General features: G+C 42.5%; 114 protein-coding genes, 1 tRNA gene and 16 pseudogenes (2 of these 131 only partly in view). 59 read left to right on the top strand and 72 right to left on the bottom strand.

Annotation, left to right across the window (positions count from 1 at the left end):
- A protein-coding gene (locus G7Y90_RS15900; RefSeq protein WP_250162877.1) for a LexA family transcriptional regulator crosses the window boundary here: on the bottom strand, window positions 1-453 show its 5' portion. Its footprint begins 198 nt before the window's first position; the window shows 453 of its 651 coding nt (coding positions 1-453); it begins with the start codon at window positions 451-453; its stop codon lies beyond the left edge, outside the window.
- Between the two features lie 144 nt (window positions 454-597).
- Here G7Y90_RS15900 and G7Y90_RS15905 point away from each other — a divergent pair, with 144 nt between their 5' ends.
- From G7Y90_RS15905 to G7Y90_RS15915, 3 genes are read left to right on the top strand one after another with little or no spacing between them, the layout of a single operon-like run.
- Window positions 598-945: a hypothetical protein gene (locus G7Y90_RS15905; RefSeq protein WP_250162878.1), complete on the top strand. Its 348-nt coding sequence runs from the start codon at window positions 598-600 to the stop codon at window positions 943-945.
- Window positions 938-1873: a DUF1376 domain-containing protein gene (locus tag G7Y90_RS15910; RefSeq protein WP_250162879.1), complete on the top strand. Its 936-nt coding sequence runs from the start codon at window positions 938-940 to the stop codon at window positions 1871-1873. The genes G7Y90_RS15905 and G7Y90_RS15910 overlap by 8 nt, the downstream gene beginning before the upstream one ends.
- Entirely contained in the window at window positions 1861-2205 is a 345-nt protein-coding gene (locus G7Y90_RS15915) for a hypothetical protein (protein ID WP_250162880.1), read from the top strand. Before G7Y90_RS15910 ends, G7Y90_RS15915 begins: the two co-directional genes overlap by 13 nt.
- 386 nt (window positions 2206-2591) lie before the next feature.
- Here the strand turns inward: G7Y90_RS15915 and G7Y90_RS15920 are convergent, their stop codons facing one another.
- From G7Y90_RS15920 to G7Y90_RS15975, 16 genes are all read right to left on the bottom strand, one after another.
- A complete protein-coding gene (locus G7Y90_RS15920; RefSeq protein ID WP_250162881.1) occupies window positions 2592-3806 on the bottom strand; it encodes an IS256 family transposase in 1215 nt (404 codons plus the stop codon).
- 202 nt (window positions 3807-4008) lie between these two features.
- Window positions 4009-4437, bottom strand: coding sequence for a hypothetical protein (locus G7Y90_RS15925; RefSeq protein WP_250162882.1), 429 nt, complete (start codon window positions 4435-4437; stop codon window positions 4009-4011).
- Between the two features lie 33 nt (window positions 4438-4470).
- Entirely contained in the window at window positions 4471-5412 is a 942-nt protein-coding gene (locus G7Y90_RS15930; RefSeq protein ID WP_250162883.1) for a calcium-binding protein, read from the bottom strand.
- Window positions 5409-6710, bottom strand: coding sequence for an Ig-like domain-containing protein (locus tag G7Y90_RS15935; RefSeq protein ID WP_250162884.1), 1302 nt, complete (start codon window positions 6708-6710; stop codon window positions 5409-5411). The genes G7Y90_RS15930 and G7Y90_RS15935 overlap by 4 nt, the downstream gene beginning before the upstream one ends.
- A 50-nt stretch (window positions 6711-6760) precedes the next feature.
- Window positions 6761-7615 (bottom strand): cadherin-like domain-containing protein, encoded by an 855-nt coding sequence (locus tag G7Y90_RS15940; RefSeq protein ID WP_250162885.1) that lies wholly within the window; start codon window positions 7613-7615, stop codon window positions 6761-6763.
- Complete coding sequence (locus G7Y90_RS15945; RefSeq protein WP_349773445.1) at window positions 7549-7851, bottom strand: cadherin-like domain-containing protein; 303 nt, start codon at window positions 7849-7851, stop codon at window positions 7549-7551. The genes G7Y90_RS15940 and G7Y90_RS15945 overlap by 67 nt, the downstream gene beginning before the upstream one ends.
- The gene (locus G7Y90_RS15950) at window positions 7809-9722 is read right to left on the bottom strand and encodes a tandem-95 repeat protein (RefSeq protein ID WP_250162886.1); all 1914 of its coding nucleotides are present in this window, start codon (window positions 9720-9722) and stop codon (window positions 7809-7811) included. The genes G7Y90_RS15945 and G7Y90_RS15950 overlap by 43 nt, the downstream gene beginning before the upstream one ends.
- Before the next feature lie 107 nt (window positions 9723-9829).
- Window positions 9830-10012, bottom strand: coding sequence for a hypothetical protein (locus G7Y90_RS15955; protein ID WP_250162887.1), 183 nt, complete (start codon window positions 10010-10012; stop codon window positions 9830-9832).
- A gap of 754 nt (window positions 10013-10766) precedes the next feature.
- Complete coding sequence (locus G7Y90_RS19345; RefSeq protein WP_502937371.1) at window positions 10767-10859, bottom strand: hypothetical protein; 93 nt, start codon at window positions 10857-10859, stop codon at window positions 10767-10769.
- Entirely contained in the window at window positions 10856-11419 is a 564-nt protein-coding gene (locus G7Y90_RS15960; protein ID WP_250162888.1) for an HlyD family secretion protein, read from the bottom strand. The genes G7Y90_RS19345 and G7Y90_RS15960 overlap by 4 nt, the downstream gene beginning before the upstream one ends.
- On the bottom strand, window positions 11419-11781 hold the full coding sequence (locus G7Y90_RS15965) for a biotin/lipoyl-containing protein (RefSeq protein ID WP_250162889.1): 363 nt from the start codon (window positions 11779-11781) through the stop codon (window positions 11419-11421). The genes G7Y90_RS15960 and G7Y90_RS15965 overlap by 1 nt, the downstream gene beginning before the upstream one ends.
- Window positions 11782-11812: 31 nt before the next feature.
- Window positions 11813-12238 (bottom strand): ATP-binding cassette domain-containing protein, encoded by a 426-nt coding sequence (locus G7Y90_RS18160; protein ID WP_349773371.1) that lies wholly within the window; start codon window positions 12236-12238, stop codon window positions 11813-11815.
- The gene (locus G7Y90_RS18165) at window positions 12123-12944 is read right to left on the bottom strand and encodes an ATP-binding cassette domain-containing protein (protein ID WP_284143761.1); all 822 of its coding nucleotides are present in this window, start codon (window positions 12942-12944) and stop codon (window positions 12123-12125) included. The genes G7Y90_RS18160 and G7Y90_RS18165 overlap by 116 nt, the downstream gene beginning before the upstream one ends.
- Entirely contained in the window at window positions 12944-13582 is a 639-nt protein-coding gene (locus G7Y90_RS18170) for an ABC transporter transmembrane domain-containing protein (RefSeq protein ID WP_284143762.1), read from the bottom strand. The genes G7Y90_RS18165 and G7Y90_RS18170 overlap by 1 nt, the downstream gene beginning before the upstream one ends.
- 56 nt (window positions 13583-13638) lie before the next feature.
- Complete coding sequence (locus G7Y90_RS18175) at window positions 13639-14106, bottom strand: hypothetical protein (protein WP_284143763.1); 468 nt, start codon at window positions 14104-14106, stop codon at window positions 13639-13641.
- 567 nt (window positions 14107-14673) lie between these two features.
- Window positions 14674-15747 carry a TolC family protein gene (locus tag G7Y90_RS15975; protein WP_250162890.1) on the bottom strand — a complete coding sequence of 358 codons (1074 nt, stop codon included), beginning with the start codon at window positions 15745-15747 and terminating at the stop codon, window positions 14674-14676.
- A gap of 235 nt (window positions 15748-15982) precedes the next feature.
- On the opposite strand from G7Y90_RS15975, the gene G7Y90_RS15980 reads away from it, so the two are divergent.
- Complete coding sequence (locus G7Y90_RS15980) at window positions 15983-16708, top strand: hypothetical protein (RefSeq protein ID WP_250162891.1); 726 nt, start codon at window positions 15983-15985, stop codon at window positions 16706-16708.
- Between the two features lie 111 nt (window positions 16709-16819).
- Here G7Y90_RS15980 and G7Y90_RS15985 read toward each other — a convergent pair whose 3' ends face one another.
- From G7Y90_RS15985 to G7Y90_RS19350, 15 genes are all read right to left on the bottom strand, one after another.
- Window positions 16820-17794 carry a calcium-binding protein gene (locus tag G7Y90_RS15985; protein WP_250162892.1) on the bottom strand — a complete coding sequence of 325 codons (975 nt, stop codon included), beginning with the start codon at window positions 17792-17794 and terminating at the stop codon, window positions 16820-16822.
- A gap of 19 nt (window positions 17795-17813) precedes the next feature.
- Complete coding sequence (locus G7Y90_RS15990) at window positions 17814-19022, bottom strand: YbbR-like domain-containing protein (protein ID WP_250162893.1); 1209 nt, start codon at window positions 19020-19022, stop codon at window positions 17814-17816.
- A 38-nt stretch (window positions 19023-19060) separates the two neighbouring features.
- Window positions 19061-19522 carry a hypothetical protein gene (locus G7Y90_RS15995; RefSeq protein WP_250162894.1) on the bottom strand — a complete coding sequence of 154 codons (462 nt, stop codon included), beginning with the start codon at window positions 19520-19522 and terminating at the stop codon, window positions 19061-19063.
- 158 nt (window positions 19523-19680) lie between these two features.
- Window positions 19681-21018, bottom strand: a complete 1338-nt coding sequence (locus tag G7Y90_RS16000; protein WP_250162895.1) for a hypothetical protein — start codon at window positions 21016-21018, stop codon at window positions 19681-19683.
- Window positions 20975-22924: a hypothetical protein gene (locus tag G7Y90_RS16005; protein WP_502937372.1), complete on the bottom strand. Its 1950-nt coding sequence runs from the start codon at window positions 22922-22924 to the stop codon at window positions 20975-20977. The genes G7Y90_RS16000 and G7Y90_RS16005 overlap by 44 nt, the downstream gene beginning before the upstream one ends.
- Before the next feature lie 296 nt (window positions 22925-23220).
- Complete coding sequence (locus tag G7Y90_RS16010; protein ID WP_284143764.1) at window positions 23221-23499, bottom strand: VCBS domain-containing protein; 279 nt, start codon at window positions 23497-23499, stop codon at window positions 23221-23223.
- Entirely contained in the window at window positions 23483-25444 is a 1962-nt protein-coding gene (locus tag G7Y90_RS16015; RefSeq protein WP_284143765.1) for a beta strand repeat-containing protein, read from the bottom strand. The genes G7Y90_RS16010 and G7Y90_RS16015 overlap by 17 nt, the downstream gene beginning before the upstream one ends.
- The gene (locus tag G7Y90_RS16020) at window positions 25441-26457 is read right to left on the bottom strand and encodes a Calx-beta domain-containing protein (protein WP_250162896.1); all 1017 of its coding nucleotides are present in this window, start codon (window positions 26455-26457) and stop codon (window positions 25441-25443) included. The genes G7Y90_RS16015 and G7Y90_RS16020 overlap by 4 nt, the downstream gene beginning before the upstream one ends.
- A gap of 27 nt (window positions 26458-26484) precedes the next feature.
- Complete coding sequence (locus G7Y90_RS16025) at window positions 26485-26835, bottom strand: hypothetical protein (RefSeq protein ID WP_250162897.1); 351 nt, start codon at window positions 26833-26835, stop codon at window positions 26485-26487.
- Window positions 26836-26873: 38 nt separating this feature from the next.
- A complete protein-coding gene (locus tag G7Y90_RS16030) occupies window positions 26874-27386 on the bottom strand; it encodes a hypothetical protein (protein WP_250162898.1) in 513 nt (170 codons plus the stop codon).
- A gap of 181 nt (window positions 27387-27567) precedes the next feature.
- A complete protein-coding gene (locus tag G7Y90_RS16035; RefSeq protein WP_349773447.1) occupies window positions 27568-28116 on the bottom strand; it encodes an Ig-like domain-containing protein in 549 nt (182 codons plus the stop codon).
- A gap of 22 nt (window positions 28117-28138) precedes the next feature.
- A complete protein-coding gene (locus G7Y90_RS16040; RefSeq protein ID WP_250162899.1) occupies window positions 28139-28591 on the bottom strand; it encodes a hypothetical protein in 453 nt (150 codons plus the stop codon).
- A gap of 105 nt (window positions 28592-28696) precedes the next feature.
- Complete coding sequence (locus tag G7Y90_RS16045) at window positions 28697-28915, bottom strand: OmpA family protein (protein ID WP_349773448.1); 219 nt, start codon at window positions 28913-28915, stop codon at window positions 28697-28699.
- Window positions 28916-28925: 10 nt separating this feature from the next.
- A complete protein-coding gene (locus G7Y90_RS16050; RefSeq protein WP_250162900.1) occupies window positions 28926-29657 on the bottom strand; it encodes an OmpA family protein in 732 nt (243 codons plus the stop codon).
- 1040 nt (window positions 29658-30697) lie between these two features.
- Window positions 30698-30904, bottom strand: coding sequence for a hypothetical protein (locus G7Y90_RS19350; RefSeq protein ID WP_502937373.1), 207 nt, complete (start codon window positions 30902-30904; stop codon window positions 30698-30700).
- 255 nt (window positions 30905-31159) lie between these two features.
- On the opposite strand from G7Y90_RS19350, the gene G7Y90_RS16055 reads away from it, so the two are divergent.
- From G7Y90_RS16055 to G7Y90_RS16075, 5 genes are all read left to right on the top strand, one after another.
- A complete protein-coding gene (locus G7Y90_RS16055) occupies window positions 31160-31501 on the top strand; it encodes a MerR family DNA-binding protein (RefSeq protein WP_250164019.1) in 342 nt (113 codons plus the stop codon).
- 850 nt (window positions 31502-32351) lie between these two features.
- The gene (locus G7Y90_RS16060) at window positions 32352-33608 is read left to right on the top strand and encodes a TonB-dependent receptor plug domain-containing protein (RefSeq protein WP_250162901.1); all 1257 of its coding nucleotides are present in this window, start codon (window positions 32352-32354) and stop codon (window positions 33606-33608) included.
- The gene (locus G7Y90_RS16065; RefSeq protein ID WP_250162902.1) at window positions 33562-34575 is read left to right on the top strand and encodes a TonB-dependent receptor; all 1014 of its coding nucleotides are present in this window, start codon (window positions 33562-33564) and stop codon (window positions 34573-34575) included. Before G7Y90_RS16060 ends, G7Y90_RS16065 begins: the two co-directional genes overlap by 47 nt.
- Before the next feature lie 87 nt (window positions 34576-34662).
- Window positions 34663-35196, top strand: a complete 534-nt coding sequence (locus G7Y90_RS16070) for a YncE family protein (RefSeq protein ID WP_250162903.1) — start codon at window positions 34663-34665, stop codon at window positions 35194-35196.
- Window positions 35197-35284: 88 nt separating this feature from the next.
- Window positions 35285-36058, top strand: coding sequence for a hypothetical protein (locus tag G7Y90_RS16075; RefSeq protein ID WP_250162904.1), 774 nt, complete (start codon window positions 35285-35287; stop codon window positions 36056-36058).
- A 319-nt stretch (window positions 36059-36377) separates the two neighbouring features.
- Here G7Y90_RS16075 and G7Y90_RS16080 read toward each other — a convergent pair whose 3' ends face one another.
- From G7Y90_RS16080 to G7Y90_RS16095, 4 genes are all read right to left on the bottom strand, one after another.
- Window positions 36378-36989: a nitroreductase family protein gene (locus tag G7Y90_RS16080; RefSeq protein ID WP_250162905.1), complete on the bottom strand. Its 612-nt coding sequence runs from the start codon at window positions 36987-36989 to the stop codon at window positions 36378-36380.
- 72 nt (window positions 36990-37061) lie between these two features.
- Window positions 37062-37247 carry a pirin-like C-terminal cupin domain-containing protein gene (locus G7Y90_RS16085; RefSeq protein WP_250164020.1) on the bottom strand — a complete coding sequence of 62 codons (186 nt, stop codon included), beginning with the start codon at window positions 37245-37247 and terminating at the stop codon, window positions 37062-37064.
- Entirely contained in the window at window positions 37247-37999 is a 753-nt protein-coding gene (locus tag G7Y90_RS16090; protein ID WP_250162906.1) for a pirin family protein, read from the bottom strand. Before G7Y90_RS16090 ends, G7Y90_RS16085 begins: the two co-directional genes overlap by 1 nt.
- A 74-nt stretch (window positions 38000-38073) precedes the next feature.
- Window positions 38074-38784, bottom strand: coding sequence for a pirin family protein (locus G7Y90_RS16095; RefSeq protein WP_193007208.1), 711 nt, complete (start codon window positions 38782-38784; stop codon window positions 38074-38076).
- A 316-nt stretch (window positions 38785-39100) separates the two neighbouring features.
- On the opposite strand from G7Y90_RS16095, the gene G7Y90_RS16100 reads away from it, so the two are divergent.
- On the top strand, window positions 39101-39331 hold the full coding sequence (locus G7Y90_RS16100; RefSeq protein WP_250162907.1) for a GNAT family N-acetyltransferase: 231 nt from the start codon (window positions 39101-39103) through the stop codon (window positions 39329-39331).
- Window positions 39332-39416: 85 nt separating this feature from the next.
- On the opposite strand, the gene G7Y90_RS16105 is transcribed toward G7Y90_RS16100, so the two are convergent.
- The 3 genes from G7Y90_RS16105 to G7Y90_RS16115 are packed head-to-tail and all read right to left on the bottom strand — an operon-like array spanning window position 39417 to window position 41087.
- Window positions 39417-40145, bottom strand: a complete 729-nt coding sequence (locus G7Y90_RS16105; RefSeq protein ID WP_193007210.1) for a YoaK family protein — start codon at window positions 40143-40145, stop codon at window positions 39417-39419.
- Window positions 40138-40692, bottom strand: coding sequence for an NADPH-dependent FMN reductase (locus G7Y90_RS16110; protein ID WP_193007211.1), 555 nt, complete (start codon window positions 40690-40692; stop codon window positions 40138-40140). The genes G7Y90_RS16105 and G7Y90_RS16110 overlap by 8 nt, the downstream gene beginning before the upstream one ends.
- Window positions 40693-40745: 53 nt before the next feature.
- Window positions 40746-41087 carry a DoxX family protein gene (locus G7Y90_RS16115; protein ID WP_250162908.1) on the bottom strand — a complete coding sequence of 114 codons (342 nt, stop codon included), beginning with the start codon at window positions 41085-41087 and terminating at the stop codon, window positions 40746-40748.
- A gap of 193 nt (window positions 41088-41280) precedes the next feature.
- On the opposite strand from G7Y90_RS16115, the gene G7Y90_RS16120 reads away from it, so the two are divergent.
- From G7Y90_RS16120 to G7Y90_RS19355, 3 genes are all read left to right on the top strand, one after another.
- Window positions 41281-42186, top strand: coding sequence for a LysR family transcriptional regulator (locus G7Y90_RS16120; protein ID WP_193007213.1), 906 nt, complete (start codon window positions 41281-41283; stop codon window positions 42184-42186).
- Between the two features lie 38 nt (window positions 42187-42224).
- Window positions 42225-43415: a low temperature requirement protein A gene (locus G7Y90_RS16125; protein WP_250162909.1), complete on the top strand. Its 1191-nt coding sequence runs from the start codon at window positions 42225-42227 to the stop codon at window positions 43413-43415.
- A gap of 268 nt (window positions 43416-43683) precedes the next feature.
- Entirely contained in the window at window positions 43684-43740 is a 57-nt protein-coding gene (locus G7Y90_RS19355; protein ID WP_502937445.1) for a hypothetical protein, read from the top strand.
- A gap of 114 nt (window positions 43741-43854) precedes the next feature.
- Here G7Y90_RS19355 and G7Y90_RS16130 read toward each other — a convergent pair whose 3' ends face one another.
- Window positions 43855-44271 carry a transposase gene (locus tag G7Y90_RS16130; RefSeq protein ID WP_349773449.1) on the bottom strand — a complete coding sequence of 139 codons (417 nt, stop codon included), beginning with the start codon at window positions 44269-44271 and terminating at the stop codon, window positions 43855-43857.
- A 526-nt stretch (window positions 44272-44797) separates the two neighbouring features.
- Window positions 44798-45523: a GntR family transcriptional regulator gene (locus tag G7Y90_RS16135; RefSeq protein WP_193007216.1), complete on the bottom strand. Its 726-nt coding sequence runs from the start codon at window positions 45521-45523 to the stop codon at window positions 44798-44800.
- A 339-nt stretch (window positions 45524-45862) separates the two neighbouring features.
- On the opposite strand from G7Y90_RS16135, the gene G7Y90_RS16140 reads away from it, so the two are divergent.
- The 8 genes and pseudogenes from G7Y90_RS16140 to G7Y90_RS16175 all read left to right on the top strand — a co-directional run bounded on the left by G7Y90_RS16140 (window position 45863) and on the right by G7Y90_RS16175 (window position 54349).
- On the top strand, window positions 45863-47161 hold the full coding sequence (locus G7Y90_RS16140; protein ID WP_250162910.1) for an SLC13 family permease: 1299 nt from the start codon (window positions 45863-45865) through the stop codon (window positions 47159-47161).
- Window positions 47162-47646: 485 nt separating this feature from the next.
- The gene (locus G7Y90_RS16145) at window positions 47647-48687 is read left to right on the top strand and encodes a Bug family tripartite tricarboxylate transporter substrate binding protein (protein WP_193007218.1); all 1041 of its coding nucleotides are present in this window, start codon (window positions 47647-47649) and stop codon (window positions 48685-48687) included.
- 188 nt (window positions 48688-48875) lie between these two features.
- Window positions 48876-49256 (top strand): tripartite tricarboxylate transporter TctB family protein, encoded by a 381-nt coding sequence (locus G7Y90_RS16150; protein ID WP_250162911.1) that lies wholly within the window; start codon window positions 48876-48878, stop codon window positions 49254-49256.
- A gap of 5 nt (window positions 49257-49261) precedes the next feature.
- Window positions 49262-50763 (top strand): annotated as a pseudogene (locus tag G7Y90_RS16155) (tripartite tricarboxylate transporter permease).
- Window positions 50764-50969: 206 nt separating this feature from the next.
- Window positions 50970-51212: a hypothetical protein gene (locus tag G7Y90_RS16160; RefSeq protein WP_250162912.1), complete on the top strand. Its 243-nt coding sequence runs from the start codon at window positions 50970-50972 to the stop codon at window positions 51210-51212.
- On the top strand, window positions 51209-51712 hold the full coding sequence (locus G7Y90_RS16165; protein WP_250162913.1) for a sulfite exporter TauE/SafE family protein: 504 nt from the start codon (window positions 51209-51211) through the stop codon (window positions 51710-51712). Before G7Y90_RS16160 ends, G7Y90_RS16165 begins: the two co-directional genes overlap by 4 nt.
- A 642-nt stretch (window positions 51713-52354) precedes the next feature.
- The gene (rluF, locus tag G7Y90_RS16170; protein WP_250162914.1) at window positions 52355-53191 is read left to right on the top strand and encodes a 23S rRNA pseudouridine(2604) synthase RluF; all 837 of its coding nucleotides are present in this window, start codon (window positions 52355-52357) and stop codon (window positions 53189-53191) included.
- Window positions 53192-53641: 450 nt separating this feature from the next.
- Window positions 53642-54349, top strand: a complete 708-nt coding sequence (locus tag G7Y90_RS16175; protein ID WP_250162915.1) for a hypothetical protein — start codon at window positions 53642-53644, stop codon at window positions 54347-54349.
- Window positions 54350-54427: 78 nt separating this feature from the next.
- On the opposite strand, the gene G7Y90_RS16180 is transcribed toward G7Y90_RS16175, so the two are convergent.
- Complete coding sequence (locus G7Y90_RS16180) at window positions 54428-54703, bottom strand: hypothetical protein (RefSeq protein ID WP_250162916.1); 276 nt, start codon at window positions 54701-54703, stop codon at window positions 54428-54430.
- A 555-nt stretch (window positions 54704-55258) separates the two neighbouring features.
- Here G7Y90_RS16180 and G7Y90_RS16185 point away from each other — a divergent pair.
- From G7Y90_RS16185 to G7Y90_RS16210, 6 genes and pseudogenes are all read left to right on the top strand, one after another.
- Window positions 55259-55630: a hypothetical protein gene (locus tag G7Y90_RS16185; protein ID WP_193007223.1), complete on the top strand. Its 372-nt coding sequence runs from the start codon at window positions 55259-55261 to the stop codon at window positions 55628-55630.
- A 491-nt stretch (window positions 55631-56121) separates the two neighbouring features.
- Entirely contained in the window at window positions 56122-56715 is a 594-nt protein-coding gene (locus G7Y90_RS16190) for a hypothetical protein (protein ID WP_250162917.1), read from the top strand.
- Window positions 56716-57168: 453 nt separating this feature from the next.
- Window positions 57169-57720 (top strand): TonB-dependent receptor plug domain-containing protein, encoded by a 552-nt coding sequence (locus G7Y90_RS16195; RefSeq protein WP_250162918.1) that lies wholly within the window; start codon window positions 57169-57171, stop codon window positions 57718-57720.
- Window positions 57704-58996, top strand: coding sequence for a TonB-dependent receptor domain-containing protein (locus G7Y90_RS16200; protein ID WP_250162919.1), 1293 nt, complete (start codon window positions 57704-57706; stop codon window positions 58994-58996). Before G7Y90_RS16195 ends, G7Y90_RS16200 begins: the two co-directional genes overlap by 17 nt.
- A complete protein-coding gene (locus G7Y90_RS16205; protein WP_250162920.1) occupies window positions 58954-59250 on the top strand; it encodes a hypothetical protein in 297 nt (98 codons plus the stop codon). The genes G7Y90_RS16200 and G7Y90_RS16205 overlap by 43 nt, the downstream gene beginning before the upstream one ends.
- Before the next feature lie 378 nt (window positions 59251-59628).
- Window positions 59629-60494, top strand: a pseudogene (locus G7Y90_RS16210) (sulfite exporter TauE/SafE family protein).
- A gap of 82 nt (window positions 60495-60576) precedes the next feature.
- On the opposite strand, the gene G7Y90_RS16215 reads toward G7Y90_RS16210, so the two are convergent.
- Genes G7Y90_RS16215 through G7Y90_RS16230 form a run of 6 tightly spaced genes read right to left on the bottom strand, consistent with a single transcriptional unit; the run spans window position 60577 to window position 63747 of the window.
- Window positions 60577-60732, bottom strand: coding sequence for a hypothetical protein (locus G7Y90_RS16215; RefSeq protein ID WP_250162921.1), 156 nt, complete (start codon window positions 60730-60732; stop codon window positions 60577-60579).
- On the bottom strand, window positions 60729-61493 hold the full coding sequence (locus G7Y90_RS16220; protein WP_250162922.1) for a response regulator: 765 nt from the start codon (window positions 61491-61493) through the stop codon (window positions 60729-60731). Before G7Y90_RS16220 ends, G7Y90_RS16215 begins: the two co-directional genes overlap by 4 nt.
- Before the next feature lie 33 nt (window positions 61494-61526).
- Window positions 61527-61676, bottom strand: a complete 150-nt coding sequence (locus G7Y90_RS18180; RefSeq protein WP_284143766.1) for a hypothetical protein — start codon at window positions 61674-61676, stop codon at window positions 61527-61529.
- A 46-nt stretch (window positions 61677-61722) separates the two neighbouring features.
- On the bottom strand, window positions 61723-61848 hold the full coding sequence (locus G7Y90_RS18185) for a hypothetical protein (protein WP_284143767.1): 126 nt from the start codon (window positions 61846-61848) through the stop codon (window positions 61723-61725).
- A 16-nt stretch (window positions 61849-61864) separates the two neighbouring features.
- Window positions 61865-62974 (bottom strand): sensor histidine kinase, encoded by a 1110-nt coding sequence (locus G7Y90_RS18190; protein WP_284143768.1) that lies wholly within the window; start codon window positions 62972-62974, stop codon window positions 61865-61867.
- Window positions 62971-63747 carry a PDC sensor domain-containing protein gene (locus tag G7Y90_RS16230; protein WP_250162923.1) on the bottom strand — a complete coding sequence of 259 codons (777 nt, stop codon included), beginning with the start codon at window positions 63745-63747 and terminating at the stop codon, window positions 62971-62973. Before G7Y90_RS16230 ends, G7Y90_RS18190 begins: the two co-directional genes overlap by 4 nt.
- A gap of 750 nt (window positions 63748-64497) precedes the next feature.
- Between G7Y90_RS16230 and G7Y90_RS16235 the strand changes: the two genes are divergently transcribed.
- From G7Y90_RS16235 to G7Y90_RS18200, 4 genes and pseudogenes are all read left to right on the top strand, one after another.
- Window positions 64498-64872 (top strand): hypothetical protein, encoded by a 375-nt coding sequence (locus G7Y90_RS16235; RefSeq protein ID WP_250162924.1) that lies wholly within the window; start codon window positions 64498-64500, stop codon window positions 64870-64872.
- Window positions 64873-65175: 303 nt separating this feature from the next.
- Window positions 65176-65448 (top strand): hypothetical protein, encoded by a 273-nt coding sequence (locus G7Y90_RS16240; protein WP_250162925.1) that lies wholly within the window; start codon window positions 65176-65178, stop codon window positions 65446-65448.
- The gene (locus tag G7Y90_RS18195) at window positions 65385-65960 is read left to right on the top strand and encodes an oleate hydratase (RefSeq protein ID WP_284143769.1); all 576 of its coding nucleotides are present in this window, start codon (window positions 65385-65387) and stop codon (window positions 65958-65960) included. Before G7Y90_RS16240 ends, G7Y90_RS18195 begins: the two co-directional genes overlap by 64 nt.
- Window positions 65961-65970: 10 nt before the next feature.
- A pseudogene (locus G7Y90_RS18200) lies at window positions 65971-66980 on the top strand (oleate hydratase).
- 351 nt (window positions 66981-67331) lie between these two features.
- Here G7Y90_RS18200 and G7Y90_RS16250 read toward each other — a convergent pair.
- Window positions 67332-68126, bottom strand: a complete 795-nt coding sequence (locus tag G7Y90_RS16250) for a LysR family transcriptional regulator (RefSeq protein WP_250162926.1) — start codon at window positions 68124-68126, stop codon at window positions 67332-67334.
- A gap of 178 nt (window positions 68127-68304) precedes the next feature.
- Between G7Y90_RS16250 and G7Y90_RS16255 the strand changes: the two genes are divergently transcribed.
- Window positions 68305-69432 (top strand): alkene reductase, encoded by a 1128-nt coding sequence (locus G7Y90_RS16255; protein ID WP_250164022.1) that lies wholly within the window; start codon window positions 68305-68307, stop codon window positions 69430-69432.
- Window positions 69433-69510: 78 nt separating this feature from the next.
- On the opposite strand, the pseudogene G7Y90_RS19360 reads toward G7Y90_RS16255, so the two are convergent.
- Window positions 69511-69911 (bottom strand): annotated as a pseudogene (locus G7Y90_RS19360) (TehB family protein).
- Window positions 69912-70413: 502 nt separating this feature from the next.
- Here G7Y90_RS19360 and G7Y90_RS16270 point away from each other — a divergent pair.
- Both G7Y90_RS16270 and G7Y90_RS16275 read left to right on the top strand, forming a co-directional pair.
- Entirely contained in the window at window positions 70414-70734 is a 321-nt protein-coding gene (locus tag G7Y90_RS16270) for an MFS transporter (protein ID WP_250162928.1), read from the top strand.
- Window positions 70658-71635 carry an MFS transporter gene (locus G7Y90_RS16275; RefSeq protein WP_250162929.1) on the top strand — a complete coding sequence of 326 codons (978 nt, stop codon included), beginning with the start codon at window positions 70658-70660 and terminating at the stop codon, window positions 71633-71635. Before G7Y90_RS16270 ends, G7Y90_RS16275 begins: the two co-directional genes overlap by 77 nt.
- A 342-nt stretch (window positions 71636-71977) precedes the next feature.
- Here G7Y90_RS16275 and G7Y90_RS19365 read toward each other — a convergent pair whose 3' ends face one another.
- The 5 genes from G7Y90_RS19365 to G7Y90_RS16295 form a co-directional block, all read right to left on the bottom strand.
- Window positions 71978-72145 (bottom strand): LuxR C-terminal-related transcriptional regulator, encoded by a 168-nt coding sequence (locus G7Y90_RS19365; RefSeq protein WP_502937374.1) that lies wholly within the window; start codon window positions 72143-72145, stop codon window positions 71978-71980.
- Window positions 72146-72162: 17 nt separating this feature from the next.
- Window positions 72163-72522 (bottom strand): response regulator, encoded by a 360-nt coding sequence (locus G7Y90_RS19370; RefSeq protein WP_502937375.1) that lies wholly within the window; start codon window positions 72520-72522, stop codon window positions 72163-72165.
- A 115-nt stretch (window positions 72523-72637) separates the two neighbouring features.
- Window positions 72638-73129, bottom strand: a complete 492-nt coding sequence (locus G7Y90_RS16285) for an ATP-binding protein (protein ID WP_250162930.1) — start codon at window positions 73127-73129, stop codon at window positions 72638-72640.
- A complete protein-coding gene (locus G7Y90_RS16290) occupies window positions 73120-73431 on the bottom strand; it encodes a histidine kinase (RefSeq protein ID WP_250162931.1) in 312 nt (103 codons plus the stop codon). Before G7Y90_RS16290 ends, G7Y90_RS16285 begins: the two co-directional genes overlap by 10 nt.
- A gap of 5 nt (window positions 73432-73436) precedes the next feature.
- Window positions 73437-74645, bottom strand: coding sequence for a type IV pili methyl-accepting chemotaxis transducer N-terminal domain-containing protein (locus G7Y90_RS16295; protein ID WP_250162932.1), 1209 nt, complete (start codon window positions 74643-74645; stop codon window positions 73437-73439).
- 423 nt (window positions 74646-75068) lie between these two features.
- Here G7Y90_RS16295 and G7Y90_RS16300 point away from each other — a divergent pair, with 423 nt between their 5' ends.
- The 15 genes and pseudogenes from G7Y90_RS16300 (at window position 75069) to modA (ending at window position 91710) form a co-directional block, all read left to right on the top strand.
- Entirely contained in the window at window positions 75069-76373 is a 1305-nt protein-coding gene (locus G7Y90_RS16300; RefSeq protein ID WP_284143770.1) for a NarK family nitrate/nitrite MFS transporter, read from the top strand.
- 415 nt (window positions 76374-76788) lie between these two features.
- Window positions 76789-80545: pseudogene (locus G7Y90_RS18675) on the top strand (nitrate reductase subunit alpha).
- A 92-nt stretch (window positions 80546-80637) separates the two neighbouring features.
- Window positions 80638-82168, top strand: a pseudogene (gene narH / locus G7Y90_RS16310) (nitrate reductase subunit beta).
- Window position 82169: 1 nt separating this feature from the next.
- Window positions 82170-83053, top strand: a pseudogene (gene narJ, locus G7Y90_RS16315) (nitrate reductase molybdenum cofactor assembly chaperone).
- A gap of 22 nt (window positions 83054-83075) precedes the next feature.
- The gene (gene narI, locus G7Y90_RS16320; protein ID WP_250162933.1) at window positions 83076-83756 is read left to right on the top strand and encodes a respiratory nitrate reductase subunit gamma; all 681 of its coding nucleotides are present in this window, start codon (window positions 83076-83078) and stop codon (window positions 83754-83756) included.
- 143 nt (window positions 83757-83899) lie between these two features.
- Window positions 83900-84529 (top strand): hypothetical protein, encoded by a 630-nt coding sequence (locus G7Y90_RS16325; RefSeq protein WP_250162934.1) that lies wholly within the window; start codon window positions 83900-83902, stop codon window positions 84527-84529.
- Window positions 84493-84951, top strand: a complete 459-nt coding sequence (locus G7Y90_RS16330) for a peptidylprolyl isomerase (RefSeq protein WP_250162935.1) — start codon at window positions 84493-84495, stop codon at window positions 84949-84951. The genes G7Y90_RS16325 and G7Y90_RS16330 overlap by 37 nt, the downstream gene beginning before the upstream one ends.
- A gap of 144 nt (window positions 84952-85095) precedes the next feature.
- A pseudogene (locus G7Y90_RS16335) lies at window positions 85096-86390 on the top strand (molybdopterin molybdotransferase MoeA).
- A gap of 332 nt (window positions 86391-86722) precedes the next feature.
- Window positions 86723-87837 (top strand): annotated as a pseudogene (moaA, locus tag G7Y90_RS16340) (GTP 3',8-cyclase MoaA).
- A 66-nt stretch (window positions 87838-87903) separates the two neighbouring features.
- A pseudogene (moaB, locus tag G7Y90_RS16345) lies at window positions 87904-88433 on the top strand (molybdenum cofactor biosynthesis protein B).
- Window positions 88434-88436: 3 nt separating this feature from the next.
- Window positions 88437-89243 carry a molybdenum cofactor guanylyltransferase gene (gene mobA, locus G7Y90_RS16350; RefSeq protein WP_201540007.1) on the top strand — a complete coding sequence of 269 codons (807 nt, stop codon included), beginning with the start codon at window positions 88437-88439 and terminating at the stop codon, window positions 89241-89243.
- Window positions 89244-89278: 35 nt separating this feature from the next.
- Window positions 89279-89797: a cyclic pyranopterin monophosphate synthase MoaC gene (gene moaC, locus G7Y90_RS16355; RefSeq protein WP_250162936.1), complete on the top strand. Its 519-nt coding sequence runs from the start codon at window positions 89279-89281 to the stop codon at window positions 89795-89797.
- 174 nt (window positions 89798-89971) lie between these two features.
- Window positions 89972-90145 carry a MoaD/ThiS family protein gene (locus G7Y90_RS16360; RefSeq protein WP_250162937.1) on the top strand — a complete coding sequence of 58 codons (174 nt, stop codon included), beginning with the start codon at window positions 89972-89974 and terminating at the stop codon, window positions 90143-90145.
- Window positions 90146-90280: 135 nt separating this feature from the next.
- A pseudogene (locus tag G7Y90_RS16365) lies at window positions 90281-90771 on the top strand (molybdenum cofactor biosynthesis protein MoaE).
- A 104-nt stretch (window positions 90772-90875) separates the two neighbouring features.
- Window positions 90876-91710, top strand: a pseudogene (gene modA / locus G7Y90_RS16370) (molybdate ABC transporter substrate-binding protein).
- Between the two features lie 24 nt (window positions 91711-91734).
- Here modA and G7Y90_RS16375 read toward each other — a convergent pair.
- Window positions 91735-92214 (bottom strand): hemerythrin domain-containing protein, encoded by a 480-nt coding sequence (locus tag G7Y90_RS16375; RefSeq protein WP_250162938.1) that lies wholly within the window; start codon window positions 92212-92214, stop codon window positions 91735-91737.
- Between the two features lie 63 nt (window positions 92215-92277).
- On the opposite strand from G7Y90_RS16375, the gene G7Y90_RS16380 reads away from it, so the two are divergent.
- From G7Y90_RS16380 to G7Y90_RS16415, 8 genes are all read left to right on the top strand, one after another.
- The gene (locus tag G7Y90_RS16380; RefSeq protein WP_250162939.1) at window positions 92278-92718 is read left to right on the top strand and encodes a CopD family protein; all 441 of its coding nucleotides are present in this window, start codon (window positions 92278-92280) and stop codon (window positions 92716-92718) included.
- A gap of 398 nt (window positions 92719-93116) precedes the next feature.
- Window positions 93117-94817 (top strand): phosphoethanolamine transferase, encoded by a 1701-nt coding sequence (locus tag G7Y90_RS16385; protein WP_250162940.1) that lies wholly within the window; start codon window positions 93117-93119, stop codon window positions 94815-94817.
- Window positions 94818-94857: 40 nt separating this feature from the next.
- Window positions 94858-95544 carry a response regulator transcription factor gene (locus tag G7Y90_RS16390; protein WP_250162941.1) on the top strand — a complete coding sequence of 229 codons (687 nt, stop codon included), beginning with the start codon at window positions 94858-94860 and terminating at the stop codon, window positions 95542-95544.
- Between the two features lie 72 nt (window positions 95545-95616).
- Window positions 95617-96960, top strand: coding sequence for a sensor histidine kinase (locus G7Y90_RS16395; protein ID WP_250162942.1), 1344 nt, complete (start codon window positions 95617-95619; stop codon window positions 96958-96960).
- A gap of 292 nt (window positions 96961-97252) precedes the next feature.
- On the top strand, window positions 97253-97726 hold the full coding sequence (locus G7Y90_RS16400; RefSeq protein ID WP_250162943.1) for a diacylglycerol kinase: 474 nt from the start codon (window positions 97253-97255) through the stop codon (window positions 97724-97726).
- A 41-nt stretch (window positions 97727-97767) separates the two neighbouring features.
- Entirely contained in the window at window positions 97768-98175 is a 408-nt protein-coding gene (locus G7Y90_RS16405; protein ID WP_250162944.1) for a phosphatase PAP2 family protein, read from the top strand.
- A gap of 136 nt (window positions 98176-98311) precedes the next feature.
- Entirely contained in the window at window positions 98312-98518 is a 207-nt protein-coding gene (locus G7Y90_RS16410) for a phosphatase PAP2 family protein (protein ID WP_250162945.1), read from the top strand.
- A gap of 164 nt (window positions 98519-98682) precedes the next feature.
- A complete protein-coding gene (locus G7Y90_RS16415) occupies window positions 98683-99294 on the top strand; it encodes a YceI family protein (protein ID WP_250162946.1) in 612 nt (203 codons plus the stop codon).
- A gap of 91 nt (window positions 99295-99385) precedes the next feature.
- On the opposite strand, the pseudogene G7Y90_RS16420 reads toward G7Y90_RS16415, so the two are convergent.
- From G7Y90_RS16420 to G7Y90_RS16495, 16 genes and pseudogenes are all read right to left on the bottom strand, one after another.
- A pseudogene (locus G7Y90_RS16420) lies at window positions 99386-99798 on the bottom strand (PaaI family thioesterase).
- Window positions 99799-99827: 29 nt separating this feature from the next.
- Entirely contained in the window at window positions 99828-100367 is a 540-nt protein-coding gene (locus tag G7Y90_RS16425) for a DUF3124 domain-containing protein (RefSeq protein WP_250162947.1), read from the bottom strand.
- Window positions 100364-101108: pseudogene (locus G7Y90_RS16430) on the bottom strand (potassium channel family protein). The gene G7Y90_RS16425 and the pseudogene G7Y90_RS16430 overlap by 4 nt, the downstream one beginning before the upstream one ends.
- 57 nt (window positions 101109-101165) lie before the next feature.
- A complete protein-coding gene (locus G7Y90_RS16435) occupies window positions 101166-101762 on the bottom strand; it encodes a potassium transporter TrkG (protein ID WP_250162949.1) in 597 nt (198 codons plus the stop codon).
- Window positions 101759-102630: pseudogene (locus G7Y90_RS16440) on the bottom strand (potassium transporter TrkG). The gene G7Y90_RS16435 and the pseudogene G7Y90_RS16440 overlap by 4 nt, the downstream one beginning before the upstream one ends.
- Window positions 102631-103707: 1077 nt before the next feature.
- Complete coding sequence (locus tag G7Y90_RS16445; protein ID WP_250162950.1) at window positions 103708-104244, bottom strand: EamA family transporter; 537 nt, start codon at window positions 104242-104244, stop codon at window positions 103708-103710.
- Window positions 104237-105430 carry a flavin monoamine oxidase family protein gene (locus G7Y90_RS16450; RefSeq protein ID WP_250162951.1) on the bottom strand — a complete coding sequence of 398 codons (1194 nt, stop codon included), beginning with the start codon at window positions 105428-105430 and terminating at the stop codon, window positions 104237-104239. Before G7Y90_RS16450 ends, G7Y90_RS16445 begins: the two co-directional genes overlap by 8 nt.
- Window positions 105431-105446: 16 nt before the next feature.
- Complete coding sequence (locus G7Y90_RS16455) at window positions 105447-105893, bottom strand: tetratricopeptide repeat protein (RefSeq protein ID WP_250162952.1); 447 nt, start codon at window positions 105891-105893, stop codon at window positions 105447-105449.
- A 200-nt stretch (window positions 105894-106093) separates the two neighbouring features.
- Window positions 106094-106582: a DsrE family protein gene (locus tag G7Y90_RS16460; protein WP_250162953.1), complete on the bottom strand. Its 489-nt coding sequence runs from the start codon at window positions 106580-106582 to the stop codon at window positions 106094-106096.
- Between the two features lie 161 nt (window positions 106583-106743).
- The gene (locus G7Y90_RS16465; protein ID WP_045447188.1) at window positions 106744-107235 is read right to left on the bottom strand and encodes a M48 metallopeptidase family protein; all 492 of its coding nucleotides are present in this window, start codon (window positions 107233-107235) and stop codon (window positions 106744-106746) included.
- 191 nt (window positions 107236-107426) lie between these two features.
- Complete coding sequence (betT, locus tag G7Y90_RS16470; protein ID WP_250162954.1) at window positions 107427-109472, bottom strand: choline BCCT transporter BetT; 2046 nt, start codon at window positions 109470-109472, stop codon at window positions 107427-107429.
- A gap of 276 nt (window positions 109473-109748) precedes the next feature.
- Window positions 109749-111454, bottom strand: a pseudogene (gene betA, locus G7Y90_RS16475) (choline dehydrogenase).
- 117 nt (window positions 111455-111571) lie between these two features.
- On the bottom strand, window positions 111572-113086 hold the full coding sequence (gene betB, locus G7Y90_RS16480; RefSeq protein ID WP_250162955.1) for a betaine-aldehyde dehydrogenase: 1515 nt from the start codon (window positions 113084-113086) through the stop codon (window positions 111572-111574).
- A 171-nt stretch (window positions 113087-113257) separates the two neighbouring features.
- Window positions 113258-113674, bottom strand: a complete 417-nt coding sequence (locus tag G7Y90_RS16485; RefSeq protein WP_250162956.1) for a TetR/AcrR family transcriptional regulator — start codon at window positions 113672-113674, stop codon at window positions 113258-113260.
- Window positions 113655-113822 (bottom strand): TetR family transcriptional regulator, encoded by a 168-nt coding sequence (locus G7Y90_RS16490; protein WP_250162957.1) that lies wholly within the window; start codon window positions 113820-113822, stop codon window positions 113655-113657. The genes G7Y90_RS16485 and G7Y90_RS16490 overlap by 20 nt, the downstream gene beginning before the upstream one ends.
- Before the next feature lie 7 nt (window positions 113823-113829).
- Complete coding sequence (locus tag G7Y90_RS16495) at window positions 113830-114174, bottom strand: DMT family transporter (RefSeq protein ID WP_055125113.1); 345 nt, start codon at window positions 114172-114174, stop codon at window positions 113830-113832.
- 517 nt (window positions 114175-114691) lie between these two features.
- Between G7Y90_RS16495 and G7Y90_RS16500 the strand changes: the two genes are divergently transcribed.
- Window positions 114692-114767, top strand: a tRNA-Asn gene (locus G7Y90_RS16500).
- A 374-nt stretch (window positions 114768-115141) separates the two neighbouring features.
- Window positions 115142-115343: the 5' portion of a hypothetical protein gene (locus tag G7Y90_RS16505; protein WP_055125114.1), read on the top strand. 140 nt of this gene lie beyond the right edge of the window; only the first 202 of its 342 coding nucleotides appear in the window; it begins with the start codon at window positions 115142-115144; its stop codon lies beyond the right edge, outside the window.

Here is a 115343-nt window from a genome sequence, read left to right on the forward strand (position 1 = left end):
TGGCGCGGGAGTCAAACTTGGATTGAGGAGAATCAAGTTTTTTGGCTGAAATACAGGTTGCATGCTGTCATCTTCTATAATAATCCAATAAGCATTTTCGTCGCTTCTTTTTACTGATGGCTCAAATTCATCAGTCGTAACTTGTTCTCCCTTCAACACTTTTTCTATTTGTCCGTAATGATATATAGGGTACATACATAACTGATTTATATTTGGTGGTATAGCACATTCCTTGCTTTCAGCAACCATCTTTCCCTTACCCGTAGATAACCATTCCGCGTTCACACCTGTACATATCGCCATTTCAACCAACTTGGTTGAGCTATTGTTTCTACCGTTTTCTAAATCTGAGATGGCTCCTTGTTTTGCATCAATGGCTTTAGCCAGATCCAATTGCGTCATCCCTGCGTATTTCCGTGCTTTTTTTAATCTCTCACCTATTGTGTCTATCATGAACTGTCTCTTTAAGATACTTGTGGGTTCATTATGGTAAAAATTAATAACGTTTTAGCGTTGTTAAAATAACGTAATAACGTTATTATGGTTGTTGTTTAATCTAGCTTTATCTATTTACAGTCAAACCATATTGGAGGTCTTATGCACCCATTATCTAAAGAACAACTTGAACAGTCACGCAGCATTCAGGCTCAAATACTGCAAAGCGCTGCAAAGCATAAACGAGGTCAGCTAGCCAAAGGCTTAGGGGTTGATACCACCACCGTCGGTCGCTGGTTAGATAGCAGTCATAAAGACAGTAGACTCATACAATTTGCCGCCATTTTGGCGATGTGCAACTTAAAAGTAGTACCTATCAATATGCGCTGCTATGACAGTCAAAAAATAGATATCTTATTTCACCTTGCTAAAGACAGTTTTAACCGCTTAGAAGTCGTAGATGACTTTTTTATGACGCCAATGACTGATCAAGGAGTACATAATGAGTAAATCAGATGAGGTGGGTATTTGGCTGCCCGTTTATATTGGCGACATGCTCGCCATGACAACGCGCTTTAGTACAGAGCAGGTAGGTGCTTTGTATTTACTTATGATGGATTATTGGAAGAATGGCGAGGTACCACATGATGACAAAGTCATTGCTGCAATCACTCGATTATCTACCAATAAATCTAAAACGTTTATTAAATTGCTTTTGAGTATTCAGCTGTTTGAAAGCAATGGTGAGCTATTATTCAGCTCGTATCTCGATGAGAAAAAAGAAACAGCGACCAACAATCGAAAGATAAAATCTGAACGGGGTAAGAAGGGTTCTGACGCTCGTTGGGGCAAAAATAAAAAAAGTGATAGTGATAACATTATAGATGATCCAAGCAATGCACAAGCATCATCTAAAACATGCTTAGGCAATACTAACGATATACTTGAGCAATGCCCGTCATCATCATCTTCATCCAATAAACCTTCTCTCTCTCAGTCAAATAATAACCGTTCAAATATTGATCCTATTAAAGACTGGGCAGCACCTACACTCAATCAGACAAATACTTTACTTAAAAACGCATCGTCATCAGCACCAGTATTAGATTCAAAAGCTTATGCCAATCATGTTAAGAGTTTCAAGACGTACTACACAGAGCAAGAGCTAAAAAATAATCCCATTTTAACGGATGACAGACGATGTGATGTCCTTATCGCATGGATTAATAATGACCGTCAGTACCAATCTAAAAACAACAAAAGCAAAGGAGAGCATTATGAATCAGCCTCAAAAACCAATCAAAAAAATGCACCTAGCAACGCATTTGACCATGCTGCCCACTACGTTGAACAAGGACAGCAAGACGTTGATATCTACTTCGACCGCCATGGCATGATGATTATGCTATTGATAATACCCAGGAAATGCGGCAACTGACCAAAGAGCTGGTGCGACTGTTTGGTGAGTGGCAGCTAAACTTTGGTAATAAGGCAAAAGCTGAGGACTACCCTACACAAAAAGCCATATTATGGGCAAAGGTCATAATGCATTTGCAGCCAACGGCCAAACAGTGGCAACAAGCTAAGCAGCGCTCTATACTTGAAGAATGGCCACCAAGCTCAGCACGTGACTTACTGGCTTTAGCAGATACCAATGGGAAAAGCTATCCAAACAGTCGCCAAGCTTATCTTGATGCGGCTCAGCGAAAGTATGTTCATGCTGTGGTTTATGAGACGGCTAGACGGGTTGGGTTTTCAGACATAAGATAAAGCAGACTATTACCTATCCCTGCTGGCAGCAATATATCCAAAGGTATGTCAGGAACACACTAACGGCGCGACATTTGTATTACCTCAATCACGACAAATTGCCCATAAACACATACCTATGTCTAGTGATAGCCCTATGGCGGCAACCGTTGATACATTTTTAAGAGAGTTTGGGCGTCAAAGTATGTAATGCTATATATGAATAAGCTTCAATAAACACAACTGACTTAGTAGTCTGTTATAAGTGGTTCCATTATAGCAGTCTGTTTTAAGTAGTCTGTTAATAGGTTTGAAGGCTGAAATAGCTGGTTCTCTTGGGGTATACCCAAAAAATAACAATATTGTTATGGCTTTCGAGACCATCCCAAATTCTGTGTAACTGCCATTTAGATTAAATGCTTACTAATACGATCATCAAACATAATCATAAAACGATTAAGAGCAGACGTCCAGTTACGGATTGGCATCGACCACTTTTTCGATGCCTGCTGGGTTGCCAGATATACTACCTTGAATGCTGCCTGATCAGACGGGAACACCTTACGCTTATTCACCGCTGTCCGAATCACACTGTTTAGCGACTCAATAGCATTGGTGGTATATATGACTTTTCTGATGTCTTTAGGGTAACCAAAGAACACCGTTAAGCCCTCCCAGTTATTACGCCAAGACTTGACCACGTGCGGGTACTCTTTGCCCCAAGTCTCATCAAAGTGCTCAAGGTTAGCCTCTGCTATCTCAAGCGTATCAGCGCCGTAGATGGCCTTTAAATCAGCGGCTACTGCCTTTTTGTCCGTCCAGGGTACAAACTTCATTGAGTAGCGCACCATATGCACGATACACAGCTGAACCTGAGCTTTAGGATAGACCGTATTGATGGCATCAGGGAAACCCTTTAAACCATCGACACAGGCAATGAGGATATCTTGCACCCCGCGGTTTTGTAGTTCAGTGAGAACCCCTAGCCAGAACTTAGCGCCTTCATTCTCTGATAGCCACATGCCAAGCAGCTCTTTTTTACCGTTAAGAGCGACACCTAGAGCTAAGTAAATTGCTTTGTTGATAATCTGCTTATCTTGACGTACCTTAACGACAATGCAGTCCAAATAGACAATAGGATAAACACTACTCAATGGCCGGTTCTGCCATGCGGTGATGTCCTCTAAGATGTTGTCAGTGACTCTTGACACTAAGCTGCTTGAGATATCGACGTCGTAAAGCTCTTTGATACTCTCTACAATCTCAGTGGTGGTTTGACCTTTGGCGTAAAGGAATATGATTTTATCATCAAGACCAGTAATGCGAGTTTGATGCTTACGTACTAGTGCAGGCTCAAAGTCACCATCACGGTCTCTTGGGGTGGAGATCTCAAGATCGCCTGTGTCACTGCGGACGGTCTTTTTAGTGTGCCCATTGCGCTTGTTTGGCTTATCCGCTTTTTCATGCTTGGGATAGCCGAGATGGTCTTCCATCTCAGCCTCTAAGGCAGTATCGATAAAGGATTGCATGAGCTGTTTTTGGAAGTCTTTGATGTCATCAAAGCTTTTCATGCTACCAGCTATTTGCTCAGCCAGTTTCTTGATGTCAGTTTGGTTAGTCATTGCTTATTCTCCTGTTATTGGATTATAAGCAGTTACACACTTTTTAGGAAAGACTCTGGCTTTCTTTTACCTTAGCTACCAATTTCTTAGGGATGATTACCCCTGGTTATTAGTCCGAAATATTTATGCTTAAAACAAAAAAAGCAGGCGATGAATAATCGCCTGCTTTTTACTAATATATTACAGTTGGTCTCGCACAAAACTACATGATATGGAACATGGCTTCTGTCTGTATATCATTAAAATCTTGAACTTGTCCGATAGTAAAGTCCACTGTCATACCTATATTGTCAGTTGCTCCTTTAGAGACTGATGTCACATTATTATCAGAAGATGGAGTAGCATTGCTCACATCTGTTTGCTCAAAAATCAATTCATTACTATTCACATCAAGTAAATCGTCAATGCTAGGTAGCTCTATTTGTGGCGAGTCGATGAGCGTTTGCATTTGACTAACACTGCTATCGAAGCTAAGAGGTAGATTAGCGCTACTATCATAATAGGTGTCTGTATCGTTACCTAGATCAATAGACTCACTAAAGTAGTCATTTCCGCTATCATCATCAGAAGAATCTTCCGCTTCATCGAATAACATCATGCTACGAGCATTGCTAGTGCCCGCATTTACCATTGCTTCATAGCTGCTTTATCCAAAACGGTTCCATCATCGAAATAAAATATTATCAACACCATTTCCATTAAACTGGCTTATTATCTTGACACTTCCTCCAGTAGTTTGAATAATTAAATCCTGATCGTCCCTACTTAGAGTTAAATCTGATAGGTTTAAACCTTCTAAATCAAGCCTATTTGATCCTGACCCATCACTTATATAAACATTACCAATACTGCTATTATTTGTAACATCCTTTAATTCTAAACCGTTAATAGTGTAGGTATCATTTCCCAATCCGCCTCGTAAAATATTTCCAGAACTAGATATGAAGTCTTTTACAACTAAAGTGTCATTGCCTTCACCACCCCAAAGTGTATCTCCAGCTCCTGATGATATCAAAGTGTCATTCCCAGCTTCTCCGTATAGAGTATCCTTACCTCCTGAAGCTATTAAAATATCATCGCCATTACCACCGTAGATATAGTCATTATTAACGCCACCTTTTAAAGTATCATTACCATCACCACCACCATATAAGACAGAGTTTTCACTATCCAATGTCAATACATCGTCGCCATCCGTACCAACTATTTTCCCACCTGCTAAAGTTTCAATAGCTGCTTTATCCAAAACGGTTCCATCATCGAAATAAATATTATCAACACCATTTCCATTAAACTGGCTTATTATCTTGACACTTCCTCCAGTAGTTTGAATAATTAAATCCTGATCGTCCCTACTTAGAGTTAAATCTGATAGGTTTAAACCTTCTAAATCAAGCCTATTTGATCCTGACCCATCACTTATATAAACATTACCAATACTGCTATTATTTGTAACATCCTTTAATTCTAAACCGTTAATAGTGTAGGTATCATTTCCCGATCCGCCTCGTAAAATATTTCCAGAACTGGATATGAAATCTTTTACAACTAAAGTGTCATTGCCTTCACCACCCCAAAGTGTATCTCCAGCTCCTGATGATATCAAAGTGTCATTTTTTCTTGAGCTTCTCCGTATAGAGTATCCTTACCTCCTGAAGCTATTAAAATATCATCGCCATTACCACCGTAGATAGTATCGTTTCCAGCAGAACCTTTAACGATATCTATAACATCAGTTGACTCAAAATATTCAGAGGCAGTAGACATAACGAAATCTAAGGTTGTACTGTTTCCAGCCACATCAGACGCTTGGATTTGATAGTTACCCTCTGCAAACGGAATGTTAGTGGCATTAGCGATAGGAACCAAAGTACCATTTTCTAATTTAAAGGCTTGTAGCGTATCTTGGTCTATATCTGCATTAACCTCTAACTGATTAGTAGCAGTATTGAAGTTTAAAATATCGCCTAAGATCGGAGCAGTAGTATCGATAGTGATATCTTTTACTGCTGTAAAGCTCTCATTAAGGGCTTCATCTGTTACCTTTGCTCTAAAGCTATAATCACCATCTGCTAGGTCAGAAGCCGTACCATTAGCTAACACTTGCCAAGTAACGCCTTGATCTATTGAATACTGATACTCAACTTGGCTACCTGCTTCATTACTCTCAATGGTTATATCAAAGGTGTTATCTTGAGTAATACCATCGTCTTGAGATAGTCCCGTATCTTCAAAGTTGTTAAATACTAATTCACCTGACTCTGGTATTGTCGTATCAGAAGTAATATTGACACGATAAGCGCCAACATAGTTCCCTTGTAAGTCAACTACTTTGATATCGAACTTTTCTGCCAACTGAGCTGGGTCTAAACCAAGCTCATTACCGTTTGAGCTATAAACATAAGAGCCATCAGCTGATAGTTCAAGTTGACCATTATCTGTATCTATAACAATAGGGCTAGATGCTGAACTACCTGCTTGAAATATAAGCGATTGTCCATCTATCTGAAGCTCATAATCATTAGGTGCGTTAATAGCGCCGTCGTCATCAGCAAAGATATTGCCTGTGACACTTTGATAACCCGTGAACTCAGTTTTTTCAACGTCTTTAAACTCAGTAATATTAAAATTGATTGATGATCCTGATGAATTAACATATAGATCTAACGTATATATACCTGGTGGAAGTGTACCTGTACCTAGGTCAATCGGATAATTATTTGAACCAACTGAAGATATGCTACCAGAACTTGATGCAGAAATTCCTGGGCCTTGAAGAATGTATTGATAGTTGCCTTGAATAATATTAGAGCCATTAGTGAGCTCCAACTGAGGTATTGCATTGTCACCCGTTATTTCAAACGTTATAGTTTCTGATATAAAAGATGATGCTTGCTTGTCCACTACAGTCTGCGCTTCACTGACAACAGTAGTTTCGAATGTCTCTTGCAGTTCTAGGTTATACACTTCGCTGAATGAGTTAACTGTAACATTAGCGGCTTAGTTGTAATAGTTTCAGTACCATCAGTGACGGTATAAGTGAAGCTGTCTTCGCCATTAAAGTTGGCATTTGGGGTATAAGTGTAGCTACCATCAGCATTAACAATGACTGTGCCATTAGTGGCTTCTGAGTCAAGGGTATAAGTTAGGGTGTCACCATCAGCGTCGGTGGCTACTTCTAGTTGACCGGTTGCTACGGTATCTTCTGTAGCGGCAATAGTGCTGTCTTCTGAGACTGGTGCATCATTGACATTAGCCACGTTAACGGTTGCGGTTTGGGTGATCACGCCACCTTGACCGTCATTAATGGTATAGGTGAAAGTGTCTTCGCCACTAAAGTCTTGGTTTGGCGTATAGCTATAGCTGCCGTCTTTACCGATAACCACCTTACCATTAGCCGCACCAGTAGCAATGGCATAGGTCAAGGCATCGCCATCCGCGTCAGTGGCCGCCTCTAGTTTGCCGGTAGCAACGGTGTCTTCAGTAGCCGCAATGATAGTGTCTTTTGAGACGGGAACATCATTCACGGAAGCCACTATGATGTTGGCGGTTTTAGTAATAGTTTCCGTGCCATCAGTGACGGTATAAGTGAAGCTGTCTTCGCCATTAAAGTTGGCATTTGGGGTATAAGTGTAGCTACCATCAGCATTAACAATCACTGTGCCATTAGTGGCTTCTGAGTCAAGGGTATAAGTTAGGGTGTCACCATCAGCGTCGGTGGCTACTTCTAGTTGACCGGTTGCTACGGTATCTTCTGTAGCGGCAATAGTGCTGTCTTCTGAGACTGGTGCATCATTGACATTAGCCACGTTAACGGTTGCGGTTTGGTGATCACGCCACCTTGACCGTCATTAATGGTATAGGTGAAAGTGTCTTCGCCACTAAAGTCTTGGTTTGGCGTATAGCTATAGCTGCCGTCTTTACCGATAACCACCTTACCATTAGCCGCACCAGTAGCAATGGCATAGGTCAAGGCATCGCCATCCGCGTCAGTGGCCGCCTCTAGTTTGCCGGTAGCAACGGTGTCTTCAGTAGCCGCAATGATAGTGTCTTTGAGACGGGAACATCATTCACGGAAGCCACTATGATGTTGGCGGTTTTAGTAATAGTTTCCGTGCCATCAGTGACGGTATAAGTGAAGCTGTCTTCGCCATTAAAGTTGGCATTTGGGGTATAAGTGTAGCTACCATCAGCATTAACAATCACTGTGCCATTAGTGGCTTCTGAGTCAAGGGTATAAGTTAGGGTGTCACCATCAGCGTCGGTGGCTACTTCTAGTTGACCGGTTGCTACGGTATCTTCTGTAGCGGCAATAGTGCTGTCTTCTGAGACTGGTGCATCATTGACATTAGCCACGTTAACGGTTGCGGTTTGGGTGATCACGCCACCTTGACCGTCATTAATGGTATAGGTGAAAGTGTCTTCGCCACTAAAGTCTTGGTTTGGCGTATAGCTATAGCTGCCGTCTTTACCGATAACCACCTTACCATTAGCCGCACCAGTAGCAATGGCATAGGTCAAGGCATCGCCATCCGCGTCAGTGGCCGCCTCTAGTTTGCCGGTAGCAACGGTGTCTTCAGTAGCCGCAATGATAGTGTCTTTTGAGACGGGAACATCATTCACGGAAGCCACTATGATGTTGGCGGTTTTAGTAATAGTTTCAGTACCATCAGTGACGGTATAAGTGAAGCTGTCTTCGCCATTAAAGTTGGCATTTGGGGTATAAGTGTAGCTACCATCAGCATTAACAATGACTGTGCCATTAGTGGCTTCTGAGTCAAGGGTATAAGTTAGGGTGTCACCATCAGCGTCGGTGGCTACTTCTAGTTGACCGGTTGCTACGGTATCTTCTGTAGCGGCAATAGTGCTGTCTTCTGAGACTGGTGCATCATTGACATTAGCCACGTTAACGGTTGCGGTTTGGGTGATCACGCCACCTTGACCGTCATTAATGGTATAGGTGAAAGTGTCTTCGCCACTAAAGTCTTGGTTTGGCGTATAGCTATAGCTGCCGTCTTTACCGATAACCACCTTACCATTAGCCGCACCAGTAGCAATGGCATAGGTCAAGGCATCGCCATCCGCGTCAGTGGCCGCCTCTAGTTTGCCGGTAGCAACGGTGTCTTCAGTAGCCGCAATGATAGTGTCTTTTGAGACGGGAACATCATTCACGGAAGCCACTATGATGTTGGCGGTTTTAGTAATAGTTTCCGTGCCATCAGTGACGGTATAAGTGAAGCTGTCTTCGCCATTAAAGTTGGCATTTGGGGTATAAGTGTAGCTACCATCAGCATTAACAATCACTGTGCCATTAGTGGCTTCTGAGTCAAGGGTATAAGTTAGGGTGTCACCATCAGCGTCGGTGGCTACTTCTAGTTGACCGGTTGCTACGGTATCTTCTGTAGCGGCAATAGTGCTGTCTTCTGAGACTGGTGCATCATTGACATTAGCCACGTTAACGGTTGCGGTTTGGGTGATCACGCCACCTTGACCGTCATTAATGGTATAGGTGAAAGTGTCTTCGCCACTAAAGTCTTGGTTTGGCGTATAGCTATAGCTGCCGTCTTTACCGATAACCACCTTACCATTAGCCGCACCAGTAGCAATGGCATAGGTCAAGGCATCGCCATCCGCGTCAGTGGCCGCCTCTAGTTTGCCGGTAGCAACGGTGTCTTCAGTAGCCGCAATGATAGTGTCTTTTGAGATCGGGGCTTTGTTAGCAGGAGCCTTTGGTGAATTATCACTTGAACCACCGCTTATAGCTGCAATTCCTAATGCAGCTGCGCCAAGTGATCCCAATAAAACACCATTGCTTATACCTCCAAATAACGAAGTGTCACTTAGCATTTCTGACACAAGCGTCGTATAAGAGGTTTCTGAGGCTATTTGTGATGTTACACCTGTTTCAGAACTCACATAATTAAACTCAACAAAACCTGAATCGCTAACTGTACCAAGCTGAATATCATCGGTTAGATAGTAATCCTCAATGGTCAGTAACGTTTCACCATTTTCATCTGCAATTAATAATCATCGGCTACTTTTTTAGCTTTTAATTTTTTAGCTGGTTGACCCGTTTTAGCATCTACTAAAGCGATTTGCATGCCTTCCTCAGCCGCTATTATAGTAGGTTGGTTGCTATTTAATACTTGATTAATCAAGTTGACGTTATCTTTTTGCAAGACGAGTTGAGTTGTTTGTGTCATTAGACATCCTTATTAAACCTTCTTATAAATTAAGAAAGCTTTCTTATGCGGGAGAGGTTTTGTTTTAGGCAGGTAACATTAACTAACAATACTAATACTAATACTAATACTAATACTATAGTAATTCACATTAGTTTGATTTGATAGTGAAATAAGACTAAATTTCTTGATTTTCTAGTTAGTTACTCTTTTAAACTATGATTAGTTTAAGTAGACAAATTTTATGAAGGCTATCATGGAGTTTAGAGAGAATAAGGAGTGCTAAATAGCGATAAAAATGAGGTAAATCAGACTTTTTAAAAATGGTAATCCCACAATTTAATGTCTACGGATTCGATAGCAGAGGTCAGCTCAGTATACGAATCTGAATAATAGGTAAGTTAAACTTATTAACATCAACCCAAGCTTCAAGATCATTAAGTAACGTTTAAATGAAAAACACCCTTATACCGTCAAACTCTCCCCAAGTAAAAAAATTTTAGATCCCTGTAAATATTGAGCGAACTGCACACGTCTAAAGAGCTTATCTTTTTCTGGGCGAATGTAAGCACACATTGAAAGTCTGACACTACGTGTTGGATATATCTCAACCATAATAAAACCTAACGCTCACCTAAGCCTTCAGAGAAGGTTTTGGTCAATGGCTTAGTCAGATAGGACAGTACTGAACGCTGTTGCGCTTTTATATCAACTGAAGCGGTCATTCCTGGCTTGATTACAATCTCATCACCACGACCTGCAAACTCAGCCCCTGTTATCTTATTTGCGCGCGGTAGTAAGGCTCTTCTCCTTTTGGTGTCTGCTCCATAAGCGTATCGGGACTGATATACACCACTGTACCATTCATCGCACCAAATATTGAGTAGTCATAAGCATCAAGTTGACCGTTGCTTCCTGCTGCTCTTTTACATAAGCGATATCTATAGGACTAATTTTGGCCTCGACAATCAAATCACTACTGGTCGGTAGTATCTCCATAATAACTTCACCAGGTTTCACAACGCCGCCAATAGTGGTAATTAAGATATTATTAACCTTACCTTCTGTAGGAGCAAATAGTTTTTTTTCTTCTAATACCTGATTATAATCTCGTAGCTGCTCTAACTCTACATTTAGCTCTTCTTGCGCTTTGGTCATCTCCGCTTGTGCCTCTTCGAAGTACTTATTACGCTTATTAGTGATTTGTGCTTGGATATCTGCTACTTGCCGGCGCAGCTTAATTACATCCGCTTGGCTGACATCACCGTATGCTAATAGCGGCTCATTCATGCTCAGTTCTTGATTGGCAAGTACCATCATCTTCTGTAAGGAGCTGACATCTTGATCGATAGCTTGACGACGACGGTTATAGAGTTGCTTTTGGTTTTCAACGTACTTTGTATAAGCTTTAATTTCATCAGGAAACACTAATTCACGCTCAATATTTCGGCCTCTAGCCTTGCTAGACGAGCTTTGAGCGCAGCAATTTTGGAGTCAGAGTTAGCAACGGCTGCTTGCGCGCGCTCCTCTTCTAAGGTGACAATTAGCTGCCCTTTTTTGACTTCGTCTCCCTCTTTGACCAAAAGCTCAGTCAAGACACCACCCTCCAAGGCTTGAATGTCTTGGGTGCGAGCGCTTGCTATAACGGTTGCCGTTGCCCGCGTAACTTGATCAATCTGGGCAAAATAAGCCCAAACTACTAAGGCAATAATACCAAAGAGTGCGCCCCAAATAATGATACGAGTACGCCCAACTTTAGGGTCTTGAGCTTTATACTGATATTGATTCATGATCTCAACCTAAATTATGATAGTGATGGCATTACTCATCATCAGTTTTTAACTCAATACTTGAGGATTTTTGGCTAATAACACGCACTTGTGGCTTACTGACTTTCGCTGACATTTTATTAGTTTTTTGTGGCGCTTCATTGGCTTTTAGCTGCTCAAGCACTCGATCTTTAGGTCCATCCATGACAATCTTTTGATTATCCATAATAATAATACGATCAACCAATTGGAGTAAGGGCATCTTATGAGTGGAAACAATGAGCGTGTGATCTTCACCAAATTCTTTTTTGAGCACCTCAATACATTTTAACTCTTGGCGATTATCCATCGACGCGGTTGGCTCATCCATCAGTAATATCGAAGGTTTGGTCAGTATTAGACGAGTAAAAGCGACTAGCTGCTTTTGCCCACCCCGACAAGCCTTTACCGCCCTCACTAATCGGCAAATCCAAGCCACTTGAATGACTAGCGACTAGCTTAATCAAGCCGGTTTGCACTAGGGCATCACGCATTACGTCATCACTAGGAGCTGGTAGCCCAATTAATAAGTTCTCTCGTAAGGTTCCCTCAAATAGTCGGTGATCTTGCTGCAGATAACCGACTTGCTCACTTAGAGATGCACGACTAATCTGTTGAATGTCTAGCCCATCTAGTAGTATACGACCTTGCGATGGTGCGTATAGTCCTGATAATACCTTGAGTAAAGTCGACTTGCCTGAACCAATCGGCCCTAACACTGCAATGCGCTCGCCAGCATTGATTTTTAGTGTATTAATAGATAAGGCTGGTTGGTCATTATTCTGATAATTAAAGCTAACTTTATCTAGAACGAAGTTGCCCATAATGCGACTGGGTGATAAAGGGTGGCTGACGCCATGGTTGTCTTGCTCCAAGGAGAATAGCTGTTCAATATTGAGCTTGGCAGCCTTGGCATGAGAATGCTGTACGAGTAGATTAGGAATACTCATAATCGGCGCTAGAATACGACCGCCTAGGATAGAACACGCAATCAAGCCGCCCATAGTCATGTCACCAGACATCACCACAAACGAGCCGACAATCACAATTCCCACATAACTGGTTTGTTGAATCATCTGCGATAAATAACTCAAATTGTCATTGGCGTGCTTCATATCGAGATCATTTTTGGTGGTGATATTCATCAATCGAGCCAGCGTGATAAAAACTTCCAATTACCAGCGCCAGCTTTGATAGTCTCAACCCCCTCTACCGTCTCAACCAAAATACCAGTCTTACGATAAGAGGCCTGCGCCCCAACAGCGGCGATACTATCGATCTTTTTGCGAGCGCCGATACCTAACAAAATGGCGATAATGGCCGCTACGATAGGAACTAAAGCGACCAAAGGATTACCGATCACCACAATCAAAGTCACAAAGATAACGGCCATCGGAATATCGACTAAACCAAATAAAGTACTTGCGGTATAAAACCCACGAACTTGCTCGTAACCGCGTAATTGCGCGGCCATCGAACCCACCGATCCTGGCATCTGATCGATACGAACATTCAATAAGCGTTGGAATACTTCACGCGATAGATATTGATCAAGATTGACTACTACCTTGTCCATAATCTTTGAGCGCGCAAACTTCATAAAAGTTTCGAACAAAATGACCAAGCCCACCCCACTAGCTAGGATTATAAGCGTATATTCGCTACGAGTAGGAATGACGCGGTCATAGACCTGCATCGAAAATAACGATACCGCTAGTGCTAGCATGTTGATCAAGAAGGAAGCAACTACAGCTTCAACAACGATGCCGCGATAATTTTTCAAATCTTTTTTGAGGAGTTGATCAAAAGAGACTTGCTTACGTTTACTAGGCTCATCCTCTAGCGACGAATACGTAGCAAGTGTAAAAAATCATCACTGCTATAGGCGATGGTATTATCGGACTGCTGAAAGCGCCATAACCCTTGTGGATTTTGTTGACGAATAATGCCCCAACCTTCAGTAGGATGTAATGCAAGCAGCGGTAAAAAGGCAGCGTCCGGAGCCAGTAGCACTTCTGGCAATTGCTCTATATCGAGCTGCTGTAGCACATTAATAATACCCGCAATCGTTCGTAAATCCTCACGCTGTCGATTGATAACCCCATGTAAACGCACGCTATCAATAGGATAGCCTTGTTGCGTCAATAAAGCATGCAGCGCGGCTGATAGCTGAGAGGCTAGCACGAATGAAGCGTTCTCTATTTCTATAAGTTCGGATTGAGCAGGCAGATTAGACATATCAATAGTATCAGGCGGTAGATGACTATCAGGCGTTTGATTATTCGAGGCAGGTAGAGAAGAGCTCATAACGATGGTATCTCATTAGTTAACTATTTATAAACGCTCAGATTATGCGATGAACAGCTATTATTTTATTCAATAGCGTCATTCAATATGATTTTTGACTGAGTCTGTCTAAAACGCTGATCATACAAAATAGCTTCATCGTAGTTGCTGTCATCGCTATCACTAACTTCTAGAAGAGTAAGTTTGAAAACCGTTTTGACTGTCTATCGATGTCATAGTCTGCTCCTCTGTAGGGACGACACTAATTAATTGCCACTAGAGTCGGCGTAGTCATAATGGATTTAGAATTACCGGCATCTGGTTTGACTAACCAGCTTTTGACAGAGTCTATTGGTCTAAGAGAGGTCTGATTGACGGCTTTGATCAAACTGTTGCCAAGACATCATACCAAAATCAACCTGCAACTTATAATAAGAGGCAATAATAGAAGCTCTCGTCTCAACCAACTGTAGATGAATTGAGAGTGCTCACGTACGGCATTCAATACCTCAAGCCAAGACTTACGTCCCGCGATAAACTGCCGACGATAAGAACTAACAACAATTTGGGCGCCGGCGACTGCCGCAATTAATGAGCGTTCTTGATCTTTGGCACTAGCAAACTGTTGGTATTGGGTCTGTATGGTTTCGAGCACCAGTCTTCTTGATGCCTCTTTTGATTGCACAAACTCTGTACGCGAGACTCCGAAGCTTTAGCTAACGCTAGATTAGACAGACCCGCCCCTGGATCGTAACTTAGACCGACTGAAAACTCGCCTTCATTATCATTAGAATCACTATCGTGATAGTAATCGTATTCATATTGGGCGTAAAAAGTAGGATAGCGTGCAGACTGTAGGGCCATAACTCCCTGCTTTGCCGCTTCAACCTGATAATGCTCTTTGACCACCGTAGGATTATAAAAGCTAGCTTGATCAAAGGCCATTCTCTCAAAAGCTTGCGAATAACCTTTGGCTTGATTGACAAGTTCGGCCAAGTTAGGCGCTGGCAAATCAGTTTCTGATAGTCTAAGACCAGTAATTTGCTGCAAGCGGGCGATAGCAATACGCTGCTGCTCAACCGCAGATTGATAGGCATTTTGTTCCTGCAAAATACGATTGGTCACCAAATCTAATTCAATACGAGCAGAAACTCCCTGTGAAACTCGGCGCTGCATCATAGCTTCAAACTCGGTCAACAATTTTAAACTATCAAAATAAACCCCTTGCTTGGTCAGCGCAGTCATATAACTTTGCCAAGCTTCTATCGTGGTTTTTGCTACTTGGTTCTGCCGCTCATAAGTGTATTCTTTTGCCGCTTTATCATCGAAAATAGCCTGATTGACATTGGCGGTGAGCTTACCTCCTGTCCATAACGACTGTCTAATCTGTAGCTGTGAGACCATACCGTCATCGCGATCATAGCCTGATGATACTGTAGGAGAAGGTAACAGATTCAGTTTCGCAGCTCTAATACTCTCAGTAGTAGCTTGCTGTTCAGAGCGAGCTGAACCTACCAAAGGATGGCTTTGAATCGCTTGATTGATAAGCTGATTCATATTGGTATCGGCGCTGCTAGCGCTAGCTAAGCTAGACATTAATCCAGACAACGTTAGATATAACATACCAACTGACAGCCGCTGCCAGTTACGTTTAGTCAGCACTACTATAGTAAGAGCTGGTCTTATGGCTGGAAGATGTGAATAAATAGTCATTCTGATATGCTGAATCCTGCGGTAGGTAAATTAAAGAGATATAAATCGCGCATCATGGCATTACCCTCATCTTATAGGACATTTTTATATAGGTAATAATAATTATAACCGATATAGTACTAGAACAATTATTATAGTGATAACCAGTCATTACTCCCTTAAAGCTGCCTTAAGGATCAAATATATGCCTAAATCTTTACCACCAACTAAACCGGTAAGACCAAGAGATAAATCGATGTTAGCTATTGTCTTGGCAGTACTGCTACATATTGTGGTTGGCATTGTAATCTACTTTACAGTGTTTGATAAAGAGCGGCCCATCACTGTACCGACTGTTACTGCCGATAATAAACAGTCAGTATCGGCAGCTATGGTGGCAGATGAAAAGCTATCTGCTGCCAATCCAAAGGATTTGATAGACCAAATAGAGTCTTCAAAAAGCGTCAATAGTCATAAAAAAAACTCTGCCTCCGTCAGTACTAATAATACCTCAGCTAATGAAAGTACTACATCGAAGCAAAAACCCGAAGTCATAACTAATAGCAGAGATACAGTAGCGCCAACAGTAACTTTATCAAAAAACGACAATATCATAACTGACGTAGAGTCCACCACTAATAAAACACCAGCCCAGGCTGAATATAAACTCAAACAAACCCAAGAGTATCAACAGCTAGATAAAGACATTGATCAAGATAATGAACAACTCTCTAAACTCATTGATGAGGTAAAAAAACGCAATCAGAGTCAAATTCAACAGCATCACCTACCTAAAGCTAGCGAAACTCCAAGCGATAATACACCTAGGGTTCAGCACGATTACCCTATTACACCGATCACCTCATTACCTCCTAAAAAAGGATCTGCTAAAGACGCTCAGGCCGCTGAAGGTTCACCGACTAATCAATAAGCCTCGTAATTTTAAATAACAAAAAGCCATAATTGATTATGGCTTTTCGTCATTCAAAGAGTAGACAACAAGGTAGCTGATCCTAAGGTAAGTAACTTTTAACCACTCTGCTTATATTATAGTGATGTCTGTATCTACATATAAGGTAACCGTTGAATCTGTCGTACTTTGATACTGACTGTAGCCGGCTTGATCAGACGTTTGTTTTTTAACAAAATCTGTTGTTAAAGATACTTGGTCAGCATTATCACCATTAATAAATAGCTGATTATTACTATCAGTCATGGCGATGACATCACTGGTACTGAGATTAGTCAATGACTGCGCACCATTACCAGTCATATCAATCACCTCCATATTATCAATCACACTACTATCAAAGTTACCAAAATCAATACTGGTATTAGCCACGTTGATCAACAAAGTATCGAAATCAGCACCACCATCCATCAGTAGGTTATCTTCGGAGAACACTAACCTGTCATTACCACCACCACCTTGTAGCATGTTAGCACCACTACCACCATCGAGGAAGTCATTACCACTACCGCCGATTAAAATATCATCACCAGCACCGCCTTTATAATTCACCGGTGATGACTGCCCCGAAGCATCTAGGATGTCGTCTTCAGCAGTACCATTGAACTTATTAGTAAAGGCGATATCAATAGATACTTGCTTTTCTATAGGCTCTGAGGTATCCGTCATAGTACCTGCCGTATCCACTGTGCTGAAAGCAAAATCAAGATCACTTTTTAGGGCTACTGAGGATTGAATCTGTAAGGCATTAATCTGCTCAGGAGTGATACCACTGATGGTATAACTCTTATCAGCTGCATTCCAAACGGCATCTAACGGCTCAGTTGTGCCTTTAACTTTAATACGCAGCATACCCTCTTTTAAATCAGCTCCATTACCAGTAATGACCATAGTGACCGTTTCACTGCCATCCGTATCTTTCATAACAGCGTTTAGGTTTAAAGCCGTCCATTTGCCTTGAGCACCAAGCACCGCCGATGGATCGAATTTCACTCCATCCGCAACGGGCTGCACATTAAGCTCAATCACTAGCGGATCACTGATCATGCCACTGTCATAACGACCTTCATCTCGATATTAGGGACAACAGCACTGACATCTTCAGGAGCCTTGATAAAGATATTCGGTGTCTCGCCTTCTTCGCCGCTATTAATTTATTCAACTTAGAAGCATCAATAGACCATGAGTTATTGTCACCTGAACCACCATTATTACTCGCTAAAACGTCAACACCACTACTATTAGTATAATAAACCAGATAGCCATTAGGGATATTGTCTAAGGTAATAGCGCTAGCCTTATCACCTTCATCGATATTAGTAATTTTATAGTCAATAGCCACCTTAGTATCTTCAGCACCAGTAGCGGTAGCTGTTGACAGACTCCCACTATCAGTGATGCTTAGATTGTCTGGCTGTGCTGAGACCTCAACGGTATATTGATGCTCATAGCTTACCGTACCACTATCATACCCTGGAACATCAGTCGCTTCCTTGTGAGCGGTGTTGACAGTGATGGTAGCGCTACCATCAGCGTTTTCGGCGGGCGTGTATTTGACTGTGACGTTATCGGGAGGATTAATACCGACATCAAGCTCATAGTACGTACCCGCAGGAATACCATCGACATCATTATCACCCAATGTCACTTCATCTAGCGGAACGCCATTGGCATCAGTCAGCACTCCGGCAGGACCAGTACCTGTCTTCAAATCAGACTCATTGACCTGAATGTAGAGCTTGCCATCAATCAGTACGACATAATCACCATCAGCACTGTTCTTTAGGTTAATGTTGATGTCAACGCTAGTATCTTCATCAGTTGCCACCGTGGTTGTTTTACCATTAGCATCCATTGGATCAGTAACAGGCTTGACCTCAATACTGACACCATTAATCTGCACTCTCTCCTCGCCACCGTCTCTATCCAAAGCGGTAAAGTTGGCATTAAAGGCAAAGTCTTGACTACCACCTGTGATATTGGTACTAAAGTCTTTTGGCGGTTTGACTGTTACCGCATCAAGGGCGTCTTCTGGACTGAGGTTACTGGCATCGTCAACACTAACAATCCACTTACCACCAATCTGCTGTACAATCACGTCTGCATTGGTACTTGATATCTCAGTCCCTACTGGTAAATCAGTTAAGGAGAAAGTATAAGCACCAACAGTACTGGCGGTAACAGGATTTAAGGTCGCGTCTAGGATATCACCAAGAACAAAGCTGACATCCTCTATCTGTGGGTTGTCATCGTTTTTGGTGAAGCTGGCTATCAAGTCAGGCTTGACAGGCGTATCACCACCGGCCGTTCTATCTAAAACAATATCAAAGCTTGTTCTGCACGCGCTTCCTTACCATCAAGACCTTGACCATTAATATCTTGTGTCATACCTGTCACTTTAATACTGAAAGTGCCGTCGGGTATATTATCAGTCGTATCATTACGTTCTAGCACTAACTCATAAGTTGGGGCAGTCGCAGTAATAGCCGTATTCGGTACATCAACATACCAGATACCATCTGACAAGATACCACCCAATACATTCAGACCATTAGGTACATCGGTAACCTCTAGGCGAGTGAAGCTTTCTGAACCATCCTTATCAGCTGAGGTTAATGAAACAGTGACAGAAGCGGTATCATTGCTACCACTATTATCAATAGAAACATCATTCTCAACTAAAGTCATTACTGGGTCATCAGTAACTGCTTGGAAGGTGACGTTAACAGTTGCACTACCAGTTGCAGAAGTACTAATCTCTGAACCATCAGTCAATTCAGCGGTATCAGTATAAATGTAGTCAAAATCTATACTGACATTATCATCGCTATGACGTTTGTCATCGTTGTACCTGATTTCAATCTTTTGATTTGCGCTATAAGTCAGCTCCTCACCTGCGATAAGGGTTACTTCTACCCCATCAACTTGCAGCTCTATTTTTTGGCAATCAGGTCATCAGCTTGTAAGATAATACTCTTAAGTGCTTCATAGCCTGTTGCACTATTGGCAGGTTTAGAAGCATCCGTCGTCTCAAAAGCAGCTGCAAAATCTATCTTAGACCACTCATCTTCTATCGCCGTAACCTTTGGATTATTTACCTTGCCATCGGCAGCATCAGGGGTCACAAGAATAGAGATATTTTTTGCAGTATGAGTCGCACTGTTCCCGGATTCGGTCTCTGTGGTCGTACCTGCAATGGTGAAGTTGATTTCACCTGCAAAATTATCAGGGGTGGTTAGCTTAGCACTGTCATCTTTAAGTGCTTCGAGTGATACTGACCACTTACGTCCTGCACCACTACCGCCCAAGAATACTGCACCTGTAATTCCAAAGCCTTCTGGAATACCGGTAACGACATAGCTGATCTGCTCAGCAGCTGGGCTGTCACCATCATAAGCCTCGATATCCGCAACATCCTTGAATAGGCTGGATAAGGCAATCTTATGGTTACCGGTACCATCTAGCGTCGCTTCATTAGTTATATAGGTATGTGTGTAATCCACACCATCGATGTTAGTTGTGTCAGTTGCTAACTTATCATTACTTATCAAGTCTGCTTTGCCATTGACTTTGACAGGCAGAGTAAGCACGGAGCTTGCATTACCCGTAGTGCCCTCTTCTTGACTCACTGACTGCACTTTTAGATTTACCGTGCCACTGAAGTTTTCCGCAGGCACAAAGTACAACCCAGTTACGCTATTATTGTAATCTTCAATCACTACCGTACCACCAGTAGTATCAAGTAAGACTGTATCACCGTTGCTATTAGTATAATAAAGCTGCCCATCTGCTGGGATATCAGAGATAGTCACATCATATGTCTCAGAGCCGTCATCATCACGCGAGCTTGGGCGGATATTGAGTGGAATACCATCGGTAGGAATGATATCTCCACCAATAGCTACATCGGTCATCATGGCAGCAGTGTCACGCTCATTACCATCGACAATAGCTTGATCCTCATCACCTTCGGCAGGATCGACGGCTAAAGTAGCTGGGTCAGCGACGCCTTTAACTACAAAGGTTAGATAGCTTTCGCCGCTGATGGCTTCATCTGTTACAGTACTGTTAGTGTCTTCGTCAACATCGACCGTTTTTGCCTCGACCTTGACTGCTGTCTCAGCACCACTAGCAAGGTTAAAGTCACTATAGTCTTGCGGAGGGGTTACCGTGACAGTATCTAAATATTCCATAGGAATATCGACACCATTGCCGTTATCAGTCAGGCTAACTAAACCATTGCCATCTATAAGTAAATACCGCTCCTTCAACTGAAATGAAGTTACTACCGTCCTTATTACCGAACGTCAGTATCGCAAAGGTTTTTTCAGAGGTGTCCTGATTCTTCCAAAAGCCTTTTAGGTTAAAGCCATTGTTAAGATCAAAAGCAGTATCTTCTAACGCTGTTATCATGCCATAGTTATGATCAGGGTTGATGGTTAAATCAGGATCACCATCACCATCAGTATCCGTACCAACTCTTTCGGCAACAGGTTTTACCACTACAGTTTGGGTCAAAGTAGCTGTGCCAGTAACGGTAGTACCACCAATATCATCATCAGTGTCTTGGCTGGTCACTGTAAAGGTAATATCAGCGTCTTTGGATGAATGAGGTGGTGGAGTGACAGTCATCTGACTTAAATCAGGTGAACCAGTCATATTAATAGTTACAGTCGTACCAACTTGCGACCCTGCGCCAGTAGTGTCTGCAAACGTCCAGCCTGCTGGTAATTCAAACTGAATCTGGGTAATGACTTCTGCCCCAGAACCGTTATTATTATCCTGTACTTTAAAGCCAAATTTATCAAGGGTGACGGCTGTGTCTTCTTTGGTCTGAACACCTGTATTTTCTAGTTCAACTTGACCCGCTACTGGAGTGACGGTTAGGTTTACTTTTACTGTACCAATCAGCTCTACAGAAGTATCTTTGATATCTGAATCAGGGTCATGATCTTGAGTATATAGCGATATTTCCACGCCATTCATATCTAGAGAATCAAACTTCCCAGTCTGAATAGTGATTTTAGGCTCCGAGTTACCACTGACTACAAAATCAGTAGCAGTTAAGCCAGCATTGATACCGATCAATACCTGACCATTATCATCGGCGATGAATGGGGGAAGCGGCTCAGTGCTGCCAGCAGGTGTAAAATTAATAATGGCGCCAGGGACTAGACCCGAAATCACAAAGCCATAAGTCTCAGCATCACCTTTAGCAGCACTACCTAAATCACCAAAGGTAGTAGTTATCGGTAACTTAACAGACTCACCTTCTTTAAGAGTTACGGTTAAAGTATCCCCAACAACTTCATTTTGATCATAACCAAACTTACTGGCATCATCACCACTTTGATTTTTTTTACTACTATCAGTCACGGCTTGGACATCGACCTTGATAGTAGCATCAGCCTTTGCACCATTTACATTAGGAAGCTTGTTGCCAGCCGCATCAACTTCATACTCAGTCACTGACATACCAATCGAGATGTTTGTGGCATTGTCTTTAGGTGGCGTGAGCGTCATCGCCTCAAAATCAGCTTTTGACATAGTAATGGTCGAACTATTTTTTCCTGGCGGATCATTAATAGTAGGAACATCACTTAATAAAATAGTAATAGTTTGATTGACAGTAGAGGTAGTAATACTGCCACTACCATAATCTAACTCTACTCCTTTAGGTATCTTGCTTAAGGTAATTAAACCAATACGCTCAGGTGTATCATTCGTACTGGAAGTGTCTAAGTCTTTGTTATCTTTTATTTTTACTGACAACCCTAGAGAAACCTCAGTGTCCTCCTTGGTTGTTATTGTCTCCGATCCTTTGTTTGGAATCACTTTATCACCAATTTCTACAGTAGGCATGTCTGATAATGGCTTGACGGTGATTTCTAGTGTTTCAGTGCCTGTTTGTGGGGTGGTCGCATTAACACCATTGTTTACCGTAACGGTAATATCTGGTATTTTGCCACTGTAGTTGGGGGCAGGTTTAAAGGTATAGCTGCCGTCACTATTAATAGTGATATTGCCAATGGAGTTAGTACCATCAACTAAGATGTCGCTACTTTGTCCCGCATTTTTGCTAATAGTTGTACCATCAGTAAGCTCAAAAGTATAACTTTCAACTACCAAAGTCTCACCAAAATCAGGGTCATCGTCGTTAATAAGAATATTACCCATTAAGGTCGTATCTTCATTAACGATTTTTACATCATCTACTAGTGAGATGCCATCATTGGTACCAGTAATGGTTACCTCAACATAGCGAATCTCACTGGTGCTGATCTCGTTGCCACCATTAGTCGCTGTAATATTATTGCCATCATCGACTTGTACGGCGTAGCGTATGGTGATGGTTTCGCCTGCTGGGAGGAAGTTAATATCTGTATCTTCTGCTTTAACCTCCCAAGTGCCATTATTGTTTGTCGCTTGGGTTATTGAGAATATACCTTCTAATGCTGCTTTTTGATCAGTCGTTAGAGATTTAAAGTAGTAGTGCCAGTAAAATCATACTTATTTTGAGCTTCTAGATATTTCAATGTCAGATTATCACTGGTATCAATATCATTGAAAGCGATAGTGCCACTTTGAGTAATAATTGAATCATCTGTTTGTTCGATGAAAGATATATTGGCAATATTGCCATTACTATCAGCAGTAATTGTTGGTTGGTCGTTAGTGCCCGTGATGGTGATAGTGAGCTTGGCAGTATCAGTATCAGCATCAGTGATGGTGTACTCAAAGGTTTCGGTCAAACTCACCTAGTGCCAAATACTGTATAGCGGCATTATCAACATCATAGGTATATTCGCCATTCGCATCTAGTGTTAGCTCCCCAAAATTGCCTTGAATTAGAGTCGGTGCTGTGCTATCAACTGTACTGGTAGTACTCCCAAACTCTACTGCCGTTACCGTGGTTGCATCTGCACCTAAATCATCAGCCACATCATCGGTCGCTGCACCAGTTGACGTAAGAACGTTACCGGAAACGATATCTGTTTCTTCGCTAATAGTGTTTTTGTCATCATTTGCAGTAGGTACAGTATCGATAATCTCAATATCTAAGGTGTCATTGATTTTATCGCCAATTGTGTTGGTTAACTCTACTGCAAACTGGTCAAAAACTTCACGATTAGGCACGTCATGATCTTTTACATTGCCGTTCTCGGTATATTCGTAAGTGAGTTCACCTGTTACTGCGTTATATCCAGTGATTACCAGTTCACCTAAACTAGTAGTGATAATGACCGATGTGGTCGTAGCATTGGTAACGTCTTGACCACTGACAGTCAGTGCTGTAACACTCTGTGGATCGGTTATATTAAAGCTACCTGAAACATTAGCACCAGTCGCTTCTATGACGCTGTTATCTTCGACTGTCAATGTCGGTGCGATATCATTATCTAAGATCGTACCAGTGCCAATCACCCCATCAATAGTGACCGTAGTGGTTTCATCATTCTCAAGGATAGTGTCATTCAAGGTCGGGTAAGTAACGGTAAAGTCAGTGACGCCTGCAGGTACGGTGATGGTGCCCGCGACTGGATCATAAGTGACGCCATCACTAAAGACGAGATCAGTAGGATCGCTACTGTAATCATCGCCGTCAGTGGCGGTGACGCCTGATAAGTCAAACTCATAGGTGACGTCCGCTTGGGTGACGCCATTAATGGTGACGCTATGAACTAAGTTGTCCCCTTCTGTCGCTGTCGCATTGCCAACGCTGACCGTTGGTTTATCGCCCTCTTGCGGGGTGCCATCTGTGGCATCTTCATCAAGGATCGTACCCGTCGCACTATCCGTACCAATAGTAGCGTTCACCGCATTATTAATATCAAGTACCAAGTCCTCTGATTTCTCGTAGACATTGTCATCCACCACAGTGATGGTGATCACAGGCGCACTGGTGCTGCCCGCTGGTATTTTGACGCTTGCGCCATTGGTGAGGAAGTCTTGTATCTTCGCTGTCGTCGATAAGGTGATCTCAACACCAGCAGCATTGGTGTAGACGATGGAGGCTATGTCAGCGGCATTGATGGTGCTATCTGTTGTATTCAGTTTCACATCAACTGTGCTGTCAAAGTCACTCTGATTGCTTTGCGTAACGCTGAATTCTAAGGTGTTGTCTACCCCTTCAATAGCGGTATCTTTAGTGGCTGTGATGCTAACGCTTGGTTTATCGCCCTCTTGCGGGGTGCCATCTGTGGCATCTTCATCAAGGATCGTACCCGTCGCACTGCTAGTGCCTACCGTGGCATTCACCGCACCCGTGATGCTCATGCCTAAGCTTTCTGATTGCTCATAGATGTCATCATCCGTTGGGGTGATGGTGAACGTTGGGTTGCTAGTCGCTCCTGCAGGGATGGTGATGTCAATACCCGCTACCGCTTGGGCTACGGTGTAAATAGTCTCAGCACCATTGCTGTCTGTAAAGACGATTTCTTGATTGAGGATGTCTGCCGCTACTGCGCCACCAAGGCCGCCTGGCAAGTCAAGTTTGACGGTGACGGTGCTGTCTTTATCGGTTAAGCCCGTTTGCGATACGGTGAAGACGATGGAATCACCCGTGCCTTCGTGGCTTGGAGATGGTCGCTCAATGTCAACGATAGGAATGGCATCACCAGCATCTTTAATGGTACCGGTGCCACTATCATTGCCGATGGTAACCGTAGTGGTTTCATCATTCTCAAGATGTGTCATTCAAGGTCGGGTAGCTGACGTAAAGTCGTGACGCCTGCAGGGACGGTAATAGTGCCATCGCCATTATTGATGACGCCATTACTAAAGACTGGAGTATTGGTATAGTCATTGCCAAGCCCTTCAGTAGCACTGCCTGGCGTTAAGGCAAAGTCATAAGTCACATCCGCTTGGGTGACGCCATTAATGGTGACGCTATGAACTAAGTTGTCCCCTTCTGTCGCTGTCGCATTGCCAACGCTGACCGTCGGCTTATCGCCCTCAGTATTGGCACCTGGATTGGTTGGGTCATTAGACTCATCAAGGATCGTACCCGTCGCACTATCCGTACCAATAGTAGCGTTCACCGCATTATTAATATCAAGTACCAAGTCCTCTGATTTCTCGTAGACATTGTCATCCACCACAGTGATGGTGATCACAGGCGCACTGGTGCTGCCCGCTGGTATTTTGACGCTTGCGCCATTGGTGAGGAAGTCTTGTATCTTCGCTGTCGTCGATAAGGTGATCTCAACACCAGCAGCATTGGTGTAGACGATGGAGGCTATGTCAGCGGCATTGATGGTGCTATCTGTTGTATTCAGTTTCACATCAACTGTGCTGTCAAAGTCACTCTGATTGCTTTGCGTAACGCTGAATTCTAAGGTGTTGTCTACCCCTTCAATAGCGGTATCTTTAGTGGCTGTGATGCTAACGCTTGGTTTATCGCCCTCTTGCGGGGTGCCATCTGTGGCATCTTCATCAAGGATCGTACCCGTCGCACTGCTAGTGCCTACCGTGGCATTCACCGCACCCGTGATGCTCATGCCTAAGCTTTCTGATTGCTCATAGATGTCATCATCCGTTGGGGTGATGGTGAACGTTGGGTTGCTAGTCGCTCCTGCAGGGATGGTGATGTCAATACCCGCTACCGCTTGGGCTACGGTGTAAATAGTCTCAGCACCATTGCTGTCTGTAAAGACGATTTCTTGATTGAGGATGTCTGCCGCTACTGCGCCACCAAGGCCGCCTGGCAAGCAAGTTTGACGGTGACGGTGCTGTCTTTATCGGTTAAGCCCGTTTGCGATACGGTGAAGACGATGCGAATAATCACCCGTGTCTGTTGCCGTATCGGTGGTCGCCTCAATGCTCACCACAGGAATGGCATCACCAGCATCTTTAATGGTACCGGTGCCACTATCATTGCCGATGGTAACCGTAGTGGTTTCATCATTCTCAAGAATGTTGTCAGTCAAGGTCGGGTAGCTGACAGTAAAGTCAGTGACGCCTGCAGGGACGGTAATAGTGCCATCGCCATTATTGATGACGCCATTACTAAAGACTGGAGTATTGGTATAGTCATTGCCAAGCCCTTCAGTAGCACTGCCTGGCGTTAAGGCAAAGTCATAAGTCACATCCGCTTGGGTGACGCCATTAATGGTGACGCTATGAACTAAGTTGTCCCCTTCTGTCGCTGTCGCATTGCCAACGCTGACCGTCGGCTTATCGCCCTCAGTATTGGCACCTGGATTGGTTGGGTCATTAGACTCATCAAGGATCGTACCGTCGCACTATCCGTACCAATAGTAGCGTTCACCGCATTATTAATATCAAGTACCAAGTCCTCTGATTTCTCGTAGACATTGTCATCCACCACAGTGATGGTGATCACAGGCGCACTGGTGCTGCCCGCTGGTATTTTGACGCTTGCGCCATTGGTGAGGAAGTCTTGTATCTTCGCTGTCGTCGATAAGGTGATCTCAACACCAGCAGCATTGGTGTAGACGATGGAGGCTATGTCAGCGGCATTGATGGTGCTATCTGTTGTATTCAGTTTCACATCAACTGTGCTGTCAAAGTCACTCTGATTGCTTTGCGTAACGCTGAATTCTAAGGTGTTGTCTACCCCTTCAATAGCGGTATCTTTAGTGGCATTAATAGATACTACTGGCGTGTCATCGCCCAACGATGGATCAGCGGGATCAACAGGATTAGTGCCATCAGTGGTGCCATCGTCATAAATAGTGGTATTGACCGTATCGTTATCAATATCAATGGTGGCATTGTTAGATATAACACCTGATACGGCGACGTTAAAATCTTCTGGACCTTCAAATAAGTTGTCATCGATGATCGGTATGGTGATGTCAACGGAAGTTTGACCCTGGAATAGTTACTTCTTGGGTAATGGGCGCGGTATAATCGACATCGCCGCCAGTAGCGCTGCCACCACCGATAGTGATAGTAATCACAGTATCTTCAGTACTTGGTTGCGTAAGGCTTACGGTATAAGTTGCTTCATTCGTACTGCCATCAGCAGCGGTTTCATTCAAGCTTGTAGTACCGCTAATGCTGACCATCACTGGATAATCAACCGTGATATTCGCTTCATTGGATTTTAATCCAGCTTTGTCAGAGACCACATAATCAACCGGCGTTGGATCAGCGGTAAAGCCTGCCTCTGGCGTAAAGGTCACTTTGCCGGTGACAGGATCAACTACCCATTCCCCTTCGCCTACCACAGTGACACTAGTGATTTCATTGCCACTAACCGGATCAATCAGTTTGACACTTGTTGGGTCTAAATCATTTTCAGGATCATTATCATTGGCTACCACGTCTATGATGACCGGCTGACCTGTTTCGCCTTTAGCAATATCATCTTTGGCAGTTGGTGGCTGGTTAACAGGAGTAATTGGTGTGTCTTTACTGCTGCTACTACCGGCTTATACCGACTAGCCCAAGACCTGCAGCAGCCGGTATCCACCATGGTATAGCGGCAGCCACATAATCTGTGCCACCCAAAGCCTGCCCTTCCACATCACCCATCTCTAGCTGAGTGACATAATCGTAGGTTTCGCCAGTATCTGGTATATAGTAGTAGTACTCTCCGTCTTCAGCGATTCCGATCAAGGCGCTATCTGGATTATCGTAGAAGCCTTCTATAATAAGATCGCTTTCTTGACCCTCTTCTTCAAACGACACATGTAAGTCGTTTTTTATACGCTTGGTAATAATATGATTAGGGGCACGACCAATAGCCGTATCATAGAAATCGTAATTCACTTTATCCATAGCGGTAATAATAGTAGGCGTGCCATCCTTGGTCACTACTTGTACTTGATCAATAGTCTGAGTTGAATCGTTGGTTTTGACAATAATAGTATTCATTTTCTTACCTTTAATTTTTAATATAATATTTAAATAGGCTGTCTAAATTATCTTGATATCAGGTGACCTAAGTCGCCAAAGGAAAATACAATTATCGGCTACACGTTATTCTACCACAGCCACTACTCGACGATTGAGCTGTCGACCCTCGGTGGTACTATTAGTTGCTATTGGTTGTGACTCGCCATAACCAATGGCGGTCAGACGCTCAGCACCTATCCCAAACTGCGAGATTAAAACCTCTTTGACTGCATTCACTCGGCGCTGTGATAAGGCTTGGTTATAGCTATCACTAGCGCGACTGTCTGTATGGCCTTCGATGATTACTACCGTGTTAGGATTGCTTCATGAATTCTGCTAACTCAGTTATTTTTGAGTAATACTCTGGACGCACTATGGATTTGTCCGTTTCAAACAATACTTCGAGATCAATAGTAACTTTTTTGGCCAATACAGGGGCTTGAGTCTCTACAACAACTGGCGCTGGTGTTACTGGCTGTCTGATAATGACAGGGGGCGGACAGTTATTAGGGACAACTCGACTGATTTGATGGGACTGATAACGCTTATCATTTAACAGCGGCAATGCACTATTATAGGTGATCTGCTCTAAGGTACTTTGTCCCTTTTCATTCATATTGATATGGAAAAAATACGTTTGAGCGCCTGCTAGCTCATAATCTTGTTTATCAGCCAATAAGTTATTATTTTTAAAACCTGTAGCATGGGCACTCAGCTGGTTAATACCAGCACAAGATTCAACTACAGTATAATTATTTGCATGCAAACTGACTTGAAATCTATTATTGATAGCGATATTGGCACTAGTTTGCTCGGAATGATTGTCATTTTTTCGGATAAAGACTAAGCGTGCTTTGTCAGCCGCCACCTCTTTTGCCAATATAGTGTTGATATCGCTATTGATTTGATTACTCCATGTAACACCATCAATACGGCGACTATCACCATTATTGTTAGCACTATCAGTCATAACGCAAGAAGACATACCGAATAAGGTTATTGGCAAAACAATAGCAATAATATATTTTTTTAGTACTTTCTTCATAGTATTATCCTGACTTCTCATTTTATTTGATTGTTGGTGTTGGTGATCAAAGTCTCTATAAATCAAAGCTTTAATAGTCATACTGTTTATTTTTATAAACTCAAAATTAGTGGAACGTTAATTATATTTACTATACTTATAATATAAGATTACACTTATTTATTCTATCCGCTCATACCCTATTTTCAACCACTCATCAGGTATTAGATTTCATAATATTCATCAAGCAATAAAGCCTATACTCTATTATTATATAGGGTAAATTGATCCTTAATTCTCAAATATTAATTAACTCGTCAACGCTTGAAATACAATATTGTTTTGAAGAGCACAAATAATTTTAATACTAATTGTCATTTATCTGACCTATAAAACTGTAATGGTAATTTACCTCATGCACCATTTCTATCACTGCATCAATCTTGAGGGTAGCAAAATACATATTGCTATCATCCACCCCTAAGTAACCAGCAACCGAAGAGCGAACCTGTTAAACGTTTAATTGCTTTTCTTCTATATCCAAGGTTTTGAAAGTTTCCAAGGTAATCGCTTCAGGCTAGCTTCCAAATTTAAGTCAACCCTAAGGTTGATAGCTTCCCCAGTAAGCTGCCTTGTAATATCGCCAAATGACTGATAAGAGGCAATAGCTTTTATCTGACCACTGCCATTTGGTCCATTCGGATCTTATAGTTATAGATGGCATGCTTCATCGTTTCCTCAAATCATGAGGTGATTAACGCTGTTATTCTTTGCATATTACGCATGGATTAGACTATGTATTCGATGCACCTTAATTTTGGAATTCGTCCATTTAATCAAGTGTAGTATTAGGTAAAAGATGCAAATCCAATTAAAAATATAATATGAATTGAGTCTCTAGGATAGAGTGGAGGTAAAAAGACTATAAAATTATAGTGCCCAAATACGTGCTAGACGTTATCTTATACTAATTTACTTTGCCACTTTTTAACCACATAATAGCTATAAGCCAATAGAATCAATGTATGTAAGATAATGTTATATTATAAGATTTGGTCGACCTACCTTGACATGGTAGAGGTCAGCAGTTCGAGTCTGCTTATGCCTACCAAATATTTAGAAAGCCCCAATCTCACGATTGGGGCTTTTTTTGTCCGTAAAATATGGGCTTTCCACCCAATAAAAAGATCACCATGAATAGTATTATATTTTGCAGTAGCGTCATGACGGAACCGCCCTTGACCCATGTAAGCAATCCAACGCCCCACTATTCCCCAGTTGCTCGGTGGAATATTAAATAAATACTTCCTGAGTAATGATCATAAGTCCATTACAGCGGTAGCGCCAATACCGATTAATATTATAAAAACGACGTTATCCATGATGACTCTCTTACTGGTTTCAATATCAATGTGATGATTGCATACAATTTTAAGTCCAGAGGGCATTATAGATATTTCGCAGGTTACTAAACAGTCTGGTCTCCTACTTCAACGTTACGATTTTATGAGAAAAAATGCCTAATTCGCTCTGTTGGTCGGCAAGGTATCCGCCGAGTTTTCAGCAAAGATATATTAGAGCTTATGTCCTTGATTGCTTTAGGACGTGTTGCAGGATTTTCATTGGATGAGATTGCTGGGATATTAGGGTCTGAAAAAACTCTAGATGTTGATCGATATTTGTTGCTGAACAAAGCCTCTGAACTGGATGAAATGATTCAAAAATTAGTCGCTATCCGTGATGGGATGAAACATGCGGCAACTTACACAGCGCCTAGCCACTTGGAGTGTCCGAGGTTTCGACGTCTAATGAATCTAGCAGCACTGGCGCTATTAAAGGTAACACCTTGCATTAATAAGCAATAGAGCTGATTCTATTAGGTGATTAGGTCACTCAAATAATATTGAACTGCTTAACAATACACTGCGATTATCCAAAAAATCTAGATTACTGATATTAATAGCCTACAGCCAGCTATTCAATTGCGCCAAACGTATAGAATAGCATTCGTAAATAAAGACAAACCTACTCTAAAGCCTGCCCCTTCATACGATGTTTGTTTTCGCAACTGCCGTTAAAGCTAAACTAGCTATTTTTTATTCAAGTTATCACTCAAAGTTGGTTTTAAACTTCCAATATAACATCTTCAACCATGTGAAATCCTAACCTCTGGTGCTGAATTCCTGCACACTGTCATTAGTCCAGACGATCTATTATTGATTTATTACCTACCGTTCTTATTTCTTCAGAGACTGGCTTACAAAGTGCTCTATATTTCAGACGTGTCAATTCATTGACCAGAGATCTATAAGGCTTTTTATGATTGATATTCTCATGAACCATAGTCCTTAACACATTCATTTTTCTAACTTTCGACATACTCATCATTATCTCAGTACCAACACATTCATTGAACGACTGTGACATTTATCACTCACAAAGAAAGTCAAATATTGAAGTTACCTTGTGTAAGCGTAGCTAATATGCACACCTTACTGAAATATAAAGTTTGTATATCTTTATGTTATATTATAACATAACTAAAATATTTACTCTTATCGTTATTTATCCCTATATAACTTCTTATTTTGGTAATCTCATGTCTCCAATTTTTCATATCAACAGATTAAGAGAACCTGATTATACTTCTGTATCTTCAGTTAATTTTAGTATTCCCGGGTAACGACTGTATTCTCAGTAACGACAGCTTTAGGTATGGCAAGTTTGTCGGTCAATGCACAGGATACGATAGTAGACATCAAACCTATGACACCCTCATCTTTTAACCTAAACTCTCCTGATATGACCCACCCTTCGGTAACTCTAGACACCATAGTGGTAACGTCTAACCCTTTATTGCCACAAGCGAATGAAATGGCAACCGCAACCAGTATTGTTACTGGCGATGCGCTCACTACTCAGACAAGCAGTACGCTTGGTGATGCACTAGCAAATGAAGTGGGCGTGTCTACTGATAGTTTTGGGCAAGGTGCGAGCCGACCCATTATTCGAGGGCAAAGCGCACCGCGTGTCCAAGTCATGCAAAATGGTTTGAGCGTACAAGATGCGTCACAAATCTCACCAGACCATCAAGTGGCGGTACCTGTACTAGGTGCCAAACAAGTTGAAGTAATCAAAGGCACGTCAGCGTTGATGTATGGTGGCGGTGCTATCGGTGGTGTGGTCAATATTGTTAATGACACTATTCCTAAAGAAAAGCCTAAAAACAACATCAACGGAAAATTGGCATTGATTGGTCAACAAGCCACAGACGGTTATTTAGGTTATGCAGAACTCAATGGTAGTATCGGTGAAAATTGGCTATGGAGTGGGTATTACCAAAAGACGGATAAAGGCAATATCCAAGTACCACATTTGGATACCGATGAGATTGCCAACAGTTGGTACACGCAAGACAATGGTAGCATTGGCTTGTCTTATGTGACTGATATGGGCTATATCGGTGCATCATATCAGCGCCTATCCTCAGAATATGGCTTGCCCTTTCATGTGCATAATGAATGCTCACCTGATAGCGTACTGACTAACCAACTGAGCTGTGAGGCGGATCATGAACATGACCACGATCATGGTGAAGCGCCCTATGTCGATATGACGTCAAACGTCTATCAGCTCCATGCAGAGCGAAAATTACCCATGATAGGCGTCGTCGATAGCATCAATACGAAACTCAGCTATACCGATTATCGTCACGATGAAATAGATGAAGGTGCGGTGGGCACAACTTTTGAAAACAAAGCCATTAGTGCTCAAGCTCAAGCCACACATAGCACGTATAAAACAGGTAATCTAGGTTTTATGAAAGGTGTGGTCGGTCTAGATTACACAAACAGCCGGTTTTCTGCTGTTGGGCTAGAAGGCTATTTGCCGCAAACCGATCGTACACAGGTCGGTTTGTTTTTCATTGAACGACTCACGCCAGATTATTTGGCGCAAAATACAGAATGCTGATAAATTTGCAGGTCAGTCATTATCTACAATTGATGCCCATGCTGGTCATAATCATGGTGAGACGACGAAAGACGCTCCTCTCGATACGTCTAGTATTTTAAGAAAACAAGGCAAAAGTCCTTGGTATATTGAGTTTGGCGGTCGTCAAGATTTTCAAAGCCTAATAGATAACGACAATAACATCGAAAAAACACATGCTGGAACGTCTGTCAGTTTAGAAGGTGGCAAATATCTTACGCCTAATACGCAGTTGTCAGCCAGAATCAGTCATTCTGAAAGATTGCCTTCTCCACAAGAGTTATTTTCTAATGGCGCCCATCTTGCAACCAATACTTGGGAGCGTGGCAATGGGCAATTAGAAGAAGAATCTACTGATGGCGTAGAATTCACTTTGCGTTACGACAATGGCAATCGTTTTGATAGTAGTATTTCTGTCTTTTATAACGACAGCGCAAATTATATTTATGCAAAAACTCAAGACATTGCTACTGAAGGAGAGTCTGCAGATTTTCGTTTAGTGGATTATGTCCAAAGCGATGCCAAGCATTATGGTGGTGAAATTCAATCACGCTATTATCTTAATGACAATATTAGTATTGGCAGCTTTGCCGATATTGCACTCATCACGCTAGATGATAGAAGCCTTACACGGAAATACGCGCCAAGATTGGTAGCGCCTCGTATTGGTGGTGATATTACCTCTCAATTTGGTCAATTTGACTTGGTGCTGTCTGGGTATCATCGTTTTGAGCAAGATCACATTGCTGATTTTGAAACCAATACACCGAGCTACAACATGGTTGATGCCAAGCTTGTCTATCACAGTTCGAGCGCTCATGATTACACCGCTTTTTTTCAAGTCGAAAATATTCTAAACGAGCTTGCCTATAATCATGCCTCTTATTTGGCTGAACAAGTACCAATGCCAGAGCGCTCTTTCAATGCGGGTATCACCTATAACTTCTAACAGCCTACTCTCTTTTCATTAGTCACCAGTAACTAGCAATCCGTAATCAATTGTCATAAGCCTCATAACTTATGACTGGAGTCCTTTATGAATCAAATAAATGCTTTGAGCCGTGCCATCACGCTCGCCTTCTCTTCTTTAATCGCCGTTTCAGCACTTAGCGGCTGCGGGTCATCAGATGATAGGAAAACACCAATCATAGATTCAGAACATGACCACGACCATGGAGACGATCATGACCATGATGATGAATCTGCTGTCAGCACTGAAATGGAACAAGGTCGTTTATTTATCACTGCAAAAGATGGCAGTCAAGCTTACATTTATAGCCTTGCTCAAGATAAAGTGATACAAACCTTACCTTTGACAGGTCAAGCCGATGCCGTACAAAGTAGTCCAGATGGTCATTACGCCGTCGTCATGGATCGTACTAACAACACGGTCAATTTTATCATAGTGGGCTTGAGATTGAAAATCATGGCGATCATGATCACCCATATGCTCGTGATACGGCAAAAATGCCATTACAGCTCAACTATACCCGTCCTGTACATTTTCAAACGTTTGGTGAGCAAGCTGGATTATTTTTTGATGGTTTGGGTGCCACAGGCAACCCCATAGAAAACCCTGTAAAGAAGCTGGATTTGTACTCGTAACAGATACCGGTATTGCCGATGGTACACTGCCTTATCAAAAGCTTAATACCAGCATGCACGGTACAGCGGAACCTAGAGGCAATTATGTGATTGCCTCGCAGCGTTATCAGACAACTGGTAGCTCACTGGCTGATACGCTCTCTGTATTTGAACAGCATGGTGATCACTATCATATAAGCCAAACCTTTGAGACAAAATGCATGGGGTTGCATGGCAGTGGCAGCGTCACAGATTACAGTGTCTTTGCTTGTAGCGATGGCGTTTTAAGCGTCAAACAAACCGGAGACACATTCAGCGCCGAAAAAATTTCCTATCCCAGCAGCCTAACCAATATTCAATGTGATGGTACAAGCAGTAGTCCTGCTCGAATTGGCTCATTCATCACTAACCACCATCATAACTATGCCATTGGCAGCGCTTGCGGTCAGCCTTACCGTGTTGATCCTATCAGTAAAAACATGACACCGATTGTCTGGACAACAGACAGCCGTCGCCGTGTTGTCAGCTATGATTTTGATGCCCACGGAGAGCATTTAATGCTACTCGATGATACTGGCAAGTTATACATACTGGATGTCGCACAAAATTATAAGCAAACTGCCGTATTAAATGTTTTCCCTAATGGCATCGAAGGCAAAGCGGTTCCCTCATTTATTGTTAACCCAAACACGAAAATGGTTTATATGATGGATGACTCAAACCAGCAAATCATCGAAATTGATGCTGAAGATGGTGAAATCGAGTCAAAAATAACACTGAATTTCACACCCTCTCATGTGACTTGGTTTGGTGTGAAAGCTGGGCATGATGATGAACATAGCCATTAGCGCTTAGCACCTCATCTAATAAAGATAGTTTAATGACTGCTGACAGTAATTGGCTATTAAAATATTTATAAACGCTAGTATTCAAGATAACCCTTAATCCGACGCTTCTTAAATTCCGAAGCATCCGATTAAAGCGCTCGATGATCTTGAATTCTTCTATAGGCATATCTTAAACAACTGGGCTAGTAGGATTTACTACATTAGTTATAGTCTGCTATAACATCATATTACCCCAGTTTATAATTATAAAAAAACCAATGAAACCGCTACGATATTTTCATAGCAGTTTCATTGGTTATACGGTCTTTAACGCTAAAAATTATTTACTGAATACTTTCATACGTTCATCAATTGGCTGAAACGCTTTATCGCCTGCTGGCTGCTCAATAGCGCCGAACACCATTTGCGCATTTAATTCCCAATCATCAGCGATGTCCCAAGCATCGGCAACTCTCTGATCGATGACAGGATTATAATGCTGCAAGTTAGCACCGATATCTAAACTCGCCAATGCCGTCCAAATTACATATTGATGCATCGCGCTGGTTTGATGTGCCCAGATTGGGAATTTATCCGCATATAAAGAGGCGGCTTCTTGCATGTTTCTCACGACGCCTTTGTCCTCGAAAAACAAATACTGTACCGCACCCGCTCTAAAGCCTGCAATTTTATCTTTAGTACCTTGGAACTTCTCGTCATCGCCAACAATCACTTTGAGTGTCTCTTCAGTAATATCCCATAATTTTTCATGATCTTCACCGAATAACACCACGATACGCGTCGATTGTGAGTTAAAAGCGGATGGCGTATGCAAAACCGCATGCTCAACTAACTTAACGATTTCGTCATTTGATACTGGCAATTGATTGATCAATGCATAGATAGAACGGCGCTTTTCTGCCAATTGTTGTACGTCTTTTAGGTTTGACATTGTTTCTCCAGTGATTATTGATGAGTTTACGTGATTAAGAACTAAGTTATAAATTTAAATACTAACCAACCTTTAACCTTTAAAACCTTGAAGTAATTCAGGTGCTGGCAAACGTTTCATATCAGAGTCGACATTACCGAAACGCTCATGACCATTATTCCAGTCGATGATGGATTGCTCAATCTCTGCTTTATTGTCAGCAACAAAATTCCACCAGAGTAGGACTTGGTTATTTAATGGTTCACCGCCGATAAACATCACACGTGTGCCTTTTTAGCAACCAATTTAATGCTTTCGTTATTAGCAACATCACTATCGTGGAAACGAAAGAGTTGATCCTGCTTACATACCTTTCCTTCAGATTCTATCTCACCCTCTGAGACTAAGATGCCGTATTCAAAGCTTGGTTCTAAAGTGAGCGTCACCTCGCCATCCTCGGTAAAGTACACGTCGATACCGACCAGCTTGGAGTATTGGATAGTAGGCGCTTCAAAGTGCTGACCTGACACATTGGTATAGCTACCGGTGGTCAGAATCATCTCAACACTATCTTCCGTCCACGTTGGTAGCTCTGGATAATGATGAAAACCGCGCTCAATCTCTTGATCCGTTGGTAGTGCAATCCAGAGCTGTACCATGCTGATAGCACGCGCCGCATCCGACGAACCACCAGTGTCTGGAAACACGCTTTGTTCCGTATGACTGATGCCTTGGCTTAGACCCGTACCGGCTGTCATGACGTTGACTTGGTTCTTAGTAATGACTTGCTCGTTACCTAAGCTATCTTTATGCAGTACTTCGCCATTTAACATCCAGCTAAAAGTTTGCAGATTGGTGTGCGGATGACGACCCACTTGCATGCCTAATTCATCTTCACCAAAGTCAGCAGGACCAGCGTGATCTAAAAAGCACCAGGCTCCGATAGGTTTTTTGCCAGTGTTAGGTAGCAGACGAGCAATAGGAATACCGCCAACATCGGCCATTCTTGGCTCTAGGGTTTGAATACTCATCATTCACCTCTTATTATAGATAGTTATAGATTCTTGAATACATGATTATGAATTACTACTATTTTTTGTATCAATTAATACATAGGTACTTCCATTAGCAATACTCTAGCGTCCTCATCAGCATCCATCGTGAAGCTTTTGGTGTCTGAGATACCAAGACCATCTCGAGTATCAAGTACGTTACCGTTGATAGTCACTTTACCCTCTAGTACCAAGACATAAACACCGTTATTGACATCTTTTAAATCATAAGTCTGAGTCACGCCTTTGTCAAAATGACCCATATGGAACCAAGCGTTTTGGTGAATCCAAACCCCAGCGTCGTCCGCGTTTGGCGAGAGCACTTGGTTAAACTCATTAGCTTTCATGTGCTCATCCATACGTACTTGCTGATAGCGCGGCGTCACACCCATTTTATTGGGAATCACCCAAATTTGTAAAAACTTGACAGGTTCATTGGCATCGCCATTCATCTCACTATGAGTAATACCCGTACCCGCTGACATGACCTGAATCTCACCCGTTTCGATGATACCTTCGTTACCGATATTATCGCCATGAGCTAGCTTCCCACTTAGAGGAATACTGATAATTTCCATATCGCGGTGTGAGTGTTTGCCGAAACCTTGACCACCAATAACAAAGTCATCATTGATGACCCGTAGCGCGCCAAAACCCATACGCTCTGGATTATGATAATTGGCAAAGCTAAAAGTATGACGGCTTTTGAGCCAGCCATGATTAGCATCGCCACGAGAATCTGCTGCATGATAGATCGTTTTCATAAGTTATCCTTTATTTTTAATTGGCTTGTTTAAGCTATGGTCCTATTATAATTGTTGAGCAGATATAGATAAACAGTGATTATTGCAAATAACTATTCTTATTTATAGAACAATAGGTGCTTAGAATTAACGTAATATAATAGTCACGCCATCATTCGCGCCACCCGTTAGTACCAATAAACGGGTGCAAAAAATATTAACGATAAGGAGAGGTAAACCATGTCAAATCTACATACATTGAATAATGAAGTTATCGACAACAAAGCTCAAAAACGTTTCGAAATTCATATCGATGATCAAGTTGCGTTTGAAGAGTATGAGGTTTTTTACCACATCCACAGGTGAGGAAGGTATTGAGTATAAGCACACATTCGTACCTGAGTCGCTCAGTGGTCGTGGTATTGCTGGTTACTTAGTTAAGGTTATCTTAGATTGTGCAGCCGTTAGAAAACTGCGCGTTAAACCAACCTGTCCTTATGTGAAATCCTATATTGATAAGCATCTACAATACCAAGACAATTCGGTGTTTCATGGTGCGAAAGCCTAAGAAAATATGAACCAAAAAAAAGCCATGACAAATCATCATGGCTTTTTACGATTAATGGCATTACTCAATAATGGTAAAACTTTTATTAGCTAATATGCTGTAAGAACTCTGGATTACGCGCTAGTAGTGATAGGTACAGCACAGGAATGACAAACAAACCGACTGCCCAATAACTGAGATTGACGTACAGCACCGCCCCAAGGAGCGCGCCAATCACAAAGCTGATAACCAATGCCGCGCTATGCCCCAATTTTTTGGCATTATCAGCGCTACGGTTGGCAATATAATCTGACAGACCAATGCCCAATTGGGTCGTATTACCCGTCATTAATACCGTAGGACTCATATGTTTGATGACTGTTTTACTAGCCGTATTACGAATAGCAAGTGCCGTTAAGCCCAAACCACCAGTAATGGCGACCGATATATCGCCTGCTTCAGTGAAAGGTTGAAAGGACAATCCTGCTATCATAAATGCGCTCAAAAATAGCGCTTCTGCTAAAAACAAATGACTGAGTACTAACGTTTGCTTTCGGCTTTTATCAATGTATATTTTGGTAATAACCACCGTTATTATAAAAAGTGGCACCGATGCCAGCTTGATCCACAAGCCATCTTCACCTTTAACCAAACCGCTACCAGCCAGTACTAAGTTACCCGTGACATGAGCGGTAAAAAAGCCAAATAAAGTGATAAAGCCAATGGTATCAATCGCCCCACCAACTATCGTTAATAGTATAGGCGCTTGATAGCGTTGCCAAAAGCTTGGTGTCTTACGATCTAGAGTATTGTTATCAGCGACAGCTTTAGGCACTGGTATGTCCTGCAAAATCCACGAAATCAGTCACAAAGCGCTGTAAGAATTTCTGTGTGCGCGGGCTAACACTGCCATCGTCATTTAAGCTGTCAGTTGCACGACTTAAATGAATTTCAGGATCAATCATCATTTGTGCCGACAGCATTTGCAGGCTTTTTCTGAAATCAAGGCCACTATTGATACCGCCAAAACTGCCTGGCGAGGCCGTCACTACCGCAACTTTTTTATGGGTCCAAACGCTTTCTTTATACGGACGAGAGCCGATATCGATGACGTTTTTTAGGGCAGCAGGCATGGTTCGATTATGCTCTGGCGTGACAATCAATACCCCATCGGCGTTCTTAAGCTGTTTACGGACACGCTCATAGCTGTCAATGGTCGTGTCATCATAATCTTGATTATAAACAGGCAAATCGGAAATGTGTACTTCTTCTATCACTACGTTCTCAGGCATTTGCGATACCATAAGCTCTGCAAATTTACGATTGATAGATTCTTTTCGCAAGCTGCCAATAATTAAGGCGATGTTTAGGGATGCGCTCATAGCGGCTCCTTGATTATGATGATAAGACGATATTTTCTACGCCATTTACTCTACTATATTCTGCGATGATTACTGTTATCAATTGAATAAGCACCTGCTCCATGAGCAAATATCATCAAGAAACCACCCGCCATCGCAATGTTTTTCATGAAAGGGTTCATCTGTGATTCATCTATCCAGAATTGATGAAAAAGCAGCGCTGAGACTACGCTAAAACCAGCCATTAAAATCGCTACTAAGCGCGCTTTGAAACCAAAGAGAATAGCAAGGCCGCCGAAAAGTTCAACAGCAATAACCAAAGGCAATAGCATCCCAGGCACACCCATTGCTTCCATATAACCTTGAGTAGCGGCATAACCGGTAATTTTGGTAAAGCCTGAAAAGATAAAAATCATTGATAAAACAGGCGTCCGATAGGAGCGCTAGCTCTTGTAGTTTATCCATGGGTTTTCTCCAGTAAGAATAGAAGTTTTTTTAAGCTTTTATTTGATTATGACAGGACTATTGTATTCGTTGCTTATAACTAGATAAACCGTGATAATTACAAATGTAAGTTCTTATTTAAAGAACAATTAAGAGGTGGTTTACATGGGACAATTAGAAGATATGGCAATGTTTGTGCGTATTGTCGAAGCAGGTAGTATTACCAAGGCTGCCGAGCAACTGAACATCGCAAAATCTGCGGTAAGCCGGCGTTTAAAGGAGTTAGAGACGCGCTTGGGCAGTCAACTGATTAGCCGAACCACGCGTCAATCAAACTTAACCCAAGCTGGTGAACAGTATTATCAAAAGGTGCACCATATACTCAGCGAAGTGGATGCGCTGAATGAAGAGACGAGTGGTACTCCGACGCGTATCGAAGGGACATTAAAGATGACAGCACCATTGTCCTTTGGTTTGATGCATTTAAACGATGTTATTGATGAATACGCCAATCAGCATCCTGAGTTAAAGTTTGAGCTGGATTTTTCTGATCGGCATACTGATTTGATTGAGGAAGGGTTTGAGTTAGCGATTCGTATTAGAGAGTTGCAAGATTACAGTTATCAAGCCAAACGTCTAGCACTGATTCGTTATGCGTTATGCGCCAGTCCCGAATATTTAGAGAGTATGGGTACGCCAAAGACTTTTGACGATCTGTCAGAACATGAGTTTTTACAATATGGTATGAGCAAATCTAGCACGATAGAACTGATAGATGAGCAAGGTAAGAAGCATCAAGTCGCCGTAAACGGTAAAATAAAAGCCAATAATGGGGACTTTTTGCGGGAGATGGCAGTCAAAGGTCATGGCATTGCTTTTCTGCCAACTTTTATTACGTATCAAGCCTTAATTAGCGGTGAGCTTGTGCCTATCCTGCAGCAATATCAATTACCCACTTTAAATGCTTATGCGGTCTATCCTAAAAATCGATTTTTATCGCAACGTTGTCGTTATTTGATTGATTTTATCGCTGAACGTTTTGGCGATAATCCGTACTGGGATAATTTTTGATAAACACTTACGGCTCAACACTTAACGGACAAGCTTAAATGATCACTATACCTACCATTAATACAATAAGCGCCCGCGATCCCACTGAGCCATATCGACCCTCAACTACGCTAGAGTTATTATTTGATTTAGTTTATGTCATTGCCGTTTCAGCAGCCGCAAGCGGCCTTTACCAGCGCTTGCTTGCGCATGACTTTTTAGGGTTTTTGACCTTTATCATCGCCTTCTTTATTTTATGGAATGCTTGGACGAGCTTCACATGGTTTGCTTCCGGCTACGATCCTGATGATTGGTACTATCGTCTCTCAGTATTGCTGCAAATGTTTGGCTCATTAATGATTGCAGCCAACATCAATCAGTTTTTCGAGCAAGGATTGACATGGATAGGAGTCACTGGTTACGCGATCATGCGATTGGCCAGTTGTAGCCAGTGGTGGCGTGTTTATCAGCAAGTTAAAGGTCACAAACGGGTGGCTGGTCGCAGTATTATTGGCTTATTAACGCTACAAAGTGTTTGGATACTTTGGTTATTTCTACCTGCTTCGATACAAACGCCTGCGTTATTTTTATTTATAGCCGCTGAATTACTGATGCCAATTTGGGCGCGTGCAGCACAGAACATCAATTGGCATCCTCATCATATGGCTGAACGTTATGGCCTGTTGACCATTATTGTTTTAGGCGAAGGCGTGCTAGGAGTTAGTAATAGCATTCGAACCTTTTTAGTCAACTCCGAGTCTGCTGCTAGCGCTATTATATTATTAGGTTCAAGCCTTGTGGCATTGGTTTTTGCCTTATGGTGGCTCTATTTTACGATCCCGTTTGGTACTATTTTGGACAATGAGCGTCGTCGTTATGATTTATTCTTATTTGGCTATGGGCACTTTTTTGTTTTCGCTACGCTTGCAGCGTTAGGCAGCGCGCTTAATTTAGTGACCGATGCTTGGGCAAATACTCTAAATAGTACGGTCACTCAGCCTTATGCTATGGGATTATTGATGATCATGCTATTTGGCTTTTTAGTAACCCTAACCTTACTTCGAGCCTTAATGTGCCGCAAATCAAGTCACAATATGACGGCTCTTATTCTTGCCATCTTTATTATTTTGCTGAGCTATATCACAGTAGCGCAAGGGCTATCGATTACTTATGGTATTTGGCTAAGCCTGCTCGCGCCTATAATAATGACGTGGTACTTTCATCAAGATAACAAGCAATGGCAAGCCTAAGCTCTAATTTAATATTGCACGATAACAATGACTTGCAGAAAAACTCTAGTTTGCATTATCATAATTTTTTTTAATTATTTGACTTCCAACCTAATATTTATCTATAAGGATTATTATGAAAAACTAATGGCTGCGGCTCCTATTGTGCTACTAACGCACCTATGACTAGCACTGATCAAACAACTATTATGTCCTGTCAGGATAATGGTCAAATTGCCAATCTAAATGTGACGTTGCCTAAAGTGGGTATAAATAATAAAAACTCACCTTGAATCAAGCAGTTTCAGCTTCTGGTGCTCGTTATGTTAATAGCACTGACCCTTAGATGAGCTATGATTGGCACACCAAAGCAAACTATGGTGTCATGAACGTAAACATGGCAAACGGTCAGACATATAGTGTCAACTGTAAAATATAAGTATTGATATTAGTGCTATAGTCAGTCCACAATAAAAGTACAGCCCATATCATGAAACAGTTTAGACAGATCGTTCTCCATCCAGCTTTGGCGTAGAAACTTTGCTTGTGCCCATTTTTTCTCGATGGGATTTAAATCAGGGCTGTAAGGTGGCAACCATAGAATACGATGGCCATTTCTGTTTAGTAGCTTTTGAATGCATTTGCTTTTATGAAATCTAGCATTATCCATAATAATCACGCATTTAGTCTTAAGGCTTGGGATAAGCGTGTGTTTGCACCAGTGATAAAATATTGCTATTGATATTCTGCTCAAAGTAATCAAGCGCAAACAGCATTTTTCATAGAGCGTACCAATAATATTAGTACGCTTTCTTGCTTGCCAGTTATAGCGATCAATACAAGTTTTACCAATAGGTGCATATCCGTAAGGTCTTATGCTTACAGCCTCAAAGCCACTTTAATCCATATGAATAATGGGGAAGCCTTACTGCGTAAAGCTATCAAGCTTATTCTGATATATCGCACTTTTTATTGGACAAGTTTTTGGATGCTCTAAGGTCTTTTTTTGACTGATTCCAAGACGCTTTAAAGCAGTGTGCATACCTGTCTTACTACCGTTAAAGCGCCTAGCCCGTTCATACAGATAATCATCAGGATATTATTCAACGTCTTTTAAAGAGTGCTTCATTCGGTATTTTAGTTGGTGGTTTATCCCTAGTTTTTTTGAGAGCCAACTTCTGTGCCAGCTACGAATGGTGATGGTACTCAGGTGATAGCCGCTTCTCTTATCGTCATGCTTTTTTTAATGCTATGCATTACTTGCTTGCGAAATTCGATTCAGTAATACATCGTTCCTCTAATTAAATAAGTTGTTATAAACACTGTATCAGTTTTACATATTATTAATTGCATAATCCCTTTTCAAATAATCTGAATGAGTCGACCACTACTTTGATAAACCGCTAAATAATATTAATCTCATAACTGAATTTTTCTGCCAGTCCATATGATTCTCTATATTCGATAGGATCGCCTTCTAGATTCTTCGCAATGCGGCATACCTTAACTAAGTTTTCTTGCTTATTGTTGCCCAGATAATCATCACTGTGATCGGTTATAAAATACAGCGTCTCTACAGCAGACGATACGAATTGACCACACTTTGTATAGTAAAACGGATAGAGAAGATTCTCGAAATCTTCAGGATTTAGGGTTACAAAGGCTTGGAAGCGACTCTTAGGTAACCAAATCTTTTCACTTAACAAGACTCTGTCTTCAACCATACGCGTACGTTCTATATAAATGAGCGCTTTGTTTTTACCTATATTTAGTTTTTTATTAATGTCATCAATACCGTCTACAACCATGATTTTTTTAATTATGCCCGTCGGTGTGACATAGCGGGCATCTTTATCACGAAACTTAAAAAACCTTAATAATGAGCTTGCAAAATCTGGACGTTTTAAGAAGGTGCCTTTGCCTTGCTGCTTTATTAACACCCCATCTTCTACCAATTTTTCGACAGCTTTTCGGACAGTTCCTACAGATACTTCATACTTATCTGCAAATTCCTGTTCCGTCGGTAAGGGCGTGTTTTCATCCCACTTACTCTCTGTCAGTAACGTCTGTATATGCCATCGCACTTGCTCATAACGTGGCATTTTAAATTCTTTGAAATTATTTAGCATTTTTTTCACCACAGTGGAAAGGTTTTTATTAACTGTTTCAATCTCGTCAAGCACTGCTATTGCTGTAAAACTACGTTATCCCTGATCAATTTCTCTTAAGCTTTCAGCGCATTCGATAGGTATCACATTAATATTAAAGCATTATTATATTTTTATGATTAATCTTTCCTAATTAATGCCAAATTTTTTGCTATCATTCCACTCAATGATACGCTTTTAAAGCTCAGATGAGCTTCTGATATAAAAAGCTATCCGTCAATATTAGCGCAATGCTCTTTACTCTGTAAAAACTGCTATGGTTTTTTATAGAACTCATACAGTTAAGGTCAAGGAGTAGCCGTGACTTTTTATATTCTCGCCGCCATCGTGATATGTATCATTTTGGGCTATACCACTAAGATTAATATTGGCCTATTTGCTATTGCATTTTCATATCTGATCGGTTGTTTCGGTATGGGGATGAAGGCACATGAAATTGTTGAGCTATGGCCTCTCAAAATTTTCTTTGTTATTTTTGCAGTGACGCTTTTCTATAACTTTCCCCTAGCTAACGGTGCTTTAGAGAAGCTATCTAATCATTTAATCTATAAGTGCCGTCACTTTCCCGCATTCTTACCTTTGGTTATTTTCCTTGTTGCCACGATTATTGCAGGCCTAGGAGCCGGCTATTACACCGTCTTAGCGACGATGGCACCAATGATCCTGCTGTTGTCTAAACGCACTAACTTGAATCTTGTCATTGCTACTTTATCGGTGAACTATGGTGCCTTAGCGGGTGCTAACTTTATCACCTCACAAAGCGGTGTTATTTTTAGAGAGCTGATGCGCGGCGCAGGCGTCGCAAATGACAATACCTTTACTTATGTGTTAGGGGTGTTCGCTGTCACTTTTATAATGCCTATGATTGTATTGGGTGCTTATAGCTTTATCAATGCCAAGAACAGCAAAATAGCGATTCAGACGACCATACCAGAGCCCTTTGACAGTAAGCAAAAACAGTCTCTTGTACTGATCTTTATTATGATGGCTATTGTACTTATCGTGCCCATTTTAAATCTACTCATGCCACAAGTATCAGCGATTAAGTTTTTGAACGCTCGGATTGACATTGGTTTTATCGCCATATTTTTTGCTTTAGTGAGCTTATTTTTAAAATTAGGCGATGAAAAAGCAGTGATTGCTCTAATACCTTGGAATACCCTCATTATGATTTGTGGTGTTGGTATGTTAATCAGTCTCGGAGTAGAAATAGGCGTTATTTATGAGCTGACAGAATGGCTAAGTACCAATGTACCTATCTGGATGATACCGATTTTAGTCTTTGTTATTAGCGCCATTATGTCAATATTTGCTAGTACGCTCGGGGTAGTCGCCCCTACTTTATTTCCTATGGTCCTGCCCCTAGCAGTTGCCTCTGGACTGAGCCCTTTATTACTATTTACCTGTATTGTTGTGGGGGCGCAAAGCTCATCACTCTCGCCTTTCTCATCAGGAGGTAGTCTGATGTTAGGCGCTTCTCAAGTCGTTATAAACAAAGACAAGCTTTTTAATGCGCTACTATTCAAGGCAGTGCCCTTAGATATTGGTATCGGAATACTCGCAATTTTACTTATCCAGCTGATATTTAACTTCTCATAGGTAAAATATACCGTGATTTTTTAATATTTTTAAATATGCTTACTATATTTTGATCCCAATATATCTATTTTCTCACTAAATTCACAACTTCTTAAATCGTTGTCATAGCCTCGTAATGGTACTGATATCAACGTTATTTTAGGATGTCTCAATAATTCGCCATCACCAACATCATCTTATCTATTTGTTTTAATTAATTTAAATATTTTTTTCGAAGAAATCAATATCATTTATTCATCCTGCATTGCTATAACAGGAGACCTTATGCCGCCTTCAATTTAATATATTACTATAAAATTCATACATACATACATATGTTTCTTGTTATTTAAATATTCTGTTACTTTTGCATAGTAATGAAAAGCATACGTTTATGAAGTTAATGAGACACATTAATCGAATGCTACCTTCACCTGTAATAACTTTATATTTTGGCCAAAATTCTATTGAATTTTTACTGTAAAAATACACACAAGGAGTGTCGTGTGAAAAAACTATCCTATCTGGCTCTTGGTCTGTCTGTCCTATCTTTGACTGCTTGTAACAATGCAAACGAAACTGCCAGTACAGATGCGACTGCCGCAGATGGCTCAACTGAGCTTACTGCCCCTTCACGTCCAGAATGTATTGCGCCTGCCAAACCAGGTGGTGGTTTTGACTTGACGTGTAAGCTTGCTCAAGCTGGCTTAAGAGATACTGGTATCTTAAAAGATCCTATGCGCGTCACCTATATGCCAGGCGGCGTCGGCGCTGTTGCTTATAACAAAATCGTTGCCAATGATCGGGATAATGGCGATGCCATTATTGCCTTCTCTACCGGCTCTATTCTTAATTTGTCGCAAGGTAAATTTGGTAAATTCACTGAAAAAGACGTGAAATGGCTAGCTGGTGTTGGTACTGATTATGGCGCTATTGCAGTCAATGCAGACTCTCCTATTAAAGATCTAGCTGGGTTAGTTGCTGAGCTCAAAAAAGATCCAAAAGCGATCAGCTTTGGTGCTGGCGGTAGTGTTGGTGGTCAAGATTGGATGCAAACCGCTATTTTAGCTAAAGCCGTTGGTGTTAAGCCTAGTGACATGACTTATGTTGCCATGGAAGGCGGCGGCGAGGCGATCACAGCAGTGATGGGCAATCATATTACTGTTGTTAGTGCCGGTATTGCTGAGATTATGCCGCAAGCCAATGCAGGTAAATTACGTGTATTAGCAGTATTTGCAGATGAAAGATTGGGCGGGACGATGACCGATATTCCTACTGCGAAAGAGCAAGGTTATGATGTGACGTGGCCAGTAGTTCGTGGTTACTACATGGGTCCAGACGTAAGCCCTAGTGCTTATAACTGGTGGAAAGAGGCTTTCGATAAGATGCTTGTTGATCCGAAATTCGCTGAGATACGTGAGCAACAAGAATTGCTGCCTTTCTCTATGACTGGCGATGAGCTACAAGCCTACGTTTATAAACGTACGGGCGAACTACGCGAGTTATCTGCTGAATATGGTCTTGTTGAAGCAGCACCAACCAAATAGTTACGTTGAGATTTAATAACCTTTAGCAATTGAATATCAAATATTTTGGTATTTCTCAAAGGGCTGGCAGGATATCTATCTGTCAGCCTTTTGCTCCAAAATTCAAGGAATGCTCCTTATGACAATGGAACGTTTGTTTTCCGGGCTGATGGCACTGGTCAGTATATTAATATACTTAGCCATTGGTTATGTTGCCCCTTGCTTATGACCCAATTGGTCCTCGTCCTTACCCTATTTTAATCTTTTCCCTGCTTGCCTTTGGCTGCTTAGTCGTTGCTTTTCGTCCCGCCAGTTTTACTAAAGCGATTGAATTGGGTTTAAATAAAACGATCATCCGTAATCTTATTTTATGTGCGCTTGCCTTATTGGTCTATGGTCTCATTTTTGAAGTATTGGGCTTTATTCTTGCCACTATTCTGATGTCTTTCGCCGTAGGTTTACTGTTTGCAGGTAATCCTCTAAAGAGTTTTATCTTTTCAGTGTTAATCAGTATTGGCTTATATGTCTTATTTGACCTATTTTTAGATGTCAAATTACCACTCGGATTGTTGTCAGGGATAATAGGATAGCCAATATGGATACTTTTGATTTTTTGATGCATGGCTTTGCTGTTGCATCTACCCCCCAAAACTTACTGCTGGCACTCATCGGCGCTTTTTTAGGTACGATTGTGGGCATGTTGCCGGGTCTTGGCCCGATTAATGGTGTAGCGATATTACTGCCATTCGCTTTTGCGCTTGGTTTACCGCCTGAGAGTGCGCTCATTTTGCTAGCAGCCGTTTATCTTGGCTGTGAATATGGTGGTCGTATTTCTGCCATTCTTATTAACGTACCCGGTGATGCTGGCGCCATTATGACGACTTTGGATGGCTATCCATTGGCAAAACAAGGCAAGGCTGGTATTGCACTGTCTTTATCTGCTGTCAGCTCTTTCGTCGGTGCCACTATCGCGACAATCGGTGTGGTGCTATTTGCGCCGTTATTAGCCAAATGGGCAATCTCATTTGGACCTGCTGAATACTTTGTACTGATGGTATTTGCTATTACCTGCCTCAGTGGTTTGGTAGGTGATCAGCCAGTTAAAACGGGTATTGCCGCGTTGATTGGTCTTGGTCTAGCAACTGTTGGGGTTGATGCTGTTACTGGTATTTACCGCTTTACCTTTGATTCGGTTAATCTGTCTGATGGCATTCAATTTACCACCATTGTTATTGGTTTCTTTAGTGTGAGTGAAATTCTAATCTTGCTCGAAAAAACAACGACTGGACACAAGGTTATTGAACAAGGTAAGCGCAGTTTATTAAACTTTAAAGAGTTTACTTTTGCTTTTGGAGCCATGCTACGTAGTGGTCTAATGGGCTTTGTCGTTGGTATCTTACCAGGTGCAGGCGCAACGATTGCCAGTGCAATGACTTATGCTAGTGAACGTAAAATCGCTGGTGATACTGGAACCTTTGGTGATGGGATCTTCGCGGTGTTGCATCGCCAGAAGCAGCTAATAATGCCTCAGCTTGCGGCTCATTTGTGCCAATGTTGACGCTAGGTGTGCCAGGTTCTGGTACGACAGCAGTCATGATGGGTGCGTTGACGTTATATAACATTACACCGGGTCCACAGTTATTTACTGAGCAGCCAGATATCGTATGGGGTCTGATTGCCTCATTATTTATCTGTAACGTGATTTTGCTAATCATGAACATCCCTTTGGTAGGTTTGTTCGCCAAACTGCTTGATGTACCAAACTACATCTTGATACCAGCCATTGCTGCGGTCAGTTTCGTTGGCGTATATTCTATCCATAGCACGACTTTTGACTTGGTCTTTATGGTGGCACTTGGTGTATTTGGTTACTTTTTACGTAAACTAAATTTTCCATTATCAGCGCTTATTTTGGGCTATGTATTGGGTGAGCTCATGGAGTCTAACTTAAGACGAGCCCTATCTATCTCTCAAGGTGAGCTTAGTATCTTATGGAGCAGCCCTATTACAGTAGTGCTATGGTTGTTGGCTATTTTGATGGTATTTATGCCAGTAGTATCTACCGTAGAAAATTTAAGCCTGCTATTTAAGTTTTAGTTACTCTGTTCTCAAAATACTCCGGTGGTGGTTATACTCTATGTATGACCACCATTTTTTTAGGAAATAGTTACACCCGATACTTTTAATGAACGCGTTGAAATTGCTAGAGGAATGAAAATGCTACTCTAATAAAACCTCTTATCATTTAGACAGATTTAGTTGACTACTACCACTTGATGTCACTCATGAAATAGGATTTTATAGTGCTCCTTGTTTTAGATTTACTACAATCCATCCCAAGTTGGCATTTAGTAGGCTTGTTTTTCGCTGGCATGGCCGCTTTTATTATCTCTACTATATCGGGTGGTGGCGGTGCTATGTTACTGATACCAGCCACTTCTTGGATGATAGGGACAGCGGTTGCACCACCTGTGATCAATTCGGCTACTTTGATTAGTAATACATCTCGACTATATTTATTCTGGAATGATATGATTGGTCATTGACCAAATATTACGTACCAAGTGCCATTATAGGTGTGTGGCTAGCAGCATTTGTTTTTAGTCATTTAGATGCTGGCTGGATTCAGTTATTGGTTGGCGTGTTTTTGGTATCTACTATATTCCAATATAAGTTTGGTAAGGTAAATAAAACTTTTGATATGCCAAAAGCAGGTTTTATACCTTTGGGCTTTATGATTGCTTTCATGAGCACATTAGTGGGCGGTCTCGGCCCTATACTTAACCCTTTTTATATGAATGCTGGACTAGAAAAAGAAAACCTTATTGCTACCAAAACGGCTAATTCTTTTTTTGTAGGTATGGTACAAATCGGCAGCTATTCTTTTTTTGGTATATTCACCGTCAAGCTCTGGGTATATGGCATTGTCTTAGGATTAGGTGCCGTTATTGGCAATATCATCGGCAAACGCTTTTTGGCCGGTATGAGTATTAGTCAGTTTAGAATAATGCTACTCATGCTAATGGTTATCAGTGGCGTAATATAATAATAAGAAACCTGAATGTGCTGTTTTAATAAGCCTTTCATTCGATGCTGTGACTATATTACAGCAAATTTACATAGGTAATCGCGGTGAGTTTACATCGCTTATCCTTACCAATTTAGCACATGCACATGATACATTTTTGAAATGTACTCAGCTTGGTTATCCTTGACCTATGCTGTCAATCCTGTAGAAACTAGCTTGAGAGAGTCTAACTAACCAACTGGACAGTAAAATTCAAACCCCTAGCAAGTTTGTTCACAAGGCAACCTCGTAATTTGTACTACGCTTAGAAGCATCAGATTTTTCCAATATTCCCTTCTCTATCAAGTCATTGATACTTCGTAGTACTGGGTCTATAGAACACTTGGTCATCATTGCCCATTTCTTAGTACTCAGCTTGCGATAAAAATCAGTGCATAAAGTATGACCTCTGCCGTCAAATCCGTAGAAACAAAATTGGGATAAATTGATTTTAATAGGTACAAATACGATACTGGATATATTTCTAAGGTTTTGCCCTTCTCTCCCGAAATGGATATTGAATTTCCTATATAATGTGAGCCATCTCTTTGTTGATAACCCCTTTAATTTAGGCTTTTTTCTTAGTAAAAAAATGCTTCTTATCAGGTAAAACGGTGCTTTATGTTTAACGCTTCCTCAACTCGTTTAAATAAATACATCAGCGAAAGCGGTATTTGCTCCAGGCGAGACGCTGACCGCTTTGTTGAACAAGGTAATGTATACATCAATGGTAAGCGTGCTCAAGTAGGCGATCAAGTGGTTGCTGGAGATACGGTAAAAGTCAACGGGCAACTCATTGAGCCGCGAGAGGCGGATGATTTTGTGTTTATTGTCTTGAATAAACCCGTGGGTATTGTGAGCACTACAGAAGCTTCAGAAAAAGATAATATCGTTGATTTCGTTCGACATAGTACACGTATTTTTCCGATTGGACGTTTGGATAAAGACTCTCAGGGTTTAATCTTTTTGACCAGTAATGGTGATCTGGTTAATAAGGTACTTCGTGCTGGTAATAACCACGAGAAAGAATATTTAGTGACGGTGAACAAGCCGATAACAGATAGTTTTATTGAGGGTTTAGCTGGTGGCGTGCCAATGCTTGGGAAGATGACCAAGAAATGCCCGGTTACTAAGATGGCACCCACCGTGTTTAACATCACGCTAGTGCAGGGTTTAAACCGCCAAATTCGTCGTATGTGTGAGCATTTTGGCTATGAAGTGGTGAAGCTTGAGCGTACGCGGATTATGAATGTCAGTCTTAAAGGTACTCCCGTTGGAGATTGGCGTGATTTAACCGAAAAAGAGTTGTCTGTTTTACTTAAGTCCATAGAAGGTTCTTCTTCAGATGCCAGTAATCCGGGCAAGAAATCTCGTATGCGCCACGAAAAAATGCTCGTACTGATGATTCGTCAAAGACAAAACGTCTTCGAAATCAGCGGGGGCAGCAAAGGGCAATAAAAAACATGCCAAGGATGATGCTAGAAACCAGCGGGTTCTAAAGGTAAAGATAGACGTCCTTTTGGTAATGGCAAGAAGGCTGTAGGCAATGGCAAACCTGCTACAAATGGTAAGCGCCCTGCAAAAGGTCGAAGTTCTAAGCGGTAGCAGTATCGCGACTATAGATTGATGGTTAATGGTTAATGGTTAACTAATTAAGACAGCTGATAAAAGATGCTGCACGAAAAGCCAGACAATTTCAGTTGTCTGGCTTTTTTGTTACCTGTGGATTTCCTCAACCAAATATTTTTATTATAAAGCCAAATCATAACTAGGATGTGTCTGCACGAAGTACCGTTGGTATGGGCGGACTAAAAATAGCAAAGTCTAAGACAGTTAGCAGATGTCATTATTTAAAAATTCGATTATAGTAGATATCAAATCATACATTTAAAAGTTGAGGACAAAATAATGAAGACACTAAGCTTATGTATTGCAGCAGGACTGGGTTTAAGCGCTTGTGCTGGTGGAATGACAGGGAACACGGGTCAAAACAACAATGTCAATGGCATCGTCACTCAATACCCTGTTGAGACTGCCATGCTCAACATCTATACCAAACAACGCAGTGATACATTAGTTGCAGTTGTCGGCAGTCAAAGCGTGTCAGCAGAGATTCAAGTGACGCCTAAAGGCAGTATGATATTTAATAATAAATCTGTACAAGGTACCGAAATAAACACCATCAATAAGATGAATAATCAAATCACCAATCAATCCGTCGCTATCAATTACTTCACCCTGAATCCACTGATATTCCATGGTTTTACAGACGGTACAGGTAAATACTCACTATCTAACCAGACGACCACCATTCCTAAAATGGCGACGGTGGGCGCTTCTAGTAAGCTACTGACGGAAAATGTCTATGCCGATAGCAGCATGCGTAACAAGATAGGGACTTATAACCAAAACTGGTCTTTATCGCGTGATACAAATAATACCGCATGGTTCTGTATAGAAACCTCAAGCAATCTATTACTCAGCTTTGACCCTGCAGGCACTTCATCAGAATGCTACAAGATCAATGCCAAAGGCGATATCTTAGCAAGCAAAGTGACACTGAGTCAGCCTAGTAGTAATGGTAGTACTAAGACGGTTACTTTAAACAGTCAGTAGTGATTATCTTTGTGACATAGCATTTATTACATAACAACGAAACAAAAAAATAGCGCCTAACATGGGCGCTATTTTATATCAGTCAGCTGAACGATTAAGAACGATGTCCATTAGTATGCTTAGCTTGATATTTGCTTTTTGCTTTGAGATGAGCCGCTGGTTTTTTGATTGATGCTTTGACACTACTACCTTTTTCTTAACATGCTGATGTTTATTATCAAACTTTGCATTGACCTTTTGATGCTTCACTTTAACAACATGATGTTTAGCAATTTGCGGCGCAGCACTTGCTTGGCTAACCATTGTGAAGCAAGCAGTAATGGCTAGCATTGAACTTATCATTATTTTTTTCATTATTTTTTCTCGTATAAAGTCATATTGGTTATGAGTTGTGATTGAAAGTGCCTTACTCAATATCAAGCAAAGCATTCACGTGATAAGAAGCATCATGATAAAAATCTGCTCTATCGACAACGAGAATGATAAATGATTCAAACGTTAAGTATTTATGAAGATTGAAGAAAGGTAACCTTAATGAGGGAAGGTTTCTTAAGTGGTACGCTATAAGCGTCATATTGGCGCTTTTCTAGACGGGCAAGTAATAGCGAATGAAAAGATATCTTATATATAGCTTAGGATGACTGGCTTTGGCATATTTTTTATAAAGCGTAGACGTTGTCACGATACTTTCATTTTCACCCTATAAAATGCGTTGATTATTCAAAGCCATTGACGATATGCCGCATCACAATAAAGACTTTTAAGGAGTGAAGACCAAACTAAGCAGGCGAGATAAGTATTTGTAAGGGTCATTAGGGTTGGGCTTTTTTTAAAGTAGCCACACTTATGGCCTTCTGAATAGCAATTTTGAAATAACTGAGAATCGATGTAATGAACCATTACTTATGTTTGACAGATTATGAAAAAAACTTGATTGATAGTGCTTTGCTCATTCTGATGAAAAAAAACATCCAATATAGCGATCAATCAAAAGAAAACTCAGTGCAGCAATACTATCAAGATTTTAATCTCACACTTTTTGAGCTATGTGCAAAAATAAAAGCACCTGATTTTGATAAGCAAATGGATTTATCCTCGAAAGAAATCAAAGCAATTAAAAAAGCCCTAACCTCACTGTATGACCGTATCTATCAAAGAACCCTTAAGGACATAGAGGGCAACCAAGAAGATCACTATAAGAGCTGTAAGTTACAGATTATAGAATTAGAGAGAAAAATCGATATTATCGAGAAAAACAGTATAGAGAGCAATAGTTGTTAAATTGTTCTTTTTTACCGAAAAATTTCACTATTTTTAAGTCGCTAGCACCATCAATATTGGTCGCGTAAAACAAAAAATCGCACTCCGCATTACATTAGCCTATCTTTTCCGCTGGGTTTTATTAGCTCTTTCCCATTTGTTTGGCTATCGTCTAGCTACTTCAGTCATATAGTCTTCTCAGTACAAGATGGATATAAATATAGCAAAGGATAGTACGACAAATTAAGGTACGGCAAATTAAGGTACAGCAAATAGCAGGCTGGGCAAATATGACGACGCTGTGACCGATTTCTCTACAATGCCCGATATATCTCTATACAAGACTTGTAAAGAGCATACCCCTTGTCTTAGAATGGCATTGCTAATGATAATGTCTATTTTTTAAGTATTCTTTCTAAAATGCTTTAAACTGACGTTTTAATTTAGCACACCTCCTTACTTATAATGTTACCTATGCATCATCAGCATGCTGGTAATACGATGACCCTATCATGTCTACTAAGCGCCGCAAGCTTGTTTTACGATATTCATCACCGGTAACGATGTGGTTCGGCATGTTGGTCGCGTGTTTTGCTTGGATCATGCACATCACGCTGTTGCTCACACCTCTATGGGATGATAATGCCCACTTAGGTCATGGTATCTGTGCAGAGCTTGCACCGATTGTATCGGCAGCTAAGCAGTATGAGCAAATACAGACTGATATTGCGCAAACGAATCACAACATACCCATTGATAGTGCCGCTCGTCATTTCCTTCATCATAATGCATCCCTATCTTTAGCATCGCCTGCGACCGTTGAGCCAGTTATAACGGTTGACGCCGCACCTTCGCACGAAGCTTTGTATAGCAAAGATAAGGTTGAAAGCTCTGAATCTAACCCTGATACCTTAAAATACACTGGCTGTGACCTTTGCACTGCCATGTCTGCGGCACTATTGCCAGTCGCTTTTACACATACTACTGACTCGGCTTTGATTGAGCTGTCTATTGTCTCAGTCACGTTTTTGTATCGCTCACATACCTACTCTCCTAGTAATTTTTTACGACCCCTCGCACGCGCTCCTCCAGTCACACTCACATAACTATCTACATTTATAGTCCAATATTTTTAGGGCGTGTCCTCATTTTAAAAATGGTGATAAACATGAGATAAATTGCCGTCAAACAAGAAAAGTAGCGCAAATATATCGAGATATTAATAAGCTATTTGATGATGCTTGGCAAAATTTAGCCATTTTTAGTCCATTTCGAAAGTAATCAATTGAATTGAGGACACGCCCTAGAGCATTAGTGACAATGCTCTCAATCAACGCGCTCATTTGAGCTCTGATTGAGGCACTTGTATGCGTTTGCCTAAAACATTGCGCTCAAAACTGTGCTCATAATATTGTGCTCAAAATGCTATCTATTTATATCGGAAAATATTCAGTAAGTGCCTAGTCTAAGTCCATAAGTGGCTTGGCTGACATTGCAGCTTGGTAAAAACTGAATAACCGATTTCATGAAATATTTTTGCGAATTTCTAGGAAAGTAAGATGTTATCTTCATCAATGAATGCTGTACCTATTTTAAAACTAAGTGTTTTAGCTTTGTCTTTATTGCATATCAGTAGCGCTTATGCGGATTCCACAACCGTAAAGGCGCACATGCCTACTACTGATGATGAGCCACATATTCAATTGCCAGAAATCGTCGTTTATGCGACAGCAGCGGATAAGCGCTCTAGTACCAATGCACTCGGGACAGCCGCCACCCTTGATCAAAAACTTCTTAACAGTAAACAAGTGGCAAGCAGTGATACGGCCACCATACTGACAAAAATACCTGGTCTAAATGTCCAAAGTGCCGGTGGTATCTCGAACTTGCCCGTGATGAGAGGCTTGGCGGATAACCGTCTGCGTATCTTAGTGGATGGCGTTGACTCAATCGCCTCCTGTCCAAACAGTATGAACTCACCCTTGTCTTATATTGCGCCAAGCGCTATAGACAAGACCACCGTCTATGCAGGTGTGACGCCTGTGAGTGTCGGTGGTAACATTGGCGGTACTATCGTTGTCGAAACAGCAGCCTATGTTTTCAACGGATAGCGACATATTAACCTCAGGTGAAATTGGCACATTTTATCGTAGTAATGGTGACGCCTATGGTGCTAACTTATCTACCACAGCGGCAAACGAGCAGCTTAGCCTCACCTATAAAGGCAGCTTTGCGCAGGCGGATAATTATAAAGCTGGTGGTGATTTTAAATCTTATACAGAGACAGGAAACGCTGGTAAAACCTTAGCGAAGGACGAAGTTGGTTCAACCGCCTATGAAAGCAAAAACCAGTCAGTAGATGTGGCTTATAAGAATGGCAATCATCTACTACAAGGCACTTATTTGTGGCAAAACGTCCCAAAAGAGCTATATCCAAATCAGCGGATGGATATGCTCGACAATCAGCTTGACCGCATTAATTTGCGCTACAAAAGCGAGTTAAATTGGGGACAGTTAGAAGCACAGGCCTATCATGAAGATGTCGATCACTATATGAATTTTGGGGAAGACAAACAGTTCTTATATGGTAATGCCAAAGGTATGCCGATGTACACCAGTAGCGAGACCATCGGTGCCAATCTTAAAGGTATTATTGATTTAACCAACCAAGGCACGCTCAATATAGGTGCTGAATATCAAGACTACACGCTCGATGACACGTGGGCGGCATCTGGCGACGGTATGATGTCGCCAAACGACTTTCAAAATATCAACAATGGTCAGCGTCAGCGTATCGGTATCTATGGCGAATGGGAAAAAGATATCTCATCTGACTGGAGCACCCAGCTTGGCGCTCGCTATGAAAACGTACGTACCAGTGCTGATGAAGTACATGGCTATCAAATCGATGGTCAAAACAATATGACCAATCAGGTGCGAGATAGCGCTAACTTTAATGCCAGTGACCGCCGAACCACTGATAACAACTTTGATATTACTGCACTCGCACGCTACGACATTGATTCACAAAAAAATCTAGCCTTAGGTCTATCGCACAAAGAACGCACGCCAAGCTTATATGAACGCTATACCTGGTCCACTTGGAAAATGGCGGCCATCATGAATAATACCGTTGGTGACGGTAATGGCTATTTTGGTGATCCTAATCTACGCCCAGAAAAATCCAACACCCTATCTGCCACCTTAGACTGGCGCGGTGCTGATGATAGCTGGGGCGTTAAAGCCACTCCTTACTATTCAAACTTGACGACTATGTCGATGCCGTACAGTGGAACCCCATGGCAAACACAGCAGCTAGCACTCAAACAGCGAATCAATATAATGTGCTGCGCTATACCAACCAAGATGCTGAGATATATGGCATAGATATCTCAGCCAATCGGGAGCTGGCAGCAAATGCTTGGGGATACTGGAATATAGTAGGCTCCTTAAGCTATACCAAAGGGGAAAATAAAGACAGCGGCTCAGACTTATATAACATCATGCCATTCAATGGCAGTGTTGCCCTGAATCGGGAAAATAACGGTTGGACAAACCAAATCGAAGTGGTGGGCGTCGCGGCTAAAATGATATCTCAACCCCTCGCAACGAAATTAAAACGGCGGGTTATGGCCTCTTAAACCTCAGTACAGGCTATCAGTTTAAAGAGGTAGCGATTGAGGCTGGTATCGACAATGTCTTTGACAAAAACCATGCCCTACCTTTAGGCGGTGCCTACATGGGGCAAGGTAGAACTATGTCTATGAATAAGGAGATAGATGGCAGCTCTAACTGGGGCACGGCTATACCTGGCGCGGGTCGCTCATTCTATGTAGTGTTAACTATAGTTTTAGGTGTCATTAAGATAGATTGTTAACTGACTTTATTTCTCTTATACCATTTCCAAAAATTAGAATAATAAGGATAACTTTTTTGACTATGACCGCTAACAGGCTTAGCAAGTCTAATAAAGTTAATCGTATTTTTGGATTTGGTATTATATTATAGGAAGCACTTTCATGACTATGGCACTATTAATAGCATTCTTAATGGGATTTTTTGGCTCGCCGCATTGCTTAGGTATGTGTGGTGGTATCGTGACTGCATTCGGACTATCGATGAAAGAACTAGTCCAGCAAAAAAACGCGGCCTCATTGCAACTTACCATCTAGGGCGCTTACTCAGTTATGCCCTATTGGGCTAATTGCCGGTGTGATTGGCACCACAGTATTAACGCACCTAATGGTTGGCAATAGCACACCTCGCATCCTACTAGGGTTGGTCTTGGTATTTAGGATTAACCATGCTAGGTTTGCCTTTTTTGAACAAGCTTGAACGTCTTGGTATGCATTTTTGGCAAGCTTTATCACCTCTGCGGCAGAAAGCATTCCCCTTAAACACCTTTCCTCGAGCATTAACAGCAGGTTTATTATGGGGGTTTTTACCCTGTGGTCTCGTTTATGGCGCATTACTTATGGCGGTCATCGGTCATGACCCGCTCACAGGTGCCGTGTTAATGTTTGTCTTTGGTCTAGGAACCGTACCCATGCTCGTCGCTACGCACGGAACGGTCAACTGGATGCGCAATCAAATCGGGCGTTTGCGCCTAAGGCAAGTGAATGGCGTAATCATGATGTTATCTGGCTTAGCCGTCATAGCGGTGCCGATGATCATGGCCAATATGCATGGTGGACACGGGCAAATGAACCATGAGCAAATGAATCATGAGCAAATGAATCATGAGCAAATGAATCATGAGCAAATGAATCATGAGCAAATGAATCATGAGCAAATGAATCACGAGCAAATGAATCACGAGCAAATAAATCACGAGCAAATGAATCACGAGCAAATGAATCACGAGCAAATGAATCACGAGCAATAAAAACGTCTCTCATGTACATAGGAGGCAATGACATTTTAAACTATCGATAGGGCATGTTTAGCGTGCCCTATTTTTTTATCTACTAATGCGCCAACCTCTGAATTTGGCAAAGAAACCTTTCAGAAAAGTTAAAAGCCTCTGACTCCGGTACTTCTTCAACATGATGACGAGCCGCCAGTATCGGCTGCTGCACCAATCTTTCGTGATGATCAAAAGCGCGATCCAGACTGATACTCATGATAGAGAAGTTGGTCGGCCGTGGTAGACAACGATATACCCTTTATTAATTAAATCAATGACCATATGGGCGTCTTTGAATTCAGTCAACATAAGAACCATCAAATCTGGCTGGATGTTTTTTAAGGCATAAACAATGGGGGTAATATTTTCTTTATTGAGCGTCGAATCCGTAATCGTGACGCCAAAGCGTTTCTTTTGTAATAACTTTGCTGCCTGTTCAAGGTTACTGGCCCAACTCACGGTATAAGCACTCTTAAAGTGACTTTTTATTTGCTGATAGACGCTCTCGTCGTCATCTAATACCAATATATTACGATTGCTACCAGTACTGCCACCACTAACTTGTTGAGTATCATTACCTTGCATAGTGTTTTGGGTGATTTCTTGTGTTTGCTGAGCTATTTCTGTGGCTTTATTGACGATTTGTTTAAGCTCATCATTCTGCCATGGCTTTGTAATATAACGATAAATTTCGCCCTCATTCACAGAGTCAATCACTGCAAAATCCGCATAACCGGTCAGCAAAATACGCAGCGTATTTGGTGAGGCCGCTTTGATATCACGTAACACTTCTGTACCTTGCTTATCTGGCATGCGTTGGTCGCTGATGACCACTTGCACATCATGCTCGCTAACATACTTCATCAATTCGCTAGCATCAGTGGTGATAAATACATCATGTGACTGACGAAAATGCATTTTTAAACTGCGTAAAATGCGTGGCTCATCATCGATAAAAGCGATTTTTGGTTTTTGCATGACACTCTCTTTAAATAAGTGATTGGAAGTCTCTCAACTTTCAAATAAAGCTTGTGAAGGTTTAGGTTCATGAGCGCTAGACTGTATCGGTAGCATGAGGGTAAATGTCGTGCCCTCCCCAACGATTGAGCTAACCTCGATGTATCCACCATGTTGTTCAATGATTTGTGCCGTGATAGCCAATCCTAACCCTGTGCCATCGCCTGCTTTTTTGGTGGTAAAAAACGGCTCAAAGATGCGTTAAAATATGCTCTGCGATACCGACACCATTGTCTATAATACGTACAACAATATATTGCTGCGCCTCATCGACAGACGAGCTGACTTGCAATGTCCCTTTATGATCTGGCGGCATGGCTTGCGCGGCATTATTAAAGGTTTAGTAATACTTGGTTAATTTGTGAAGGATTACACTGAATGAGCGGCAGCTCGGCTAGATTGGTATTGACGTCTAAGGTTTTTAAATTATTGCGAGCCATAATCAATGAGGTATTGATGCAATCATTGATATCGACATCTTTTACTTTTGATTCATCCAGTCGAGAAAAGTCGCGCAAGCTGACGACCAGTTCAGCAATTTGATCGACGCCATACAGTCCATCTTTGATTAAATCTGCCAAATCTTCATTGACTTCATCTTCTTTAATCTCTTCACAGCATTGTAAAGTCTCTTCTATCAGTATCTTGACTTGCTCTTGATTGATAGTTGGCGCTTTTAACGCCTGCAATAATTGATCGGTATGCTGTAGCAATTCATCAAAACGAACAAGATTATCGCCAACCAATTCCATGTTACTTCGCACGTAGCCCAGCGGTGTGTTGACCTCATGCGCCACGCCTGCCACCATTTGACCTAATGTCGCCATTTTTTCGGAGCGCACCAGATGCACTTGTGAGGCTTTCAACTCATCCATGGCTTGCTGCAAGTCTTGGGTGCGGGCAGCGACTTGTTTTTCTAGATGGACATTGATTTCGGCAAGTGCGCCTTCATTTTCGACGACGCGGTCAATCAGTTGATTGGTCTGCTCGCTGATGATTTGAATTTCGCTGACATTTGAGTGTGGCAGTTTAAGCGCGCTTAATTGTTGATATTTTTTTTGCTCAATTAATGCGCCCATATCAGCCACTGCTAGTGCCATATATTTTAGCGGTCGTGTAAAGTAGCGACGGAACACCCACGCGGTCAACAACAGGGGAATAAAACCCAGTAGCATGGTTTGAATCAGTTGGTTCGACAACGCATTTGCTACGCTCATCATGTCATTATTGGGCTTGACGATGACCATCTTCCAATAGGTAAATGGCATACGAAACACAAAGGCGGTGGCGGACTGCTGCAACACAAAATCATTGGGCACAGCGATGGTCTCAATCAAGTGACTGTCTACCAGATTAAACGTTTGGTCAATATTCAATAGCAGCAATGCTGACAGCAACTTGGATTCTTGTTCGCTGATTTTATTCAGATTGGTCGTACTCAAAATACTACGTGCGCGAGCGTATAACGACTCTCATCTTTGGCAACAGCCTCATCGATGAGTGTTTGGTTAATGCTATCTAGGCTGTCCGCAATAGGGGCAAAGCTTGAATGTTTCTCGGCCAATTGATGCGCGGTTACCATCTCGCCTTGGGGATTATCTTCAGTCGCTTGCGTGACCATAGATTGATCAGGAAAGGTCAAAAATCGATTGTCCAAGTCTACCAAAAAGACATAACCACCCAGCTTATCTTGCCACTTTTTCATGGCTTCATCGAGGTTATCTAATAGCAGATTAAAACTCACTACCCCATCAAAAGCCTGATTGCGACTGTCATACAATGCCTTGGCACACGTCATCATCGGCTGATTGCTTTGCGGATCGACATACGCACGGCTCCAGACACAGTGGTCATGGCGTGCGTACATCGCAGGAATGTACCACCACTCTCTATAATAGGGACTCGGCGTTTGGCGCACTTGATTATACTGCTCTAACGGCTGCATGTTGCCTGCGTCATCACGCGCCCACACAAACGACTGACGCTCTCGGTTTTGAGCGTACATATTTGGATCAAACCACACGCCGCCGCCCATAATCCGTTGATCGGTCTGTTGCATGAGATTACCAAAGGTTTCTCTATAAAGACCGTCTTCTTTTGGCAAGCCGCCCGCCATCGCACTGGTTGCCTTTGCCAGTCCGTCGACATGGCTGATATTCGCCATAATGCTATTAATAGCTTCGTTACCCGTTTCAACCACTGTCTCTGAAGTCATCTCCAATATACGAGGCTTAGCTTGAGTCTCAATAACCCAATACACCATCAGGATAATTAGTAAAAAGCCAATGCTAAAATAATCAGCATGCGTGTGGAAATACTACCAAGCCGACCAGCAACACTCATAGATAAACCTTATATTGATGCGTCTACCATCATCAATGCATCACTTAATGAATAAAGACATCAGTGATACGAAACCACCATTTATAGTGGGCTCAAGGATACGATGCCGTCATGACAATATGATGACAAAAGTTTTTTTTCTTATCTGTTGACCAGCACCTTTTAATTAACAACAATTAGCTTGCCGTTGATAGATACAACCTTGTACTCATTTAGCGCTGCTCTCTTTTTATCATCAATAACATCATGCAGCTTATTGAGCGCATAGCTGTACTATCAGCCATTGCAAGGCACAAAAAGCCACTTATTGTTTAAGTGGCTTCTTCATATTCAAGTCAGTCGCTAATTTTTTTATTTATGTCATCAATATCTCTATGATTATAGAGTCTGCCAAGTTTATCTTGTTCTGTACTGTGAAATTTTATACATATATTAATAATACTAATATAGAGGGTGTGTTTGTATTTTATATAATATCGCGGATCACCGTCACTTATCACTGATTGCAAAGCCTGTCTGCTGTACACTCAGAGCTTAATATCACTCGCTCATACAGCTATTCAACTAACCCTAAAGAAAGGCGCTCACAAAGTCTTTCTCTTTTAAATATTAAAGGAAAGCGATGCGTCCTTTGTTTTTTAGTACTTTGTGCTTAGCAAGTAGTCTTTCACTAATGGCTTGTAGTAGTCATCAACCAACCACGGCAAAAGAATCAACAGCTATCATTAACAACACGGCAAAAGAGAACGCTGACGAACAGCTAAGCATGGAGCCGTCCAGCCCCGAAGAACCGTTATCAGCGTTCACCGCTTTTGGTAATACAGAAAAAAGTTGGCGCACAGTAATTGATGGCAACCAACTCAGCATTGAAGCAGATTTTTTGAAACCAACGACCATCGTTGTCTCTCGTTCGACCTATGCCGAAGGTGTGGAATACGTGAGTACCGTTAGCGGCAAACCTATTATTGAATATACACAGCCAGATTTGTACCGATGATAATGGCTATCAAAATGAATTTACGGTGACGTTGACTTATGATAATAAAAGCTATCAAGGTTGTGCCGTTGCTGGAGCGTATGAAACAGCGCCTACGTAATTGCATAGAATTTATTGTGGTTAGCAACCATCATAAATAGCCAGCCATTAGCCAGTGGATAACGCATAACTTGGCAATAAGTACTTATATTACTTTCAACCGATGTCATTATTGTTTAATAAAATACCCTATAGTCTGTCTATAAACCCTTCATTTTAGTCAAATAACCTTTTATATCAGTCTTACTCAATAAGGATGAACCTATGAAAATTACGAAGACTCAAACCAATAATCCGGTAGACCACGACACATTTATCCATCAGCCTGATGCCAGTAAAACCCGTGTAGCAAACATACCAGGCAAGCGCTTACCCTTCCCTGACCAAATTGGTAATTATCAGCGCAATATTGGGACGCCCACTGACGCTTATCAGGACAGTAAGGTTTATATCGTTGGGGCGGTATTGCAGGTTTGGCCAGTGCTTATTACTGCATCCGAGATGGCAAAGTATCCGCTGAAAACATTACCATTTTAGAGCATCTTGACGTGGCAGGTGGCTCCTTAGATGGTAGCGGCAATCCTGAGACGGGTTATATGGTGCGCGGCGGTCGTGAAATGGATTTCACTTACGAAAACTTTTGGGATTTATTTCAAGATATCCCCGCTCTTGAAATGCCTGCGCCTTATAGCACCTTGGATGAGTATCGCATAGCAAATGACACCGATCCTAATTACTCTATTGCACGCCTGATCCATAAGCAAGGCGAGATAAAAGACTTCAGTCAACTGGGATTGAGTAAAGCCAACCAACTCGCTTTAATTCGTTTGCTATTAAAACCCAAGGAAGAGCTAGACGATATCACTATTGAAGAGTATTTTGATGACAGCTTTTTGAGTAGCAACTTCTGGACATTTTGGCGAACCATGTTTGCTTTTGAAAACTGGCACAGCTTACTTGAGTTTAAGCTTTATACGCATCGATTTTTACACGCATTGGACGGTCTAAACGACATGTCTGACGGTATTCCCAAGATACAATCAGTTTGATAGCTTTGTTATGCCACTACAAAACTATTTAAAAGATAAAGGTGTGCAGTTTCAGTATGACACGCTCGTTACCGATTTAGACATTGAGTTTGAGCATGCTGACAAGGTAACAGGCACCAAAAAGGTCAAAGCCATCATCACGGAGAAAGCGAGTGAGCAAACCACCATTCCTATGGGTAGCAATGATTACGTCATCGTGACGACTGGCTCCATGACCGAAGATACCCGCTATGGTGATGATCATACTGCGCCGACGCTGGACTTCACAAAAGACACTATGGGGCAATCGTCTGGTTGGAAAGTATGGAATAATCTGGCTAAGCAATCTGCCGTCTTGGTCATCCAGAAAAATTTAATCAGCATGTGGATAAATCTGCTTGGATGTCGGCGACGTTGACCTGCCAGCCGTCTGCCTTTATTGATAAGCTCAAAACGCTGTCTGTCAACGACCCTTATAAGGGTAAAACAGTGACCGGTGGCATCATTACGATTACGGATTCAAACTGGTTGATGAGCTTTACTTGTAACCGTCAACCGCATTTCCCTGATCAGCAAAAGACCGCTAGTCGTATGGCTATATGCCTTGTTTATGGATAAAGAAGGCAATTATGTCAAAAAACCCATCCCAGAATGTACAGGCAAAGAGATCTTGAGCGAACTCTGTCATCACCTTGGTATCCTCGATGATATAGAGAAATCATGGCCAATACCATCGTCAGAACGGCTTATATGCCCTACATCACCTCGATGTTTATGCCTCGTGCTAAAGGCGATCGCCCTGAGATAGTCCCTGATGGTTGTGTCAATATGGGTCTAGTCGGTCAGTTCGTCGAGACACATAATGATGTGGTATTTACCATGGAGAGCTCTGTTCGTACTGCTCGTGTCGCAGTTTATGAGCTATTAAACGTGCAAAAACAAGTCCCCGATATAAACCCATTACAATACGATATCCGTCAATTACTAAAAGCCGCGAATACACTCAATGATGTAAAGGTTTCATCGGCGAAGGTCTATTAACTAAGCTTCTTAAAGGTACTTATTACGAGCACATATTGCCAAAAGCCAATCAATCCACCAACGGCAATGACTCAATATTTACTCAGCAGTGGGAGGCAATCAAAGGACTTTGGCATAAGTAGCTCTGGCATCAGTAATGTTAGTTTTGATAAAAGCAGCTTTGATAAAAATGGCTTTAGTAAAACTAATGACGAAGAATAAACGATAACGCTCTAGGGCCTGCCCTCATTTTAAAATGCAGATAGAAATGAGGTCATGCCCTAGTCAGACTTGGATAACTGCTGTAATTGCTCAATCAGCCAACGGTGTATACCACTGTGACTGGTACGTGGGTGCCATGCTGCTATCACCTTAAATGTGGGTGGCAGGGCCTTTGAGCTCTTTAACCCGACTGTTTGGCAATAAACGCGAGGGATAAAATGCAATCATATCGGTTGTATAGAGGATATCTGGCACTGCAGAAAAGCTAGGAACGGACATAACAATGTTTCGTTTAAGACCTTTTTCTGCAAACCACTGATCATGAGAACCACGTAAGTTAGCGCGTGAAGGTGACACCACCAGCTGCGAGTGTGCAGCAATTTGCGCCAGTGACAGCGGCTCTGTTGTAAAACTATTATCGCAACCAGTAATGCAAAAATGTTGTTCTTCAAGCAGCGTCACATAAGCCAAGTTATCAGGGATAAATTCTGGGAAAGTAATCAGCAGATCAAGCTCGCCTGCCGCAATAAGCTGATTGATATTGTCTGAGGCAAAATCACGTACGATTAACTTCAAATCAGGCGCGTCGCGGCGTGTTATATGAAACAACTGCGGTAATAATGCCTGCGTCGCATAGTCGGTCGCGCTAATCGTAAATACGCCTTTATAAGTCTGCGGCGAAAACATATCTGGCTCTAACAGTGCTTCTAACTGCTCTAATATACGACTAATGGGTTGCTGCATCGATAGCGCTTTGGGAGTTGCCACCATGCTATTGCCTTGACGAATAAACAAACGATCATCAAACAAATCACGCAGCTTACGTAATTGTTCGCTGATTGCCTGCTGTGTCAGCCCCATTTTGCGCGCGACTTGTGAGAGATTTTTTAGATCAGCATGTAGCACTCGCAACTGCTTGATATCAAGTCGGTTAATTCCATTCATAATATGTACCATTTATAATTGTATCTTAAACAACAAAATCCTGTTTCCGATTGTATCCATAAAACTCTATGCTTGCCAACCTTACTTACGCAGTAATAAAGCATCAAAACAAGCTCAATGGTTTAAACAATAACCCAATCTATTTGTTTTAAAAGAGAGTTTTATGGAACCATCTAATATCGATACCAGCCCATTATTTGCATCTGTCACACTTGGACCATATACGTTAAAAAACCGTATTGTCATGCCACCGTTGACACGCTCTCGCAGCACGCAACCGGACAATATTCCTAATGAATTAATGGCAAGCTACTATACACAGCGCGCCTCTGCAGGTTTTATGGTCACTGAAGGCACGCAAATTGAGCCAAGGGGTCAAGGTTATGCGTGGACGCCAGGCATACATTCGCATGCCCAAATCGAAGGCTGGAAAAAGGTCACTGAATCGGTACACGCAGCAGGTGGTATCATTTTCGCTCAGCTTTGGCATGTGGGTCGCGTGTCTCATACCAGCTTACAACCACAAGGCGCTCAGCCAATTGCACCATCAGCTATCACTGCTGACAATGTAAAAGTATTTATCGAAACAGCACCAGGTGAAGGCGCGTTAGCCGATCCTAGTGAGCCACGCGCACTCAGTACTGATGAAGTTAGTGAACTGGTCGCTATGTATGCGGCAGCCGCGCGCAATGCATTGGAGGCAGGTTTTGATGGCGTCGAGCTGCATTGTGCCAATGGCTATTTGGTGAATCAGTTCATCTCTGAGCATAGCAACACACGTGATGATCAATATGGCGGTTCATTGACCAATCGCTTGCGTTTCTTAAAAGAAATCGTGGCTGCCGTCAGTGAGGTGGTTGGCGCTGATCGCTTAGGCGTACGTTTTGCACCGCTGTTTGCTAGCACAGATGAAACTCGCGTGTATTTAGGGCTAGTGGAATCAGATCCACATCATACGTATATTGAAGCGATTAAAGTACTTGAACAAGCGGGTATCGCTTATTTATCTATTGCAGAAGCTGACTGGGACAATGCCCCTGATTTACCAGAGACTTTTTATCAAGCGGTCAGAGCGGAGTTTTCAGGACGTATTATCTATGCGGGTAAATACACGACGGAAAAATCGGTTCATATGCTAGCTAAAGGTTATGGCGACTTATTTGCTTTTGGTCGTCCCTTTATTGCTAATCCCGATTTACCTGAGCGCATCGCCAATCATTGGCCACTCAACGAGGCAGATCCTACCACGATGTATGGTGGCACCGAAATTGGCTATAATAACTATCCTTACTATCAAAACTCTTAATACAATAAGGCCATTCGTGGCCTTATTTTTTTGCTTATGAATAGGATATTTTTAATAGCTGATTCATATATATAGCCCTTATGATTCATCCGACTGATCAAATAACTCTTTGATAGGCTTGCTATGTATCTTTGAGCTATTGAACAGCGACTTATTACCAGTATCCGCTTCTGTCCAAAAATTAATATTGAATTGGGCATCATCACTTAATTCTACGCGGTGCCAATATTGAGGCGGACTGACAGCGAACTGCCCTGCTTTAATAACAATGGTTTTTTCAGGTTCAGTGGCGGCTTCATCAGCAAAGCCATAAAAGGTAACCGTGCCTTGCATGACACAAATTTGGCCGTTACACCCTCTGCTGTATTGTGATGAGTCAACAAGGCTTTTGGGACTTTATCTTTAGTAAAAAAGTGGGTCGAACGCTTTATTTTCCAATGGCTGGGTATGACGGGGTTTGAGGCGACAGTATGACTCATGGTAACTCCTTGGCTAATTTGATGGGTGTATCCAATCCTTTTTAACAGCTTACTTGAGAATAAAATTTTATTGATAAACGAGAAAAGCACGCACAGTAATGGTTATTACTATAGCGCATCATATTTTCAAATGTATTGCTATCCTCATATCATCTTAGTTAACCATCAATAATAGGATATTAAAGCCACTTTTTAATCCCCATTAAGTAGTATGTGAAATGACATTCATACTGCTTTCGCCTAATGGTTAGCGAGCTTACTTATTGCTACATTAACTCCATCTAAACTATCCAGTTCGACGGTGGAGAATACTTGTCATGCATGCAAAAGAGCTACTTGAGGTTGAACGCCGTGATATAAGAGCGCTCCACTATACGTGGATTGCTTTTTTTCTGACCTTTTATGTCTGGTTCAATATGGCACCACTAGCCACTTCTATGCTAGAGGCCGAAAGCTACTTAACTTCTGAACATATCAAATTTTTCTCATTGCCAATGTTGCTTTGACCATTCCAGGGCGAGTGGTGGTCGGTATGGCATTGGATCGCTTCGGTCCGCGTCGCGTGTTTTCCATACTGATGGTCGTCATGGCGATACCGACATGGTTCTTCGCGTTTGGTGATTCCGCGATGCAGCTGTTCGTCGCTCGCCTATTTATGTCTATCGTGGGCGCAGGGTTCGTCGTTGGCATTCACATGACTGCCCTTTGGTTTAAGCCAAAAGACATTGGCTTTGCCGAAGGATTTTATGCAGGCTGGGGTATTTTGGTTAGCTGCCGCAGCGATTACCATTCCCACGGTTGCGCTACAGTTCTTTGGTGGTGATGACGGTTGGCGCTGGGCAATTGCATTATCTGGCTTACTGATGGCCGCTTACGGGGTAGCCTACTGGTTTTTGATCACCGATGGTCCTACACAAGATACCCATAAAAAAGCACGTAAGGCGGGTGCTTTAGAGGTATCGAGTTGGAGAGATTTATTATTATATTGTCTATTTATTATTCCTTTATATGGCGTATTGGGTGTATTGGTTTATCGCACTAAAAACATGGGATTCCTGAGCGAAACAGGCGCTTGGGGGTTTTATACTCTCATCGCTGTGGTGGTTATTTATCAAATTTATAAAGCCATCAGTGTCAACGTACCGCTGCTCAAAGCGGGTATTCCTGAGGATGACAAATACCCCTTTACCTCTGTTGCTGCCCTAAATGTCACCTACTTTGCTAACTTTGGCGCAGAGCTGGCGGTCGTCTCTATGCTACCGATGTTCTTTGCCGCAACGTGGAAGCTCGACCCTACCGTCGCAGGCTTAGTCGCATCGACCTTTGCTTTTGTTAACTTATGGGCGCGACCACTTGGCGGCTATATCTCTGACAAGGTTGGCAATCGTCGCTTGGTGATGTTGGTATACATGTTCGGTATCGGTATCGGCTTTGGATTGATGGGATTGCTGAATGCAGAGTGGCCATTGTTTATCGCGGTCGTCTTTACGATTCTATGCTCAGTCTTTGTGCAAGGAGCAGAAGGTGCAACTTTTGGTATTATCCCCTCAATTAAGCGGCGCTTAACGGGTCAAATTTCTGGTATGGCGGGGCTTATGGCAACGTTGGCGCTGTGTTCTATCTATTTATATTTACCTTGGTCGAACCAAATCAGTTCTTTTTATCATTGCGATAGGTGCATTTATCGCTTGGGTACTTTGTTTCTTTTGGTTAAAAGAGCCTGAAGATGCCTTTGGTGACGAATACAAGATGTCCTCGGTCGATCGTCAAATTGCCGCTGAAGAAGGCTAATTTGATTAGCTTATAAAATAAAAAAGCCACCCAGAATCACTGCTCGGTGGCTTTTTTTGACTGATATAGAGAGCTATCCACACATGTAATAGGAGTTATTCAGATGACCCATGATTTTTTTATAAAAAGTAATGCTTTCAAAAGTAGCGATTTCAAAAAGTAACGCTTTCAAAAACAACTACTTCGATAAATAACCATTTTGACAAACGACTACTTTGATAAATGATTCACGGTCCATACTGCTGCCTCTACCCGTGTGCGTAGTCCGGTTTTGTTCAAAATATGCTTAACATGCACTTTACTGTGGATTCTGCGATATCCAGTTTGTTGGCGATCATTTTATTACTTAAGCCTTCAGCAATCATTTGAATCACTTGCAACTCTCTAGTAGTGAGATTGCCAGCGATATCTTCAATGCTTGGTGTACGTAATGTTTGCGCCAATTGAGGCCAAATTGGGACTAATACCACTCACCGCGCAACACTTTTCTAATATCGACGATGATTAACTCAGGCTCCATGTCTTTTAGCAAATATCCGTCCACCCCTAATTTCAATGCTTCTTGTACGTCTTCTCCGCTGTCAGAAACTGTAAATAGCAAGGTAGCCACGTCAATATTTCTGGCTTTGATTTCTCTTAAGGTTTCGATACCAGTCAACACTGGCATTTTATGATCTAGAATGACCAGATCGACCGGATTGTTTGCCAAAAAATCCAACGCTTCTTGTCCGTTATTCGCCTCACCAACGACGGTTACATCACTTTCGAGACTGAGCAGTTCTGCGACACCGCGGCGCAGCATAGGATGGTCATCGACCAATAGTAGCCGAGCCGGAGAAGCAGACGTATAAACTTAGTAGTCATAAAAACTCACAAATTGAAAAATGCTACAAAAAACAATGCAGTGGTTAAGAGCGTTTATTAAGCCGATTCACTTAGTTTTGCTCAGCCATATAATCCGTAAAGAAACTGGGTACAAACCTGACGATGACACTGGTACCTGCGGGCACATTATTAGAGATGATCAAATCACCGCCTAATTTATAGGCACGCTCTTTCATAATCATTAAACCATGATGCTGGGTCTGATTGACAGTCCCTGATATGCCGATGCCGTCATCATTGACCATCATCGCTACATAATTACTTTCATCATCATAAACCAAATCGATAGTGACGCTGTTAGCATGGGCATGGCGACTGATATTCGACAGCGCCTCCCTTATAATTTGAATGAGATGCACTTGTTCGGTTGCCGTTAGATTCAAGGATAGGATTTGATTGTTGACCTTTATGTCAAACTGCCCTTTTACAGCAAACTCATCAGCCGCCTCATACAAAGCTTCATCAAAATTGCCGCTATCAATCGTCAAGCGAAAAGTCGTCAATAAGTCTCGCAGCTCATGATAAGCAGAGCTCAGACCCATTTTATTTGACTGATATGTTGCCCAACCTTGATTTGACTTTGCTCATCAAATACCACCAGCCCACTGTCTTTATCAGCAGACAGTTGCAGATGTTTTTCGAGCACGCTGACTTGTATTTTTAGATAGGACAATGACTGTGCTAAAGAATCATGCAACTCCCTAGCAATGGTCGAGCGCTCTTCAAGTAAAATAAGCTGATGGTCTTGCTGCCTTTGTCTGCGTAGCGATAAGGCGGTGCTGACGAGATTGGTCAGCACAACGATCAATTCATTATTTTTAGCAATTAAGTAACTACTATCCACCTCTACTACTTTGATGCGTGTTGAATCTTCCTCGCTTTTTTTCTTATCTTCTGCATAAGCTTTATGGTCATTAAGACAGATTTTGGTCTGACCTTTAGCTCACCAAATTCTATATCTTGATGAATAATCGGAAACGTTTTGGTATAAACGTCTTCTTTAATAGAGCAGCTATCACAAGTGAGTTTGGTACATAGCTCCTTCATCCTATCATCGTGCAGGGCTATAGAGTTTTTATTGGTTAGAATATTGCTTTGGATACACAGCGTAAAATCTAAATATGGGAATATACACCCAAAGCCAGTAATCAATTCATCAAGCCGATGTAAGCTCACAGGACTACTGGTCAATTGCTTTGAGAAATCATAAAACAACGATAAGGCTTGGTTGGCTTTTACCAGATGCTGAGTCTTTGTCTGTACCTCACTCTCAAGTGAGCGCTGATACCTCTCAATAGTACTGGCCATACCGTTAAAAGAATTGCCAAGCGCTTCAAATTCTCTATAACCGCTGATAGACACTCTCGTATCATATTTGCCTTCTTTAAACGCCCGATTGGCTTTAATGAGTTGTTGAATAGGCATTAGCACTGAGTTCTGTAATCTCCGTACGCCTATCAGCATAATAATCATGCTCAGTATCAGTGATAGTATTTGTAGGTTTTGCTGCCATGTCTGACGCTGCTCATTTCTATCCTGTAACGCGCCAACAAAACGATTGACATCGTCAATATACTTGGTTGAATCACTATAAAAGCCTTGCTTGTCTTGTGCCAACAATGCTGGTTTTAAATCACGAAACCATTGTGATTTTATCTGGCTCCATTGATCACTGATCGCCTTATCTCTGTTGGCACTGGTCAGTTGATACGCTTGTAATTTGTTGAGACGACTCTCCATGTCTTCAACCAGTATGTCTATTTTTTCAGACTCACTTTTATTGGAGAAATCCAGTCTGTCTTGCTTTTCTACCTGCGGCGCATTGTCACTATCTAAGCCATCTTGTTTGATATTTAGGCTTGAGCTAAAGGGATGGTTATCCGCAAAGTCAGTCGCTAGCTGAAAGCTAATACGATACGTTGCCATGCGTATCGAGCCTGCGGTATTAATCGCCTCAGCATCAGACTTTGCGACCCAAGCGAGCGCACCGCTGCCTATCGCTGACATCAAAAACAAAGTAGCGATGATCGTAATAGCAATCCAAGTATGAAGGAACAAACTGCCGTCGTAGATTAGACATGATTAATAGCGCTCCCATCAAACACTTTCTGCACAAAAGATTTGAGATCTTAAAATTGAACGTCGCAAAAGCAAAAAACATACAGCATAAAAAATACTACAGCGCACTTATCCGTCCATCGACAAGCAAAACCTTAGTGATAAACCTACCCGCAATATACCCCTTTTAGTCATCAGTATACCACTATGTATGAATACTCTTCATCGGGATAACACAGTACCGTGAGTTATCATTTTTTGATAGAGCAAGTGATTCATAGCGCTCATAAGCCAGTACGGCGGCTCTTTGTTATCAACATTAACAAGAGTAAGCGCTACGGTTTACTGTAAGTTTAGACAGCCATTTGATGATAAAAAATACTGAACATAACTAGGCATAGCTGATACTAAGTGAGGAATAACATGGGCAATAATTACAACTTCAAAGGTGGTAAGCTCATCACTGACTGGCGACCTGAAGTAGAAGAATTTTGGGAAGGAGGCGGCAAAAAAGTCGCGCGTAGAAATTTATGGATATCCATTCCATCGTTGCTATTGGCATTTGCAGTATGGATGGTATGGAGTGCCGTCATCGTCCGTCTGCCAGAGATTGGTTTTGATTTTGATGATGGGCAGTTGTTTTGGCTCGCCGCGCTGCCCGGACTATCAGGGGCAACGCTGCGAATTTTTTATTCTTTTATGGTGCCTATCTTTGGTGGGCGACGTTGGACAGCGATATCTACCTTATCCCTGTTAATTCCAGCATTATGGATGGGCTTTGCGGTTCAGAACCCTGATACGCCATTTATGATATTTGCCATCATTGCCCTACTTTGTGGCTTCGGTGGTGGTAACTTTGCCTCCTCCATGTCCAATATCTCATTCTTCTTTCCAAAAGCAGAACAGGGCACTGCTCTTGGGCTAAACGCGGGTTTGGGTAACCTTGGCGTGTCGGTGATGCAGTTCGTTGTACCGATGATTATATTAGTAGCAGCCTTTGGTAGCTTAGGCGGCGACCCACAAGTCTCTGCAAGTGGTCAGCTGTTTTATCTACAAAATGCAGGCTTTATTTGGGTACCCTTTATTCTGCTATTTTCAGCACTGGCATGGTTTGGCATGAACGATATTGCTACTGCTAAAGCTTCCTTTAAAGACCAATCCGTTATCTTTAAACGCAAACATAACTGGATCATGTGTATCCTATATATGGCGACCTTTGGCTCGTTCATTGGCTTTTCAGCCGCGTTTCCGATGCTGATTAAAAACTCATTTCCCGCCATTGATGCACTTAAGTTTGCCTTCTTGGGTCCTTTAGTTGGTGCGCTATTTCGCCCCTTAGGTGGCTGGATATCTGACAAAACCAGTGGCGCAAAAGTGACTTTTTGGAACTATATCGTGATGGTATTGGCGGTATTGGCGGTGATGTATTTCCTGCCTAGCGAGACTCATGAGGGCAGCTTTGTCGGATACTTCATCTCCTTTATGGTGCTATTTATTACCACAGGTATCGGTAACGGCTCTACCTTTACCATGATTCCCGTTATCTTCAGAACCTTTCATGAACGCCTTGAACCTCAAAAAGCAGGTACAGAGGACTTGTTTGTCGAAATACGTAAAGAATCAGCAGCAGTGGTTGGCTTCACGTCAGCGATAGCGGCCTATGGCGCATTCTTTGTCCCAAAAATGTTTGGTTCAGGACTGGGTGTTGATGGTACTTTTATCGCTTAATTGTCTTTTTGTTCTCGTGGTACATGGTGGTATTACAGTCGCCGCCTAATGCTGAGATTCCTGCTAAAGTAGCCTTGTATAAATCATCCTCTAAAAACAGATTTTTAAATTAAAAACATCGCTCTTTATAGTGCTACTTGCCAGCGTAAGTAGCACTTTTTTTATTTTTACCAATCCATATTTTGCTTATAAATAAGCCCAACTCATAAATACTTAACGATTTTTTAAGCAAATTTTATCATTTACCGCTACTACTAAGGTGGTAGTGCTCTGCTCATGTTAGCGGATAGCAAGAGGGCGATGGCTTACTTAAAATAATACCATCGAAAAACATTTACAGCTTGGGCAAAGGGTTGTTTTTACCACGCCATTCAGCTTTAGATACCCCATAGGCAATAATACAGAGGATAGCGAAATGAGCCATTTACTCGACCAATTCCGTTTTTTTAAACGTAAAAAGGGCGAATTCTCCGATGGGCATGGTGAGACGCGCGATGAGTCTCGTGACTGGGAAAATGTGTATCGTAGCCGTTGGCAGTATGACAAAGTCGTGCGTTCAACGCATGGGGTCAACTGTACCGGCTCTTGCTCATGGAAAATTTACGTAAAAAACGGCTTGGTCACGTGGGAGACGCAGCAAACTGACTATCCTGAAACCCGTCCAGACTTACCAAACCACGAACCGCGTGGCTGTCCTCGTGGCGCAAGTTATAGCTGGTACATGTATTCAGCGAACCGTGTGAAATATCCAAAGGTACGTAAACCGCTTCTAAAATTATGGCGTGAAGCCAAAGCGCAGTATCCTGATCCTGTCGATGCGTGGGGCAGCATTGTCCAAGACCCTATCAAAGCAGAACAGTATAAATCCAAGCGCGGTTTGGGCGGTTTTATTCGCTCAACGTGGGCAGAAGTCAATGAAATTATCGCCGCTAGTAATGTCTATACCGCCAAAACTTTTGGTCCTGACCGTATCGTTGGTTTCTCTCCGATTCCTGCGATGTCGATGGTCAGTTACGCCGCCGGTAGTCGCTATTTATCACTTATCGGCGGTGTTTGCTTGTCATTCTATGACTGGTATTGTGACCTGCCACCAGCGTCGCCAATGGTTTGGGGCGAGCAAACCGACGTGCCAGAATCAGCCGATTGGTATAACTCTGATTATTTATTGCCTGGGGTTCAAACGTCCCGCAAACACGTACACCAGACGCGCATTTCTTTACCGAAGTTCGTTATAAAGGCACTAAGACCGTCTCTATTACCCCCGACTATGCGGAAGTTTCTAAACTTACTGACTTATGGCTCAATCCTAAACAAGGTACTGACGCAGCGGTTGCGCAAGCATTCTGTCATGTGATTATCAAAGAGTTTTATCTTAAGCAGCCAAGTGATTATTTCTTAGATTACGCCAAGCGCTACACTGACTTACCTGTCCTCGTCATGCTAGAAGGTGAAGAAGGCGCGCGCCATGCAGGTCGCTATCTGCGTGCTTCTGACTTAATTGATAATTTAGGTCAAGAAAACAATCCAGAATGGAAAACCATCGGTCTAAATAGTAATGGCGAGCTGGTTTCCCCACTCGGCTCTATCGGTTATCGTTGGGGCGAAAAAGGCAAATGGAATCTTGAGCAAAAGAATGGTACGACAGGCGCAGATATTGACCTCACACTGACGTTAAAAGATAGCAATGAGACCTGCATAGTCGGCTTTGATTACTTTGGTCATGTGTCACACCCACACTTCACCTCTGTACCGGGCGAAGCAATACAGCAAAAAACTGTCCCTTGTAAAACCATTACCCTTGCCGATGGCAGCACCGCTATCGTTGCGACCGTCTTTGATCTAACCGTTGCCAACTTGGGCGTGGATAATGGTGTTGGCGGCGAACACGTCACCGACGACTATGACGATGCAAGCGTACCGGGCACACCTGCTTGGCAAGAAGTCATCACCGGTTTGAGCCGTGAGCGCGTCATTCAAGTCGCGCGTGAATTCGCTGAAAATGCCCATAAGACTCATGGTAAATCGATGATTATCATCGGCGCGGGTATGAACCACTGGTATCACCTAGACATGAACTATCGCGGCGTGATTAACATGCTGATGCTTTGCGGTTGTATCGGTAAATCTGGCGGCGGCTGGGCACATTATGTTGGTCAAGAAAAACTGCGCCCTCAAACGGGTTGGTTGCCATTGGCCTTTGCGCTTGATTGGCATCGTCCACCGCGTCATATGAACGGCACGAGCTTCTTTTACAATCACAGCTCACAGTGGCGTCACGAAACCATTTCTGCCCATGAGATACTCTCGCCTCTCGTCGATAAAAAGTTCTTCCCTGAGCATATGCTTGATTACAACATTCAAGCAGAGCGTGCAGGCTGGTTGCCTTCAGCGCCGCAATTAAACCGCAATCCACTGACCATCGCTGCCAAAGCCAAGGAAAGCGGCAAAGGCGTGGAAGAGTATGTTGTCGATTCTCTCGAAGATGGCAGCTTACGCTTTGCTTGTGAATCACCTGATAACCCAGCCAACTTCCCTCGCAACATGTTTATCTGGCGCTCAAACCTATTGGGCTCATCAGGCAAAGGTCATGAATATATGCTGCATTATTTCTTGGGCACCAAAACGGCTTGCTCAATAAAGAAAATGCAGAAGGTCACCTGCAACCAAAAGAAGTCGATTGGGTAGAAAAAGGCCCAACTGGTAAATTAGACTTGGTTGTCACATTAGACTTCCGTATGTCTTCTACCTGTTTGTATTCTGACATCGTGCTACCGACTGCAACTTGGTACGAAAAAGATGACATGAATACCTCAGACATGCATCCATTCATTCACCCATTAACCGCCGCAACCGACCCTGCGTGGGAATCTAAGACCGATTGGGAAATTTATAAAGGCATTGCCAAGAGCTTCTCTGAAGTATCAAAAGGTCATTTAGGTGTTGAAACTGACGTTGTCACCTTGCCAATGCAACATGACACCCCGGGTGAATTAGCACAGCCATTTGGTGGCACTGACTGGAAAACGGCTGGCGAAAAACCTGTACCGGGTAAAAACTGCCCAATGATTAAAGTGGTTGAGCGTGACTATCCGAGCACTTATAAAAAGTTCACTTCTATGGGTCCTGCCTTAGAAAAACTGGGCAATGGCTCAAAAGGCTTGAATTGGGACATGAAAACCGAGGTCAAACAGCTGGGGGATTTAAACCACCGCGTGACTGAAACGGGTATCTCTGAAGGCAGACCACGCCTCGATACAGCCATCAATGCTTCTGAGATGATTTTGATGCTCGCGCCTGAGACCAATGGTCATGTCGCCGTAAAAGGATGGAGCGCGCTCTCTGAATTTACTGGTCGCGACCATACTCATCTTGCCAAATCTAGCGAGCACGAAAAAATCCGCTTTAAAGACATCGTCGCACAGCCGCGTAAAATCATCTCAAGCCCGACATGGTCAGGTATTGAGTCAGATCAGGTCAGTTATAACGCGGGTTATACCAACGTCCATGAGCTGATTCCATGGCGTACGATTACTGGTCGTCAGCAGTTTTATCAAGACCATCCTTGGATGCAGGCGTTTGGTGAGCAAATGCAGCAGTATCGTCCACCTATCGATACCAAGACCACTGAGCTGCTCAAAGACGCTAAACCAAATGGCAATAAAGAGATTGTACTGAACTTCTTAACACCGCACCAAAAATGGGGCATCCACAGTACCTACTCTGAAAACTTGCTGATGCTGACCCTAAGTCGCGGTGGACCTTGTGTCTGGATGTCAGAAGTCGATGCGCAAAAAGCCGGCATCGTCGATAACGATTGGATTGAGCTGTTCAATGCCAATGGGGCAATCACTGCCCGTGCTATCGTTAGCCAGCGGGTCAAAGAAGGCATGACCATGATGTATCACGCCCAAGAAAAACTGGTCAATATTCCCGGTTCTGAGCAAACAGGCACGCGCGGCGGTATCCATAATTCGGTCACTCGGACGATTTTGAAACCGACGCATATGATTGGCAGCTATGCCCAGCAGTCTTATGGCTTTAACTATTATGGCACCGTCGGTTGTAACCGTGATGAATTTGTCGTGATTCGTAAAATGTCAAAAATCGACTGGCTAGAAGACAAACCCGATAACGAATTGCCACGTCCGTTACCAACCAGCATTGAAGGGTAAAGCTGTTTCTTCTATCGAAAAAATATCCTGATTTCAGGATATCTAGGAAGAACATAAAGCTGCTTTTTTACTATTATTTGGAGCACAGATCCATGAAAATTCGTTCGCAAGTCGGCATGGTGCTTAACCTTGATAAATGTATCGGTTGTCACACCTGCTCAGTCACCTGTAAAAACGTCTGGACCAGCCGTGAAGGTATGGATATGCGTGTTTAACAACGTTGAATCAAAACCCGGTATCGGCTATCCCAAAGAGTGGGAGAACCAAACCAAATGGAAAGGCGGTTGGATACGCAATGCCAATGGCACTATCAATCCGCGTATCGGTGGTAAGTTCAGAGTACTCGCCAATATCTTTGCTAACCCTGACCTGCCAGAGATTGATGATTATTACGAGCCGTTTGATTTCGATTATCAGCATCTGCATACCGCACCTATCAGTAATCATCAACCTATCGCCCGCCCGCGCTCAGCCATCACTGGCAAGCGGATGCAAAAGATTGAATGGGGTCCTAACTGGGAAGAAATCCTCGGCTCAGAGTTTGAAAAACGTCGCAAAGATAAGAACTTTGACAACATTCAAGCGGAGATTTATGGCGAGTACGAAAACACCTTTATGATGTATTTGCCACGTCTGTGCGAGCATTGCTTGAACCCAACTTGCGTGGCGTCATGCCCAAGTGGGGCGATTTATAAGCGTGAAGAAGACGGCATTGTCTTGATTGACCAAGAAAAATGTCGCGGCTGGCGCATGTGTATCTCAGGCTGCCCGTATAAAAAGATTTACTACAACTGGAAGTCGGGGAAATCTGAAAAATGTATCTTCTGTTATCCCCGTATCGAAGCCGGCTTGCCGACCGTTTGTTCAGAAACCTGTTGGTCGTATCCGCTACTTGGGCGTACTGCTTTATGATGCTGACAAAATCGCTGAAGCAGCAAGCACCCCTAACGAGCAAGACCTTTATCAAGCACAGTTAGACGTATTTTTAGATCCAAATGACCCTGCTGTTATAGCCCAAGCATTAAAAGACGGTGTACCGCAATCGGTCATTGATTCAGCCCAGCGCTCACCAGTTTATAAGCTAGCGATGGATTGGAAGCTTGCGCTACCGCTACACCCTGAATACCGCACGCTACCGATGGTTTGGTATGTACCGCCATTATCACCGATTCAAAATGCTGCTGAAGCAGGCAAAGTCGGTATGGATGGTCTCATTCCAGATGTCGACAGTTTACGTATTCCACTGCGCTATTTAGCAAACATGCTTACCGCAGGCGATGAAGAGCCAGTACGTTTGGCATTGAAGCGCCTACTTGCTATGCGTAGCTACAAGCGTATGCAATTGGTTGAAAAACAAGAAGTCCAAAGTATCTTGGATGATGTGGGTTTGACCAAGCTGCAAGTGGGAGATGTATCGCTATCGCTATTGCTAACTACGAAGATCGCTTTGTGATTCCAACGGCGCATCGTGAAGAAGCATTGAGTGATGCATTCGCTGAGCGTAATGGTTGCGGATTCACCTTTGGCGAAGGCTGTTCAGGACATTCGGACAATAGCATGTTTGGACAACGCAAAACCAATCGCCGCGATTTCATCGATACTGTCCAGAAGTGGGAGTCATAAGATGCAAACTACTCAACTTAATAACAGCACTTCAGTGCATGAGCCAATTACCCAACCAACCATCGGCCATTCAGACTTAAAACTACTCAAGGTACTCAGTCTACTTATCGATTATCCAAGTAATGAGCTGTTTCTCGGCGATACGCTTGCCGATTGCACAGAGATTGTCGCCAAATCAACACTAATTAGCCCTGAAGTACGTGCGCAAATCATCGACTTGATTGAAGATTTAATCGATACCGGCTCTCTTGAGGCGCAAGCGCGTTATGACGGTCTGTTTGAGCGTGGTCGTTCTTTATCACTATGGTTTGAACATGTACATGGCGAATCGCGCGACCGTGGTCAAGCGATGGTCGATTTGATGGGTCAGTATCAAGAAGCAGGCTTTGAGATTAGCGTGAAAGAGCTGCCTGATTATCTGCCTTTATATCTCGAATTTTTAGCGTATCAAGCAACCATTATCGAAGACGATATTCAAATTCGTATGGATATCGCTGATGTTAGCCATATCCTCGCTTTGCTTGCCGCCAGATTAGAAGGTCGCGGTAGCTTGTATAAAGGCTGCTTTAATGCGCTATTGCAAATCGCTGGTAAACCGCTCGATATCGTTGAAGAGTACCAAGAAAAATCAGCAAAGAGAAGCGTGATGACAGCTTTGAAGCATTAGATAAAGAATGGGAAGAAGAAGTAGTGACGTTTTTAGATGCGCAACAAGAAGAGCGCTGCCCGTCACAAACAAGTACCCAAAATCTTGCAGCAAAAGCTGGTATAAAAAATGCCTCTGCTGCTAATGCAGTCGATGCTCCAGTGCACTGGGTAGATTTTAAAACCAACCAACGGTTTAAATCATATAAAGGAGAAAGGACAGAATATCGCAGATCCTAGTGTGCAGTCTTTAGCCACCTAAATGGCTACAATTTTCCTTTTTGGCGTTTATCCGTATGTGGCATTGACCATCGCTATTATTGGTACTTGGGTACGTTTTGATTTATCTCAGTATTCATGGAAGACAGGCTCGACGCAGATGCTCAGAAGCAAAAACATGCGCCTTGCCAGCAACTTATTCCACGTTGGCATTATCGTGGTGCTCCTCGGTCATTTATTTGGAATGTTGACGCCGCATTTTCTCTATGACAGATTTATCAGCGCCGGACATAAGCAGATTTTAGCAGTGGTCGTTGGGGGTATCGCAGGCGTGTTTTGTTGGTTTGGCTTAGTCATGCTCATGTGGCGACGCTTTACCGATGACCGTATCTCAAACACCTCATCGTTCTCAGACAAGCTAGTACTGGTGCTGTTATTTATCCAGCTGAACTTGGGTCTGCTGTCCATCTTTACGTCAGTGAAGCATTTAGATGGCTACACCATGATGAATTTGGCAGGCTGGGCACAGGACATCACAATTTTAAGACCTTTGCAGGCAGCGGCGCGCATTGAGCAAACTGACTTAATTTATCAGCTGCATATGGCGCTAGGCATCACCCTGATTGCGATATTTCCGTTTACACGGCTTATTCATATCATCAGCGCGCCAATTTGGTATTTCGGCCGTCGCTATCAAATTGTCAGACAAAAGAACTCTCAGTAAGGCTGTAGAGCAGTATCTAAATGGAATGGCATTTTTAACCCTACCCTCACCTAGATACTGCTCTTTACCCTACCTTTAACGATGAATCAACACGCCCTATATTTTAGAATTTCTATTACCAGAATCCTTAGTGGAGCAAAGCCATGACTGTCAGTACCTACAATCCAGCCGACCATGCGACCAACCAAAACGCTCATGTGCACAGTGGTAAACATCACAGCCATGATAATGACAATCACAGTCACAGTCATGCCGATCACACTCCTACTGGTCGCGGTGATGATATTCTTAGAGTAATGCCAACCTTGTCTGATTTGCAAAAACCGCATTCTGACCAAGAGTTCATCGAAAAAGCAATGGCAGAAGAGCGCAGTAACCATAAAAACCTGATTGCCTCTAGCCGTGATGAGCTGCCTTCAGTGACGGTCAATGGGGTGATGATAGATAGAACCAATATCGCCCAAGAGCTGCAATATCATCCAGCAGAAAACAAAGAAGACGCCGTCTTTTTAGCGACGCAAGCACTGGTTGTGCGCGAATTACTGAGATTGGCGGTTTTAGATGAGCCAAGCCTTGGTGAAGCGGCATGGGAAAACGACGAAGAGCAAGCCATTTCTACTTTAATAGACAAAAACGTTCAAGCAACGATGCCAGATATGGCAACTTGTGAGCGCTATTATAAGCAGAATATGACTGACTTTAAAACTGATCCCATCATGACTGTACGCCATATTTTATGGCATGCCCGCCTGAAGATGGCGATGAGCGCTTAAAACTTAAAAAGACCGCGTATGAGTTTATCGAACAAATCAAAAATAACGCCAATCCTGATGCAGAATTTATCCAGTTGGCACGCCAGCATTCGGCTTGCCCTTCAAAAGAGCAAGGCGGCGAACTGGGTGTGATTAGCAAAGGTCAAACCGTACCAGAATTTGAAGGTGTATTATTTAAGCTCAATAAAGGACTTGCGCCCAGCCCCATCGAAAGCCGTTACGGTTTTCACATCGTTGAGGTGCTCAATAAAGAACCTGGGATACAGATGACTTATGAGCAAGTCAGCCCTGCGATCCATAATAAATTGAGCCAACAAGCCTTTCACCAATCATTATGCGATTACCTGTTTACCTTAGCGCATGAAGCTGATATTCAAGGTATCGAGATGACACTTGAGCAAGAGAATATCTTCCGTGGCTAAGCAGTCCGCTGTCGGTCACTTAATTCTTATGTTATAAAGTAGCTGCTATGGTATAAAGGTTCTTAAGACATTACCTACCTCTTATGCTATGTGTCGTTCAATATCAATAACACAGTTCAATATTAATAAAATGAGTAGACGTTTATGATTACGGTTGCAGGACTTATCTCTGAAATACAGCAGCGCATAGAAACTTATAATACTAACGACTATCCGCTACACAAAAGAGTGGTCGAAAGCTACGACTTATTAGACAGCCGTCATCATATATTGGCAGAAGATATTGTCTCGCCTTTTGCAATACCAAGACAAAATCTATCGGCGATGGATGGTTATGCGATCGCTAAAGACAGCATACTCTCGGCAGACAGCACGATTGATATCGTGGGTGAATCACAAGCAGGCAGTCCTTATAGTGGCGACATCACAGCAGGACAAGGGGTGCGTATTTTTACTGGTGCGGTCGTTCCTGATAGCTGCGATACGGTCATCATGCAAGAAAATACCAACTTTGCCGCCATAAAAGACCGCATTGATAAATCGCAGCCCTATGCCATTACTCTCAGTCAAGACGCTAAGCATGATGATAATATCCGTAAGCAAGGCGAAGAAGTTGAAACTGGCGAAGCGGTTTTTTAAAGGGTAAACGCCTAAATCCTGCTGATATTAGCTTATTGGCTAATTTGGGCTTTGGTCAAGTGACGGTCTATCAGCCTTTAACCGTTGGTGTACTCGCAACCGGTGATGAGCTAGTGGCCATTGGCAATGAGCTGACGAGTTTGGCGCAAATCTATAACTCGAACACGCCTACCCTAAAAAGCTTACTCGCTGATTTGCCGGTGACTATTCGTGATTATGGCATTATCCCAGATGACTTAGATAAAACCACCGCCGCCGTAACCCAAGCCATGCAAGAGTGTGACGTCCTTATCTCTACGGCTGGTGTATCGGTTGGCGACTATGATTTTTTAACCACGGTTATTGAGCAGCTTGGGCAGATTAACCACTATAAAGTCGCGATGAAACCCGGTAAGCCATTTGTCTTTGGCGAGCTGACTAAAAATCTTGCCAAGCCAGTGCTATATTTTGGCTTGCCCGGCAATCCTCTATCGACCATCGTTGGTAGCCTACAATTTGTCATTCCAGCCTTGTGGCAAATGGTAGGCGCTGCGCCACAAGAGCGACCCATGCAGTTAAGCCTAACCGCAACGCTTAAAAATGATGTCAAAAAATCAGCGGGACGGATGGATTTTCAAAGAGGCATATTATCCCAAAACGAACCTGGCGATTTCCAAGTTGAAAGCTTTACCAAGCAACAATCGCACCGTATCAAACAACTAAGCCACGCCAATTGCTTTATTGTATTGGCACAAGATTCTGGCAATGTAGCCGCTGGTAAAACCGTAAAAGTGCAACCTTTCCCTTGGTTGCATCGCTGAATAATAGCTAAAAAACAGCTAAATAATTGAATCATTAATAACAGTATAGCTAAAAATGCATGGCTAATCAAGGGTGTAAAGAGTTACACAGTTAATAACTCTTTATACTGTTGATTAGCCATGAATCATGAGAAACTGCTTGTGGCGTATGTTGATTTTAAAAATCATAACCAAGTAGCATCTACTACTTTAGTGGTAGTTTTTGGGTCACTTACGGTGAATGGTTATTTGCTAGCAAGCTGTCATAATCGTGTTTAAATAGAACTTCCCACTCACAACCTGAGGCAACGCCTAAAAGTACACACTATACTTAATATTAATGGTAATCATCTATGAACCATCTTGCCCCTACCCTAGGTAATGCGCAATTGTATGCGCCTGCCGCTGCACCCGTTATTTTTGATGGTGACTCATCATCGAACGTTGCATCGAAAACTGCTAGCACGTCGACGTATTTTCCGGTCACGCTCTCTCAACCATTAACCGATGGTTTCGCACGACGTCTCACCTACTTACGTCTATCGATTACTGATTTCTGTAATTTTCGCTGTGAATATTGCCTGCCCAATGGCTATCAAGGCAAACCACCACAAAACGAGCTTAGCGTCACTGAAATTGCCACGTTAATCCGCGGATTTGCCGAAGTTGGTACTAAAAAAGTCAGGATTACAGGCGGTGAACCCTCTATACGCCGTGATGTGGTCGATATTATTAAAACCATCAAAACACCAAAGGCATTGAGACCGTTGCCATGACCAGTAATGGTTATAAACTTGGTAAGCACTTAGCCAGCTGGCAAGCGGCTGGACTGAATCAGCTTAATATCAGTATGGACAGCTTTGATGCCGCAACCTTCCATAAAATGACTGGCTTTGATATGTTGCCTCAGCTCTTGGCTGATATGGATACCTTACTTGCGACCACAGATATTAAGCTAAAAATAAACAGTATTTTAATGGCTGAAACCGCCTTTGAAAATCTGATGAATGCCATAGACTATGTCAAAGATAGAGCGGTCACTTATCGCTTTATTGAATTTATGCAGACCAGAGATAATAGCGATTTATTTTTTGCGCAGCATGCACAGTCCGATATTATTACCAATTACTTATTAAAAAATGGCTGGCAAACTCATATACGTGGCAGCAACGATGGACCAGCGATAGAATACAGCCATCCAGATTATAAAGGTCGTATCGGTATGATTGCCCCTTACGCTGCTCATTTTTGTGATAGCTGCAATCGCTTACGGGTTAGCAGTCAAGGCAAAGTACATTTATGCCTATTTGACCAAGGTAATTACGATATTCGTCAGCATCTAGCACACGATGATGTCGCAGGACTTGTTAATACCCTCCATAGCTTTATGCCAATCAAACCTGAACATCATCATCTTCATGAATCTAATAGCGGCATGATGAATAATTTGTCGATGATTGGTGGATAAAATCAATAATGTATCAATAATAAAAACTTTTATTTCCATAACAAGCGTATTTATTAAGGATTATTCATGAGTAAGCTGCAAGCACCCTTTACCCCACTTAATATCGCCATCTTAACGGTTTCTGATAGTCGTACTCTTGCAGAAGATACCTCAGGGCAGTATTTAGTTGACCAACTGACCACCGCAGGGCACCAACTGGCGGATCGTCAGTTAATTATCGATGATATTTATAAAATTAGAGCCGTCATCAGCGGTTGGATTGCCGACCCAAATGTGCACGCTATTATCACCACTGGCGGTACTGGCTTTTATATCCGCGACAGCATGCCAGAAGCGGTCGCGTATTATTTGATAAATCGGTCGATGGTTTTGGTGAGATGTTCCGCTTAATCTCAAAAGACGATATCGGCATGTCTACCATCCAATCTCGCGCTGTGGCTGGCATGGCAAATGGCACGGGCATTTTTTGCTTACCCGGCTCATCAGGCGCTTGCCGCACTGCGTGGGAAGGTATCTTACAAGAGCAGCTCGATAGCCGCACGCGTCCTTGTAATTTTGTCCCGCACTTTATGCGCACCAATCCAGGTCACGATTAATTCATGCTTGAAGTTGCGGATAGCTTAATAAAGATAGATAAATGCAATCTCTTAGCAGGTATCGTAATTTTGGCGGGCGGTGCGTCCAAACGTATGGGATCGCCAAAAGCTGAGCTTATCTTGCCAACAGGTGAGCGTTTGCTTGATTACCATGTTAGAAAAGCGCTTGAATTGAGTGCTGCGATCATAAGCAATCTACCTATCATGATTGCGGATAATGGACGCGGCTTTAGCATCAATCCAGATTTGATTAAGAATTCGCCATCGCCGGTCTTTCATATTACTGATTATCTATCTGCTAACGATCTTTCTAACAAGATTCTGTCAAGCAATGATGATAAGCCGATTGAAACAGGTGGCGCGTTGGTAGCGATTGAAGCAGCGCTGCAATCATTAAAGAGTTTGGTAAGTTCAAACCAATTAACAAAAGACGCAAGCTGGCAGCAATCTTGGTTGATGGTTATCAGCTGTGACAGCTTAATTCCTGTCACCGATTTATGGCAAAAACTGCAACCTTATATGACGAAAAATCCTGATAAAACTGTTATTTGCCTGACCGATGACAGTCATTTATATCCATTGTTAGGTTTATATCGTTTAAGTATTGAGCCTGATTTAAAGGATTATATTGACGATGGACAGCGGCAAGTGATGAAGTTTATTAAACCGATTGTGCAGCCCGTCCCTTTTGCAAAAAACTGGCAGTATTTGACCAATTTCAATACGCCTAAAGATTTTGAGCATGCCTATTTAGCTTTAAACGACTTACAAACTAAACGACTTATAAAAAGGTTTATTGAGAGAAACTAGCTTTCAGAAAAACTGACCATTTAAGAGAAATAAAAATGAATAGCGACCAAGTGAACAACAATAATAAAAACAATCAATCTGGCTTATCCCATTTAGACAGCGACGGTGATATTACCATGGTCGATGTGAGTGGCAAAACGGCTAGCACCAGAGAAGCACATGCAAGCGGACAAGTGGTTTTTCCTGCAGACATTTATACGCAAATCAAAGCCGCTGACGGCATGACCAAAAAAGGTAGCATCACTCAGACTGCTCATATTGCCGGTATCATGGCAGCCAAACGCACCCACGACTTGATTCCACTTTGCCATCCTTTGCCCTTAGATAAAATTAGCTTAAGCTTTGCATACGATGATGACCAAAACAGTCTCACTGTGACTGCTACCGTCAAAGTTACTCATAAAACTGGGGTAGAAATGGAAGCATTAACCGCCGTCAGTGTCGCTTGCTTAACCATTTATGATATGACCAAAGCCATCTCGCATGACATTGTGATTGATAATATCCATCTCATGAAAAAAACCGGCGGTAAGTCCGACTATCAACATGCTTAAATTGGCTTTATGAATACCATCTACAAAAAGCTTAGTAATGAATAAATAATGGAGATTTCTATGAGCACTTTAGTAGAAAGCAATACAAATTCAGAGATAGATGCCTTGATGAATATTAACGTTATATTTTGCCAGCTTAGCCGATGAAGCCAATTGCCATGAAGAAAAATCAAGGTGCCACAGTCGACTTCACTAACAGAGCTATACGAGCAGCTGCGCCAAAAGCATCGCTTTAGTCGCCCGCAGTCAGAGCTGCGCGTGGCGGTAAATGACTATTTTGCCAAGTGGACCGATGAGATTTATGACGGCGATAGCGTGGTTTTTATCACGCCGGTTGCTGGTGGTTAATTTAAAATAGCTTTTTATTAACCTATTCCTTTATCTTCCTTTATAAATCTACTTTTTATGAGCGCCGTGACTTTACGCGATGCTTCAAAGTTAAAAACCTCGTTATACAATATTGTTAAATAATAGGCAGAAGAAATGACAGACAATGTACATGGGCAGTCGATGAGCATCAAGCGTAGCATCGATGAGCGTATCTCATCGCTGAACGTGATGGTTTTGCACTTTTAGATACCGATATTGATGAAAGTCGGCTTAAAAGCATACTTGATAATGACAGCTGCGGCGCGTTTGTCTGCTTTGAAGGACGGGTACGCAATCACAATAATGCCAGTAGCGTCAATCGTTTGACCTATTATGGTTATGAAGACCTTGCCATCAATCAAGGTCGCGCCATTATTGAAGAAGCCAAAAAGCGCTTTGAGATTACCCATGCCATTGCCATCCATCGTATCGGTGCATTAGAGATTGGTGATGTCGCTATTTGGGTTGGCGTCGTCTCAGCGCATCGCTATCCTGCCTTTGATGCTTGTCGCTGGATATTGGATACTATTAAAGCCGACATTCCAGTTTGGAAGCAAGAATATTACCAAGATGATTCCTCTAAATGGCTTAGTAATAATGGGTAATAATGCGCTTCAAATGACTACTCAAAGCGATAGCTAACCTTTAGCAATAACAGTGAGCGACACTGGAGAGCAATAATAAGAAGGTTTTTATAATAATGATTAAAATGATAACCATATCATCAGCTTGCTTAGTGTTAACGCTAACCGCTTGTAGCAAAGAGCAAACCGCTGAGCTTGTTCAATCGGACGCCAACAATGCCACTGAGCAGAGTCAAACACTGCGCATCGCAGCGGCTGCCAACTTATCAGATGTATTGCCTGAGATTATTGCGGGTTATAAAATGGATAAGAATTTGCCTGCACAAGCGATTGACGTGACTTATGCCTCTTCAGGTAAGTTATATGCGCAGATTACCTCTGGCGCACCTTACGATATTTTTATCCGCCAATCAAGAATTTCCTGCCAAGCTTGCCAAAGAAAAACTAGATAACGCAAAATCTGCTGACGAAGCAACCCACGAGCCCTTTACTTATACCCAAGGTCAGCTGGCACTTTATAGTGTTAACAAATCCCTTAAAGGACTCAATACGACTACTTTAAATGCATTATTGATGTCTGAATCTGATAGCAAAATCACCATTGCCAATCCAGAACTCGCCCCTTATGGCAAGTCGGCACAAGCGTACCTGCAATCACAAAATATCTTTGACACTCTCACTGAGCAAAGTCGCATTATTCAAGCTGAAAATATCGGGCAAGCGTTTCAATATGCGCACACTGGCAATGTCGATTATGGCTTTGTCGCTCAATCACAACTGACAGCGATTAAAGCCACGCCTGAGCAGTTCTATACGTTAGCGCCAGAGTCTTACCCCCCTATTTTGCAAGACGGGTTGGTGATTAGTGAGACTGCTGCCGCGACCGATTTTTCAAACTATCTGCGCTCGCCTGCTGGACAGCAGTATTTTTCTGACGCAGGTTATCTCGCTATAGAGTAAGACAACTTTGATAAAAAACGTGCTCTAACGGTTCTCATCGGAGCGTTTGATACCGTCTGGGCTGGCATCATAAATAGCCTCTAATTCTTCTGTTGTCAGATAGCGCTCAACGATAGGAAACAATTCTCGTTCTTCAAAACGAATATGATCATATAGCAAGGTGGCGAGTTTTTTGACTTGTCCAACGGTGACGTGATTGCTTTGAGAGTGCGGCAAATCTTGAACCTCTGCCATGAGTGCATGCAGGGACTTGTGCTGCGCAGCAAGTGTATTTAGTACCGATGCCACCTCAGGTTTGGAGCTGCTATGAGGCTGTAAGGCATGAGCCATTAGATTGTCTTCAATCTGAAAATGCTGTTGCATCTCGTTAATATAAGACGTGATATTTAGCCAATGCTCGGCAATTGCGTTAGATTCATCAGCACACTCTTTAGCATGGCGAGATAGATTTAGACCTAGATGATGTTGACGAGATAATGGTTGTAATTGTGCGGCGCGTTTCATGATTAAGTACCTCAGTTAATCGACATAAAGCCCTATGTCAGTGGCATTTAAGGATTGTTATCTATGCTTAACTATATACTCATACTACACTTGTTAGGCGCTACTGTCTGGACAGGTGGTCATCTGATTTTGACCTTGGTGGTCTTACCAAAAGCGCTATTATCCCGAAATATTGATGGTCTGATGCAATTTGAGCAGCTGTTTGAAAGGGTTGGGATGCCGGCTTTGGTGCTGCAAATAAGCACTGGACTTTGGATGGCCTACCAGCTATTACCCAACATTGCTGCATGGTTTAAACTTGATAATGATTTTAGTATTCTTATTAGTCTCAAATTACTATTATTGCTAATGACTGTTCTGGTTGCCCTGCACGCTCGTTTCTATCGAATACCCAGATTGTCTATTCACACCCTGAAAGGATTTTCAATCAATATCATATTGGTCACTTTGTTTTCTGTCGCCTTTGTTGTCGTTGGTACGCTCTTTCGTACAGGTTTAAATTAGGACGTGTCATCGTTTAGGTTATTAGGGTCTGTTGAACATTCGACCACGGCACTGACAGTGACTATTTTTTAGTCGATTTTAGATTAAAAATATCTAGTTTAGTCGTTCTAAGCGGATGTTTTTAATGACGAAGCGGCAAAAAAGAGTCCTGTCTCTTTAAGCTGATGTTAAAATCGCTTCATACTGTGTTGCAAGTCTAGCTAAGGCACGAGCATTATCTTCAATTTGCGCCTTGTCTGAAACGATTTGATCAATCAGCAGTGCCTATTTGTGAATGTTCAACAGACCCTAATATGTCCTAATATCTCATTGAATTCAACTACCTTAACATCTTCTTAACAGCGTACTTGTTACTGTAAGGCATTACACTCCTTACCATCCTGTTGAGAAGTACTTGTATGTCAATATCTCAAGCCGCCAAAATCGATGCGCCCAAAGCCAATAAAAAAAGCCACTCACTAAGCAAGCTATATGATCGTGAGATCAATCTCAATCATCTGATCATAGTCGTTGCTCTGTACTTAGTAGCGACGGCGAATATTGGCTTTTTTGAGCAAGTACTCAGCGTTTATCCATTGAGCACAAACACGGGCTTTATTTTTTCCATCATAGGCTTATTATTTGGGCTGATGTGGTTGGTGTTGTCACTGCTGTGTTATCGCTCAACGGCAAAAGTAGTGCTCATCATAATGGTGCTGATTGCAGCCATCTGTGGTTACTTTACCGACGCCTACGGGACGATATTTAATCGTGATATGCTCATTAACGGCTTACAAACCGATCAAGCAGAAGCCATGGGATTAATGGCACCCAGTCTATTTATTCGCCTGTTTCTATTAGGTATAGTGCCTGCTTTCATGATTGGTAACATTCGTCTAAAGCGATTGTCTTGGCAACAAGCAACCCTTCAAAAATCAGTCACCCTATTATTACCTATCGTATTGGTAGCGGTGTGTCTGGTACCATTTGGTGACCAATACGCCAGCTTTTTTCGCCAGCACAAAATAGTCCGTAGTTATGTCAATCCTATTACCCCTGTTTACTCTGTTATCAAACTGGGTACTGATTATATCGCTGAGCGCCGTCGTCCCGATACGCTAATCCCTCATGCCACAGATGCAAAACGCAGCAACACTAGCAACAGCGCTGTAAAACCTAAGTTGATGGTATTTGTAGTAGGAGAAACCGTTCGAGCTGACCATATTGGCTTAAATGGTTACGAGCGCAACACCACGCCTTTGCTTTCAAAACAATCAGACATTTACAGCTTTAAAGACGCCTCGTCATGCGGCACATCCACCGCCTATTCAGTACCCTGCATGTTTAGCTACGCCAATAGAAAAAATTATGACCCTGATAGCGCTAACTACAATGAAAACGTGCTTGATACGCTACACAAGCAAGGCGTCAATGTCGTTTGGCGAGACAATAACTCTAGTGCCAAAGGGGTGGCTGACCGCGTAACTTTTGAGGATTATAAAACAGCCGCGCTCAATCCAGATTGTGATATTGAGTGTCGAGATATAGGCATGCTTGATGGTTTTGATAAACTGGTTAAGTCAGGCAGCTCACAGAAAGAGACACCTAAAAACACACTTATTTTGCTGCATCAAATGGGCAATCATGGACCCGCCTATTTTAAGCGCTACCCTAAAGATTTTGCAGAATATCAGCCCGTCTGTATGACCAATGAGCTATCAAAATGCGACAACCAATCAGTTATCAATGGTTATGACAATGCCATTCGTTATACAGATTATTTTTTAAATAGCGTGATCGACACATTAAAACCCTATGAGCAAGATTATGAGGTGGTGATGGTATATAGTGATCATGGAGAAAGTTTGGGCGAAAACAATATTTACTTGCATGGTCTGCCATACGCTATTGCGCCAAATGCACAAAAGCACGTGCCAGTGATTATTTGGTCACCGACTGGCAACGGCATTGCTAGCAGCACTATTGCTAACAGTAGCCTTGCTAACATGATTGATCAGCCCGTATCACATGATTTTATTACGCCAACCTTGCTTCAGTTTTTTGGTATCACCACTGACGAAACCAAAGCAGCACCCACCTTTTTTAAAGTGACTAATTGAATTCTTTATCATCGCTCCGCCTTTTTAGGTAATAATACTCATGCACAAGATACTCATCATTGAAGACAATCCCGATATCGTCGCCAATATTTATGCTTTTTTTGAGCCGAAAGGCTTTGAGCTAGACAATGCCCATAATGGCATTAGTGGCTTAACGCTCGCATCGAATAATCGATATGACGTCATCTTGTTAGATGTCATGCTGCCAGGTATGGATGGCACTAAACTGTGCAAAAAGCTCAGGGAAGAGCTGCATGACAAAACGCCAGTATTGATGCTGACCGCTCGCGATACGATTTTAGATAAAGTGGCAGGATTCGATAGTGGCGCTGACGATTATCTGGTTAAGCCTTTCTCATTGGTGGAATTAGAATCTCGTATTAAGGCTCTCATACGCCGACATAAAGATGATCATTTTGAGCATGGTTTAACCGTTGGCACGTTGTCTTTAAATCATAGTGAGCATACGATTACACGTGAAGGTAAGTCGCTAAAACTCACACCAACAGGCTTCAAAATACTGCATACCTTAATGAGCGCCGCGCCACGCGTAGTTAGCAAAACCGAGCTGGAAGAAAAGGTATGGGGCGAAGACATACCAAGCAGTGATGCACTGCGCACTCACATGCACGGGGTTCGTGCGCAGGTAGATAAGCCGTTCGATAAAATCATGATAGTCACGTTGCCCGGTGTCGGTTATCAGATTATTGATCCTGATAAAGCCTAAAAAATCATCGGCTGATGTCCTTATTTGACTTTCACTGTCTTTCATATTGTCTTTCACAACGAAGTAAATACCATGTTTAATATCGACTCCATTGCCAATAAGTTTCGACTCTCCTACTTGTTATTTGCCCTATTACTGTGTGCCACTTTCGTCAGTATTTTCATGTATGCCGAAGTCAGAATGGAGCAACAGCTGGTCAAAGCTCGCTTATTGCAACAGTTAGAGCTTAGCCAAGAAAAAGAAGGCGATCAGCCTATTTATAGCGCTGAACCGGGTATTAAAATTTATCGCTTCGATAACGCACCGAGCAATCTGCAAAAGACCACCCAAACCGTACAAGAAATGCCCGTCACTGTCACCACTAAAAATGGTCAATCGACAACAGAGTTACATTTTTTTAATTATAAAAAAGACAAAGAAAACTACATTTTAACCTACTTAGAAAACACTGAAATGGTGATGGGGAATTACCCTGTTTTGGCCATATTTGAGCATTTAGAAGACATATTTGCCAACGCCCTAAAAGTAGCAGTCATTTTGAGCTTATTGATTGCAGCGATATTTTCATCGCTGTCCTCCAAGCAAATCATTAAACCTTTATTAGACTTAAAGCAAGCCGTAGAAACAGATCATCGCAACTTGACGGAATTGACGCATCTGCCCTCCGAGGTTGGCGTGTTAGCACGCGCAATCGATGAAAAAAACCACAAACTTGAGCAGTACCTCAAACGCGAGCAGCTATTTACTGGTGATGTCAGTCACGAGCTGCGCACGCCTTTGACGATTATCATGGGGGCATCAGAAGTATTGTCCTCACAACTAGAAAACGACCCTCACTTGAGCGCATTTGCCACTCGTATCAGTACGACCGCCAAAGAAACCTCGGAGATTATCAGCGCCTTATTATTGCTGTCTCGTGCTCCTGAAAAACTGGATGCACCGCCAACGTCTATCAATGACATCGCGTTAAATGAAGTACAGCGCTTAAATTACTTGCTTCGCCATAAGTCAGTCACCTGTAAAGTAGTGGCAGAACAGCTGTATGTCGCACACGTACGACCTGAACTACTAAAAATGGCACTGGGTAATTTGATAAAAAATGCGTTTCAGTACACCGATGAGGGTGAGGTCATCATCACTATCGATGCTGAAAAAATCACCGTCACTGATACTGGTCTAGGTATTCCTGAGGTGATGATGCCGCTGCTATATGAGAGATTTGAGCGTCTAGAGCAGCAGTATAAAGACATCTCATTGGATACAGAATCGTCATCGGCAGCTGACGCCCATTATCCAGCAGAAGGCACAGGCTTGGGACTCAGTATCATACAGCGCATCATGACACATATGGGCTGGCAGCTTACCCATCAAGTCAACCCGTTAGGTGGCAGTACCTTTATCATCAATTATCATTAGAGAAGATCTCTATTTTAAAAAAGCTTAACGTTTTCTTAATGCCTGCCCGCTTATACTTAATATCTGCTGATTTATTTTGTCCATTTATTTTTTCCACGATTAAATAGTTAAATGATTGAATGATTGAATGATTGAATGATTGAATGATTGAATGATTGAATGATTGAATGATTGAATGATTGAATGATTGAATGATTGAATGATTGAATGATTGAATGATTGAATGATTGAATGATTGAATGATTGAAACTTATCGCATACCTTGATATTAATAGACTGTGAAGCATTTGACATGAATAAAGCAAATCCTATTAATCTTGAAGACCAGTCTGCCAGTCGTGGGGTTTTAAGCCCAATAACAGGCAAAAAACAACTGCTACCTCATAGCTATGCTAGTGACGCCAAGGGTAAAACAGGATTTTACCGTATTATAAAAGCCGTTGGTTACTCTCTAGATGGCTTTAAAGCAGCTTACAAATTTGAGGCGGCTTTTCGACAAGTATTTTGGCTTAATCTCATATTATTCATGGCTATTATATTGTGCCCTTTCACTATCAGCATCAAAATGCTGCTGGTCGTCGCTTCTTTCTTATCATTAATTGTCGAACTCATTAACACTGGAATCGAAGCCAGTGTCGATCACACATCGACCGCCAAGCATCCACTGGCAAAGATAGCCAAAGATGTTGGCTCTGCGGCGCAATTTCTGGCATTAATGCTGCTATTTATCTTGTGGATGATGGCATTATTGAGTGTTGTATTTTGAAAACATATTCAGCCAATGGAGTCTGGCTTAAACTCCTATGCTTGACCATCATAGCGACACTGTTGTTTGAGCACAGCCAATTAGACATTCATATTAGTGAGATTTTTTACACTAATGGACACTGGCTACTAGAAAAAGGCACACAACCTTTCGCCTTTATTTTTTATGACTTGCCTAAATTGCTACTCATCTTACTTGGCATTTATCTCATAACCATTCTAATTCTGAGACATAAACAGAATTCAGACATCAATCTGGTAATAAAAAATACTAAGTACGATAAATTGCTCACGCCTTTATCCACGCGTGAAATAAGTTATCTACTGCTTGTTTTAATTGCCGTTCCCAGTATGATTGCGCTACTCAAAGGTGTGACTCATGTCAGTTGCCCCAATCATTTAATACTGTTTGGTGGCGACTTGCCTTATCTAAATATTGGCAAAATATAGTCGCTAACACGCCTGCCAAGTGCTTCCCAGCGGCTCATGCCAGTGCCGGATTTTCTCTATATGGCTTGGCATTTTACCCACTCTACATCAGTATCGCTATAGAATATTTGAAATAGTCACGGTCGTAGGATGGACGATGGGACTGTATAAGATGCTGTTTGGTGATCATTTTTTTAGTCATACATTAGTATCGATGCTTCTATCATTGACCATAACCTGCGCGCTTGCAACGCTATTTTTTAAATACCCAGTAGCGAATAAAGCCAACAGTATCAATGCTAATGGCAAAAAACCTGATGCGGCAAGCTTTCAAAATCGTCGAAAACCCAATCTTAACTGTTGAATAGCCAAATTAACAATGATACCCTTATGAAAATAAAGCTACTAAGCATTTGATAAATAATGTATAAATAGTTATTGCTGACTGACTTAACATTGAGTAACAGCATGGATTGCGCTCATCGACGACGTTCTTTATTTATCAATAGCCCGCAAAGGAATGTAGCTATGAGCATCCTATCTTTTGTTCTACAAAGATCACCTATCTACCCTTTACTGACACTGACATTAATAATAAGCGCTGCACATAGCAGCCATGCCGCCAGTTATACCATCAATCCTGCTGGCACCCATGTGCGCTTTGCCATTGAACGCTTCCAATCCCCTGCCACTGCGGGCGGCTTTTATAATGTCCAAGGTCAACTGCAATATGACTCAAGTTTAAAAACTGGCAATATCTCCTTGGTCATTCCGATCCGCTCTCTAAATACGGGGAATAAAGCATTTAACCAGACTTTGACAGGACCTAGCTTCTTTGATATGCAGCGCTTTCCATTGGCACGTTTTGATTCTAACAAATGGTATTTTAGCCAAGACAAATCACGCCCAATGGTCACAAAAGTAGACGGTCATCTAACACTACATGGCGAAACCCACCCTATTAGCTTAACAGCGACTAAGTTTGACTGTTATCTACATCCCACTCTCAAGAAAGATATTTGTGGTGGGGATTTTACGGCGATGATTGATCGCACCAAATGGAATATCGATAAATATGCGTGGTTTGGCGTCACTAAAAACCTTCATTTAAACATTCAGGTCGAGGCAACCAAACAGTAGCAGTCCTTATCAGCATTAATTTTATGACATTAATTTTTATAGCACTGCTTTTTTAGAGACTGTCCTCATTTTAAAAATGGGCTAAAAATAGCTAAACGTGCTGAGGCGGTACGGAATACGTGCCAACTACGTGAGCCACCATGTCGCGAGAGCCTTCAGAATAAAGCGCAACCTCGCCAACGATTAGCGTGCGACCTACTTTTATCAACGTACACTCAGCGATAATACGTGCTTCTGCTGAGGGTTTGCGCAAAAAGTTAATGGTCAAGCTCGTCGTCACTGTTAATGGCACAATACCTATTTTACCAAGTATCGCCACATAGAGAGCCACATCAGCGATGCTCATCAATACTGGTCAGAGACCGTACCACCGGGACGCAATTCATTGATACCAATATCGTGTGATAAGGTCGAGCGATTGTCACCGACTGACTCGATGACACATTTAGTTTGTGGAAATTCCAACGCCATAAAGGCGACAATTTCTTCTTTGGTTGCAGACATATCCCTTCCTTGGATTTTATTATCTTTAATCAATGCACCACTGGCGTACCTTCTGTACTAAATGCAAAGCCTTTATTGCTAAAATTACCGATCATCACCGCTTCAATGACAGGCTTGACCGTCTCGTCTATCCCTTCGACTTCGATGATAAAGTTGGCACCCGATCCGCCTTTATCCTCTTCTTTTTCGACGATATAATTGAGCGTGGCCATTGCTGGAAGCTCAATCGGTTTGTTTAAATAGGATTTGATAAAGGTTCCATCAGTGCCATAGTAGTCAATTTTATTGATATACAGTGATTTTTTTAGCGTGGTATTGCGTACACTCAAAGTCGCTGATAGCAAGACTTTACGATTGTCTCTATCGGTATAAATATCAGAATAAATGGGCACATAAAAGGTTTGTTTATAGGCAAACTGGCTACGATCAACCGCTGTTGTCATCTCCAGCTCTTGAAGGGGTCTTGATGTTTTTGAATACAACACGTTCGGGTCTTGCGGCGTCTGGTCACAGCCTAACAACAATGCCATCGTCGCAAGCAACAAGACGGATATAGTGCGCTTACTCATAAGTTTCCCCTTTGCCTTTTCATGTCACGGCTGTTGCAAATGTTTATTTTTTTTACACCGACACTACGCAGAAACTCGTTGATATGCTTGTTAGCACCGTAGATGACCAATACGTCTTTATCTTGCAATACTTGCTCAGGCTCAGCCAAACCTTTAATACTAGGCTTACTTTGCGTACGACCAAAGCTGTCTTCATAATACTCATAGCGCAGGGTACTAAGCAATCGAATATTAAACTTTTGCTCCAACTGCAAGTCATCAACAGTCTGACCAATCAACGACTTGGGAATGCTAATCTCTACCATACTGAAATGATCACTCAGCTCAAACGAGTCGACGAAATAACGTAGCGACAGCCGTTTTGCCCAGCGATTGGCCGCCTCTTTTTCAGGATGAATCAAATCATCAACGCCGATAGCTTGCAACACTTTTTCGTGCAGTGGATTGATACTGCGACTGATCAAACGTTTTGCTTTTAGGGTTTTAAATAATGCCGTCGCCATGACGTTTGCGCCTTGGTCTTCACCGATTGCGACAATAACGATATCGGTGTCGATAATCGGTAAACCATTGACGGTATATTCATCCGTGGCATCCATACAGATGGTATGAGATGACTTCCTTATACGCCTCAACCTTTTGCATGCTGCTGTCAATGGCAATCACTTCGTGCCCCTGACGGGTCAAAGCCATGCCTAGCGATGAGCCAAAGTTCCCTAGCCCTACGATGATATATTTCATAACCTTATTAACCTTTTTCAGTATTTTTTAATGATGAAATGGCTTATTTACGACCATTTAATTGATCGTGATTTCTTCAGTTGGGTAGCGATAATTGCGCTGGCGTCTATTTTTAAGTAGGGCAATAAAGATGGTCAACATGCTGACGCGCCCAACAAACATAATGACAGACACCACCATTTTGCTAAAATCTGATAACTCTGTCGTCAAATTCAAACTTAATCCCACCGTGCTGTAAGCTGAAAAACACTCAAAAACTACCTTGATTAGATCAAGCTCTGGTTGATCATAGCTGATGAGCGTCACCCCCATACCGATGACCAATAAAGACAGCCACATAATAGAAAATGCACGACGAATCGAGATGTCAGCAATCTGGCGCTTAAAGACCTCAACGTTGGTCTGACCACGTGCCAAACTCAAAGTGTTTAATAGTGCAATCGCAAACGTACTGGTTTTGATACCACCGCCCGTCGAGTTTGGCGAGGCACCAATCCACATCAAAAATATCGTCAACATAATCGTGGGAAACGCGAGTTCACCCATGTCGATGGTATTAAATCCTGCGGTGTCGCGGCGTGGCAGCAGTAAACAGCCCTGTGATAAGCTTACCGAAAAAACTGCGATGGTCTGCCAGCACATTGTTATATTCAAATCATCACACCGATGAGACCTACCAGCAATAAAGCGCCCGTCGTAATCAAGGTTATGCGGCTATTAATATTGAGCAACCACGGTCGATAAATATAACGCTGATCATGGCGATATATCAGGCGCTCGGCACGATCACGTAAATAACGCAGCACATTGACCACAATGACAAAACCCATGCCACCAAAGATAAAGGTCGTAGCGATAATCAGTTGTAATGGATAATTAAAACGTAGCGCGTCATCATACATGCCAGCGCTAAATGTAGAAAATCCAGCATTACAGAACGCAGAAATCGCATGGAAAACAGAGAAGAATAACTGCTCAGACCAATCCATATCTGGTATGTCATAAATGCTAATATAAATGAGTGCCGCAGCCACCGCCTCAACGGCAAATGTCACATATAAGATGGATTTGAGGGTCGATACCACATCACCCATGCCGCGCATGTAAGACATCTCACTGATGCTCGCCTGCGTCTCATAACTGACACCGCCCTTGAAGAAATAACTAAAATACGTCACAAAGGTCAAATACCCAAGCCGCCGATCTGTATCAGCCCCATGATAATGACTTGCCCAAAAGTTGTGAAATAAGTCGCCGTATCTACCACGATGAGACCAGTCACACAGACAGCACTGGTCGCGGTAAAGAGCGCATCAATGAAAGACAGCGGCTGCGTCGTTGCATTGGGCATCATCAGTAGCAAGGCACCGACCAATACCAATGACAGGAAGCTTAAAATAAAAAACTGCGCAGGGTTTAGAAAGGTACGATTAAGATTAAAATCGTGGTCAGATATTTCACGAATAAAGGTCACAAAGACGGCAATTTTAATGGCAACGAAGCCATCAACAGCGACCGACATCCCAGAGCGCACCAAATCCGTGAAATGCGCTACCAGTAAAATGACAATCGCAATACTGGTCAGCAAGTCAAAGACCGCAACTTTATTTAGGGTCAGCGGCTTTTTGCTATAGAGGTAACCCTGCTGTCACAACAAAGCCTAAAAAAATAATCGCCAGAAAAAATATGGAAAACCTGTTGTAACCACATCGGCAGCGTGAAACCACTGTCTAATAAAGCAATGGCTACGCCGATAATACTAATGACAATCGTGACATTATTTAACAATCGATAACGCTTGGCTGCATGCATCGCCCTAATCCATGATAGGAATAACCACGATATTTATACTCCTTTTTTGTGTTACTCACAAAAACTGATTTGAGATAATCGTAACCAATTATGATGCCCTGTTGAACACTCATATCTAGCCATGCTGATTGCCAAAATGGCTGTAGATAAATTATAGATTGGCAGTAACGGTAATATTTACGTTTTAACGAGGTTTTGTGAGGTTGGATTAGATAAAAAATGATCACTGTGAGGGTCGCATAATGACATTTTTAAATAGTAGCATTTCTACATAGCGACATTTTTCCATGGCTACATTTTTGGATAGTTGCAGTGCAAACATATGCTCTAGTAGGGTCATTAGTCTATAGGTTGGCGTATTTATGAGCGCTATATCCCAATAATCAACTTTACGTAGTTTCTGTCGATGTGGTCGCCATTTTCACCCCGCCCCATGTCACCAAACCAACGCCCAGTGCGATCAATGAAGCACCCAAAAATAGCCCTTCTGGCGGCATCTCACCCTGCAAAAAATAGCCACTGGCACACCGACAACTGCACCGACCGAGCCTAATAAGCTTAATAAAACAGGACCGCCGGTTTTTTGTAGTAAAAACAATAAAATTGACCCGCAAATACGGCGGCTTGTATGCCAATCAAACCTAGCAGCAACCAGTCTAGCGGCATTTTGACTGAAAAATTAGGCAACACACTAAATGACAGCAGCAACAGCGACGCCGCGATTAGCATACCTGGCGCGAGTGCGCTAGGTGATGCCTTATCAGGCCAGCGTAAGGTGCGATATATATTACCAATAGCCAGTAACTGGCCCGCAAAGCGCGATCAAAATCCAAAAAGTACTGGCGTCTGGCGTCGAAAACTTACGCGCTGCCAATACTCCTGCACCAAGAAGCGCCGCGGCCACACCCAAAGCGCGGACGATATTAAACTGCTCCATCCGCAGTGCCAATGCACCAAGATAAGTCAGCAATGGTGGAAGCGAGATAATGAGCGCGACGAAACCTGCACCCACATGTGGGATAGCCGAAAACAGTAGTAAATTAGAACCCGCAACACTGATGAGCGCCGCCACAAAATAGTATTCAAAACTACGCGCATTTAAGGGAGGTAATTCGTGGCGTATTAATGCAACGATCAATAAAATAGCAGCAGCGCCCGTGATGGACCAAAAGAGAAATGCCAGTGGTGTAACACCTATCTCACCAGCATATTTTGCCAAATTGGTAGAAATACCAATCAGACCTCCTCCGCCTAACAAGCAAGCAAAAGGGATGAACCATGTGCTGGTGTTGCGAGAAGCTTGCTGTTCTAAAGACTCACTCATCAACTATCCCATTGGATGGTAACGCTGATGACGATAGCTCAGACAAACCTAAACCTAAACCTTGTACTGCCTTATGTGCTGCGTCGATAGCACCAGCAATATAACCAGGAAACGCGTCTGACCATTCACTAGCGCTGCCCGTTAGGCAGTTTTGCCATGCACCTATGTTTGGCTTAGCGTTCGGTGCGACAGCATGTTGACCTGAGCCACTGGCATCAGCAGGCGTCGCGGTCAATGAATCTTGCGCCCAGTCTTTCAGATACTCAGCCGTTGGCGTCTCTGCCTGTGCACCAAATAAACGTACCAACTGCGCTCGGCAATGGGCTTTTAGCTCCATCTCTGAGACGCTTTGGCGTATGTGAGCAGGAACGCCAAAGAAGCCAAATAATGCACCATTGCCCTCTACCAAGGACGCATCATGAATCTCAGTAAGTGGCCCTACTGCACTTCGCGCTGAACCCGATAGTCCTTGATTGCGCCAAAATGGCGACTCATAAACCGCCACATATTTGGCATGTGGCGCCATCCATGTCGCGGTCTCTTGCCATTCATTTGCTAAATCTAGCGGTAAAGCTGGCTCGAATAGAAGATTAGCCGCCGCCAAACGAGGCGGTAGCGCAAGGAGCACATGTTGCGCTTGATAAGTAGTTGTTTGACCAGCTGTCATCTGTTCAGCGCTGCTCTCGCTCTCTATGCTGATACAGCGCTCAGTCTTGATCACACGCTTTACGATTTGCCCCATGATAATGCGCGTAGGATTTAAACGCGCATACAGAGTGTTAATCAAGGATGCCATACCACCGACGAGACGCATAGACGGTGGCGAGCTTTGATAGCCTTGGGTACGGATAGGCAACTGATTGGCGGCACGTTCAACCATCATATCGCCGTCCTCGAACTGCGCAAAACGTGGTAAATTCAACTTTTCAATAAGACTGCTCAACTGCGGCTGATACTCTGGCCAAAACCAAGATGGCCCTAAGTCGAAGCCATCGTTTGATTTTTCATTATCGACACTGTGACTACTAGCATTCTGATCTACTGATGATTTCGCAACAGCGATGCGCCCGCCCAATCTATCACGCGCCTCAAGCAATATATAATCGATACCTTGTTGCTCTAACAAAAACGCTGCATATAAGCCACTCAAACCACCACCGATAATTGCAATAGGTAGGTTTTGCATAACAAATCATTCCTGCTTAGTTGAAGCTATTCAGTATTGAGTATTCAGCCAACAACTTGGTAAGCAGCTCGTCTATCTCAACCTTAAACTCTTTATCTTCAATCTTATTAGCCGTAATTTTAGCATTCTGTAGACTTTGAATAGCCGCTTCTTTGTTACCTGTCTCAAGCTGTAGTACCGCCATAGAAAAAGCAATCGACGACAGATGATCTTTTGAATTGATCGCCGTGGCTTTGACTAGCGCTTTGTCATAAATAACTAAGGCTTCATCCAAATCTTCTGTAAAGTCAGCAAGCGTTTCCCACTGTTCTGGATGGTCTTTATCGGTATTTTCATTATCGTTACAAATGGCTTCTAATTCAGCATAAAACCCATCAAATGCTGCTTGATTGCCTATATGATCAGCTTCCAATAACTCTTCAGCTAAAGTATAAATTGCTTTATAAATTTTGGTATTAATCATTGCTCATAACCTTTTATGAATTAGGATCTATAGTACTTGTTTTTCAGCCAATAGTACTTGGCGAATATTACTTGGTAAACAGTACTTAGCTGGGATTATAACGCAATTCCACTAGCCAAAATGACTGACACAAAAAAAGGATGCGATAGTCGATATCACACCCTTTTTATTCATCAAACTACTAATTATTTTTTATCTGCCTAAAAGCTCATTATCTTGGTGGTTTGATCGACCATTAGCGCTCCGATATCAGCAGGATCAGCAGCACTCACGCCATCAATCAGTGCCGACTGGTCAATACCCTTACCCGGTAGATAGAGTGCGCAAACCTCAACCTTAGTATTGGTATTCTTCATCACCATTTGCATCAAACCCTGTGGGCTCATATTTTTAGGCGGTTGCGCTGTGGTCACACTTTTTGGCGCATCACGGAGTGCCATATCACCGGCTGGACCGCAGAGCAATACTCGAGTATTGGCACCTTGCTGCGCGGATTGCATGGTCAGTACCATCGACATCAGCTGCACTTGAGCATCCTCTGAGGTCACATTTATCAACACCGATAGCGTCGGTTTTTTATTCTCTGGAATGACGTCACTCTTTTGTGACATAGCATTGGTCGCTGTACAGACAACCATCAGTGAGGCGGCGCTTATAGCAAGTGCAGTAGCAACTATCCGTTTCATCATCTCTCTCTCCATTTATCAACAATCATTAAAATCATCGTCATTAAACTATACACTAAAATATATTAATAAAATGTATAATATTATTTGATAAGAAAGTTATGATAAGAAATACAATCTGTGGCGTGTCCTCATTTTGAGAAGAAAAGAATACAGCACTGCGATCAACTCAATTCGCGCCAGTGCAACCACAACCGCGTATCAAGCTCAAACTGATGATACTCAGGCTCCATATGACAGCATAATTGATAAAACGCTTTGTTGTGCTCATGCTCTTTAAAATGCGCCAACTCATGCACGACAATCATGCGCAGAAACTCAGGCGGTGCTTCTTGAAATAAGCTCGCTACCGTGATGCTGTTATGCGATTTTAGCTTACTGCCCTGTATGCGAGACTGGGTGGTATGAATACCTAGCGCATGTTTGAGAACCGTTAATTTACTGCTATAGCTGACATTTGATAACTGTCCCACTTTGCGCATATATTGGTTTTTTATCTCATTGATATACTGATAAAGCGCCTTATCACTTTTTATTTGGTGCTGAGTGGGATACTTTTTTTCTAGATATGCGCCTAATTTACCATCGCTAATCAGCAATGCCGCTTGGGTCTGCACTTGCTCAGAATAATGAGCGATATACTTTAATGTGGTCACAAACTTATCCTTTGCTAATATTTCGAAACTGATAATCCGAAACGTATCTTTATATATTTTACCCTATATCTACTGATTTTATTTTTCATAAAACAAACCCCACAAGCTGCATTCAACTTATGGGGTTGTTTGTTACGATGTTTTTACTTAAGTGTTTTTACTTAAATATTCAGGACGTGTTGATAAATCAATTAACGCTCTAAATGTAGATACTGCAAATGGCGCTCGTACTGATTTAAGATATCGACCAACACTTGCTCTTTGGAGTAACCAACCAAGTCATACTCTTGAGAGCCTTCACTTAAGAACACTTCCGCACGGTAATAGTACTCTGCATTCTTAGTTGATGTGCTTAATGTAAAGTTAGGACGCTCCGCTTTAATCAAATTCACTTCATAAATAAAGTCGTCTTCATTACCATGTCCAACCCGTAATTTCAGACCATCTATTTGACCGCTACTCTCATCCATGCCTTCATCTATATCTTGTCCGATATGTTCAGGGTTACGGATGTCCAAAGAGGTTTTTAGACCGCCTGCCGCAAATTCTTTTTCAACTTCTGTCATGGCAGGTCTAACCACATTTTGTAAAAAGCGTTCAACTTGTGCATGTCTAGGGAAACTGACAATGCGTTGCAAGCGTGCTCTCCAGCTCTTACCACTATCCAGCACATTAGCCGTACCAATCGTACTGGCCTTACGTTTATTGCCTTCTTCTTTTAATGATCTCCACATCGACACCATATAGAGCACAAGGATAAGCGAGAATGGCAAACCAGCAATCACAGATACTGACTGCAATGAGGCAAAGCCACCAGCGAATAATAATCCCAAAGTGATAAGACCTGTTGCTGCTGCCCAAAACAGGCGCAACCAAACAGGAGCGTCAGTGTCATTAGTCATGCCACGTGAGCTCAAATTCGCTAATACTAAAGCGCCTGAGTCCGCTGAAGTCACAAAGAATACTAAACCAATGACCACACCAGCGAATGATAAAACGTCACTGTAAGGAAAATACTCAAACAAGGCAAACATACCCATCGCGGCATCATTGACGGCGATTTCGCCAAGCTCAGTTGCCCCATTAGCAACCAAGTCTATCGCCGAATTACCAAAGATAGAGAACCAGGCAAAAATGAAACCCAGCGGAATAAACATCACGCCAAAGACAAACTCACGTAAGGTACGACCACGGCTAATACGCGCGATAAATAGACCAACAAATGGTGCCCAAGCGACCCACCATGCCCAGAAAAATATCGTCCAGCCTGACTTCCAATCGGCACCAGCAGTACCGTCATAGGCATATACATCGAAAGTTTTAAAGAGAATGGTTTGGAAATATTGACCAATATTTTGGGTAAAGGTATTCAGCAAATACACTGTATTACCCATCACCAATATGGCGATTAATAGCAATATCGACGATAGCATATTAAATTCAGATAAACGGCGTACGCCTTTTTCAACACCCGTCATCGCAGAGATAGCCGCAGCAACAACCACCCCTAAGATAATCAGGCTCTGTACCATTTTGCTAGACTCGATACCGAAAACATGAGTCAAACCCGCATTGGCCTGCAATACCCCAATGCCTAAGCTGGTGGCGATACCCATTAAGGTGCAAACAACACCAAAGGTATCAATACCATCGCCAAGCCAGCCCTTAATCAAACGCTCACCAAAGATAGGCGTCAGTGGTGAACGCAGTGCCAATGGCATGTTTTTACGATACGCAAAGTACGCCAATGCCATACCGATTAGTGCATAAATACCCCAACCATGTAGCCCCCAATGTAAAAAAGTTTGCGCAAGTGCTTCGCGCATCGCTTCTGCACTGGCAGGCTCTAACCCAGTATGCGGCGTCAGATAATGCATCAACGGCTCAGACGCACCAAAAAACAATAAATCGATGCCGATACCAGCGGAGAACAGCATCGCCGCCCATGCTAGGAAAGGAAACTGGGCTTTTTCGTGATCTTGCCCAAGCTTGATATCGCCGTATTTAGAAAAACCAACAAATAGTGCAAATATACTATAAGCGGCAACCACCAGCATGTAATACCAGCCAAAACTCTCTGATACCCATGCCATGCTTGAGCTTAATAGTGCCTCACTATAATCTGGAAACGCAATCGTCCAGATAATTAATAAAATAGAAATAATAGCTGAACCTAAAAAAACCGTCTTGTTTAGAGTCAGGGGTTTCGTCGCATCTTTTGATGGCGAGCTGTACATAAAAGACCTCAATAGGTAAATTAAACAGGGTCTGATATTGATTTGTCCGTCATAACTTGATGACTGTATGACGCACAAAGCAGTACCAATAAATAAAAATTGTGATGTAAATAAAAATTGTGATGTAAATAAAAAATTTAAATGACAATCAAAGGCAGCCACAACAGTATTAAAAATACTTAATACGTTAGCGCTGATGAAAAAGACCTTTGCGTGGAAAGGTCTTTTTGATGAGATTCTCTTATATGATTATTGAATAAATAGTTCATCAGTCGCTTAGACAGCAGAGCCATATGCGCGCATCGGCTCGACTCTAAGCGGTGCACCATTGGCAACGTAATAATCTACGGTCGAGCGTGGTAGCTGCTTGCCACGCATCTTATCAACGATTTTTTCGGCAAGCATAATGGTGGTGGCGTTTAAATTGCCACTGATGATATTTGGCATAATCGACGCATCAACGACGCGCAAGCCATCGATGCCGTGTACGAGTCCTTCGCCATTGACGACCGAATCATTACCTTCACCCATCGCACAGGTACAAGACGGATGATAAGCCGTTTCACTATGATTACGGACATATTCGTCGAGCTGAGCATCAGTCACCAAGTCATCGGTTGGCGCGATCGAGCGACCACGATAAGGGTCGAGCGCTGGCTGATGCATAATCTCACGGGTGATACGCATTGCCGCACGCACGGAACTCGTGCCAGTCTTGGTCGTGCGACATATAGTTAAATAAGATACTTGGATGGGCGCTTGGGTCTTTCGAAGTTAGCTTGACGCGACCACGACTTGGCGAGCGTAATGACCCTACATGCGCTTGGAAACTGTGCGACTTCACGGCACTGCGACCATCGTAGCGCACTGCTAATGGCAAGAAGTGGTACTGGATATTAGGATGGGTAAACTTCTCATCGGTGCGAATGAAACCGCCCCCTTCAAACTGATTTGAGGCGCCCAGCCCTGTGCCATTGAACAACCATTCGGCACCGATAGCGGGCTTATTCCACCATTTATTGGCAGGCGCAATCGACACTGGCAGCTTACATTCGTACTGCATATACAGCTCTAAATGGTCTTGCAGGTTATTACCCACACCTGGTAAATCTAGAATTTCGTTGACACCCAAATCTTTGAGCCATTGACCAGGACCAATACCAGAGCGCTGCAATAATTGCGGCGAGGCAATCGCACCAGAGGAGACAATCACTTCACGAGAGGCACGAAAGTTCTTAGTTTGACCTTGATGCTCTACTTTGACACCGATAGCACGCTTACCATCGAACAATATTACATCGGTCAATGCACCCGTCAAAATGGTGATATTGCTGCGTGGTTTAGCACGGTCCAAATACCCACGTGCCGTTGAGGCGCGGCGACCATTAGGCGTGACAAAGCGATCCATCGGCCCAAAGCCTTCTTGTTGATAGCCGTTTAAATCATCCGTGCTTGGATAACCTGCTTGCACGCCTGCTTCGATCATCGCTTGGAACAGCGGATTGACCCCTGGTTTTGAAGTGGTCATCTCGACGGGACCACCGACGCCATGATAGTCAGTCATCACCAGCGTCGCGATTTTCTAACTTTTTGAAATAAGGCAGGCAGTCCAAATACGTCCAGTCTTCTAAACCTTTAATCTCAGACCAATCGTCAAAATCCAAGGCATTACCACGGATATAACACATCCCATTAATCAGAGACGAGCCACCTAACCCTTTACCACGACCACAATCCATGACGCGGTTATTCATATAGGGCTCAGGGTCTGTTTTGTAGCCCCAGTTATAAGTCGTGCCTTGTAACGGCATGGCGAGCGCCGCTGGCATCTGAGTACGAAAGTCTAAGCGATGGTCTGGACGACCCGCCTCTAACAGCAACACCTTAATGTTGGCATCTTCGGTCAAACGGGTGGCCAGCACATTGCCTGCTGAGCCTGCGCCGACGATGATGTAGTCATATTCAGGTGTGGTTGATGTCATAAAACGCTCCATAATATTAAAAAATCCATCATTTCATATCAGTAAGGCGGTGCCAAAAGGACAAATTAGTCCTAATAATTCAGCCTTACCGTTTTAAAAATTTCACAGCACAAGTGATTAAAATACCGATTCAAACTTACCAAGCTCTACTTGGATAGATTTGGTCTGCGTATAATGCTCAAGGGCTTCAATGCCGTTTTCGCGGCCAATACCTGAGTGCTTATAACCACCCACTGGCATTTGTGCAGCCGACTCGCCCCACGTATTTAACCAGCAGATACCCGCTTCAATCTGTGCAATCACGCGATGCGCTCGGGTCAAATCAGCGGTCACGACCCCAGCTGCCAAACCATACTCGGTATCATTGGCGCGGCGAATCACTTCTTCTTCAGTCTCATAAGTCAATATCGACATCACTGGGCCAAATATTTCCTCACGTACAATAGTCATTTCATCGGTGCAATCAGTGAATACCGTCGGTGCGACGAATGCGCCATTTGCCAATTTACCTGTTGTGATACGTTCACCACCCGTCAATAGACGTGCACCGCTAGCCTTACCTTGCTCGATATAACCAAGCACTCTTTCCATATGTGGGAAGCTGACCAATGGACCCATGTTGATGTTCTCATCCATCGGATCGCCCAATTTAATACGCTCGACACGCAATAATATGGCTTCTTCAAACTTAGCTTGTAAGGCTTTAGGGATAAACACACGCGTGCCATTGGTACAGACCTGACCACTGCTATAGAAGTTCGCCATCATCGCGATATCAGCGGCGGTATCGATATCCGCATCATCAAATATAATCAAGGGCGACTTACCGCCAAGCTCCAAGGTTACGTCTTTCAGCGACGAAGATGCCGCACTCGCCATCACTTTTTTACCCGTTGGTACGCCACCCGTGAACGATACCTTTGCGATATCAGGATGCTGAGTTAACGCTTCACCGACTTTATAATCGCCTTGCACAACGTTAAAGACGCCATCTGGCAGACCCGCTTCTGTCAATATTTCCGCTAACTTTAATGCAGTCAATGGCGTGACTTCTGAGGGTTTGAAAATCATTGCATTACCAGCGGCTAATGCTGGCGCTGCCTTCCACATCGCGATTTGAATAGGATAGTTCCACGCACCGATACCTGCGACGACGCCAAGTGGCTCGCGGCGAGTATAGACAAAGCTAGTATCACGCAATGGAATCTGACGACCTTCTATCATCGGCGCAAGCCCTGCATAATACTCAACCACATCAGCACCAGTCACGATATCGACATATTTGGTTTCAGAGAGTGCTTTGCCCGTGTCTTTGGTTTCAAGTAACGCGAGTACATCGTTGCGCTCACGTAATATCGCAACCGCCTTTAGCAAAATACGACTGCGCTCAACCGCCGTCATCGCCGCCCAAACTTTTTGACCTTTTTGTGCCGCTTTTACCGCTTCATTAATCTGTTCACTGGTCGTTTGCTGAACGGTAGTTAACACTTCACCCGTGGCTGGATTGATGTCTTCAAAAGTAGCAAGCGATTCGTCGATTGCTAAGTAACGACCATTAATATAAGCAGTTTGAACCTTCTCTAAATCAATGATGTCTGTTAAGTTGTTGAGGTCTGTTTTTGAATCTGTCATGCGGTGCTCCTATTAACGACTGGCAAAAGCCTTATAAACAAACTAATGCTAAATGATGTCGTCATGGGTTAAATGTTTAAAATAAATTTATATAGCCTATTGCTACAAGCCTGTCTTTCAATGCTTTTTTAATAAAAAGTCTGCTTTGAGCAATCATTTAAGAACAGTATTTTATTCATTCTCAAGTTGCGTCATTTTTATCAAACGCTTATGAATAGAGGTTTTATCTGAGATACTAATCCCCGAAAAATCAGAGAGCCAAATACCATCAGCCACTAGACGTACCATACATAATGTTTCGGTATTGTCAGTTGCTTGATGTTTTTTTAATTGCGCATTTGCCCACTTGGCCCACAACTCACGTAACTCGCTATCGCCTAGCATCAATGCATATAAGGTTGCTTGACTATCGAGCTCTTCCTGACCCTTTTCGCCTAAGCTAATCGTGGCATTGATATAAGCACGAGTAAAAGAGCCATAATGCACAGGGTCTTCTGCCATGGCTTGATTGACTTCTGCCTCAAACCTCGCCATCGCATCATGAAACACTTCAAGAATGAGTGCATTTTTAGTGGTGAAATGATGCATCCCCGCCTTTGGTCACCCCGACCGCATCAGCGACCGACTGAAAGGTCACTTTTGATAAGCCCTGCTCTAACGTGATTCGCGCTGCCTGATCTAGTAGCGCACGCCGGACAACTTCGGGCTGTTTTTTACGTTTGTAAGCGTTTTCCATTTCCATATCAGTGCACCACAGAATTAGAGAATAAGTTCATCACCACGACACCGCCCACAATCATAGCGATACCAACCACAGCTGCTGTATCAAGACTTTGCTTAAAAAACATCAAGCCAACGAGCGATGTCAGCACAATCCCCAACCCGCCCCACAGTGCATAAGCAATACCAAGCGGTATGGTTTTGATGGTTTGTGTCAATAAGTAAAATGAGATGGCATAAAGCACACCCATAATCAGGGTCGGCACCAAACGCGTAAACTGCTCTGACTTGACTAAAAAGGTCGTGCCAACCACTTCGCAAATGATGGCGATGGCTAGATAACCGTAAGCAATAGTGGTGGGACTCATAATTAGGTTACCTGTTTCAGATTGATCACATATTAATAATGTATATACATTAAAGAAACCATACGGTCGGTATTCTATAGAAATATTCTAGCAACGTGAAGGGCTGTTTCTGATTTTTTTTGTTTCGAGGGAGGTACAGATTGTTTTACTATTCAAAAAGATAGGCGACTTGTCTAATCAAATTAGCGCTAGATTTTATATCCAACTTACATAAATAAGGGTTTTGACCACTTTTAGCTCATTCTTTAACTCATTTAGCCATTTTTAGCCCATTTAGAGATTTATCGATTGAATTGAAGACACGCCCTAGTCAAAAATAATATTTTAGCGGTCAAAATTTGCCAAAACAGCCCGCTTTATAAGGGATTGCTGGTTATTTTTGATAGATAACAACAATATTTATAATTAATGGCATAATAAGGTTGACAGCCTATAACAACTTGGCTAAAATGTGCCCCACATAACGCAAACAAGACAAGCAATAGCGCTTATCTAACATATCGTTATACCAACTTATTCTCCAATAGCTCAGTTGGTAGAGCAACGGACTGTTAATCCGTGTGTCCCTGGTTCGAGCCCAGGTTGGAGAGCCATATACTAAAAACCTTCATCATTATTTGATGAAGGTTTTTTTATGGTTGCCGTTTTCAATTAAGAAGATAGTCGCAATCTTAGGGCGTGTCCTCATTTTAAAAGTGGTGACAAGAATGAGATAAATTGCCGTCAAACAAGGACAGTAGCACAAATAATGTCGAGATATTAATAAGCTATTTGACGATGTTTGGCAAAATTTAGCCATTTTTAGCCCATTTAGAGGTTAATAGATTGAATTGAGGACACGCCCTAGTACGATTGGCATGGCTACGGTGTTCTTTTAGGCGTTTTTGTTGTATGGTAAGGATAGTTTTGATTGGGTTAGTTTTTGTCTGAGTGCTTTACTCCTACTCACTAAAAATAATGGTTTATTATGATACCTGTACGTGTGAAAAATAAGTTTTCTGATCATCCGCAAAAAATCATGCGCCCGATCAGTATTCGTTTGTCTGAAGAGATGATTTCGCTATTAGAAGCCACTTCAAAAGAGTTGGGGTTTAAACGCATCCAAGGGCTTATTCGTTTATATATTCGCCAAGGGCTTGACCGCGATCATCAAGACTACACCCTAGCCC

Source organism: Psychrobacter sp. WY6, from assembly GCF_018448495.1.
In the GTDB taxonomy this organism is placed as follows: Bacteria; Pseudomonadota; Gammaproteobacteria; order Pseudomonadales; family Moraxellaceae; genus Psychrobacter.

Excerpts from the sequence above, each read along its gene's own strand:
- G7Y90_RS15905 (WP_250162878.1), top strand. The coding sequence starts at position 598 with ATGCACCCATTATCTAAAGAACAACTTGAACAGTCACGCAGCATTCAG.
- G7Y90_RS15910 (WP_250162879.1), top strand. The coding sequence starts at position 938 with ATGAGTAAATCAGATGAGGTGGGTATTTGGCTGCCCGTTTATATTGGC.
- G7Y90_RS15915 (WP_250162880.1), top strand. The coding sequence starts at position 1,861 with ATGCGGCAACTGACCAAAGAGCTGGTGCGACTGTTTGGTGAGTGGCAG.
- G7Y90_RS15920 (WP_250162881.1), bottom strand. The coding sequence starts at position 3,806 with ATGACTAACCAAACTGACATCAAGAAACTGGCTGAGCAAATAGCTGGT.
- G7Y90_RS15925 (WP_250162882.1), bottom strand. The coding sequence starts at position 4,437 with ATGGTAAATGCGGGCACTAGCAATGCTCGTAGCATGATGTTATTCGAT.
- G7Y90_RS15955 (WP_250162887.1), bottom strand. The coding sequence starts at position 10,012 with ATGACACAAACAACTCAACTCGTCTTGCAAAAAGATAACGTCAACTTG.
- G7Y90_RS19345 (WP_502937371.1), bottom strand. The coding sequence starts at position 10,859 with ATGAATGGTACAGTGGTGTATATCAGTCCCGATACGCTTATGGAGCAG.
- G7Y90_RS15965 (WP_250162889.1), bottom strand. The coding sequence starts at position 11,781 with ATGAATCAATATCAGTATAAAGCTCAAGACCCTAAAGTTGGGCGTACT.
- G7Y90_RS18165 (WP_284143761.1), bottom strand. The coding sequence starts at position 12,944 with ATGAATATCACCACCAAAAATGATCTCGATATGAAGCACGCCAATGAC.
- G7Y90_RS18175 (WP_284143763.1), bottom strand. The coding sequence starts at position 14,106 with ATGAGCTCTTCTCTACCTGCCTCGAATAATCAAACGCCTGATAGTCAT.
- G7Y90_RS15980 (WP_250162891.1), top strand. The coding sequence starts at position 15,983 with ATGCCTAAATCTTTACCACCAACTAAACCGGTAAGACCAAGAGATAAA.
- G7Y90_RS15985 (WP_250162892.1), bottom strand. The coding sequence starts at position 17,794 with ATGATCAGTGATCCGCTAGTGATTGAGCTTAATGTGCAGCCCGTTGCG.
- G7Y90_RS16005 (WP_502937372.1), bottom strand. The coding sequence starts at position 22,924 with ATGGGTAATATTCTTATTAACGACGATGACCCTGATTTTGGTGAGACT.
- G7Y90_RS16015 (WP_284143765.1), bottom strand. The coding sequence starts at position 25,444 with ATGACACATCTTGAGAATGATGAAACCACTACGGTTACCATCGGCAAT.
- G7Y90_RS16040 (WP_250162899.1), bottom strand. The coding sequence starts at position 28,591 with ATGAATACTATTATTGTCAAAACCAACGATTCAACTCAGACTATTGAT.
- G7Y90_RS16050 (WP_250162900.1), bottom strand. The coding sequence starts at position 29,657 with ATGAAGAAAGTACTAAAAAAATATATTATTGCTATTGTTTTGCCAATA.
- G7Y90_RS16060 (WP_250162901.1), top strand. The coding sequence starts at position 32,352 with ATGGCAAGTTTGTCGGTCAATGCACAGGATACGATAGTAGACATCAAA.
- G7Y90_RS16070 (WP_250162903.1), top strand. The coding sequence starts at position 34,663 with ATGAATCAAATAAATGCTTTGAGCCGTGCCATCACGCTCGCCTTCTCT.
- G7Y90_RS16075 (WP_250162904.1), top strand. The coding sequence starts at position 35,285 with ATGCACGGTACAGCGGAACCTAGAGGCAATTATGTGATTGCCTCGCAG.
- G7Y90_RS16080 (WP_250162905.1), bottom strand. The coding sequence starts at position 36,989 with ATGTCAAACCTAAAAGACGTACAACAATTGGCAGAAAAGCGCCGTTCT.
- G7Y90_RS16085 (WP_250164020.1), bottom strand. The coding sequence starts at position 37,247 with ATGTTTATCGGCGGTGAACCATTAAATAACCAAGTCCTACTCTGGTGG.
- G7Y90_RS16090 (WP_250162906.1), bottom strand. The coding sequence starts at position 37,999 with ATGAGTATTCAAACCCTAGAGCCAAGAATGGCCGATGTTGGCGGTATT.
- G7Y90_RS16095 (WP_193007208.1), bottom strand. The coding sequence starts at position 38,784 with ATGAAAACGATCTATCATGCAGCAGATTCTCGTGGCGATGCTAATCAT.
- G7Y90_RS16100 (WP_250162907.1), top strand. The coding sequence starts at position 39,101 with ATGAGGTTTTTTACCACATCCACAGGTGAGGAAGGTATTGAGTATAAG.
- G7Y90_RS16110 (WP_193007211.1), bottom strand. The coding sequence starts at position 40,692 with ATGAGCGCATCCCTAAACATCGCCTTAATTATTGGCAGCTTGCGAAAA.
- G7Y90_RS16115 (WP_250162908.1), bottom strand. The coding sequence starts at position 41,087 with ATGATTTTTATCTTTTCAGGCTTTACCAAAATTACCGGTTATGCCGCT.
- G7Y90_RS16120 (WP_193007213.1), top strand. The coding sequence starts at position 41,281 with ATGGGACAATTAGAAGATATGGCAATGTTTGTGCGTATTGTCGAAGCA.
- G7Y90_RS16125 (WP_250162909.1), top strand. The coding sequence starts at position 42,225 with ATGATCACTATACCTACCATTAATACAATAAGCGCCCGCGATCCCACT.
- G7Y90_RS16135 (WP_193007216.1), bottom strand. The coding sequence starts at position 45,523 with ATGCTAAATAATTTCAAAGAATTTAAAATGCCACGTTATGAGCAAGTG.
- G7Y90_RS16150 (WP_250162911.1), top strand. The coding sequence starts at position 48,876 with ATGTTGCCCCTTGCTTATGACCCAATTGGTCCTCGTCCTTACCCTATT.
- rluF (WP_250162914.1), top strand. The coding sequence starts at position 52,355 with ATGTTTAACGCTTCCTCAACTCGTTTAAATAAATACATCAGCGAAAGC.
- G7Y90_RS16175 (WP_250162915.1), top strand. The coding sequence starts at position 53,642 with ATGAAGACACTAAGCTTATGTATTGCAGCAGGACTGGGTTTAAGCGCT.
- G7Y90_RS16180 (WP_250162916.1), bottom strand. The coding sequence starts at position 54,703 with ATGAAAAAAATAATGATAAGTTCAATGCTAGCCATTACTGCTTGCTTC.
- G7Y90_RS16190 (WP_250162917.1), top strand. The coding sequence starts at position 56,122 with ATGTCTACTAAGCGCCGCAAGCTTGTTTTACGATATTCATCACCGGTA.
- G7Y90_RS16195 (WP_250162918.1), top strand. The coding sequence starts at position 57,169 with ATGTTATCTTCATCAATGAATGCTGTACCTATTTTAAAACTAAGTGTT.
- G7Y90_RS16200 (WP_250162919.1), top strand. The coding sequence starts at position 57,704 with ATGTTTTCAACGGATAGCGACATATTAACCTCAGGTGAAATTGGCACA.
- G7Y90_RS16215 (WP_250162921.1), bottom strand. The coding sequence starts at position 60,732 with ATGAGTATCAGTCTGGATCGCGCTTTTGATCATCACGAAAGATTGGTG.
- G7Y90_RS16220 (WP_250162922.1), bottom strand. The coding sequence starts at position 61,493 with ATGCAAAAACCAAAAATCGCTTTTATCGATGATGAGCCACGCATTTTA.
- G7Y90_RS18185 (WP_284143767.1), bottom strand. The coding sequence starts at position 61,848 with ATGCCGCCAGATCATAAAGGGACATTGCAAGTCAGCTCGTCTGTCGAT.
- G7Y90_RS16230 (WP_250162923.1), bottom strand. The coding sequence starts at position 63,747 with ATGACTTCAGAGACAGTGGTTGAAACGGGTAACGAAGCTATTAATAGC.
- G7Y90_RS16235 (WP_250162924.1), top strand. The coding sequence starts at position 64,498 with ATGCGTCCTTTGTTTTTTAGTACTTTGTGCTTAGCAAGTAGTCTTTCA.
- G7Y90_RS16240 (WP_250162925.1), top strand. The coding sequence starts at position 65,176 with ATGAAAATTACGAAGACTCAAACCAATAATCCGGTAGACCACGACACA.
- G7Y90_RS16250 (WP_250162926.1), bottom strand. The coding sequence starts at position 68,126 with ATGAATGGAATTAACCGACTTGATATCAAGCAGTTGCGAGTGCTACAT.
- G7Y90_RS16275 (WP_250162929.1), top strand. The coding sequence starts at position 70,658 with ATGCAGGCTGGGGTATTTTGGTTAGCTGCCGCAGCGATTACCATTCCC.
- G7Y90_RS16285 (WP_250162930.1), bottom strand. The coding sequence starts at position 73,129 with ATGGGTCTGAGCTCTGCTTATCATGAGCTGCGAGACTTATTGACGACT.
- G7Y90_RS16300 (WP_284143770.1), top strand. The coding sequence starts at position 75,069 with ATGGGCAATAATTACAACTTCAAAGGTGGTAAGCTCATCACTGACTGG.
- narI (WP_250162933.1), top strand. The coding sequence starts at position 83,076 with ATGGCTACAATTTTCCTTTTTGGCGTTTATCCGTATGTGGCATTGACC.
- G7Y90_RS16325 (WP_250162934.1), top strand. The coding sequence starts at position 83,900 with ATGACTGTCAGTACCTACAATCCAGCCGACCATGCGACCAACCAAAAC.
- G7Y90_RS16330 (WP_250162935.1), top strand. The coding sequence starts at position 84,493 with ATGGCATGCCCGCCTGAAGATGGCGATGAGCGCTTAAAACTTAAAAAG.
- mobA (WP_201540007.1), top strand. The coding sequence starts at position 88,437 with ATGCTTGAAGTTGCGGATAGCTTAATAAAGATAGATAAATGCAATCTC.
- moaC (WP_250162936.1), top strand. The coding sequence starts at position 89,279 with ATGAATAGCGACCAAGTGAACAACAATAATAAAAACAATCAATCTGGC.
- G7Y90_RS16375 (WP_250162938.1), bottom strand. The coding sequence starts at position 92,214 with ATGAAACGCGCCGCACAATTACAACCATTATCTCGTCAACATCATCTA.
- G7Y90_RS16380 (WP_250162939.1), top strand. The coding sequence starts at position 92,278 with ATGCTTAACTATATACTCATACTACACTTGTTAGGCGCTACTGTCTGG.
- G7Y90_RS16385 (WP_250162940.1), top strand. The coding sequence starts at position 93,117 with ATGTCAATATCTCAAGCCGCCAAAATCGATGCGCCCAAAGCCAATAAA.
- G7Y90_RS16390 (WP_250162941.1), top strand. The coding sequence starts at position 94,858 with ATGCACAAGATACTCATCATTGAAGACAATCCCGATATCGTCGCCAAT.
- G7Y90_RS16395 (WP_250162942.1), top strand. The coding sequence starts at position 95,617 with ATGTTTAATATCGACTCCATTGCCAATAAGTTTCGACTCTCCTACTTG.
- G7Y90_RS16400 (WP_250162943.1), top strand. The coding sequence starts at position 97,253 with ATGAATAAAGCAAATCCTATTAATCTTGAAGACCAGTCTGCCAGTCGT.
- G7Y90_RS16410 (WP_250162945.1), top strand. The coding sequence starts at position 98,312 with ATGGGACTGTATAAGATGCTGTTTGGTGATCATTTTTTTAGTCATACA.
- G7Y90_RS16415 (WP_250162946.1), top strand. The coding sequence starts at position 98,683 with ATGAGCATCCTATCTTTTGTTCTACAAAGATCACCTATCTACCCTTTA.
- G7Y90_RS16425 (WP_250162947.1), bottom strand. The coding sequence starts at position 100,367 with ATGAGTAAGCGCACTATATCCGTCTTGTTGCTTGCGACGATGGCATTG.
- G7Y90_RS16445 (WP_250162950.1), bottom strand. The coding sequence starts at position 104,244 with ATGAGTGAGTCTTTAGAACAGCAAGCTTCTCGCAACACCAGCACATGG.
- G7Y90_RS16450 (WP_250162951.1), bottom strand. The coding sequence starts at position 105,430 with ATGCAAAACCTACCTATTGCAATTATCGGTGGTGGTTTGAGTGGCTTA.
- G7Y90_RS16455 (WP_250162952.1), bottom strand. The coding sequence starts at position 105,893 with ATGATTAATACCAAAATTTATAAAGCAATTTATACTTTAGCTGAAGAG.
- G7Y90_RS16460 (WP_250162953.1), bottom strand. The coding sequence starts at position 106,582 with ATGATGAAACGGATAGTTGCTACTGCACTTGCTATAAGCGCCGCCTCA.
- betT (WP_250162954.1), bottom strand. The coding sequence starts at position 109,472 with ATGTACAGCTCGCCATCAAAAGATGCGACGAAACCCCTGACTCTAAAC.
- betB (WP_250162955.1), bottom strand. The coding sequence starts at position 113,086 with ATGACAGATTCAAAAACAGACCTCAACAACTTAACAGACATCATTGAT.
- G7Y90_RS16485 (WP_250162956.1), bottom strand. The coding sequence starts at position 113,674 with ATGCATCATTTCACCACTAAAAATGCACTCATTCTTGAAGTGTTTCAT.
- G7Y90_RS16490 (WP_250162957.1), bottom strand. The coding sequence starts at position 113,822 with ATGGAAAACGCTTACAAACGTAAAAAACAGCCCGAAGTTGTCCGGCGT.
- G7Y90_RS16495 (WP_055125113.1), bottom strand. The coding sequence starts at position 114,174 with ATGAGTCCCACCACTATTGCTTACGGTTATCTAGCCATCGCCATCATT.